Source organism: Pseudomonas sp. FG43, assembly GCF_057809175.1.
This window is the reverse complement of record NZ_JBMDJL010000004.1, coordinates 173,014-288,356: the sequence shown is the minus strand read 5'-3', so window position 1 is coordinate 288,356 and position 115,343 is coordinate 173,014. Positions and strand designations below refer to the sequence as shown.

59 protein-coding genes (2 of these 59 only partly in view) are annotated in these 115,343 nt (G+C 60.0%); 39 read left to right on the top strand and 20 right to left on the bottom strand.

Going from position 1 to position 115,343, the window contains the following annotated elements; genetic code table 11:
- The 4 genes in view from ACODS3_RS07425 to ACODS3_RS07410 are tightly spaced (at most 15 nt apart) and all read left to right on the top strand, a layout consistent with a single transcriptional unit that may run on beyond the window.
- A protein-coding gene (locus ACODS3_RS07425) for an amino acid ABC transporter permease (protein WP_201017045.1) crosses the window boundary here: on the top strand, positions 1–31 show its 3' portion. The gene continues 632 nt to the left of window position 1, outside the view; 31 of the gene's 663 nt are visible here — the last part of the coding sequence; the start codon falls outside the window, past its left edge; the stop codon is at positions 29–31.
- 1 nt (position 32) lies between these two features.
- A complete protein-coding gene (locus tag ACODS3_RS07420; RefSeq protein ID WP_201017046.1) occupies positions 33–695 on the top strand; it encodes an amino acid ABC transporter permease in 663 nt (220 codons plus the stop codon).
- 15 nt (positions 696–710) lie between these two features.
- On the top strand, positions 711–1,481 hold the full coding sequence (locus ACODS3_RS07415) for an amino acid ABC transporter ATP-binding protein (protein WP_236250121.1): 771 nt from the start codon (positions 711–713) through the stop codon (positions 1,479–1,481).
- A gap of 11 nt (positions 1,482–1,492) precedes the next feature.
- Positions 1,493–2,398 (top strand): aminotransferase class IV, encoded by a 906-nt coding sequence (locus ACODS3_RS07410; protein ID WP_201017047.1) that lies wholly within the window; start codon positions 1,493–1,495, stop codon positions 2,396–2,398.
- A 69-nt stretch (positions 2,399–2,467) separates the two neighbouring features.
- On the opposite strand, the gene ACODS3_RS07405 is transcribed toward ACODS3_RS07410, so the two are convergent.
- Positions 2,468–3,292, bottom strand: coding sequence for a class I SAM-dependent methyltransferase (locus ACODS3_RS07405; RefSeq protein WP_201017048.1), 825 nt, complete (start codon positions 3,290–3,292; stop codon positions 2,468–2,470).
- A 226-nt stretch (positions 3,293–3,518) separates the two neighbouring features.
- Positions 3,519–4,373 carry an SDR family oxidoreductase gene (locus tag ACODS3_RS07400; RefSeq protein WP_201017049.1) on the bottom strand — a complete coding sequence of 285 codons (855 nt, stop codon included), beginning with the start codon at positions 4,371–4,373 and terminating at the stop codon, positions 3,519–3,521.
- A gap of 126 nt (positions 4,374–4,499) precedes the next feature.
- Here ACODS3_RS07400 and ACODS3_RS07395 point away from each other — a divergent pair, with 126 nt between their 5' ends.
- On the top strand, positions 4,500–4,901 hold the full coding sequence (locus tag ACODS3_RS07395; protein WP_304574585.1) for a winged helix-turn-helix transcriptional regulator: 402 nt from the start codon (positions 4,500–4,502) through the stop codon (positions 4,899–4,901).
- 67 nt (positions 4,902–4,968) lie between these two features.
- Here ACODS3_RS07395 and ACODS3_RS07390 read toward each other — a convergent pair whose 3' ends face one another.
- Together ACODS3_RS07390 and ACODS3_RS07385 are read right to left on the bottom strand one after the other, a co-directional pair.
- Positions 4,969–5,772 (bottom strand): hypothetical protein, encoded by an 804-nt coding sequence (locus tag ACODS3_RS07390; protein WP_304574584.1) that lies wholly within the window; start codon positions 5,770–5,772, stop codon positions 4,969–4,971.
- A 101-nt stretch (positions 5,773–5,873) separates the two neighbouring features.
- Positions 5,874–7,988 carry a TonB-dependent receptor family protein gene (locus ACODS3_RS07385; protein WP_304574583.1) on the bottom strand — a complete coding sequence of 705 codons (2,115 nt, stop codon included), beginning with the start codon at positions 7,986–7,988 and terminating at the stop codon, positions 5,874–5,876.
- A gap of 510 nt (positions 7,989–8,498) precedes the next feature.
- On the opposite strand from ACODS3_RS07385, the gene ACODS3_RS07380 reads away from it, so the two are divergent.
- The 8 genes from ACODS3_RS07380 to ACODS3_RS07345 all read left to right on the top strand — a co-directional run bounded on the left by ACODS3_RS07380 (position 8,499) and on the right by ACODS3_RS07345 (position 19,966).
- Positions 8,499–10,610: a TonB-dependent receptor family protein gene (locus tag ACODS3_RS07380; RefSeq protein WP_489033910.1), complete on the top strand. Its 2,112-nt coding sequence runs from the start codon at positions 8,499–8,501 to the stop codon at positions 10,608–10,610.
- 31 nt (positions 10,611–10,641) lie between these two features.
- Positions 10,642–11,907 (top strand): acyl-CoA dehydrogenase family protein, encoded by a 1,266-nt coding sequence (locus ACODS3_RS07375; RefSeq protein ID WP_489033909.1) that lies wholly within the window; start codon positions 10,642–10,644, stop codon positions 11,905–11,907.
- A 28-nt stretch (positions 11,908–11,935) separates the two neighbouring features.
- On the top strand, positions 11,936–13,348 hold the full coding sequence (locus tag ACODS3_RS07370) for an LLM class flavin-dependent oxidoreductase (RefSeq protein WP_489033908.1): 1,413 nt from the start codon (positions 11,936–11,938) through the stop codon (positions 13,346–13,348).
- Between the two features lie 225 nt (positions 13,349–13,573).
- On the top strand, positions 13,574–15,172 hold the full coding sequence (locus ACODS3_RS07365; protein WP_489033931.1) for an ABC transporter substrate-binding protein: 1,599 nt from the start codon (positions 13,574–13,576) through the stop codon (positions 15,170–15,172).
- Entirely contained in the window at positions 15,169–16,161 is a 993-nt protein-coding gene (locus ACODS3_RS07360) for an ABC transporter permease (protein WP_489033907.1), read from the top strand. Before ACODS3_RS07365 ends, ACODS3_RS07360 begins: the two co-directional genes overlap by 4 nt.
- Positions 16,158–17,021: an ABC transporter permease gene (locus tag ACODS3_RS07355; RefSeq protein ID WP_201017056.1), complete on the top strand. Its 864-nt coding sequence runs from the start codon at positions 16,158–16,160 to the stop codon at positions 17,019–17,021. Before ACODS3_RS07360 ends, ACODS3_RS07355 begins: the two co-directional genes overlap by 4 nt.
- On the top strand, positions 17,018–18,739 hold the full coding sequence (locus ACODS3_RS07350; RefSeq protein WP_489033906.1) for a dipeptide ABC transporter ATP-binding protein: 1,722 nt from the start codon (positions 17,018–17,020) through the stop codon (positions 18,737–18,739). Before ACODS3_RS07355 ends, ACODS3_RS07350 begins: the two co-directional genes overlap by 4 nt.
- 15 nt (positions 18,740–18,754) lie before the next feature.
- Positions 18,755–19,966, top strand: a complete 1,212-nt coding sequence (locus tag ACODS3_RS07345) for an acyl-CoA dehydrogenase family protein (RefSeq protein WP_201017058.1) — start codon at positions 18,755–18,757, stop codon at positions 19,964–19,966.
- 70 nt (positions 19,967–20,036) lie between these two features.
- Here ACODS3_RS07345 and ACODS3_RS07340 read toward each other — a convergent pair whose 3' ends face one another.
- The 8 genes from ACODS3_RS07340 to ACODS3_RS07305 all read right to left on the bottom strand — a co-directional run bounded on the left by ACODS3_RS07340 (position 20,037) and on the right by ACODS3_RS07305 (position 26,140).
- On the bottom strand, positions 20,037–20,777 hold the full coding sequence (locus ACODS3_RS07340; RefSeq protein WP_489033905.1) for an ABC transporter ATP-binding protein: 741 nt from the start codon (positions 20,775–20,777) through the stop codon (positions 20,037–20,039).
- Positions 20,774–21,616, bottom strand: a complete 843-nt coding sequence (locus tag ACODS3_RS07335) for an ABC transporter permease (protein WP_201017060.1) — start codon at positions 21,614–21,616, stop codon at positions 20,774–20,776. Before ACODS3_RS07335 ends, ACODS3_RS07340 begins: the two co-directional genes overlap by 4 nt.
- The gene (locus ACODS3_RS07330) at positions 21,616–22,542 is read right to left on the bottom strand and encodes an aliphatic sulfonate ABC transporter substrate-binding protein (protein ID WP_201017210.1); all 927 of its coding nucleotides are present in this window, start codon (positions 22,540–22,542) and stop codon (positions 21,616–21,618) included. Before ACODS3_RS07330 ends, ACODS3_RS07335 begins: the two co-directional genes overlap by 1 nt.
- A gap of 83 nt (positions 22,543–22,625) precedes the next feature.
- Entirely contained in the window at positions 22,626–22,820 is a 195-nt protein-coding gene (locus ACODS3_RS07325; protein ID WP_201017061.1) for a hypothetical protein, read from the bottom strand.
- A gap of 4 nt (positions 22,821–22,824) precedes the next feature.
- The gene (locus ACODS3_RS07320; RefSeq protein ID WP_201017062.1) at positions 22,825–23,931 is read right to left on the bottom strand and encodes a sigma-54 interaction domain-containing protein; all 1,107 of its coding nucleotides are present in this window, start codon (positions 23,929–23,931) and stop codon (positions 22,825–22,827) included.
- A 12-nt stretch (positions 23,932–23,943) separates the two neighbouring features.
- Positions 23,944–25,137 (bottom strand): acyl-CoA dehydrogenase family protein, encoded by a 1,194-nt coding sequence (locus ACODS3_RS07315; RefSeq protein ID WP_201017063.1) that lies wholly within the window; start codon positions 25,135–25,137, stop codon positions 23,944–23,946.
- Positions 25,128–25,250, bottom strand: a complete 123-nt coding sequence (locus ACODS3_RS07310) for a hypothetical protein (protein WP_268939517.1) — start codon at positions 25,248–25,250, stop codon at positions 25,128–25,130. The genes ACODS3_RS07315 and ACODS3_RS07310 overlap by 10 nt, the downstream gene beginning before the upstream one ends.
- Positions 25,251–25,465: 215 nt before the next feature.
- The gene (locus ACODS3_RS07305) at positions 25,466–26,140 is read right to left on the bottom strand and encodes a response regulator transcription factor (protein WP_489033904.1); all 675 of its coding nucleotides are present in this window, start codon (positions 26,138–26,140) and stop codon (positions 25,466–25,468) included.
- Positions 26,141–26,424: 284 nt separating this feature from the next.
- Between ACODS3_RS07305 and pmrG the strand changes: the two genes are divergently transcribed.
- Positions 26,425–27,117, top strand: a complete 693-nt coding sequence (gene pmrG / locus ACODS3_RS07300) for a lipopolysaccharide core heptose(II)-phosphate phosphatase PmrG (RefSeq protein ID WP_489033903.1) — start codon at positions 26,425–26,427, stop codon at positions 27,115–27,117.
- Positions 27,118–27,232: 115 nt separating this feature from the next.
- Here pmrG and ACODS3_RS07295 read toward each other — a convergent pair whose 3' ends face one another.
- Positions 27,233–27,889, bottom strand: coding sequence for an HNH endonuclease (locus ACODS3_RS07295; RefSeq protein WP_489033902.1), 657 nt, complete (start codon positions 27,887–27,889; stop codon positions 27,233–27,235).
- 412 nt (positions 27,890–28,301) lie between these two features.
- Complete coding sequence (locus ACODS3_RS07290; protein WP_201017066.1) at positions 28,302–29,096, bottom strand: helix-turn-helix transcriptional regulator; 795 nt, start codon at positions 29,094–29,096, stop codon at positions 28,302–28,304.
- A gap of 349 nt (positions 29,097–29,445) precedes the next feature.
- On the opposite strand from ACODS3_RS07290, the gene ACODS3_RS07285 reads away from it, so the two are divergent.
- The 4 genes from ACODS3_RS07285 to ACODS3_RS07270 all read left to right on the top strand — a co-directional run bounded on the left by ACODS3_RS07285 (position 29,446) and on the right by ACODS3_RS07270 (position 59,957).
- Positions 29,446–38,943 carry a non-ribosomal peptide synthetase gene (locus ACODS3_RS07285; RefSeq protein ID WP_489033901.1) on the top strand — a complete coding sequence of 3,166 codons (9,498 nt, stop codon included), beginning with the start codon at positions 29,446–29,448 and terminating at the stop codon, positions 38,941–38,943.
- Entirely contained in the window at positions 38,940–56,678 is a 17,739-nt protein-coding gene (locus ACODS3_RS07280; protein ID WP_489033900.1) for an amino acid adenylation domain-containing protein, read from the top strand. Before ACODS3_RS07285 ends, ACODS3_RS07280 begins: the two co-directional genes overlap by 4 nt.
- Positions 56,679–56,796: 118 nt before the next feature.
- The gene (gene macA, locus ACODS3_RS07275; RefSeq protein ID WP_201017069.1) at positions 56,797–57,948 is read left to right on the top strand and encodes a macrolide transporter subunit MacA; all 1,152 of its coding nucleotides are present in this window, start codon (positions 56,797–56,799) and stop codon (positions 57,946–57,948) included.
- Positions 57,949–57,950: 2 nt separating this feature from the next.
- A complete protein-coding gene (locus tag ACODS3_RS07270) occupies positions 57,951–59,957 on the top strand; it encodes a MacB family efflux pump subunit (protein WP_201017070.1) in 2,007 nt (668 codons plus the stop codon).
- A 29-nt stretch (positions 59,958–59,986) separates the two neighbouring features.
- Here the strand turns inward: ACODS3_RS07270 and ACODS3_RS07265 are convergent, their stop codons facing one another.
- Positions 59,987–60,655 (bottom strand): LuxR C-terminal-related transcriptional regulator, encoded by a 669-nt coding sequence (locus ACODS3_RS07265; RefSeq protein ID WP_489033899.1) that lies wholly within the window; start codon positions 60,653–60,655, stop codon positions 59,987–59,989.
- A 475-nt stretch (positions 60,656–61,130) separates the two neighbouring features.
- On the bottom strand, positions 61,131–61,718 hold the full coding sequence (locus ACODS3_RS07260; RefSeq protein WP_201017071.1) for a TetR/AcrR family transcriptional regulator: 588 nt from the start codon (positions 61,716–61,718) through the stop codon (positions 61,131–61,133).
- A 96-nt stretch (positions 61,719–61,814) separates the two neighbouring features.
- Between ACODS3_RS07260 and ACODS3_RS07255 the strand changes: the two genes are divergently transcribed.
- Together ACODS3_RS07255 and ACODS3_RS07250 are read left to right on the top strand one after the other, a co-directional pair.
- Positions 61,815–62,573 carry an SDR family oxidoreductase gene (locus tag ACODS3_RS07255; protein WP_201017072.1) on the top strand — a complete coding sequence of 253 codons (759 nt, stop codon included), beginning with the start codon at positions 61,815–61,817 and terminating at the stop codon, positions 62,571–62,573.
- Between the two features lie 175 nt (positions 62,574–62,748).
- Positions 62,749–63,891, top strand: a complete 1,143-nt coding sequence (locus ACODS3_RS07250) for an alpha/beta hydrolase (protein WP_489033898.1) — start codon at positions 62,749–62,751, stop codon at positions 63,889–63,891.
- Positions 63,892–64,027: 136 nt separating this feature from the next.
- Here ACODS3_RS07250 and ACODS3_RS07245 read toward each other — a convergent pair whose 3' ends face one another.
- On the bottom strand, positions 64,028–66,244 hold the full coding sequence (locus tag ACODS3_RS07245; protein ID WP_489033897.1) for a TonB-dependent siderophore receptor: 2,217 nt from the start codon (positions 66,242–66,244) through the stop codon (positions 64,028–64,030).
- Between the two features lie 281 nt (positions 66,245–66,525).
- Between ACODS3_RS07245 and ACODS3_RS07240 the strand changes: the two genes are divergently transcribed.
- The 10 genes from ACODS3_RS07240 (at position 66,526) to ACODS3_RS07195 (ending at position 100,291) form a co-directional block, all read left to right on the top strand.
- The gene (locus ACODS3_RS07240; protein WP_201000585.1) at positions 66,526–67,329 is read left to right on the top strand and encodes an ABC transporter ATP-binding protein; all 804 of its coding nucleotides are present in this window, start codon (positions 66,526–66,528) and stop codon (positions 67,327–67,329) included.
- Complete coding sequence (locus ACODS3_RS07235; protein ID WP_201017074.1) at positions 67,326–68,309, top strand: FecCD family ABC transporter permease; 984 nt, start codon at positions 67,326–67,328, stop codon at positions 68,307–68,309. The genes ACODS3_RS07240 and ACODS3_RS07235 overlap by 4 nt, the downstream gene beginning before the upstream one ends.
- Positions 68,306–69,355: a FecCD family ABC transporter permease gene (locus tag ACODS3_RS07230; protein WP_489033896.1), complete on the top strand. Its 1,050-nt coding sequence runs from the start codon at positions 68,306–68,308 to the stop codon at positions 69,353–69,355. Before ACODS3_RS07235 ends, ACODS3_RS07230 begins: the two co-directional genes overlap by 4 nt.
- 27 nt (positions 69,356–69,382) lie before the next feature.
- On the top strand, positions 69,383–70,321 hold the full coding sequence (locus ACODS3_RS07225; protein WP_489033895.1) for an ABC transporter substrate-binding protein: 939 nt from the start codon (positions 69,383–69,385) through the stop codon (positions 70,319–70,321).
- 156 nt (positions 70,322–70,477) lie between these two features.
- Positions 70,478–71,431 (top strand): TauD/TfdA family dioxygenase, encoded by a 954-nt coding sequence (locus ACODS3_RS07220; RefSeq protein ID WP_374063357.1) that lies wholly within the window; start codon positions 70,478–70,480, stop codon positions 71,429–71,431.
- Between the two features lie 66 nt (positions 71,432–71,497).
- Positions 71,498–76,312: an acyl carrier protein gene (locus ACODS3_RS07215; protein WP_489033894.1), complete on the top strand. Its 4,815-nt coding sequence runs from the start codon at positions 71,498–71,500 to the stop codon at positions 76,310–76,312.
- A 42-nt stretch (positions 76,313–76,354) separates the two neighbouring features.
- Positions 76,355–85,819: an amino acid adenylation domain-containing protein gene (locus ACODS3_RS07210; protein ID WP_489033893.1), complete on the top strand. Its 9,465-nt coding sequence runs from the start codon at positions 76,355–76,357 to the stop codon at positions 85,817–85,819.
- A gap of 2 nt (positions 85,820–85,821) precedes the next feature.
- Complete coding sequence (locus ACODS3_RS07205) at positions 85,822–94,869, top strand: amino acid adenylation domain-containing protein (protein ID WP_489033892.1); 9,048 nt, start codon at positions 85,822–85,824, stop codon at positions 94,867–94,869.
- The gene (locus ACODS3_RS07200) at positions 94,866–98,651 is read left to right on the top strand and encodes a non-ribosomal peptide synthetase (protein WP_489033891.1); all 3,786 of its coding nucleotides are present in this window, start codon (positions 94,866–94,868) and stop codon (positions 98,649–98,651) included. Before ACODS3_RS07205 ends, ACODS3_RS07200 begins: the two co-directional genes overlap by 4 nt.
- Positions 98,648–100,291, top strand: coding sequence for a cyclic peptide export ABC transporter (locus tag ACODS3_RS07195; protein WP_489033890.1), 1,644 nt, complete (start codon positions 98,648–98,650; stop codon positions 100,289–100,291). Before ACODS3_RS07200 ends, ACODS3_RS07195 begins: the two co-directional genes overlap by 4 nt.
- 9 nt (positions 100,292–100,300) lie before the next feature.
- Here ACODS3_RS07195 and fhuF read toward each other — a convergent pair whose 3' ends face one another.
- Positions 100,301–101,029, bottom strand: a complete 729-nt coding sequence (gene fhuF, locus ACODS3_RS07190) for a siderophore-iron reductase FhuF (RefSeq protein ID WP_489033889.1) — start codon at positions 101,027–101,029, stop codon at positions 100,301–100,303.
- A gap of 204 nt (positions 101,030–101,233) precedes the next feature.
- Here fhuF and ACODS3_RS07185 point away from each other — a divergent pair, with 204 nt between their 5' ends.
- Entirely contained in the window at positions 101,234–101,449 is a 216-nt protein-coding gene (locus ACODS3_RS07185) for an MbtH family protein (protein WP_201000603.1), read from the top strand.
- Positions 101,450–101,486: 37 nt separating this feature from the next.
- Positions 101,487–102,917: a diaminobutyrate--2-oxoglutarate transaminase gene (locus ACODS3_RS07180; protein WP_489033888.1), complete on the top strand. Its 1,431-nt coding sequence runs from the start codon at positions 101,487–101,489 to the stop codon at positions 102,915–102,917.
- A 12-nt stretch (positions 102,918–102,929) separates the two neighbouring features.
- Here ACODS3_RS07180 and ACODS3_RS07175 read toward each other — a convergent pair whose 3' ends face one another.
- Both ACODS3_RS07175 and ACODS3_RS07170 read right to left on the bottom strand, forming a co-directional pair.
- Positions 102,930–104,240, bottom strand: a complete 1,311-nt coding sequence (locus ACODS3_RS07175; protein WP_489033887.1) for an ATP-binding protein — start codon at positions 104,238–104,240, stop codon at positions 102,930–102,932.
- 53 nt (positions 104,241–104,293) lie between these two features.
- Positions 104,294–104,995: a response regulator gene (locus tag ACODS3_RS07170; RefSeq protein WP_304574549.1), complete on the bottom strand. Its 702-nt coding sequence runs from the start codon at positions 104,993–104,995 to the stop codon at positions 104,294–104,296.
- Between the two features lie 152 nt (positions 104,996–105,147).
- Between ACODS3_RS07170 and ACODS3_RS07165 the strand changes: the two genes are divergently transcribed.
- The 7 genes from ACODS3_RS07165 to tssC all read left to right on the top strand — a co-directional run.
- A complete protein-coding gene (locus ACODS3_RS07165) occupies positions 105,148–106,311 on the top strand; it encodes an efflux RND transporter periplasmic adaptor subunit (protein ID WP_489033886.1) in 1,164 nt (387 codons plus the stop codon).
- A complete protein-coding gene (locus ACODS3_RS07160; RefSeq protein WP_489033885.1) occupies positions 106,311–109,421 on the top strand; it encodes a multidrug efflux RND transporter permease subunit in 3,111 nt (1,036 codons plus the stop codon). Before ACODS3_RS07165 ends, ACODS3_RS07160 begins: the two co-directional genes overlap by 1 nt.
- Positions 109,422–109,474: 53 nt before the next feature.
- Complete coding sequence (locus ACODS3_RS07155; protein ID WP_489033884.1) at positions 109,475–110,971, top strand: MFS transporter; 1,497 nt, start codon at positions 109,475–109,477, stop codon at positions 110,969–110,971.
- 72 nt (positions 110,972–111,043) lie between these two features.
- A complete protein-coding gene (locus ACODS3_RS07150; protein ID WP_304574546.1) occupies positions 111,044–112,048 on the top strand; it encodes an SMP-30/gluconolactonase/LRE family protein in 1,005 nt (334 codons plus the stop codon).
- A gap of 796 nt (positions 112,049–112,844) precedes the next feature.
- On the top strand, positions 112,845–114,401 hold the full coding sequence (gene tssA, locus ACODS3_RS07145; RefSeq protein ID WP_489033883.1) for a type VI secretion system protein TssA: 1,557 nt from the start codon (positions 112,845–112,847) through the stop codon (positions 114,399–114,401).
- A 32-nt stretch (positions 114,402–114,433) separates the two neighbouring features.
- Positions 114,434–114,937 carry a type VI secretion system contractile sheath small subunit gene (gene tssB, locus ACODS3_RS07140; RefSeq protein WP_008073455.1) on the top strand — a complete coding sequence of 168 codons (504 nt, stop codon included), beginning with the start codon at positions 114,434–114,436 and terminating at the stop codon, positions 114,935–114,937.
- Positions 114,938–114,965: 28 nt separating this feature from the next.
- Positions 114,966–115,343, top strand: the beginning of a protein-coding gene (gene tssC, locus ACODS3_RS07135; protein WP_007934527.1) for a type VI secretion system contractile sheath large subunit. 1,098 nt of this gene lie beyond the right edge of the window; only the first 378 of its 1,476 coding nucleotides appear in the window; its start codon is at positions 114,966–114,968; its stop codon lies off the right edge, out of view.

Here is a 115,343-nt window from a genome sequence, read left to right as displayed (position 1 = left end):
TCTTGAGCGTCACTTGGCCAGGAGCGCCTGAAATGGATTATCAGTGGGACTTCCAGATCGTCATCGACAATTTGCCGGTGCTGATGCGCGGGCTCAAGGTGACCTTCCAGTTATTCCTCATGGCAGCGGTGATCGGCGTGCCGGTCGGTCTGCTGCTGGGCGTGGCGCGTCTGTCACCACTCAAGCGCATCACCTTGCCGGCGATTGCCTTTATCGAAGTGTTTCGCAACACACCGGTGCTGATTCAGTTGATCTGGATCTACTACGCATTTCCGGTGCTGTTGGGTGTGCGTTTCTCGCCGTTTTTTGCTGCGGCGCTGGCCTTGAGTCTGTATACCGCCGCTTATTGCGCCGAGATATTTCGCGCCGGTCTACAGTCGGTGGTGCGCGGGCAGTGGGAGGGGGCCAAGGCATTGGGCATGACCCGGGCGAGGGCTCTGCGGCGTGTGATTCTGCCGCAAGCCTGCCAGCGCATGCTGCCGGCACTGACCAATCGCATGATCGAACTGGTCAAGGTCACGTCACTGGCGTCGACCCTGGCTGTCACCGAGGTGATGTATCAGGGGCGCTTGCTCAGCTCCAGCTACTATCGACCGCTGGAAATCCTGACGGTCGTCGCCTTGCTGTATTTCTGCCTGATCTGGCCGTTCAGCTTCCTGGCCGCGCATATCGAGCGCCGTCTGGCGCTTCGTTGATTGTCGAGAACCCTCATGACCGAACAACCGTTGTTCCGCATCCGTCAATTGCACAAAAGCTTCGACCAGCCGGTGCTCAAGGGCATCGACCTGGAGGTACGCCGTGGCGAACGTATCGCGATCATTGGCGGCAGTGGTTCGGGTAAAAGCACCTTGTTGCGCTGCCTGAACTTCATGGAAATACCTACCAGCGGCGAGATCGAACTGGATGGCGTATTGCTGGGTGAAGAGCGAGGCGCAGAGCGGGTTTATGCCGAGGCGCAGTTGCGTGCGGTGCGTGAGCGGGTCGGCATGGTGTTTCAGCAATTCAATCTGTTCCCGCATATGACGGTACTGGAAAACGTCATGGAAGGGCCGATCTCGGTGAAGAAGGTTTCGACGGCGCAAGCCCGTGAACAGGCCATCTTCCAGTTGGAAAAGGTCGGTCTGGCCGAGAAACGCGATGTCTATCCAGGACGCCTTTCCGGCGGCCAGCAACAGCGCGTGGCGATTGCCCGTGCGCTGGCCATGGAGCCCGAGGTGTTGCTGTTCGACGAGCCTACTTCATCCCTGGATCCTGAACTGGTGGGCGAAGTGCTGCGTGTGATTCACCAGTTGGCTGATGAGGGCCGAACGTTGTTGCTGGTAACCCATGAACTGGGTTTCGCCTATCACTTTGCCGAGCGTGTGCTGTTTCTCGAAAACGGCGTGATTCACGAACAGGGCACGCCCGACCAGGTGCTCAAGGCACCGCAGCAGCCTCGTACCCAGGAATTTCTTGCCCGTTTTGCCGAGCGCTCTTTCTAACGTAGATATCCATGCTTTCAACCACCAGCAGCCAGGCCTATGCGCCCGATCCGCGCAATGCCGACGTCAAGGTTTACCTCAACGGCGAGTTCGTGCATCGCGATGCTGCAAAGGTGTCGATATTCGATGCCGGTTTTGTCTGCGGCGATGGCGTGTGGGAAGGACTGCGGCTGGTCAAGGGCCGTCTGGTTGCATTGCAGGCGCATCTGGATCGGCTGTTCGAGGGAGCCTTGAGTATCGATCTGGATATCGGCCTCAGCCGTGCCGAAGTCGAAAAAGTGCTCTGGGACACCCTGGCCATCAACGGCATGACCGACGGTGCCCATTTGCGCCTGATGGTTACCCGTGGACGCAAAAGCACCCCCAATCAAGACCCGCGCTTCATCATCGGCAAGGCAACCGTGGTCTGCGTGGCGGAATACAAAGTCGTCGATGTACAGGCCAAGGCCCGCGGCATTACGTTGTTCACCTCGACTTATCGTTGCAGCACGCCGGACGTGTTCGACCTGCGCCTCAACTCCCATAGCCGCCTGAACCTTATCCAGGCCTTGCTGCAGGCGCTGCATGCCGGAGCCGACGAAGCCCTGATGCTCGACAGCCGTGGCTTCGTCGCCAGTTGTAACTCCACCAACTTCTTCATCGTGCGCAAGGGCGAGCTGTGGACCTCATCCGCCCATTGCTGCTTCAACGGCATCACCCGACAGACGCTGGTACGCCTTGCTCGGGAAAACGGTATCACGGTGCATGAAGGCGAATTCACCCTCGCGCAGGTTTATAGCGCGGACGAAGCTTTTGTGACCGGCACACTGGCCGGGATCACGCCGGTGAAAACGGTTGATGGGCGGGTTATTGGTTCGGGGGAGAGAGGGGTTATTGAGCGGTTGAATGGGCTTTATCAGCGTTATCTGGAGGAGTAGGTTAGCTGTGCCTGTATCTGTGGGAGGGGGCTTGCCCGCGACGTCGCCAGCAAGCTACCTGCCATTTGACTACTTCGCCGGCTTCACAAACCGCAACGTAAACCTGTCCGACTCGCCAATCGCCACATACCTGGCCTTGTCCTGTTCACCCAGTTTCAACGCCGGTGGCAGTGTCCAGACGCCCGCCGGGTAATCCTTGGTGTCCTTCGGGTTGGCGTTGACCTCGCTTTGCGCTTCCAGTTTGAAGCCTGCATCGGTGGCCAGTTTCACCACGTAATCGGTGGGCAGGTAGCCGCTCTTCTTGATGCTTTCCAGGTCGGTGCCGTCTTTGGCGCGGTGGTCGACCACACCCAGCACTCCGCCCGGTTTCAGCACCTTGAAGAAGGCCGCGAATGTTTGCGGCGCATCATCGGCAAGTACCCAGTTATGCACGTTGCGGAATGTCAGGACCCGGTCGGCCGAGGCGGGTTTGCCAAATACAGGGGTCTTTGGATCGAACTCGATGAATTCAGCCTTGCCGTAGCGCTCCGGATCGGTCTTGAATTTCTGCTTCAGACCGTCGGCGGCTTTCTTGTAATAGTCACCCGAGGAGGGCGCTTGCAGGGCTGCAATGTAATGCCCGTGATCCTTGAGCAAGGGTGCAAGAATCTCGCTGTACCAACCGCCACCGGGCGTGATCTCGATCACTGTCTGATTGCTCTGCAAACCGAAGAACTTCAAGGTTTCCTGCGGATGACGATAACCGTCGCGCACGCTGTTTTCCTTGGCTCTCCATGAACCCTCCAGCACGCTCTTGTATTGCGCATCACTGATCGAGGTATCGGGTGCAGCCGCCTGGCTGAAGGATGAAGCGAGAAGGGTGGAAAAGCCTAAAGCAAGAATCCTGGCGTTCATGATCGTCCTTAGAATGTGTCTAGTACCGGTATTGACTGTACCGGCAGATCGATCAGGCAAATTAGACTTTATGACACTAAGGATAGAACCGGGCGGGTTGTAAGGCTGTGCTTTACGCAGGGCTGTAGGGCCGGATTCATCCGGGAAGACATTCTTCCTGATCCAGGAGATGCGGCGGATGTACAGGCGGCTTCCCGGATAAATCCGGTCCTACACAGACCGTGCTCTAAGCATTATCTGCAAGCGCACCCAGAACCTGCTGCAGCGACCTGGGGGCTCGACCGGACAAATGCTCCACGTGCCCCGTCACAACATCAAATGCGCCTTGCACAAAATCCTGCTGAATACTGATGACCACGTTGATCACGTCCTCCGGTAAGCCCGCCTGGCTCAGGCCTGCACTAAGTTGCTCCTGGGGCAGTACGACAAAACCGAATGGTTTTCCAGTCAATGACGTCGCTGCCTCGACACGTTCTGCGCTGGTAATGCTTTTGGGGCCTGTCGCTGAGTAGATGGCTCCGATGTGGCCGTCACTGGTCAATACGCCTGCGAGTGCTGCTGCAACATCGTCTCGCGAGACATAGGACACACGGCTTTCACCAAGGCCGGTCAGTACCCCGGCGGCGGCCTGCATCCGGACTTCCTGAGCGAAGGCTTCAGCGTAGTAACTCATGCGAACAATCGTCCAGGCTGGCGCGGTCTTGATCAGGTGCTGTTCGGCAGTCCAGTAGGACGCACCGTTGGCAGGTTCTTCCTGCTTGCGAGTGCCCAGCGCCGACACCAGCACGATATGTTTCACACCTGCGGCAACTGCCGCATCGATTGCTGTGACGTGCTGGGTAGCCCGGACACCCGGACGCAAATCCACGCTTGGGATAATCAGCAACCGGTCAAGACCGACATACGCGGATATGAGGGTTTCAGGACGGTCGTAATCGCCCAGCCGCCCCTCCACATCGTTGGGTAATGAATGTGGTGTCCTGGAAATCCCCACCTGTTTCACACCCGGGTTCTTGTCGGTAATGTGCTGCAGAACAGCCCGACCCAGATGACCACTTGCGCCGCTGATACCAATTTTCATGTGCTCTCCAGACTCTATACGTACAAAATGTTCGTGCAATCTGTTTGAATGCAAACGGCTTTGCAAGAACGCACAGACACGTGCGTCAGTAACAAAAATGTTCGTAATGGAGCAGGAAACCCATCTATGTCCTTAGCCAGAAATGACTCGGCAGACGGTCAGCACGATGCCGAAAGCTGCAAAGCGCTGGGTAATATTCTTGACCGCATCGGCGACAAGTGGACGGTCATGGTCGTAGGCATCCTGTCGGACGGCCCAATGCGTTTTAACGCCTTGCAGCGCACGGTTGCCGGTGTCTCGCACCGCATGCTGACCCTGACGCTAAGAGGTCTTGAACGAGATGGATTGGTCACGCGCACCGCCTTCGCGACCGTGCCTCCAAGAGTGGATTACGAACTGACCGACCTTGGTCATTCACTGAGGCCTCAACTGGAACTGCTTGCTTCCTGGGCCAGAACACATCAGGCGACAATCGAGCAGGCACGTAAAAGTTTTGATCAGCGGAGTTTGGCCAAGAACTCGGAATGATGAGGGTTGCTGGCGGATGTGGGGGAGGCGAGTAACAGGCGTCGCCTCGCAGGCACTGTAATCCTGTTCAGTGGTGTTTGATGCCCATGACATATGCAATAACTGCCCGCTGAACCTGCAACAAAAAGCGCTTTTGCTCATAACCCGCAAAGCCAGAGTAGTGAACAGGATCGAAGTTGATTTCTTCTCCCACGTAAAAGGGTGGTGTCGGTAGAAGGACAGGGTTGCCCAGGCTGGTCAGGTGTTTTTCTGTGAGCGACCACTTGGTATCTGAATAGCCGGCAGGCCAGGAGTCTGTGAACAGGACGTCTATCTTTGCATCGGCGCAGGCCGAGAAGATTACATGGGGTTTTTCCTGATGAAACTCTTCGCTGCAAAAGTGGTGTACGACCATTTCCAGCGATTGGGCCAGTTCGTGCCATGAGTTCATGACGTTTGTGGTCGGGCCCCATAGGCCTACTTTGATATTTCGGATATCGCCAAATCGGGAGTGAAGGTAAAAACCGTCTGATAACACTTCGCAGGGATGGCCCACAGCGGACATGGCGTTTATGACCGGTCTTTTGCTGGCCGACGCAAACGCCTGCAGTTTTTCGTGGCTGGATTCGCGGATGACATACAGCGAATAGAAAGGGTCGAGGTAGCCTGCAAGATCGCAAGGCCGCTCTCTGGTTTTCAGGAAATTCGGCAGCTCGATATAATCCAGGCCCAGTTGCCTGAACGCCTGGATAAAGGTCGTGCGGGTACGAATACCATTTCCTTCAAATGACCAGCCGACGTTCCCTTCAATATGCGCAGGCGGCTGTTTGGCCAGTGCCCATATGTCCAGAATATTCTGAGTCGTCAAATCGTCGAGGCTGATGAGGTTCAAGATGTCCTTCCCTGGTGCTTTATGGACGGGCGCCTTCGTCGGCATTCTCAACCTATAGGTTTGATAACTCTCAGTCCAGAGCGCCCGGCAACAGTCAAAGCTTAATACCTGACCTCAAACCCCACATAGGCCCCGATTCCATCCCCCGGATACAACGACGCCGTATCGGCCCCGGCCACGTTGTACTGCGGCGTGACTGCCGAGACATAGGCCTTGTTCGCCAGGTTCTTGAGATCCAGTGAAACTTTCCAGTCGCCCTTGGGGGCTTCGTAGCCGATGTTTGCTCCCCAGATGGTGTATGAGGGCGCATAGAAGGTGTTGGCGTAATCCACGGCGGTGCGCGAGGCGGACTGCACGTTTACGCCGGTGTAGACGCCGCCGTGATGCCGGTACTGCAACTCGCCCTGGTAGACATGGCTCGGGATGCCGGGCAACTGGTTATCGCCGAACGTTTCGTCGTTGCGGTAGTGGAAGTCGTTCCAGGTGTACACCTGACGCCAGCGCAACTGGTCACCCTGAGGGTTTTCCCAGAGTCGGGTATTCAGCCCGGCTTCCACGCCCTGGTGAATGGTCGGCGAGGCATTGAAGGCACCGGTCACGGCTGCGGAGGTCGAGGTTGCGGCGATGAACTGGACGTTCAGCAGCTCGTCATGAATCCATGAGCGATACAGCGCCAGGCTGCCGTCGAAGATCCCGGCCTTGCCCTTGATGCCTACCTCGAAGGTATTGGCTTTCTGTTCTACCAGTGGGCGGATGTAAGGTGTGGTCGGGCCGGAACCTGAGTATTCCCAGGAAGCCGGTGGATCGATTGAGCGGCTGAAGTTGGCGAACACTTGCAGTTGCGGGTTGAGGTCGTAGCGCAGGCCGATCCGCGGGGCGATGCTCCAGTTGTCGTAGTCTTCATGGGTGAGAAAGGTTGTGGTGTTGGGATTGAGCGCCTGATCGATATTGATCTTGCGCCTCACATTGATGAATGACACGCCGCTGGTGAGCCATAAGCGATCGATCAGGTTGAAGTCATTGCCCAGGGAAATGACCCGGTCGGAGGAGTCCTTGTAGTTGACCTGCTTGAGCGGAACCTTCGATGCCGTCGTCGAATTGACCTCTCCACGCAGATGCTGGGTGGAGGTAAAGGCAATGGAACTGCGGCTTTCATGGCCAAACCAGTTATCGATGCGCTCGTAGCTCGCGAGCAGGTTCAGGTCATGCCAGTCCCAGTAACTGGGGTTACTCGGGCTGTTCGGATTATTGTTGTGGGCATAGTCGTGATAGGCGAAGCCCAGGGTCAGGCGTGCATCGTCGTCGAAGGTGTAGAGGGTTTTGCTGCCCAGCCACAGGCTGCCTGGCCTGCGGCTGCCAGCGCCACTGGACTCGGCCGTGGCACTGGCGCGTCGTGGATTGTTTTTGATTGCACCCAGGGTGGTGGCACTGGGGTCGTCGTGGAACTCGTCGCGGTAGCGCAGCATCAGGCGGGTTTCCAGTTTCGGGCTGAAGCGATAACCCAGGTTGGCAACCACGCCGGAGCTCTTGGACAGGCTGTAGTCGCGATAGCCTTCATTGCGGTAATTGTCGACGTTCAGGTAATAGTCCAGCGGGCCTTCCACACCACCGACACTCAATGCCTGCTTCTGGTAGCCGTAGCTGCCGGCTTCAGCACGCAGACGCAGGCCCGGTGCGGTGTAGCCGCTGTGGTTGACGAAGTTCACCGCGCCACCCAGAGTCAATGCGCCGTACTGAAAGGCATTCGCCCCGCGCAGGATCTCGGTGTAGTTCACACCCGAGGCATTGAGGAATTCATAGGGTGTGCCTCCAGGCCCTGTGATCGGCAGGCCGTCGAACAGGAACTTGATGCCTTCACGAAAGTAACCGGGCGAGGTATTGGCACCGGAGCCCCGGATGGAGATTTTCGCCGCATCGTTACCGCCCGTGGACTGCACAAACACACCGGGCTGGTAGCCGAGGGTATCTTGCAGGTTGGCTGTGCGGCCTCTTGCTACTTCTTCGCTGTCGACCACGCTGGTGCCACCGGGCACTTCGGCCAGCTGGCTTCTGGCGTTTTCGGCTTCAGACTGGCGTGTTCCCTGGACGGTGACTGTCCCCAGCGTTGAGTCAGCGGCGCAGGCCATGGTCGGAATCAGCAAGGCGCATCCCAGCCCCATCGTGAAAGAGGCGTGGCGGACGGCCAGGCGCAATCGGTCCTGTTGTGTGGCGTGCAATTTATATCTCCCAAGTTCGTCGTTAAAAGGTCTCGGCGTTCTATGGGCATAGTCAGGCCAGTCATGGGCCTTCAGCAGGTTCTGTGCCATCTGTTAAAAGCCTGTGAAGTTGGCTGTTTGGCTGTAAGTGTTGATAAGCAGGTGATTAAAAATCGTAAAGTTTGTCGGCTGGATGTTGCAGGCTGAACAGTAGCGGTTATATCCATATTACTTGTTTGCAGTGTGCATGAATTGCACTTGTTTGCAGTGGATTGCTCCTTTGATCTTGCTGATCCAGAGCCTTTGAAGGGTTTTTGATGCTCTAAGGCTGCTCAACTGTTTGCAGCGCAACATCAATCGGTCAGTTTGTACTGTTGGCCAGCTTGTTAAAGGTGTCGATATAGAGAAAAACCAATAAGAAAGCGCTGGCACGACATCTGCAAAGTGAACTTTCATGACTTTTGGTGTTGTTCAAGTTTGGCCAGGTAATGGCTATTTGGATATCTACCTGTAAATTAGGGAGTACTTGCAGTGCAGGCGATCAAGCAACAAACCGGACGCTACTTCCCCCATTTGAGCAGCGCCGCCAGCGTGCCGATCCTGCTGGCCTTGCTCGGTCCGTTTGCCCATGCGGCCGATGAGCCCGGCAGCACAACGCTGGGCAAAGTGACGGTTACCGGCACTGCCGCAAGCGAAGCGCAGAAGGACCGCAAGCGCTTGCAGAAGGTGGCCGGCAATACCGCAGTGGTCGATAACCGTCAGGTCGAGCAGGGCAAGGCAGGCAGTGCCGAGGATGTGCTTGCCCTGCAACCGGGAGTGTTCGCCCAGGCCACCAGTGGCAGTGGTGCCAACAAGATTTCCATCCGTGGTTCCGGCCTGAACACCTTCTATCAAGGTTATGTGCTGGGGACCAAGCTCCTCTTCGACGGTCTGCCGATCACTGGCCCCGGTGGGACCCAGGAAGACTTCCTGGACATGCAGGCCGTGGATCACACCGAAGTGTTATATGGCGCCAACGCTTCGGAATATGCAGCCCTGTCGCTGGGCGGTGCGATCAATTTCGTCAGCAAGACCGGCCGTACCGATCCAGGCAATTACGCCCGCTTCGAGGTCGGCAGCTACGGTTATCGCAAGCAGCAGTTGAGCACCGGTGGCGTGATCGGTGACAGCGATTACTACATCAATATCCAGCACAACGAGCGCGACGGTTATCAGGATCATGCTTCCAACGAGGCGCGTGGTCTGGCGGCCAACTTCGGGCATGTGTTCAGCCCGAAACTGGAGACGCGCTTTTTCCTCAAGTACCGCGAAGAGGATCTCATCAACGGCAATACCCTGACTCGTCAGCAACTCAGGCACGACCCGCGCAGCAACCTTGTGCCCACCGGACGCCGCAAGGATGGCACCACGTTTCTGGCCAACAAGACCACTTACACTTTCGACGATGGTGGCAAGCTTGAAGTGGGGGCGGCCTACAACAATTACCCGTTGCTCAATGGTTGGCGCTACGCCGTTGAGCCACAGGACTGGCGTTCCAAGGATATAAACCTGACCCTGCGCTATTTCCGTACCGGCGACAGCTTTTTCGGCTTACCCAGCGACAGCAGCATCATCTTCAGCAACACCCGGGCCTATCTGGCCGACGTCAAATCCCACAGCGCCAGCACTGGCGCCAAGTTGCAGGAAACCAACTACACCGGCTCCCGGGACACGGTGCTGAGTTTCGGCAACGAGCTGCAACTGACGGATCGGTTATGGCTGTCTTCGGGGCTTTCGTTCACCAACATCAAACGCAAGGCCGAGATCGAGTCCAGCACCCGCACCAACACCAGCGAATTTCCCGACAGTGTCGAATACACCGAAAACGATATCGCGCCACGCATCGGCCTGCGCTATCAACTGACGCCGGATTTCCAGGTGTTCAGCAATGTCAGCCGCAGCATCGATCCGCCGGTGACCTGGCAACTGGGCAGCACCGGCAATCCCTATCTGTTCGATGCCAGGCCGCAAAAGGCGACCACTTTCGAGGTGGGGATTCGCGGCAGCAAGGGCATTTTCGATGGCAGCCTGACGCTCTATCGCTCCTGGGTTCAGAAAGAGCTGCTGACTGTGGTGGTGCGGCAAGCCACTGCGACTCAGGATCAGCTCACCGCCACGTCCAATGCCAGCCCGACCATCCACCAGGGTATCGAGGCCGGTTTGAGCGCGCTGCTCTGGTCGGGAGCCAACGGCGACACCCTGGACCTGCGCCAGGCCTACACCCTCAACGATTTCCATTACCGCCACGACGACACCTTTGGCGATAACGAACTGCCCAGCTTGCCGCGCCAGGTTTATCAGGCCGAGCTTGCCTATCGCCAGCAAAGCGGCTTTTACGCCTCGCTCAACCTGCGTGCGGCGTCGAGTTACTACATCGACTACGCCAACAGCTGGCAAGCGCCGTCCTACGTGCTCTGGGGAGCCAAGGTCGGTTACCAGGCACCGAGCAAGAAGTGGGAGGTCTTCGCCGACCTGCGCAACCTCACTGACGAGCGTTACGCGACTGCCGCCAATACGGCCTACAACGCCAACGGTCAGGACTCGGCGAATTTCTATCCGGGCGACGCTTTCTCGGTGACTACCGGGGTGGCGTTCCGGTTCTGAACGCCGTTATCCACGAATGCAAGGAACTGCCATGAGTCATGAGTCTGAACTGCCTGTTACCGATGCCGAACTGGAAGCGCGCTTCGCGCCGGTCATTGCGCGGATTGCCGCTGGCGCCGTAGAACGCGAGCAGCAACGCCAACTGGTCCATGAGCCGGTTGGCTGGCTGCGTGAGGGCGGGTTCGGCGCGTTGCGGGTTCCGCGCCGTTATGGCGGGCTGGGCGCAAGCCTGCCTCAACTGTTGCACTGGCTGGTGCGCCTGGGCGAAGCCGACTCGAACCTGCCGCAAATCCTGCGGGCGCACCTGGGGTTCGTCGAAGGACGGCTGTCATCTCGTGAACCCGGCTCCCAGGCCTACTGGTTCGCCAAGGTCGCCGCAGGCGAGTTGTGGGGCGCGGCGATGGCTGAACGCAGCGACAGCTCCAGCAACACCGTAGCCTTGAAAGAGCGGGTTCCCGGAGATGCCAGCGCGGGTTATCACCTGGACGGGCAAAAGTATTACTGCACCGGCACGCTCTATGCCGACTGGGTGGCAGCCATCGCCAATGAGGGTGATGACTTTGTCAGCCTGTCTGTGCCGACCAGGGCGCAGGGCGTCGAGGTGCTGGATGACTGGGACGGTTTCGGCCAGCGCCTGACCGGCAGCGGCACGACAGGCTTCACTGCCGTTGAGGTGCCGGCAGAGCACATTCTGCGCCGCTTCAAGAAAGGCGAACTGCGCGCAGAGTCCTACCTGACGGCTTTTTATCAGGCCGTGCATCTGGCAACCCTGGCTGGTATCGCCCGTGGGGTATTGGCCGATGCCGTGGATTTCGTTCAGGGCCGCACTCGTGCCTTCGGGATTCCCGGCCAGACCCGTCCGGCCGAGGATCCGTTGGTGCAGCGGGTGATCGGTCGCCTGTCGAGCCTGGCCTTTGCCGCTCAGGCACAGGTCACGGCCATCGGCCACAGCCTGCAAGCCGTGTACGAGGCCGAACAGGCAGGTGTGGTTGTCGAGCAGCTTTATACCGAAGCGGAAGTACAGACCTATCAGGCCCAGCAGATTGTTCTGGCTCAGGTGCTGGAAGCCAGCACTTTGCTGTTTGAAGTCGGAGGGGCTTCGGCCACCAGCACCCGACGCAATTTCGACCGGCACTGGCGTAACGCACGCACCCTGGCCTCCCACAACCCGGCGATCTACCGCGAGCAGGCGCTGGGCAATTACTACCTCAACGGTGTCAGCCCGACAGCGGCCTGGCGAGCATTGCATGCCGAGGCTGAGGGGCAGGGCGCTGTCGACGAAGCCAGCGCGGTCTGAATGCTATATACAGCTCAAGGAGAGCGCTATGCCCAAACAATTGCACGTCAACCTGTTCGAGATGAACTGCGTCAGCCATATCACTCATGGCATGTGGGTTCACCCGGACAATAATCGCCATCGCTTCAACGATCTGGACTACTGGACCGAGCTGGCTCAACTATTGGAATACGGCACTTTCGACGGGGTGTTTCTGGCCGACGTGGTGGGGGTTTACGATCGCTTTCGCAATGGCCCGGAAACTGCCCTTCGCGAAGGTTTGCAGGTGCCGAGCAACGATCCGATGCTGCTGGTCCCGGCCATGGCAGCGGTAACCCGTGAGCTGGGTTTCGGCGTGACCTTTTCCACCACCTACGAGCCGCCATTCAGTTTTGCCCGACGCATGAGCACCCTCGATCACCTGACCAAGGGGCGGGTCGGCTGGAATATCGTCACGTCCTATCTGCCCAATGCAGCCCGCAATTTCGGGCTGGACCAGGAAGTGCCCCACGACCATCGTTACGAGATCGCCGACGAATACCTCGACGTGCTCTACAAACTGTGGGAAGGCTCCTGGGACGACGATGCGGTGATTCAGGACCGTGAGCAGCGCATCTACACCGACCCGGCCAAGGTGCGTTATATCAACCATGTCGGTGAACACTTCAAGGTCGCCGGCCCGCACCTGTGCCAGCCGTCGCGTCAGCGTACGCCTGTGCTGTTCCAGGCCACGGGTTCGCCGGCAGGTTCGGCTTTCGCAGGGCGGCATGCCGAGGTGGTATTTACCGGCGGTGTCACCCACGCGGATGTGCGGCGAAATATCACCACCATGCGCCGCAATACCGAGGAGCAGGGCCGTGATCCGGCAGGTATCAAGTTCATTGTTCAGGCGGGCGTGATCGTCGGGCGCACCGATGCCGAGGTGTCGGCCAAGCTCGATAGCTATCGCCGCCTGATCAGTGCCGATGGCGGGATGGCACACGCCCAGATGGGTATCGATCTGAAGGCGTATCCACCCCATGAGCGGCTGTCCAGCATCATCAAGCGCGGCGATATCGGCTGGGGTTCGCTCAATCGCTTTGACCCGGATACCACGGTGGGTGAAATGCTCGGCAGTTTTTCCGGGCTGCAAGAGGATCGCTACTTTGTCGCTGGAACTCCGACGGTGGTCGCCGACGCGATCGAACGCTGGCTGGATGTGGACGGCATCGACGGCATCAACCTGCGCCAGTACCTGTCGTTCGAGACTGCCCGGGATTTCATCGACCTGGTAGTGCCTGAACTGCGCCGTCGTGGTCGTTTTCGTGAGCGCTACACCCCCGGCGAAACCTTGCGCGAGCGGCTGTTCGGAGCAGGGCAGGCGCGCCTGCCAAACAATCATCCGGCAGCGCGCTACCGCGACCCGGCAGCATTGAGTCAGCCCTTGCAGCCGCTGCGCTTTGCGGCGGCAGAACCGTCATGAACCAACAAGCAGCGGCTGTTGCAACAGCAACAGCCCATGGACACTTTGTTGGTCATCCACCACTGGCCTTTGTCTTTAAGTCAATGAATTCAATGGTTTGAGAGTCGGCACGGGACCTGCAATACCCCGGTAACCGCCCATGCAAAGCCATCGGACCTGTCATCCCCGGGAGCGATCTTGAAATTCGATATCCGTCCTTTTATCCCTTTATTTGCCGCCTCGACATTGGCCCTGGCGTTGACTGGCTGTGAGCGTGCCGAGAAAGTCGCGACCCAGAGCGATCAGCCGGTGCATGGCGGTACGCTGGTGTACGCCACTGACCGCGAGCCCACCTGTCTCGATCCTCATGTGGCGGGCGACATGCCTCAGGTTTTCGTCGCCCAGCAGTATCTTGATTCGCTGGTGTCCATGGACAGCGAAGGCCGGATCGGTCCATGGCTGGCCAAGAGCTGGGAAGTCTCGGTCGATGGCCTGCGCTACACCTTCCATTTGCGCAATGACGTGCATTTCACTGACGGCACGCCATTCAACGCGGCAGCCCTGAAAGCCAACCTCGAACACATTACCAATCCCAAGAGCCAGTCCAGCACCGCCGGTGGCTACATTCGCCAGTACCGCAGCACCGAGGTTGTGGATGACTACACCGCCATCGTGCATCTGGCTACGCCTTATGCCGCATTCCTGGAAGTACTGGCTCAGGGTTTCCTTGGCATCCAGTCGCCCACGGCGCTGGCCCGCAGCCGCGATGCCAACTGCGAAAGCCCGGTGGGCAGCGGGCCGTTCAAGGTGGTCAAGTGGGAGCGGCAGAGCCACGTCCAGCTGGCCCGTAATCCCGACTACAACTGGGCGCCGCCCACGGCTCGCCATCAGGGGTCGGCGTATCTGGAAGGTATTGTCTGGAAGTTCATTCAGGAGCCTTCGGTACGCTTTGCCTCGCTGCAAGCCGGTGAAGTGGACGTGATAGAGGCTTTGCCGCCGGAGTCCCATGAAGCGGCGCGGCGCAATCCTGACTTGAAACTGATCATCTCCCAGCGTCCGGGCAACCCTACCAATGGCACCTTCAACATTCGTCGCGCGCCCTTTGACGATCTGCGGATGCGCGAGGCATTTGTGCGTAGCGCCGATGTCGAGGGCGCGCTCAAGAGTGTCTATTTCGGCGAATTTCAAAGGGCTGGCGGCCCTCTGAGCGTGGCGACGCCGTTCTACAGCCCCGACTTCGAGCGTGTTCAGGACTACGACCCGGCCCGCGCCACGCGATTGCTCGACGAGGCAGGCTGGACCGGTCGTGACGCCGAGGGTTATCGCACCAGGGACGGCAAGCGTCTGCGGGCTGTCGTGCTGATCGGCTCACGTACGCCACCGTCGGAAGTGACCTTGTGGGAGCAGGTCCAGGCGACGACCCGTCAGGTCGGCATCGATCTGGTTATGGATCAGATGAGCGACGTGCAGTCCACGGCGCGTCAGGCCGCCTGGGATTACGACATCCGCATCGGCTACTGGAACACCAATACCCCCGATGTGCTGCGGATCATTTTCAGTTCTGCGTTTGTCCAGCCTGCCGGGGTTGGTGGCTATCACCAGAACACCGCCGGTTATGCCGATCCCGGATTCGACGCACTGATCGAAAGCGCTCTGGCCACTCAGGACCCCGAGCAGCGCCGCAAGATTTATTACGAAGCCCAGAAGCAGATCGCTGCGCAATACCTGGAGCTGACCACCTATCCGCAAAGCACCCGGCTGGGTATCTACAAGACCGCCCATGGGGTGCGTCTGGAGCCGTCGCTGGCGGTAACTTATCTCTATGACTCATGGGTGACGAAATGAGTGCAAGCGCAACGCCTCTGGATGCGGTTGATCCGCGCCGCCAACGCCTGACTGCTCTCGGGCGCCGTGCTGCCATTCGTCTGGCGGGCGGCGTGCTGGTGCTGTGGGCCGTGGCAACCCTGACTTTTTTTGCCCTGCGCCTGATGCCGGGCGATCCGGTACTGGCCATTCTTGGTGGCCCGAGCGGCAACCCGACAGCCGAAACCATCGAAGCCACGCGCCAGGAATACGGCCTCGACAAGCCGTTGCCGGTTCAATATGCGGTCTATCTGGGCCGCTTGCTGCAGGGAGATCTGGGCAACTCCTATTCCCAGCATCAGCCGGTGACCCGCGTACTGGCCGAGCAGGGCGGTGCGACGCTGGAGCTGACCCTGGCATCACTGGCGCTGGCCTGGGTGCTGGTCCTGCTGTTGACGGTCATCACTTCCGGGCGCGGGCGACTGATCGGTGGCGTTGCGTCATTCGCTGAAACCCTGAGTGCCGCCTTGCCGCATTTCTGGCTTGGAGTGGTGCTGCTCGCCGTATTTGCCTTTGGCCTGCGCTGGTTTCCACCGGCGGGTAGCGACAGCCTCGCAAGCCTGGTGTTGCCTGCGTTCTCACTGGCCATTCCGCTGGCGGGTTTCATTGCTCAGGTCACCCGTGAATCCCTTGAAATGACACTCGATCAACCTTTCGTGCTGACAGCCCGCACCCGAGGCTTGAGTGATCTGGCGGTGCGCTTCAGACACGCCTTGCGTCATGCGCTGCTGCCGGGAGTGTCGCTTTCAGGCTGGGCTATCGGTGCGTTGATCAGTGGTGCGGTGGTCTGCGAGGTGATCTTTTCCCGTAAGGGTGTCGGTCGCCAGTTGTATCAGGCAGTACAGGCCCAGGACTTGCCTTTGGTTATCGGTATCAGCCTGGTGGTGGCTGCCGGCTATGTACTGGCCAATATTCTGGTGGACCTGCTTTATCAATGGATTGACCCACGGCAACAGGAGCCGAACTCATGAGCGACCTGACTCTTGACCAGACTTTCAGCCCGTTGCGCCGTCAACGGCGCCTGCACCTGCCGCCTTTGGGCGCAAGCCTGGCGTTGCTGTTTCTTGCTGCGCTGATACTGGCGGCACTGGCACCGCAGTTGTTCACTCGCATCGATCCGCTGGCCATCGTGCCTCGCGAGGCGTTTCAGGCGCCGGGCTGGGCGCACTGGCTGGGAACCGATCAGTCAGGGCGCGACATTTTTGCCCGGATTGTCTATGGCACCCGCGAGAGTCTGTTCATCGGTGTGGCCGCCACGGCACTGGCGATGAGCATTGCCATTACCCTCGGGCTGCTGGGCGGTCTGGGTGGTGCGCGGGTTGATCGCTGGGTGGGCTGGCTGCTGGAAGTGCTGTTTGCCTTTCCGAGCCTGGTGCTTGCCTTGTTGTTTGTGACGGTATTCGGCAGCGGCATTGGTCCGTTGATTGTCGCCACCGGGCTGGGGGCTGCGCCCGGTTATGCCCGGATGGTTCGCGGTCAGGTTCTGGCGGTGCGTAATGCCGGCTATATCGAAGCGGCGCGGGCGCTGGGGCATCCGGTTTCGCGCATCGTGCTGCGTCAGTTGCTGCCCAATGCCATGCGCCCATTGGTGGTGACACTGACCATGGGTGTTGGTCAGGCGATTGTCTGGGCTTCGGCACTGAGCTTTCTCGGTATGGGCGCGCAACCGCCCGCTCCCGAGTGGGGAACCATGCTGTCCATGGGCCGTGATTTTATCGCCAATGCCTGGTGGCTCACGTTCTTTCCGGGCCTGTTCATTGTGTTGACCACGTTGTCCACCACCGTGACCGGCCGCTATATCCAACAACGTCTGGAGGGGCGCCTGCCATGAGTGGCAAGACCTTGATTGTCGAAGGCCTGAGCATCGCCTTTGAAGGGCGAAAGGTGGTTCAGGATTTGTCCTTTACTCTGGCGCCAGGGCGTTGCGTGGCGCTGGTGGGTGAGTCTGGCTCGGGCAAGAGTGTCAGCGCCCGTAGCCTGGTTGGCCTGGCGGGCAGTCGCGCTGAAGTGGCGGCTCGGCGGCTGAGTTTTGGTGAGCACGACCTGCTTTCTCTCAGCGAGCGGCAGTGGCGTGGTGTGCGTGGCAAGGACATCGGCTTTGTCCTGCAGGATGCTCTGGTGTCCCTCGACCCGTTGCGCCCGGTGGGCAAGGAAATCCTCGAAGTGCTGCAAACCCATGGTTTCGGCAATCGGCAACAGCGTGGCGCCCGGGTGCTGGAACTATTGGAGCGGGTTGGCGTGCCGGATGTGGCGTTACGCGCCCGCCAGCGGCCCGGCCAGTTATCCGGTGGCTTGCGCCAGCGGGCGTTGATTGCCAGTGCATTGGCCATGGATCCGGCGCTGGTGATTGCCGACGAGCCTACCACCGCCCTGGACGCCACGGTGCAGGCGCAGATTCTTGCAGTCTTCCAGCAGATCAAGGCCCGTGGCGCCTCGTTACTGATCATCAGCCATGACCTTGCGGTGGTCGCGCAACTGGCAGACGACGTGGTGGTGCTGCGTCACGGCGAGGTGGTAGAGCAAGGGCCGATGCAGCAAGTCCTGAGCAAGCCGCAGCATTCCTACACCCGTGAGTTGCTGGCCGCTGTGCCATCCGAACATCCGCGAGGGAGCCGTTTGTCTCCTGAGCGTGCAGGCGTGATACGCCCGACACCTCCTGTCAAAAGTGGCGAAGCGGGGCAGGTGCTGTTGCAGGCTCAAGGTCTGGGCAAGCGTTATCTGGGACCTGATGGCCAGCTTCGTCAGGTGGTGCAGGACGTCGGTTTCGAGCTGCGCGCCGGGCAGACACTGGGCATTGTCGGCGAGTCCGGTTCGGGAAAGACCACGGTAGCCCGCATTGCCCTTGGCCTGTTGCAACCCGATGCCGGGCAAGTGCTGTACCGCGGCCAACCCTGGAACCTGCCCGGCAATGCCATCGATGAAAAACGGCGACGGCCACTGCGGCGGGAAATCAGCGTGATCTATCAGGACCCGCTCGGCTCCTTCGACCCGCGCTGGAACGTGATGCAGATTCTCGATGATGCATTGCATGTCGCGGGCGTCGAGCCAAGCCAGCGTCCGGCGCGGATTACCCATTTGCTGGGGCAGGTGCGATTGCCGCCCGAGCTGGCCCGGCGACGTCCCTTGCAGTTGTCCGGTGGTCAACGTCAGCGGGTGGCCATTGCCCGAGCGATTGCCAGCGAACCGAAGCTGATCATCTGCGACGAACCGGTTTCGGCGCTGGATGTTTCGGTGCAGGCGCAAGTGCTGGACCTGCTGGCTGATCTGCAACAGGAACTGGGATTGGCCTATCTGTTCATTTCCCACGATCTGGGGGTGATTCGTCACGTCAGCGACAACGTGCTGGTGATGCGCCACGGCCAGGTCGTCGAGCTGGCGCCGGTGGAACAACTGTTTACCCGGCCCGCCCACGAATACACCCAACGCCTGCTCGGTTCGGTGCCGCGACTGCCCGGTAGCGGCGCGGAGCTGGTGGTGCCGCCGCTGGACCCAGAACACGAAGCCTTTGACGTTTTCGATGAATCACGTCTCTGGAAAATTGCCATTTAGGCCTGAGGACTGCTCATGACCACTTTTCAACGTTTGACCCCGCAGGCGCCGGCCGCCACTGTCAGCGAACTGCAAGCTCGTATCACCGCGCTGCTGCCAGGCATTGCTGCTGGTGCGGCCCAGCGTGAGCGCGAGCGGCAATTGCCTTTCGAGGCCATCGCCCAGCTTGCTGCTGCCGGTCTTTATACTGTGCGTATTCCGAAAAACCATGGAGGACCGGGCGGCAGCGTACGGGATGTCATCGAGCTGCTGCTGCGTATCGCTTCGGTGGACTCCAACGTCGCCCAGGCCCTGCGCCCCGGTCTTGCCTTTGTCGAAGGCCTGTTGGTTTCCACGACTGAAGATGCCGAGGCCGAGCGCCAGCGCTGGTTTGCCCGCTACCTTGAAGGCGCAGTGATCGGCAATGCCGGTTGGGAACTGGGTGGAGCCAATGGAGCGATTGCTGCACGGCTGGTGCGCGAAGGCGATCATTACCGGGTCAATGGCAGCAAGTTCTACAGCACTGGTGCATTGTTTGCCGACTGGGTCAGCGCTGTTGCGCTGGATGAAGATGAACAGCCGGTTTCATTCATTCTGCCTCGTGATCGCGAAGGTCTGGTATTGCTCGACGACTTCGATGCCATGGGCCAGCGTCTGACGGCCAGTGGCACGACTCATCTGCAGAACGTGCGGGTCGAGGCCAGTGATATTCGTACCCGCACGGTGGAAGAAGGCAAACGCACCATCGTCACGCCATTCCTGCAACTGTTTCTGGGCACGGTACAGGCCGGTATTGCCCGTAATGCACTGGACGATGCGGTACGTTTTGCCAGGGAACACGCACGCCCAATCAAGCACAGCAGTGCCAGTCGTTCGGTGGACGATCCCTATGTGGAATTGGCCGTGGGCGATATTTCCGCTCGGGCCTATGCTGCCCAAGCGCTGGTGCTCAAGGCCGCCGAGGCAATCGATCGTGCCTGGGCCGCGCAACAGGCTCATGCAGAAGTTGAACAGGCCGCTGTGGAAGTCGCACAGGCGCAGTATCTGGTCGCTGAACTTGCGCTCAAGGCTGCTGAAACCTTGTTTGATGTGGGCGGAGCATCGACGACAGGCCGCAGCCATAATCTTGATCGCCATTGGCGCAATGCACGCACCGTGGCCAACCATAATCCGCGTCACTGGAAAGCAGCAGTGGTGGGGGCCTGGCAGCTCAAGGGCACAGAGCCGCCGACCTCAGGGTTGTTCTGAATTTCAATACCCCGTCGCGGCCAAGGCCCCTCCCACCTAAGCAGTGGGAGGGGCCCTCCGCGACAAAATATCAAATCACCCGCGCATCATGCAGTGACTCCAGCGCCTGGCTGCGCAGCTTTGCCAGGGTTTCGTCTCTGCGGTCGCGGGGGTAGGTGAGAGGTACGGTCAGCTCCCTGATGACAGTGCCGGGGCGGTTGCCGATCACCAGCACCCGATGGCTCAGGTACAGCGCTTCATCGACATCGTGGGTCACGACCAGCAGGCCGATATGGTGACGTTGGGCCAGATCCAGTAGCAGGTCCTGAAGCTTGAAGCGAGTGAAGGCATCGACCGCGCTGAAGGGTTCGTCCAGCAACAGAAGCTGCGGCTGGCCGTAAAGCCCGCGTGCAATGGCCACGCGCTGGGCCATGCCGCCCGACAACGCCTTGGGCAGCGCGTCGGCAAAGCCGGTCAGGCCGACTTCGTCGATCAGGCGGGTGACCAGGGCGCGGTCGTAATTCTTGTCCTGACTGAAGCCGATATTCTCGGCAACCGTCAGCCAGGGCATCAAGCGTGGTTCCTGAAACACGAAACCGACCTCATCGGGGCGTTTGCGCAACTGGCCGCGAAAGTCCTGATCCAGCTGTGCAATCAGGCGCAGCAGAGTGCTTTTGCCGCAGCCGCTGGGGCCGAGCAGGCTGACGATTTCCCCCGGTTGCAGGCGCAACTCAAGCTGACCGAGAACGGCGGTATCACCGAAAGCCTTGTGCTCGACATGCAGGTCCAGCAAAGGCGCCTGATCTGTAGTCGCACGATGAAGCTGAGTCATGGTCGGGCTCCAGAGTCTGCGCCGTCGAAGGTGTCACGCCAGGCCAGCCAGCGTTTTTCCAGGCCAGCCAGCAGGCCGTCGCTGATTTTACCGAGCAGCGCCAGAACAATGATTGCCGCCAGCACCAGGTCTGGCCGAGACGTTTCCCGGCCATCGCTGAGCAGATAGCCCAGGCCACGAGTGGCTGCGATCAGTTCAGCGGCGACCAGGAACATCCAGCTCAGGCTCAGGGCGCTGCGCAGGCCGGTGAACACGCCCGGAAAGGCGGCAGGCAAGAGAATCCGCCGGGCCAGGCGCGTGCGGCTGAAACCATACATGCGCCCGACTTCCACCAGCTTGCGGTCGATATTGCGAATCGCTGCGACCCCGTTGAGGTACACGGGGAAGAACGCACCGATGGCAATCAGCGTGACCTTGGAGGTTTCACCAATTCCCAGCCACAGCAGCAAGAGTGGAACCCATGCCAGGCTTGGGATGGCCCGCAGGCTGGCGAAGGTCGGCTCCAGCCAGGCTTCGGCCTCGCGGCTGAGGCCTACCCAGGCGGCAAACAGCAGCCCCAGGAACGAACCGATGAAGAAACCGGCCAGCACCCGTGACAGGCTTGCTCCAATGTGTTTCCACAACGCGCCATCGGCGAGCTGGAACAGGGTCTGTGCCACCTCGCTGGGAGCTGGCATCTGGTAGGAAGCTATCCAGCCCAGACGCACCACGGTTTCAAGCAGCAGGATGATCGCCAGAGGCAATGCCAGGCCTTTGGCCCGGCGTCGCCACTGAGGAGCACGACTGGCGGATTGCTCTGCCGGACTTGCCCCGGCGAGGGCTTTGCTGGAAGTGCTCATCACTCGATACTGGCCTTGCCAAAGGATGGATCGATCAGTTGATCGATGACCTGATTGACATCGACACCGCGCTTGACCAGTTCCTCGGATACCAGAATCGGTGCGGCAGCCTTGGAGGCGACGATATCCTTGTCAGTCAGTTGTGGCGCAGACAAATCAGTACGGGTCAGTTGCAGCTTGGCAACATCCAGCGGCAGTTTGGACTCATCAGCCAGCAGCTTGGCGAATTCTTCCGGATGGGCAATGGCCCAGTGACGTGCCTGCTCATAGGCCTTGATCACGGTAGTGATGGTTTGTGGATGGGCCTTGGCGAAAGCCTCGGTCACGCTGATCACGCCATAGCTGTTGAAGTCCTTGTTGCGGTACAGCAGACGCGAACCGGCCTGCAATTCGCTGGCGGCCATGTGCGGGTCAAGACCGGCCCAGGCGTCGACATCGCCTTTCTCCAGCGCGGTGCGTCCGTCCGGATGCTGGAGGTGCAGGAGTTCCACGTCATTCTTTTCCAGGCCCGCCTTGGCCAGTGAGCGCAGGGTGAACAGATACGGGTCTGTGCCCTTGGTCGCGGCGATCTTCTTCCCTTTAAGATCGTTCACGCTCTTGAGTGGCGAGTCCTTGCGCACCACCAATGCAGTCCATTCGGCACGGCTGTAGACATACACCGACTTGATCGGGCTGCCATTGGCCCGTGCCAGCACCGCCGAGAGGCTGGCCGACGATCCGAAGTCGGCGCCACCGCTGTTCAGGTACTCCAGCGAGCGGTTGCTGCCCTGGCTGAACACCCAACTGACTTTCGAGTTCGGCAACGCCTTTTCGACCCAGCCGAAGTGCTTGAGCACCAGGCTGACAGGCGAGTAGTAGGCGTAATCCAGACGCACTTCCTCAGGCGCATTTTCAGCGCGGGCAGACGGGTTCAGGGCCAGAGCCATCAGGCCGGAGCAGGCCAGAAGCTTCAGGGAACGAGGGAGGCGGGGCAAGGCCAGATCAATCAGACGCATCGCGTGGTATCCAGTCAGGGTTGGGAAGTAATGACGGGATTGCAGGTGTCATGCCATGTGCTACAGGCCACGGCCAGTGGGCGTTGCGCGCAATCGAGGCCGAAACGGGGCTGTGTAATCGAAGGCATAATGCTGAACAACTGTTGCTGGGTGGACAGTTGCAGCAGAGGCAAGCCGCTCGGGTAGCCCGTGCCGGGCGCCCAAGCCATGGCTTCAGATCGATAGCTGTACGACGCGATTGTCCAGTGCGTGGTTCTGGTTGCGGCGTTTGTTCACCACCAGTTCGCCAATGGCGATCAGGCGGGTACGGGTCACGTTGCGTGAAAGACCGAGCAATTGCGCGGTATGAACCTGATTGTAGTGGCAGTGATGATAGGCAGAGCGTAGCAGCGCATTCTCGACGTGCTCATGAAGATTGCCCGACTGCTTCTCGTAAAGCCTGTTGAATGCTTTCTGCAGCAGATCGTCCACTGCATTGCCATCATGGCTCGGCAACTGTTCGTCCTGACGCTCCAGACGCAGGTTGGACAGGCGCAGGTCTTCAGCCTGAACCTTGCCGTCGCAGCAGGTCAGCAGGCTATGGTGAATCACGTTCTCCAGCTCACGGATATTGCCGGGCCAGCTGTAGCTGACCAGCTTGGACTGGGCCTCTGGGGTGAGTTCCACCTGCCCGTAACCCAGGCGTTCGCTGTAAGTGCGCATGAAGTGGCGGCTCAGGGGCAGGATATCGCCGGGACGTTCGCGCAAGGCGTGCAGCGACAAGGTCACCACGTTCAGCCGGTAATACAGATCCTCACGAAAATGCCCGGCATTGATGGCTTTTTCCAGTTGCACATTGGTGGCCGCCAGGACCCGCACATTGATCGGGATGCTCTTGCGCGACCCCAGCCTCACCACCTCGCGTTCCTGCAAGACGCGCAGCAGCTTGACCTGAATGGCCATTGGCAAATCACCGATTTCATCGAGGAACAGCGTGCCGCCGTTGGCCTCCTCGAACCAGCCTGCCTTGGCGCTCAGGGCGCCGGTAAAGGCGCCTTTCTCATGGCCGAACAGCTCGGCTTCCACCAGTGATTCGGAGAAGGCGCCGCAGTTGACCGCCACGAACGGACCGTTGCAGCGACCGCTGAGATTATGCAGGTGTCGCGCAACCAGCTCCTTGCCGGTTCCGGTTTCGCCGATGATCAGCACGCTGGCTTCGCTTGGGGCGATCTGTTGCAGATGGGCCAGCAGGGTCTTGGATTTCGGGTCCTCGAACACCTGGGCCGTGGCGCGAATGGAGGTCGCGAGGGATGGAGAGGGCGGAAGTGTCAGCAATTGCATAAGGGCTCTCGCTCAGGAATAGAAGGTCGGTGTCGGACGCTTGCCGTTCAAGGCCCAGTCGCCCAGCTCGTGTAGCTTGTAATCCAGCGGATCGTGCAGGGTCTGTGTACGCAGGTTGCGCCAGAAGCGGTCCAGACGCAGGGCGGCATGGGTGGCTCTGGCCCCGGTCACTTCAAACAGGCGGCTGCACAGATCAAGCCCCGTGCGAGTGGCCGCAACCTTGGCGCTGCTGATGGACAGCGCAAGGCGCGCACGTTCTTCGCTGCTCAGTTCCGGGCCTTTGTTCCAGGCTTCGTCGAGCTGCACACAAGCGCGTTCGACCAGGGCGCGTGTCCCTTCGAGCGCTGCCCAGAATTCGCCGTAATGACGCAACACATAAGGGTCTTCACTGATATCCCGCGCCTGGGAAGTGAACCACGGGCGACTTTCCTTGAGGGTGTATTGCCGGGCTTCCTCAAAGGCACCTTCACTGATGCCCAGAAACAGGTTGGTGAAGTGCAATTGGGCAATCAGCGGGCGCAGGCAGGCAAACGGTGTACTCAACGGGCCTGGATCAAGCAGCAGTTCCGATTCTTCAATACGTACCCGCTCGAAAGTGGCGCTGCCGCTGTCGGTCTGACGCTGGCCCATATTGTCCCAGTCGTCGTGCAGAGTGATGCCGGTGCGACCACTGGGGATAGCGGCAATTACCAGCTTGCCGCCAGCATTTTCATCCACCGCCGAGGCAATGAGCATTTCCGAATCGCTGGCCCCTGAACAGAAGCTCTTGCGTCCGGAAAACTCACGCCAGCCATCAAAGGTTTTCATTACGGTGCGGGTGTCGAGGGGGTTCAGCGCGTTACCCCAGAACCAGTTCTGTCGTGCCGTCTGCTCGAACCACGGGTGCCATTGCTCGGGACTGGCGAACAGTCGAACCGTGGCCAGCATCAGGTGGTGGAAGCCGAATACATGTGCAATGGAACTGTCGACCCTGGCGAACTCACGCACTACGTCGAACGTTTCCTGCCAGTTGGCACCCAGGCCACCAAAGCGGGTCGGGATACTCAGGGCCAACAGCCCGCTGCGACGCAGGGCGTCGCGTTCGGCCAGTGGCGTTCCACCGTTCTTGTCGCGCTCGGCGGCATTGATGGCGAACTCTGCCGCCAGGTTGCGGGCCAGTAGCAGCGGAGAAGTAAAGGAGGCGGGCACAGGTGATGTCACAGGCATCCCCTCATGCAGATCGGCTCAAGCCAGTTGTCTGGCAGCACCGTATTGGCAGTCAGGATAAAAGGGCAACAGGTCCCGCCTGAAACAGCGATGACCTTCAAGAGTCCGCTCATGTTCGATTCCTTTGTGATGAAGCTCCGTGATCAGAGCTGCGTCGCTCAGGTCGCAAGTCCTGTGCCAGAACTTAACAGGCTGATTTCAATCGGGTTTATGGTTTTTGGCGGGGTGGTGGTGTTGCTTGAGGGCGTGCTCTGTTGCTCAGGTGTTGGTGGGGCAACAGTGGTGGGGGTGTATGAGGGTGGGCAGGCACGGGAAGAAGTGGCCTGTCCTATCTTGGGCCTTGCAGCCTGTAACCCATGCCATGAGCGGTGTGCAGCAGAAGGATATCAAAAGGCTTATCAATGACTTTGCGCAGTGTGTAAATACTGGTCCGCAAGCTATCCGAGTCGGGTGTATTGCTGCCCCAGAGCGCTTGCTCAAAATCCTTCCGCTTCACTATGGCCGGGCTTTTACGCATGAGCAGTTCAAGAAGTACCATGCTGGTAGGGTTCAGCTTGAGCAAGCATCCTGCACGTCTGACTTCCAGGGTGTCCAGGTCGTACGTCAAGTCATGTATCTGCAATATGCGTTTTTTCATGCCGCTAAAGCGTCGTGCGACGGATTCAACCCGGGCAAGTAACTCGGACAGTGCAAAGGGTTTGACGATGTAGTCGTCTGCACCCACATTGAACCCTGATATACGATCATCCAAGGCGTCACGAGCCGTCAGCATCAAGATGGGAACATGCTGCACGGTGTTTTCCCGCAAGGTTTTACACAGGAGAATACCGTCCATGCCTGGTAGCATGAGGTCCAGAATAATGGCGTCGTAATTGCCGGTGACGGCATGATGTAGCCCGGTCAGTCCGTCCAGTGCCCCAGTCACTTCAAATCCTTTCAGGGTGAAGTACTCGGTGATGTTGGCGAGAATATCTTTGTGATCTTCAATAACAAGTATGCGCATTACGCAGCTCTTTAACTTTCTGGCGTAGGGCCTGTAGCAGTTGGAGGCAACGGTACTCAGGTAAAAGTCAATTTAAAGTGAAATCGTTGTCAAAAGTCTCTTTGCATTTCCCCTCATCAGACAGACTTTCTTTGCTGTGCCCTGAGCAGCGTTTTTTCCTACGAAAACTTGACAACTCATTGACCTCTCGGTGACAGCGCCTTGAATAGCCTGCGGGCATGAGGTCGGGGATGCGAATGCATCACCTGTAAAAACCGAAAAAACTCTGGTCAAGGAATCATGGCGTGGCTTTTACTCAGCTTTATAGTGTGGCGTCCGAAAAGCAACTTCTTCATAAACAACATGCCAACAAGTTCGGCATAAAGAATGTCGCACTATTTCTTGCACTATCCGCGCTCTTGGCAGTTTTTGTCTGGTTATGGACAGCGACTCGTATTGTTGATTTGGGCGTGGGCGATAATATGAGCAGGTCGGGGCTTCATGGCCTGTGGGCAAAAGGCGATGTTGTCGTAATGATCAGGCATGCCGAACGTTGTGATCGTTCTCATAATGCCTGCATGGGCGATGCTGATGGCATCACCGTTATTGGCAGCCAGGCGGCCATGAAAGTTGGAGCCGGTTTGCAGCAGTTGGGGCTGGAAAAGACAAGCATCATTACCAGCCCGTTGACTCGAACAAGGCAAACGGCTGATCTGATCTCGGTGACAGCGCCGACTCAACGCTGGGTTGAGGATTGCGACAGTGGTTTCAAGGATGCGGTGCTGGCGCACAAGAAACCAGGCGAGAATCTGGTGCTGATCACCCACAGCGGCTGCATCGATCACTTCGAGCGCAAGATGGGCGTTCGTGGGGGGCAACGCGATAGCGCTTACACGCAAGCTTTCTTTGTGAGGGTGGATGGCAGGCATGCACCGAAGATGCTCGGGGCGTTGGGCGCAGGGTCTTGGGGAGCTTTGAGTAACGTTCAGTTGAATTGAGGTTCGCCGCGAGCGCTCTTGCCGACGGAGTATGCCGATCAGTTAAGACGTACACGTCTAATGTGGGAGGGGCCTTGGCCGCGACGACTTGCTTACAGGCAACATTGCGGCAAGCTCACGAAAGAGGGCTATTCAGAAGTCGCTCCAGTCCATCCCACATGCTTTTCACGGGATCTCGTTTCCTGGGGTCAATAAGGTTGAGCTCTTCGACGGTATGGTTCATTTTGCCGAAGTTGCAAGGCGCACAGGTCAGCACGGTATTCTCGAGGCTATTGTCACCACCGCGAGCATGGGCCAGAACGTGATCGTATTGAGCCCAAAGGGCTTGAAAGGCCGCATGCTGGCCAGCGTTGGTTTTCCCCCAAGGCAAGGCGTCTGGGTAGTTTTTTGCCAGCACACTACGTATTTCCGCTCGTATTACAGGTACACCACAGAACCTGCAGTGAAAACCGTCGCGCAGATGAACCATTTTCTTCTCGGCCACACTCGGCATCCTGACCGGGATTCGGTTGTTCTTGAGCAGCTTTGGTGGCGCTCCCGGAACCGTTCGCGCTTTAACATACTGGCTGGCTTTTCCCCATAATGACTCTGTCCATTCCCGGACCTCATCCATGTTGGCAGCGCGGATCAGATATTCGGCAAGCTCAGTATTTTTCGCCAGGTGAGCAGAGACTGCAGCGTCAAGGTATCGGGCTGCATCCAGCACTTGAGGCACGGGGTTTCTGAAGCAGAGCCGGGGCATCTCATCAGTAACACAGTCTGTGCTTTGCATTGCAGTTCTTCTTCTGCTCCTGCTCTTTATCATAGGGTGTGGAGATTACGGTGTCGGGCTTGTTGCATGACCGATATCCTGCATTCCAGCCTTCGGAGTAAGCGTTTTGGAGCCCCACCAGGGCGTCATTGTCTCGGTCACTGAAACTTCCGTTTTTACGCTTGATCTCGCAGCCTGCATTGAAGCCCCGGTTGTAGGGGGTATCAGGTTTGGGTTTGAACAGGCTGCAGCCTGCAAGGGTGAGTCCGAAACATAGTGCGAGGAGCAGTGGATACGGCAATCGCATTCTTCTATCCCGGGTTTTCCGTCAAATAGCTTGGCAAGCAAGCTATTTGAGCGCTTTTATGTCCAAATGGCCAGTGGCGCAGGAACGTGTCTGGATAGCGAACGCAGTCGTTTTCACACAGCCTCTTCAGGCACCCGCCATCCACCTTGCCAGGCCATGTCGCCCACTGATGCCCAGCTTCACGGTGGCGCGTTTGAGATAGGTTTCCACCGAGCTGGCCTTGACTCGCAGTCGCTGTGCCATTTCCGGCACGGTGCCGCCGGTCAGCAGGCCCAGGCAGACTTCCTGCTCGCGTGCTGACAGGTTGATCGCATCCTGTGCAAGTCGGCCGCTGAAGGCCTGGTGCATGGATGCGGCTTCTGCTTCTTGCTCGGGTTCGATGCGTGCCGTGCTTGCTCCACGGACGACTGGCTGGGCGAGGAGTTGGCTATGATGCTCGACCAGTGGCAACAGGGTTTCCGAAAGGCTCTTGAGCAGCGAAAGCTCGGACAGGGAAAACGGTCGCAAGGTTGGCAGGCGATAGAAGCAGATCACCCAGCGCTGATCGCCATTGCTTGAGACCAGGTTGCACTGGTGGGTGATGTTCTGTGGGTTCTGTTTGTTCGAGGGCACCTTGAGCTGGATAAGCAAGGGTGCCTCCATCTTCAGGATGCTTTGCAGGAGTGGGTGGTGTCGGCTATCGGTTACAGGAAAATCATGTTGCAGGCCTGCATTGCCGAGACGGTTGATCTGGCTGATGCTTTGCTGCGGCGCGTTCAGGGTCCATTCGCAGAGATCGAGTCCGTGAATGGGCACCAAGGCATCGACAAGCTGTAGCATCTGCCTGGCAAAGGCACTGTTGCCGGTGCTGGAAATCAGTTGACCCAGTTGCTGATAAAAACGCGGGTCATGGTTGTGCTCATGACTGGTTGTCAGTTTCATACTTCTATCTTCCCTGATTCTGACTGTACTAATGGTGTTCCAGTGGCCGACACCTTATGTTGACGCCTGAATAATGACGCTGGTAATGCCGGTATTCAACCCAAGGCGCTGTTTTGTGTCTGTAGTGGAAAACCGGGACAAGCCAATTAATAGCTGTGAACTTTATTTTACAAGGGCGGTCATTGCATTTTGTGACGAGCGGTCGAGGCTACTACTTTATAGGGCTGAAACGGCTGTCAAGGTTTTTTTGTATGGTGGCTCTAGGCCATTGTAGGGGTTTTTGGGGACATACAGGGTCGGCAGGGCGGTGCTTGAATCCGCGGCTTAACTGCCTGGAAGGACCTGGACCATGTCTGCCGCCGATGTTTTCCCCCTGACCGCCGCCCAACGTGACGTCTGGCTTGACCAGATCAGCCGCGGTGATTCCCCCCTCTACAACATCGGCGGATACCTGAACCTTACCGGTCCCCTGGATCCGGTGACGTATCAGCGCGCTCTTGAACATCTGGTTGCATCCCACGAGGGAATGCGCACCGTGTTGCTGCCGGGAGCCTCGGCAGATGGCCTGCCGTTGCAGACCTATGCCGAATCGATGCCTGTGCCGATGCCCTTGCATGATTTGAGCGACCAGCCAGACCCTGTAAGCGCGGCACACGCGCTGACCCTTGAGTATATGCAGCGCCCCTGCACGCTGGATGGCAGTCCACTGTTCAGGTTCTGCCTTGTGCGCCTGGGGGAAGACCACCACTGGATGATCAGCATAGTTCATCACCTGATTATCGATGGCTGGGGCTTCGGGCAGATGATCAAGTCCCTGGGCGAGCATTACACCGCACTGGCTGAAGGCAGCAGCCTTGATTTCAACGGCCCGGACTACCGCGATTTCATTCAGGAAGACGCGCGTTACCACGACTCGCCACGCTACGAGCGAGACAAGGCCTACTGGCTGGAAAAGTACAGCAACCTGCCGGAACCGCTGCTGGTATCGCGCTACCACAACCGCCGGGCAACCGACCCTGCACCGTCCCATACCTGGGTGCAGAACTTTCCAGAGACGCTGCACACACGCATGAAGCAGTTCGCCGAAAGCAACGGATCTTCGGCGTTCCATGTGCTGCTGGCGGCCTTGCATGTCTATTTCACCCGTACCGCACAGCGCAAGGACTGGGTTGTCGGCCTGCCATTGCTCAACCGCATCGGGGCACGTTTCAAGGCGACCATGGGCCACTTCGCTCAGGTCAGCGCAGTGTGCATGACCTTTGACGAACAGTTGAGCTTCGGCGGGCTGGTCAACGAGGTGCGTGACACGCTCAAGCGCGACTTCCGCCACCAGCGTTTCCCTCTGAGCGAGCTGAATCGCAACCTGGGTGTCGCTCGCGAGGAGCGGGGTCAGTTGTTCGAGGTCTCGGTATCCTACGAGCAGGAAGATCATGAATATCGCTATGGCGAGGCTCAGGCACAGACGGTAAAAGTCTCGAATGGCTACGAAACGACGCCACTGGCCATACATCTGCGCACCAACCGCTTCAATGACAACGCCTGGCTGCACCTGGTCTATCACCGTGCCTGGTTTGACGCAGAAGAGGCCGAGGCTATCGCCGGTCGTCTGTTGCAGGTGCTGGAGCAGGCCCTGGAGAACCCTGAGTTGCGGGTCGAGGATTTTGACCTGCTGACGCCTGGCGAACACCAGAAATTACAGCGCTGGAATGCTACCGATGCGGTGTCCAGCAGCGAGAAACTGATCCACAAGCGCATTGAAAATCAGGCCCGGACTCGTCCGGATGCAGTGGCAGCGGTCCATCAGGGACAACACCTGACTTACGCTCAGCTCAACCGCAAGGCCAATGGCCTGGCCCACCGCCTGATCGAACTGGGCGTGCGCCCGGATGATCGTGTCGCGGTGGTTGCCCGTCGCGGTCTGGAAACGTTGGTGGGCATGCTGGCGATTCTCAAGGCCGGTGCCGCCTATGTCCCCGTCGACCCGGCGCATCCACGCGAGCGCCTGTCCTACCTGTTGAGCGACAGCCAGCCGGTGGTGGTGCTGACCCAATCGAATCTGCTCGACCGCCTGCCAGTACTGAGCCTGCCGCTGATCGAGCTGGATGGTAGCGACTGGGGCCATGGCGCCCACGCCAACCCGCGGATCGCCAACCTGAGCAGCGACAATCTGGTCTATGTGATCTACACCTCGGGTTCCACCGGCCAGCCGAAAGGGGTCATGGTGGAGCATCGTACGCTCTCTCATCTGGTGGACTGGCACTGCGAGGCTTTCTCGCTGGGTGAGGGCGGACACGCTTCCAGTCTGGCCGGTTTCGGTTTCGATGCCATGGCCTGGGAAATCTGGCCGACGCTGTGCTCCGGTGCGACCTTGCACGTGGCTCCCAATCAGGATGGAGGCGAAGACATCGACGCCTTGCTGCAATGGTGGCGCGCCCAGCCGCTGGACGTCAGCTTCCTGCCTACACCCATTGCCGAATACGCCTTCAGCCAGAACGAAGATCATCCGACTCTGCGCACCCTGTTGATCGGCGGCGACCGCCTGCGTCAATTCAATCGCGATCCGGGTTTCGCCGTGATCAACAACTATGGCCCGACTGAAACCACCGTGGTTGCCACTTCCGGCCGGGTACTGGTCGGTGAAACACTGCACATCGGCGGCCCAATCGCCAATACCCGTACTTATGTGCTGGATGAGCGCTTGCAGCAGGTACCAATAGGCGTGACCGGTGAGCTGTACATCGGCGGCGCAGGTGTTGCCCGGGGTTACCTGAACCGTCCTGAAATGACCGAGGAACGCTTTATCGCCGACCCGTTCAGCGACGTTGCCCATGCGCGCATGTACCGCAGCGGCGACCTGGTGCGCTGGAACAGCGACGGCACTCTGGACTATCAGGGCCGCAACGACGATCAGGTGAAGATTCGCGGCATGCGTATCGAACTGGGCGAAATCGAAGCGGTTCTGGCCAGTCAGCCTGGTATAAAAGACGCCGTGGTGCTGGTACGCGATCAGCAACTGCTGGCCTGGTTCACCGAAGCGTCGCCAGTGGACCCCGAAGCATTGCGTCAGGCCTTGCGTGCCCGCTTGCCGGGTTACATGGTGCCTCGCGCCTTCACTTATCTGGCAGCCTTGCCACTGACCAGCAACGGCAAGCTCGACCGCCGCGCCTTGCCGGACCCCGATCCTGCGGCCTTGCTCGGTCAGGCCTACGAGGCGCCGGTAGGTGCAGTCGAAGTCGCCATGGCCGACATCTGGGCGCAGGTTCTGGAGGTGGAGCGAGTAGGGCGTCATGATAACTTCTTCGAGCTGGGCGGCCATTCGCTGCTGGCCATCACTCTGGTGGATCGCCTGCGCAAGGCCGGGCTCAAGGCTGATGTGCATGTCTTGCTGGCCCAGCCGACCATTGCGGCCCTGGCGGCAGCCGACAGCAATCAACAACAAGCGATTACGGTGCCGGACAACCTTGTTCCGGAAGGTTGCACGCAGATCACGCCAGAGCTGTTGAGCCTGACCGATCTTGACCAGTCGGCTATCGGCCGGATTGTCGCCACCGTGCCAGGTGGCGCCGCCAACGTGCAGGAAATCTACCCGCTCGCGCCTTTGCAGGAAGGCATTCTTTATCACCACATCACTGCCGAACAGGGCGACCCGTATCTGTTGCAATGGCGTCTGGCTTTCGACAGCCTGGATCGCTTGCAAGCCTGGGCCGGCGCTTTGCAGCAAGTGATTGATCGCCACGATATCCTGCGCACATCCGTGGTCTGGGAAGGACTGGAAAGCCCGCAGCAAGTGGTCTGGCGCAAGGCTGAACTGACAGTGCAGCCGGTCAGCTTCGATACCCCGGCCACAGACGTCAGCATCATTGAACGTCTGCAGCAGCAATTCGACGCCCGTCACCATCGCCTGGAACTGTCCCAGGCACCGCTGATGCGTCTGGTCCATGCCCATGATCCGGTCAATAACCAGGTCGTGGCGATCCTGTTGTTCCACCATCTGGTGCTGGACAACGCTGCGATGGAAGTGGTCAGCAACGAGATGCAGGCACTGCTATCCGGCCAGTCGGCGGATATGGCACCGCCAGTGCCTTACCGCAACTATGTGGCTCAGGTGCGCATCGGCAGTGACGACACCCGGCACGAGGCATTTTTCAGCGAAATGCTCGGTGATATCGAAGAGCCGACTCTGCCTTTCGGCTTGCAGGACGTGCGCACCGACGGCAGCGGCATCGAAGAGTCCCGCCTGGTACTCGACAATGCTCTTTCCCTGCGTCTGCGCGAGCAGGCTCGCCAACAGGGCGTCAGCGCCGCCAGCCTGATGCACCTGGCCTGGGCGCGAGTCCTGAGTGTGCTCGCCAACCGTCGCGATGTGGTTTTCGGCACTGTATTGCTGGGCCGCATGCAGAGCGGTGAGGGCGCCGATCGGGCGCTCGGCGTATTCATCAACACCTTGCCGTTGCGTGTCGATACAGCCACGGGTGCGGGCGAAGCCTTGAAGAGCGTGCATTCGCGCCTGTCTGCCTTGCTCGCCCACGAACATGCCTCGCTGGTTCTTGCCCAGCGTTGCAGTGGCGTTGCGGCGGGCTCTCCGCTGTTCAGCGCCTTGCTCAACTACCGTCACAGCGCCAACGTGAAGCCCCTCGACGGCGAAGGTGCATGGCAGGGCGTGCGCGTGCTCGGCGGTGACGTACGCAGCAACTACCCGCTGACCTTGAGCGTCGACGACATGGGCGACAGTTTCGACCTGCATGTGCTGGCGCTGGAAGGCATTGGTGCCGAGCGCGTGGTCGGCTGGATGCATAACACGGTGGAGCAACTGGTTCAGGCTCTGGAGCAGGCATCGCCAGTGCCGCTGGATGCGCTATCGATCCTTGAGAGCGAGGAGCGTCGCAAACTGCTGGTCGACTTCAATGCCAGCGCGCAAGACTTCCCGCAAGGCCTGACCGTGCATGCACTGGTTGAAGCTCAGGCCTTCAACAGGCCGGACGCGCCTGCCGTGGTTCAGGGTGATGAAGTCTTGAGCTACGCCGAACTCAACCGTCGCGCCAACAGCCTGGCCCATCATCTGATCGGGCTTGGCGTGAAGCCGGACGAGCGTGTCGCCCTGTGCCTGCGCCGCAGCCCCGATCGTTTGGTCGGTCTGCTGGCCATTCTCAAGGCCGGTGCCGCCTATGTGCCGGTTGACCCGGCTTACCCTGCCGAGCGCATCAGCTACCTGCTGGAAGACAGCGCGCCACGAGTGGTACTGGTCGATGCTTCGACACGTGATCTGGTGGGTGAGGTCGCGCAAGTGGATCTGGGCCAGGGCGCCTGGGATCAGGAGTTCCGCAACAACCCGCAAGTGGTGGGGCTGAGCGATGCAAACCTGGCCTACGTGATCTATACCTCTGGCTCAACCGGGCAGCCCAAAGGCGTGATGGTCGAGCACCGCACCTTGAACAACCTGGTTCACTGGCATTGCCAGGCCTTCAACCTGAATGCAGGCAGCCATACCGCCAGCGTTGCCGGTTTCGGCTTCGACGCCATGGTCTGGGAAATCTGGCCTGCGCTCTGTGTCGGTGCCGTGCTGCACCTGCCACCGGCTCATGTCGGCAACGAGCATGTGGATGAACTGCTCGACTGGTGGCTGGAGCAACCGCTGCAAGTGGGCTTCCTGCCGACTCCTGTGGCCGAGCAGGCTTTCCGCCGTCCCCGTCAGCACCAGACCCTGCGCACCTTGCTGATTGGTGGCGACCGCCTGCGTCAGTTCGACCGCGATCCGGGTTTCGCCGTGATCAACAACTACGGCCCGACCGAAACCACCGTGGTTGCCACTTCGGGTCAGGTACGGGTGGGCGAGTCGCTGCACATCGGCGGCCCGATCTCCAATACCAGCATTTATGTGCTGGATGAACAGCTTCAGCCAGTGCCGGTGGGCGTGAGCGGCGAGCTTTACATCGGTGGTTCGGGCGTTGCCCGTGGCTACCTGAACCGGCCTGACCTGACCGAAGAGCGCTTTATCGCCGACCCGTTCAGCGACGCGGCCCATGCCCGCATGTATCGCAGTGGTGACCTGGTGCGCTGGAATGCCAACGGCACTCTGGACTACCTGGGCCGCAACGACGATCAGGTGAAGATTCGCGGCATGCGCATCGAGCTGGGTGAGATCGAAGCGGTTCTTGCTGCTCAGCCAGGCGTGAAAGATTCTGTGGTCCTGGTGCGCGGTGAGCGTCTGCTGGCGTGGTTCACCGAAACCTCACTGGTGGAGACGGACGCACTGCGTCAGGCCTTGCAGGCCAGTCTGCCTGGCTACATGGTGCCGCTGGCCTTTATACGGCTGGAAGCCTTGCCACTGACCAGCCACGGCAAGCTCGACCGCCGTGCTCTGCCAGACCCGGACCATGCCGATCTGGCTGCAAAGGCCTACGAAGCGCCGCAAGGCGAAGTGGAAGTCGCGATTGCCGAACTCTGGGCCCAGGTGCTGGGTGTCGACCGGGTAGGGCGTCACGATAACTTCTTTGAACTGGGCGGCCATTCATTGCTGGCGGTCAGCCTGGTGGAGCGCATGCGCAACGCCGGTCTGAGTGCCGATGTGCGTGTCTTGCTGGGCCAGCCAACTGTGGCCGCATTGGCAGCTTCGGTTGGCAATGGCCGCGAAATCACTGTACCGGCCAATCTGGTACCGGCAGGCGCCACACGAATCACGCCGGACATGCTGAGCCTGTCGCGTCTGGATCAGCCGACCATCGACCGCATTGTCGAAACCGTTCCCGGTGGTGCTGCCAACGTGCAGGAAATCTACCCGCTGGCACCGTTGCAGGAAGGCATTCTCTATCACTACCTGACCGCCGGGCAGGGCGATCCGTACCTGCTGCAGTTGCGCATCAGCTTTGACAGCCTGGAGCGTCTGCACACAGTTGCCGATGGCCTGCGCAAAGTCATTGCCCGTCACGACAGCCTGCGTACCGCGATTGTCTGGGAAGGGCTGGAGGTTCCACAGCAGGTGGTCTGGCGTCATGCCGACCTGCCGATCAACGAAGTGCCTCTGGCGCAGATCGAAACCCAGGATACATCGGCACGGATCGACCTCAGCCAGGCACCGCTGATCCGTCTGATCTACAGCCATGATCCGGCCAGCTCGCGCTTGCAGGCCACGCTGTTGTTCCACCATATCGTGGTCGATGCCACGGCCTTGCAAGTGATGCGCGAGGAAATTCTTGCCCATCTGCGCGGCGAGCCACAACCCGCCGAGCCTTCGGTGCCGTACCGCAACTATGTGGCCCAGGCGCGCCTGGGTGTCAGCGAAGCGGAGCACGAAGCGTATTTCCGCGGGCAACTGGGCGATATCGACGAGCCGACCCTGCCGTTCGGCCTGCACGATGTTCAAGGTGATGGCAGCTCCATCGAAGAAGCTCAACAGACACTGCCCGATGATCTGACCCTGCGCCTGCGCAATCAGGCCCGGCAGATGGGCGTCAGCGTCGCCAGCCTGTTCCACCTGGCCTGGGGCCGGGTGCTGGCCACCGCTACGGGCAAGGACCGCGTGGTGTTCGGCACTGTGCTGCTCGGTCGTCTGCAAGGCGGTGCCGGTGCCGACCGTGGCATGGGCATGTTCATCAATACCTTGCCGTTGCGGATCGATCTGGCCGATATCGGCGTGAGTGAAGGGGCGCGTGACACTCACGCCCGTCTTGCCGCATTGCTGGGGCATGAGCACGCTTCCTTGGCTCAGGCTCAGCGCTGGAGCGGTGTTGCTGCGCCATTGCCGCTGTTCAGCGCGATTCTCAACTACCGCCACAGCGCCGGTCAGGCTAAACAGGATGCCCAGCGCGAAGCGTGGCGCGGCCTGGAAATCCTGGCCAGCGAGAAAAACACCAACTATCCGTTGAGCCTCAACGTCGACGACCTGGGCGACAGCCTGCGTCTGTCGGTCACTGTCACGCCTGACGTGGGTGCCCGCCGTATCTGCGGCTACGTGCAGCAGGCATTGACCGGTGTGGTCGAGGCCCTTGAGTCTCAGCCTGATCTGCCATTGCAACACCTGTCGGTACTGGACGCCGAGGAGCGCCAGCGTCTGGTGGTCGACTTCAACCAGACTGAGGTCGACTACGATCTGGAGCATACCCTTCATGGTCTGTTCGAGAGCCAGGTTGTCCGCAAACCACAGGCCATTGCGCTGCGTGGCGAAGGCGTACAACTGAGCTATCAGGCGCTCAACGAACAAGCCAACCGCCTGGCGCACCACCTGATCAGCCTGGGTGTGAAAACCGATGATCGAGTAGCCATCTGTCTTGAACGTGGCGTATCCATGGTGGTTGGTCTGCTGGCCATCCTCAAGACCGGTGCCGCCTATGTGCCGCTGGACCCGAGCTATCCGCGTGAGCGCATTCATTACATGCTCGAAGACAGCTCGCCGGCCGTGGTACTGGTCCAGACTGCCACCCGCAAGCTGCTGGACGAAGAGCGTACGTTGCGTGTCGACCTCGACAACAACATCTGGGGTGCCCAGAGCATCGACAATCCGCAAATTGTCGGCATGAACCCGGACCACCTGGCCTATGTGATCTACACCTCCGGTTCCACCGGTACGCCGAAGGGTGTGATGGTCGAGCACCGCAGCGTGGGTAACCTGGTTCACTGGAGTTCGCAGGTTATTCCGTTGAAACCCGAGACGGCGCTGCTGCACAAGACGCCCATCAGCTTCGATGCTTCGGTATGGGAACTGTTCTGGCCGCTGTGCGCCGGCTTGCCGCTGGTACTGGCGCGTCCTGATGGCCATCGCGATCCGGCTTACCTGATGCGCTTGATCCGCGATCAGAAGGCCAGCGTGGTCCAATTCGTACCGGCCTTGCTTCAGCAGTTCCTTGAACTGGAAGAAATCAGCCAGTGCACTTCACTGACCGACATCGTCTGCGGCGGTGGCGAACTGACCATCGCTCTGGCCGAGCGTGTACGCCAACGCCTGCCGTGGGCGCGTCTGCACAACGTCTATGGCCCGACCGAGACCACGGTGGATTCCAGCGCCTGGACCCTTGAGCCGCACGAGCCTGTACCGGACAGCGCCTTGCCGATCGGGCGACCGATCAGCAACACCCGCATGTATGTATTGGACGAATACGACCAACTGGTTCCACAGGGCGTGATCGGTCAGTTGCACATCGGTGGCTCAGGCGTCACCCGTGGTTACCTGAACCTGCCGCAGTTCCAGGCCGAGCGTTTCATCGACAGCCCGTTCGTGGCCGGCGACCGCCTGTATCGCACCGGCGACCTGGTGTCCCAGCGTGCGGACGGCAACCTCGACTTCCTGGGTCGTAACGACGATCAGGTCAAGCTGTATGGCCTGCGTATCGAACTGGGTGAAATCCAGGCGTGCCTGACCCGTTATCCGGGCATTCAACAGGCCGTGGTGCTGGCTCGCGACGAGCAACCGGGCGGTCAGCGACTGGTGGCTTATTACACCGGCACGCTGCTGCCGGTGGAAACCCTGCGCGAAGTGCTGCGTGCGCAATTGCCGGATTACATGGTGCCTGCGCTCTATGTACATCTGGATGCATTCCCTCTGACCCCTAACGGCAAAGTGGACCAGAAGGCCTTGCCTGCGCCGGGTGCCGATGCAGTAATGACCCGCCCCTACGAAGCGCCGGAGGGCGAAACCGAAGTCCTGCTGGCCGAGCTCTGGGCCGAACTGCTCGGCGTCGAGCGGGTGGGGCGACACGACAACTTCTTTGAACTGGGCGGTCACTCGCTCCTGGCGGTCAGTCTGACCGCGCGTCTGAGGCAGGAAGGCATTGAAGCCGATGTCCGGGCGTTGTTCGAACAACCTACGCTGGCCGGCTATGCAGCCATCACAGAGAGCATGGAGATTATCCTGTGAGCATCAACGAACTCCTGGCGACACTGAAGGCCAATGACATCAATCTGTCGGTCAAGGATGGACAACTGGTGGTGCAGGGCAATCGCCGTGCACTGACCGACAAGGGCCTGGTGGAACACCTGCGCGAGCACAAGCCGGCATTGATCGAGCTGATCGAACAGGGCGAGTATCTGGCAACCAAACGTGGTGCTCCGACCTTGCCGGAAAACGGCATTCCTGCGGGCTGCACCCATATCACTCCCGAAATGCTGACCCTGATCTCTCTGGATCAGGACAGCATCGACAGGCTGGTCGCGCATGTCCCTGGCGGCGCCGCGAATGTGCAGGACATCTACCCGCTGGCGCCCTTGCAGCAGGGCATTCTTTATCACCATGTTACCGCCAGCCACGGCGACCTCTATGTCATGCACGTGGAGTTCGCCTTTGCCGACCGTGCTCGTCTGGATGCCTTTGCCCTGGCCTTGCAGACAGTGATCGAACGGCACGACATCTTGCGCACTTCGATCCACTGGGACGGGCTGGAAACCCCGGTTCAGGTGGTCTGGCGTCACGCGGACCTCACGGTCGGTGCCTTGTCGGCGCAAGCCCAGACCATCATGGATCTCGGCCAGGCGCCACTGATTCGTCTGGTCTACGACGAGGCCGAGCACGGCCAGGGCGTGAAGGCAGCCTTGCAGTTCCATCACATCGCCATGGACCACAGCGCTCTGGAAGTGGTGCGCCATGAAATTCAGGCCTGCCTGAGTGGCCAGGCTGGTTTGCTGGGTACGCCGGTTCCGTTCCGCAACTATGTGGGTCAGGCCCTGTTGGGCGTCAGCGAGAAAGAACACGAGACGTTCTTCCGCGAGATGCTGGGCGACCTCGATGAGCCGACTCTGGCCTATGACCTGCAGGACCTCAGCGGCGACGGTGGCGACATCACCGAATACACCCTGTCTCTGGACCTCGAACTCTGCCGCCGCCTGCGCACTCAGGCGCGTACTCTGGGCATCAGCGTCGCCAGCCTGTTTCACCTGGGCTGGGCGCGGGTGCTGTCAGGCCTGACCGGCCGCCAGCGCGTGGTATTCGGCACCGTACTCATGGGCCGCCTTCTTGGCGCCGAGGCGACCGAACGTGCTTTGGGTATCTTCATCAACACCTTGCCGATCCGTATCAATCTGGATGCGCAGGACGTTCGCACAGCGGTCAAGGCCACCCATCAGCGCCTGACCACCCTGATGCGCCACGAACATGCGCCGCTGGCTCTGGCCCAGCGTTGCAGCGGCGTGGCCGCGCCGACGCCACTGTTCAATGCCTTGCTCAATTATCGACACAGCTCGGCACAGACCACAGGCGAAACCTGGCAGGGCATCGAAGTCCTGCATGCAGAGGAGCGCAGCAACTATCCGCTGGTGGTGAGCGTCGACGATCTGGGCGACGCCTTCAGCTTCACCGCGCAAACCACGACCGGCATCGACCCGCAGCGCACCTGTGCTTATCTTGAACGTGCCATGGAGCATTTGCTGGAGGCTCTGGAACAGGCGCCGCAGACGCCGGTCGAGCGTGTGGAAATTCTGCCTGCCGATGAGCGCAAGCGGCTGCTGGAAAGTTTCAATGCCTATCATCTCGACAAGGAAACAGCGCTGACGATCCACCAGCGCATCGAGCGTCAGGCCCTCGATCAACCAGATGCCATCGCTTCGCAAGTGGGCGATCAGCACCTGAGCTACAGCGAACTGAACAGCAAGGCCAATGCCTTGGCTCATCACCTGATCAGCCAAGGTGTTCGCCCGGATGATCGTGTGGCCGTGGTCGCTCGTCGCGGGCTGGAAACACTGGTCGGCCTGCTGGCCGTGCTCAAGGCCGGCGCGGGTTATGTGCCGGTGGACCCGGCGCACCCGGATGAGCGTATCGCTTATCTATTGAGCGACAGCGCGCCAGTAGCGGTGCTGACTCAGCACGGTTTGCTGGCAGGCTTGCCGCCATTGTCTGTGCCGGTCATTGCTCTTGATCGTCCAGACTGGGCCGATCAGCAAGACAATCCGCTGGTGCAAGGCCTCACTGCTGCCAATCTGGCTTACGTCATCTACACCTCAGGTTCGACGGGTCAGCCAAAAGGCGTGATGGTTGAACACCGCACCCTGAGCAATCTGGTGCATTGGCATTGCGAAGCCTTTGATCTGCAAGCCGGCAGCCATACTGCCAGCGTTGCCGGTTTTGGTTTCGACGCCATGGCCTGGGAAGTCTGGCCGGCGCTGTGTGCCGGTGCGACCTTGCATGTGCCGCCTGCCGATGTAAGCAACGAACAGCTTGATTCGTTGCTCGACTGGTGGCTGGCTCAGCCGCTGCAAGTGTCGTTCCTCTCGACGCCAGTGGCCGAGTACGCTTTCAGCCGTGACCTGCGTCACCCGACCTTGCGCACCTTGCTGATCGGTGGCGACCGCTTGCGTCAGTTCCATCGTGATCCGGGCTTTGTGGTGATCAACAACTACGGCCCGACCGAGGCCACTGTTGTCGCCACCTCGGGTCAGTTGTTCCCCGACGGCAGCCTGGATATCGGCAAGCCAATTGCCAACACCCAGGTTTATCTGCTGGACGAACATCAACAACTGGTACCGTTTGGCGTGGCGGGTGAGTTGTATGTGGCAGGCGACGGCGTAGCCCGTGGTTACCTGAACCGCCCGGAAATGACTGCCGAGCGCTTCCTCGACGATCCATTCAGCGAGCAGCCGGGCGCGCGTATGTACCGCACGGGTGACCTTGCGCGCTGGAATGCTGATGGCACGCTGGAATATATGGGTCGTAACGACGATCAGGTGAAGATCCGTGGCGTACGTATCGAGCTGGGCGAAATCGAAAGCCAGCTGGGCCAGTTGCCGGGCATCGAAGAAGCGTTGGTGCTGGCTCGCGAAGACGAACCGGGTCAGCCACGACTGGTGGGCTATTTCACCGAACGGGTTGACAGCACGCCACTGGTTGTGAATGACCTGCGTGCGGCCTTGCTGGAGCAGTTACCGGCCTACATGGTCCCCAGCGCGCTGGTGCGTCTGGACGCCTGGCCGCTGACGGCCAACGGCAAGGTCGACCGCCGCGCCTTGCCTGTCCCTGATCGCGATGCGCTGTTCACCGGCGAGTATCAGGCGCCGGAAGGCGAGCTGGAAATCGCTCTGGCGCAGATCTGGAGCGAATTGCTGCAAGTCGAGCGTGTCGGCCGTCATGACCGTTTCTTTGAACTGGGCGGTCACTCCCTGCTGGCGATGCGTATGGTTTCTCAGGTGCGTCAGCGCCTGTCGCTGGAGTTGTCGCTGGGCGACCTGTTCGCCGACAGCGCTCTGGCCGCTGTGGCGCAATGCCTGGGCAATGCCGACAAGAACGAACTGCCACCTATCGAAGTGCTGCCGCGCAGCGGGGCGGTTCCACTGTCTTTCGCCCAGCAGCGGATCTGGTTCCTGGCGCAGATGGAAGACGCCAACAGCGCCTATAACATCCCGTTGGGCCTGCAACTGACCGGGCAACTGGACACCCGTGCGTTGAAACGTGCGCTGGAGCGTATTGTTGCGCGCCACGACAGCCTGCGCAGTCGCTTCACTCAGGAAGAAGGCGAAGCCCGGGTACACGCTGCACCTGCAACCGTGGTTCCGGAGCTGAGCTGGCAGGACCTGCGCGGTCAGGATGATCAGGCCTTGCAGGACGTGGTCAAGGAGGAAGCGGAACAGGCTTTCGACCTGAATCACGAATTGCCGATCCGGGGTCGTCTGCTGTGCCTGGCCGAAGATCGCCATGTGTTGCTGCTGACCGTGCATCACATCGTTGCTGACGGCTGGTCGCTGGGAGTTCTGACCCGCGAACTCACCGCACTTTACAAGGCGTTCAATCAGGGGCTGGATGATCCGTTGCCGCCACTGGCCTTGCAATACGCCGATTACGCCATCTGGCAACGCAACTGGCTGGACAGCGAAAGACTGAGCAGCCAGGGCGATTACTGGCATCAGGCGCTTTCAGGCGCGCCAGTCTTGCTGACACTGCCGACCGACCGGCCTCGTCCGGCACGTCAGGACTACACGGGCGTCAGTCTTCCTGTGCGCTTCAACTCGCGTCTGAGCACCGAGATCAAAGCCTTCTGCCAGCGCCATGGTGTAACGCCGTTCATGCTGTTCATGGGAGCCTGGTCCGTGCTGCTGGCGCGCCTGTCCGGTCAGGACGAGGTGGTGATCGGTACGCCGGTTGCCAACCGCCGCCGCGCCGAAGTCGAGGGTTTGATCGGCCTGTTCGTCAACACTCTGGCCGTGCGTGTCGACACCTCGGGTGAGCCGGATGTCACTGAACTGCTGGCGCGCATCAAGACTCGTGTGCTGGAAGCCCAGGAGCATCAAGACCTGCCATTCGAGCAGGTTGTAGAGCGCTTGCGGCCGCCACGCAGCCTGGCCCATAGCCCGTTGTTCCAGACTTCGCTGGCCTGGGACGGCAGTCAGGGGCTGGAGCTGCATCTGGGTGATTTGCGCCTGGAGCCGCTGGGCGATCAACCGACCTTCGCCAAGTTCGACCTGACCTTGAGCATGGGCGAGACCGAGGAAGGCTTTGCCGGTGCTCTGGATTACGCAACGGCGCTGTTCGATGCAGCCACTGCCGAGCGTTATGTGTCCTATCTTGAGCCCTTGCTGTGGAGCATGGTCGGCAGCGACCAGTCTGTTCCGGCGCAGGTAGAACTGCTGGGCGCGCAGGAGCGCCGCCGTTTGCTGGTGGATTTCAACGCCAGCGAGCAGAGCTTTGTCCTCGACCAGCCTGTGCAGGCGTTGTTCGAGGCTCAGGTACTGCGCACTCCGGATGCCATTGCTCTGGAAAGCGAAGGTGTTCAACTGAGTTATCGCCAGCTCAACGAGGCCGCCAACCGTCTGGCCCATCACCTTATCGATCAAGGCGTGCAGGCCGACGATCGTGTGGCGGTGTGCCTGGAACGCGGCCCGAACCTGCTTGTCGGTTTGCTGGCTGTACTCAAGGCGGGTGGTGCCTACGTGCCGCTGGACCCAGGTTACCCGACCGAGCGTCTGGCCTACATGCTGGGGGACAGCGCAGCGCTGACCCTGCTGGTGGATGCCAGGACTCAGGACCGCTTCGCCGATAGCACGCTGCAACTGTTGAATCTGGACGTCTGCACCTGGGCGGCACAATCCGCTGAAAACCCGGTGGTGCCTGGCCTGAACGCAGACAATCTGGCCTACGTGATCTACACCTCCGGCTCCACCGGCACGCCAAAAGGCGTGATGGTCGAACACCGCGGCTTGTGCAACCTGGTGCAATGGAGTTCGCAGTTGTTTGTGCCGACTTCCCAAGGCGCTCTGTTGCACAAGACGCCAGTCAGTTTCGACGCTTCGGTATGGGAACTGTTCTGGCCGCTGTGTGCCGGCCTTCGCCTGGTACTGGCGCGTCCGGACGGGCATCGCGACCCTGCCTATCTGGCGCAGTTGATCATCGAGCGACAGGTCAGCGTGGTGCAGTTCGTACCGGCTTTGCTCCAGCAATTCCTGGAACTGGAAGAAAGCAGCCAGTGCGGCTCCCTGACCGATATCGTCTGTGGCGGTGGTGAGCTGACCGAGGCGCTGGCCCGTCAGGTACGCCAGCGTCTGCCAGGCGCACGCCTGCACAACGTTTATGGTCCGACCGAAACCACGGTGGATTGCAGCGTCTGGACCCTGGAACCTCAGGATGCAGTGCCAGACAGCGCATTGCCTATCGGCCGTCCTGTCAGCAACACCCGCCTGTATGTACTGGATGCCTACGATCAGCCCGTACCGCAAGGCGTGGTGGGCGAGTTGCATATCGGCGGTGCCGGTGTCGCTCGTGGCTACCTGAACCTGCCGCACATGCAGGCCGAGCGTTTCATCGACAGCCCGTTCGTTGCAGGTGACCGCCTGTACCGCAGTGGCGACCTGGTGCGTCAGCGTGCCGACGGCACTCTGGAGTTCCTGGGTCGTAATGACTTCCAGGTCAAACTGCATGGCCTGCGTATCGAACTGGGCGAAATCGAAGCACGACTGGCCACCCATCCGGCCATTCGCGAAGCGGCAGTCCTGCTGCATAACGAACGTCTGGTGGCCTGGTTCAGTTGCCATGAAGGCCAGGAAGCGCCGAGCATCGAAGTCCTGCGTGAATACGTGCTGGCCGGGTTGCCGGACTACATGGTGCCTTCGGCCTATGTCGCGCTGCCAACCTTGCCCCTGAGCCCCAACGGCAAGCTCGACCGCGCAGCCTTGCCGGAGCCGGGCGCGCAGGCGGTGTTGAGCCGCAACTACGAAACACCGCAGGGCGAGACAGAAACACAGCTGGCCGCACTCTGGGCCGAGCTGCTGCACGTGGAAACAGTCGGTCGTCAGGACAACTTCTTTGAACTGGGCGGGCATTCGTTGCTTGCCGTGACCCTGATCGCCCGCATGCGCCGTCTGGGCATGACCGCCGATATCCGCGTGTTGTTCGCCCAGCCGACCCTGGCTGCGCTGGCCAACTCCGCCGACAACAGCATCGGCAGCGAACTGCAAGTGCCAGCCAACCGGATTGGCGCAGATTGCCAGCACATCACCCCGGACCTGCTGCCTCTGGTAGCGCTGGAGCAGGACGCCATCGACCGTATCGTCGCCAGCGTTCCCGGCGGCGCAGCCAACGTGCAGGACATCTACCCGCTGGGGCCGTTGCAGGCGGGGATTCTTTACCATCACCTGGCAGCAGGCGACAACGATCCGTATCTGCTGCAACCGCAGTTCGCCTTTGCTGACGAATCACGCCTCGAAGCGTTCAGCAACGCATTGCAGCGAGTCATCGAGCGTAACGACATCCTGCGCACGGCACTGCTCTGGGAAGGCTTGCAGGCACCGGTGCAAGTCGTCTGGCGCCAGGCTCGTCTGAAGGTCGAAGAGATTGCACTGCAAGACCTGGCGAATGCGCCACGCATGGACCTGACCCAGGCACCGCTGCTGCATCTGGTGCATGCCTTTGATCCGGCCACCCAGCGAATCTCTGCTGTATTGCGCTTCCATCACGTGGTCATGGATCACGTGGCCCTTGAAGTGCTGGGCCACGAATTGCAGGCCATGCTCCTTGATGAAGAAGCACAGCTTGCGGCCCCTGTGCCGTATCGCAACTACGTCGCTCAGGTCCTGCAAGGTCCTGGCGATGACGCCCATGAAACCTTCTTCCGCGAACAACTGGGCGATATCGATGAGCCGACCTTGCCTTATGGTCTGCCTGTAGCGGCCGGCGAGGGCGAACTCAGCGAAGCGCGACTGCCACTGGACGTCGTCTTGTGCGGCAAGGTCCGCGATCAGGCCCGACAACTGGGTGTCAGTGCCGCAAGCCTGATGCACCTGGCCTGGGCTCAGGTGCTGGGCCAGTTGTCCGGTCGCGACAGCGTAGTGTTCGGCACGGTATTGCTCGGGCGTCTGCAAGGCGGTGAGGGCGTGGAGCGTGCTCTTGGCGTCTTCATCAACACCTTGCCACTGCGTATCGATCTGGGCAGCCAGCCTGTACGCGATGCGGTACTGGATACCCATCGCCGCTTGACCGGCCTGCTTGCCCACGAGCATGCACAACTGGCCCTTGCCCAGCGTTGCAGTGCCTTGCCGGCTGGCGCGCCATTGTTCAGCACGCTGCTCAATTACCGCCACAGTGCGGCACCTCAGGTCAGAGACGAAGCGGCCAGCACTGCCTGGCAAGGCATCGACGTGCTGAATGCCGAAGAGCGCAGCAACTATCCGTTGACCCTGAGCATCGACGATCTGGGCGAAACCTTCAGCCTGACCGCCCAGGCGGCACAGGGCATCGATGCCCAGCGAGTCTGCGGTTACCTACAGGAAGCCGTGGCCAATCTGGTCGAGGCGCTGGAGCAGCAGCCTGAAAACGGCATGCAGCAGTTGTCGGTGCTGCCAGCGGCAGAGCGTCAGCGCCTGCTGGTCGGCTTCAATATCACCCGTCGCGATTACCCACGCGAGTTGCCGGTGCATCGTCTGTTCGAGCAGCGTGCGGCCGCTCATCCGCAAGCCGTGGCCGCCGTACATGGCAGCCTCTCGCTGAGCTATGGAGAACTGAACGAACGCGCCAACCGCCTGGCTCATTACCTGATCGGGCAGGGCGTCAAGCCGAATGATCATGTGGCGATCCTGCTGCCACGTTCCATTGAGTTGCTGGTCGGCCAATTGGCCATCGGCAAATGTGCTGCGACCTATGTGCCGCTGGACATCAATGCACCCGCCGAGCGTCAGGTCTACATGATCGAGGACTGCAAGGCTGTATTCGTGCTGGCTCAGAGTGCGGCTTCGATTGACTCTGCTACTCCGCGCATCGATCTGGATAAGCTGGTTCTGGACGATCAGCCAGCCCATGATCCGGCTCTGGTGCAGAACTCCAACAGCGTGGCGTACGTCATGTACACCTCCGGTTCCACCGGCGCACCGAAAGGCGTGTGCGTGCTGCACCGCGGTATTGCCCGTCTGGTGTTGAACAATGGCTTCGCCGACTTCAACGAACAGGACCGTGTGGCCTTCGCCTCCAACCCTGCGTTCGATGCCAGCACCATGGAAGTCTGGGGCGCCTTGCTCAATGGCGGGCAATTGCTGGTCATCGACCACCAGACCCTGATCGACCCGGCGCGCCTCAGCGATGCCTTGCGCAATGTCAGCGTGCTGTTCCTCACCACCGCGCTGTTCAACCAGTATGTGCAACTGATCCCCGAAGCACTCAAGGGCCTGCGCTACCTGATGTCCGGCGGCGAGCGTGCCGATCCGGCCAGCTTCCGCGCCATGTTGGAACATGCGCCGGGCTTGCGTCTGGTGAACGGCTATGGCCCGACCGAAACCACCACCTTTGCGACTACCAACGAAGTGCGTGAAGTGGCCGAAGGTGCCGAGTCGGTATCGATTGGCCGACCTATCGGCAATACCAGCATTTATGTGCTGGATGCCCATCAGCGCCTGGTGCCGCAGGGTGTTATCGGTGAACTGTACATTGGCGGCGACGGCGTGGCTCAGGGCTACCTGAATCGTCCTGACCTGACCGCCGAGAAATTCCTCACCGACCCGTTCAGCGATGAGCCGGGTGCCACGATGTACCGCACCGGTGACCTGGGACGCTGGCTGGAAGACGGCCAACTGGAATGCCTGGGGCGTAACGACGATCAGGTCAAGATCCGCGGTTTCCGTATCGAACTGGGCGAGATCGTCAGCCGTCTCCACGAGCTGCCGAGTGTCCGCGACGCCGTAGTGCTGGCCCGTGAAGACGAGCCGGGGCGTGTGCGTCTGGTTGCCTACTTCACCCAGCATCAGGAAGTCGAAGCCCTCACGCCAGAACAGATGCGTGCGGCCTTGCAGGCCAACCTGCCGGAGTACATGGTCCCTGCCGCGTTCGTCGAGCTGGAAACCCTGCCTCTGACCGCCAATGGCAAGCTCGATAGCCGTGCGCTGCCCAAGCCGGATCGTTCGGCGCTGTTCGGCCTCACCTACGAAGCGCCGGAAGGCGAGATTGAAATCGCTCTGGCACAGATCTGGGCCGAGGTGTTGCAGGTAGAACAAGTGGGTCGTCACGATCACTTCTTCGATCTGGGCGGGCATTCCCTGCTGGCCATGCGCATGGTTTCCCAGGTTCGTCAGCAATTGGGCGTGGAGTTGCCATTGGGTGAACTCTTTGCTCTGGGCGAACTGGCCGCTGTGGCTGCTGCCGTTTCCGGTATCGAACGTACCGAACAGGCGCAGATTCTGCCGGCCTCTCGCGACCAGTCGCTGCCTTTGTCATTCGCCCAGCAGCGCCTGTGGTTCCTGGCGCAGATGGAAGGTGGCAACGAGGCGTACAACATCCCGATGGCCCTGAGCCTGCAAGGCGCTCTTGATGTGCCTGCGCTGTCCCGTGCCCTGGCTCGTATCATCGAGCGTCACGAAACCCTGCGCAGCCGCTTTGTCGCCCTTGAAGACGGTGCAGAAGTGCTGTTCGCGCCGGTGTCCGATGAAGTCGTGCTGCCGGTGGAAGACCTGCGCCATAACCCTGAAGCCCTGGCCGAGCGTGTTCGCACAGAAGCTGCGGCACCTTTCGACCTGACCCACGGGCCGGTGATCCGTGGCCGCCTGCTGCAAGTGGCCGACGATAATCACGTGTTGCTGTTGACCGTGCATCATATCGTTGCGGACGGTTGGTCCATGGGCGTGCTGACCCGTGAACTGCTGGCTCTGTATCCGGCCCTGCGTGTGGGTGGAGCTGATCCTTTGCCGACGCTGGCAATCCAGTACGCCGACTATGCCGTCTGGCAGCGTCAATGGCTGACCGGCGAGCGTCTGCAACAGCAGTCGGCTTACTGGCGTGAAGCACTGGGCGGCGCCCCGACGCTGCTGATGTTGCCAACCGACCGTCCACGTCCGGCGCAGCAGGACTTCGCGGGCGGTAGCCTTGCGGTGCATCTGGACGCAAACCTGAGCCGCGGCCTGCGGAATCTGGCTCAGCGTCAGGGCGTGACGTTGTACATGACGCTGATGACAGCCTGGGCGACGCTGCTGGCACGCCTGTCCGGACAGAACGATGTGGTGATCGGCAGCCCGATGGCAGGCCGTGGTCGCACCGAGCTGGAAGGGCTGGTCGGCCTGTTCGTCAACACCCTGGCCGTGCGTATCGACACCTCGGGCGCTCCAACCGGCAAAGCCTTGCTGGCACAGGTCAAGAAACGTGTTCTGGAAGCCCAGGATCATCAGGACCTGCCATTCGAGCAGGTAGTGGAAATCGTGCGTCCGGAGCGCAGCCTGGCTCACGCGCCACTGTTCCAGACCACCCTGAACTGGCTGGCGGGCGAAGGTTCGGTTCCGCCAATGGACGGGCTGATCGTCTCGCCGGTCGAGCAGGCCAGCCAGGTGTCCAAGTTCGACCTGTCGCTGAACCTGGGCGAGCAGGGCGAAACACTGGTCGGTACGCTGGACTACGCGCTGGCGCTGTTCGACGAAGCCACCGTGGGTCGTTACGTTCATTACTTCGAGCAACTGCTGCAAGCGCTGGTAGCCAACGAACAGGCGGTGCTGGATCAGGTCGCGCTGGTGGGCGAGCAAGAGCGTCAATACTTGCTGGAAGCACTCAACGCTACAGGTCTGGAAATCCCGCAAGGTCAGACTATCCATGGCTTGATCGAAGCCCGGGCCGTTCAGCAACCAGATGCCATCGCTTCGCAAGTGGGCGATCAGCACCTGAGCTACAGCGAGCTGAACAGCAAGGCCAATGCCCTGGCCCATCACCTGATCAGCCTGGGCGTACGCCCGGATGATCGTGTGGCCGTGGTCGCTCGTCGTGGTCTGGAAACACTGGTCGGTCTGCTGGCCGTGCTCAAGGCGGGCGCGGGTTATGTGCCGGTGGACCCGGCGCACCCGGACGAGCGTATCGCTTATCTGCTGGGCGACAGCGCGCCAGTGGCCGTATTGACCCTGCACGCGCTGATTGCAGGCTTGCCGCCATTGTCTGTGCCGGTCATTGCCCTTGATCGTCCAGACTGGGCCGACCAGCAAAGCAATCCGCTGGTGCCAGGCCTGACGGACGCCAATCTGGCTTACGTGATCTACACCTCAGGTTCCACCGGCCAGCCGAAAGGCGTGATGGTCGAACACCGCACCCTGAGCAATCTGGTTCACTGGCATTGCGAAGCTTTCGACCTGCACGCCGGCAGCCACACCGCTAGCGTCGCCGGTTTTGGTTTCGACGCCATGGCCTGGGAAGTCTGGCCGGCGTTGTGTGCCGGTGCGACCTTGCATGTACCGCCTGCGGATGTAAGCAACGAACAGCTTGATTCGTTGCTCGACTGGTGGCTGGCTCAGCCGCTGCAGGTGTCTTTCCTGTCCACGCCAGTGGCCGAGTACGCTTTCAGCCGTGACCTGCGTCACCCGACCTTGCGCACCTTGCTGATCGGTGGCGACCGCCTGCGTCAGTTCCATCGTGATCCGGGCTTTGCGGTGATCAATAACTACGGCCCGACCGAGGCCACTGTTGTTGCGACTTCGGGGCAGCTATTGCCCGATGGCAGCCTGGATATCGGCAAACCGATTGCCAACACCCGTGTTTACCTGCTGGACGAACATCAGCAACTGGTGCCGTTTGGCGTAGCCGGTGAACTGTATGTGGCAGGCGACGGCGTAGCCCGTGGCTACCTCAACCGTCCTGAAATGACCGCCGAGCGTTTCCTCGACGATCCATTCAGCGAGCAGCCGGGCGCGCGGATGTACCGCACCGGTGACCTTGCGCGCTGGAATGCTGATGGCACGCTGGAATATCTGGGTCGTAACGACGATCAGGTGAAGATCCGTGGCGTACGTATCGAGCTGGGCGAAATCGAAAGCCAGCTGGGTCAGTTGCCGGGCATCGAAGAAGCGTTGGTGCTGGCTCGCGAAGACGAACCGGGCCAGACGCGACTGGTGGCCTATTTCATCCAGCAGGCCAATACAACGCCGACTTCTGTCACCGAATTGCGTGCCGAACTGTTGACTGTCTTGCCGGGCTATATGGTGCCCAGCGCCTTTGTGCGTCTGGACGCCTGGCCGCTGACGGCCAACGGCAAGGTCGACCGTCGCGCCTTGCCTGCGCCGGACCGCGAAGCGCTGCCGGGTCGTGACTACGAGGCACCGCAAGGTCAGCTGGAAACCGATCTGGCCGAAATCTGGAGCGAGTTGCTGCAGGTTGACCGGGTAGGGCGTCACGACAACTTCTTTGAACTGGGCGGGCATTCGTTGCTGGCGGTTACGCTGGTGGCGCGCATTCGTCGCCTCGGGCTGGAAGCCGATATCCGCGTGTTGTTCGCCCAGCCAACCCTGGCCGCCCTGGCCAGCGGCATCGGCAGCAGCCATGGCGTGCAAGTGCCGGCCAACCTGATAACGGCGGATTGCTCACGCATCACGCCGGATCTGCTGCCGCTGGTAACCCTGGATCAGCCAGCCATCGACCGAATTGTCGCCAGCATTCCTGGCGGTGCTGCGAACGTGCAGGACATTTACCCGCTGGGGCCGTTGCAGGCCGGTATTTTCTACCATTACCTGACTTCGGTTGAGGACGATCCTTACCGCTTGCAGGCACGTTTTGCCTTTGCCAATCGCGAACGTCTGGACGCTTTCTGCTCGGCCTTGCAGCGTGTCATTGCCCGTAACGATGTGCTGCGCACCTCGCTGAGCTGGGAAGGTCTGGAAACGCCGGTTCAGGTGGTCTGGCGCAATGCCCAACTGCCGGTGGTCGAAGGGCCGCTGGCCGCCTTGAGCGACGCCGAGCCGCTGAATCTGGACGCGGCACCGCTGTTGCGTCTGGTGCATGCCGATGACCCGGACAACCAGCGCATCGTCGCCGTGCTGCTGTTCCATCACCTGATCATGGACCACATGGCGCTGGAGCTGTTGAGTCACGAGTTGCAGGCCGTGCTGCTCGGTCTTGAGGCGCAACTGCCTGAGCCTGTGCCGTATCGCAACTACATCGCCCAGGCTCTGCTGGGGCCGGGTGATGAGGCGCATGAAGCCTTCTTCCGCGAGCAACTGGGTGACCTCGACGAACCGACCTTGCCGTATGGTCAGGCAACTTTGCCGGGCGCGGATGTGCCAGGCGAAGCCCGTCAGCGTCTGGATGCTGCATTGTCCCGTCGGATCCGCGATCAGTCCCGTCAGTTGGGTGTCAGCGCCGCAAGCCTGATGCACCTGGCCTGGGCTCAGGTGCTGGGGCACTTGTCTGGCCGTGACAAGGTGGTGTTCGGCACCGTTCTGCTTGGACGTTTGCAGGGCGGCGAAGGGGTTGAGCGTACCCTGGGTGTGTTCATCAACACCTTGCCGCTGCGTATCGACCTGGGCAATCAGCCCGTGCGCGACGTGGTTCTGCAGACCCATCGCCGTCTGACCGGGCTGTTTGCCCACGAGCATGCACCACTGGCACTGGCCCAGCGTTGCAGCGCCTTGCCAGCGGGTGCGCCGTTGTTCAGCGCGCTGTTCAACTATCGTCACAGCGCAGCACCGCAAGCCGCCGATGAAGCAGCCAGCACCGCCTGGCAGGGCATCGAGTTGTTGCAGGCCGATGAGCGCAGCAACTATCCGTTGACCCTGAGCGTCGACGATCTTGGCGAAAACTTCGAGCTGAGCGCGCTGACTTCGGCGGGGATCGATGCACGCCGTATCTGCGCGTACCTGATCAACGCCGTGGAAGGTTTGATGGTCGCTCTGGAGCAGGCGCCGCAGACGCCGGTCGAGGCGTTGGGCATCCTGCCGGTTGCCGAGCGTGTCGAATTGCTGGAAGGCTTCAACGACCACCTGGCCGAACATGAAACCGCACTGACAGTTCATCAGCGCATCGAGCAGCAGGCTGTCCTGCAACCCGACGCCGTTGCTGCGCAAGTGGGTGGCCATCACTTGAGCTACAGCGAGTTGAATCGCCGTGCCAATGCGTTGGCCCATCATTTGATCGGCCAAGGCGTGCGTGCGGATGATCGGGTGGCGGTGGTTGCCCGTCGCGGCCTGGAAACGCTGGTCGGTTTGCTGGCTGTGCTCAAGGCTGGCGCAGGTTATGTGCCGGTAGATCCGGGGCATCCGGACGACCGCATCAGCTATCTGCTGGAAAACAGCGAGCCGGTGGTGGTGCTGACCCAGCTCGATCTGTTGGCGCGTCTGCCGGAACTGCCTGTGCCGGTGATCGCTCTGGATCGCCCGGACTGGGCGGCCAACCCGGAAAACCCAGTGGTTGCGGAGTTGACCTCGGGCAATCTGGCCTATGTGATCTACACCTCGGGCTCTACCGGCCTGCCAAAGGGCGTGATGGTCGAACACCACACCCTGAACAATCTGGTGGACTGGCATTGCCAGGCCTTCGACCTGCAAGCTGGCAGTCACACCGCCAGCGTGGCCGGCTTTGGCTTCGACGCCACGGCCTGGGAAATCTGGCCAGCCCTGTGCGCCGGTGCCGTGCTGCACATTCCGCCGGCCGAGGTGGAAAACGAACAGCTCGATACGCTGCTTGACTGGTGGCTGGCTCAGCCGCTGCAAGTGTCCTTCCTGCCGACTCCGGTGGCCGAGTACGCTTTCAGCCGCGAGCTTCGTCATCCGACCCTGCGCACCTTGCTGATCGGTGGCGACCGTCTGCGTAACTTCAACCGCGATCCGGGCTTTGCCGTGGTCAACAACTACGGTCCGACCGAAGCCACGGTCGTGGCCAGTTCCGGCACCATGGAAGTGGGCGGCGTGCTGCATATCGGCAAGCCGGTGACCAATGCCCGTCTCTATGTCCTGAACGAACGTCAGCAGCCTGTGCCGCTGGGTGTGCCGGGCGAGTTGTACATCGGCGGTGCCGGTGTTGCCCGTGGCTACCTGAACCGTCCGGACCTGACGGCCGAGCGTTTCCTCGACGATCCATTCACCGGGCAGCCGGGCGCACGTATGTACCGTACTGGCGACCTGGTGCGCTGGCTGGTCGACGGAACCCTGGAATACCTGGGCCGTAACGACGATCAGGTGAAGATCCGTGGTGTGCGTATCGAACTGGGCGAGATCGAGCAGCAACTGGCTCTGTGCCCAGGCATCGGCGAAGTCGTGGTCACCACCCAGCGTCTGGAACAGGGGGCGTTGCGTCTGGTGGCGTACTTCACCCGTCTGGACCCTGAACTCGACGGCAGCACCTTGCGCACCCATCTGTTGGGCCGCTTGCCGGAATACATGGTGCCAGCCGCTTATGTCGGCCTCGATGCACTGCCACTGACCCAGAACGGCAAGGTTGATCGCCGTGCGCTGCCGGTACCGAGCCTGGATGCCATGGCGACTGCCACCTATCAGGCACCTGCCACGCCGCTGGAAGAGCGTCTGGCCGAGCTGTGGGCCGAAGTGCTGGAAGTCGAGCGAGTAGGGCGACACGACAGCTTCTTCGAGCTGGGCGGTCATTCCCTGTCGGCGATCCGTCTGGTCAGCCTGATCCAGAAGTCCGGTGTGCCGCTGACTCTGGCCGAGCTGTTCCAGCATTCCAGTATCGCTGCGCTGGCCGGTCTGCTTGACCAGCGTCCAGCCGGGCCGACAGAAGCTGAAGAGGTTATTACCGTGCGTGCGGACGGCAAACAGCCGCCGTTGTTCCTGGTCCATGACTTCACCGGCCTGGATGCCTACTTCCCGGTGCTGGGCCGTCATCTGGAAGGCGACTTCCCGATCTACGGATTACCGGGCATCGGCCTGGGGCAACCACAGCTGCGTACCATGGAATGTCTGGCGGCACGTCTGGTCGATCTGATTCGCGAAGTGCAGCCCCATGGCCCGTACCGTCTGGCTGGCTGGTCGTTCGGCGGGGTGCTCGCCTATGAAGTTGCCACGCAACTGCTGGGCATGGACGAGAAGGTCGGTTTCCTCGGCCTGATCGACACCTACGTGCCGCGTCTGACCGATCAGGGCAAGGCGCGCTGGCAAGGGCCGAACCTGCTGGAGCGGCAACTGCTGTCTCACTGCACCGCGCACTGGAAGGCCCAGGGCGAAGCGGGTGTTGCACCACTGGCGCGTCTGGCTTCGATTCTGGAGCAGCCGGCCATGCCGGGCTTCGAGGACCTGCTGTTGCTGTGCCGCGAAGAGCACCTGCTGCATCCGGAACTGGCTCAGGCCAGCGATCAGCAACTGCAGCACTTCCTTGAGCGGGAAGTGGCCCATGGTCACGCCCTGGCCCATTACCGACTGGAACCCATCAGCCTGCCGGTACACCAGTTCCGCGCCGAGGAGCGTCCGATGGCGCCGGCCGGAACCAGTGCGACCCTGGGTTGGGCCGAAGCCTTGCAGCCGGAGCAGTTGCACAGCATCGACGTGCCGGGTGATCACCAGAGCATGATGCAGGCACCTCATGTGCAGGTGCTCGGTCAGGCCATCGCTCAGGTGCTGGCGGCGGAACCGGCCAAGGCTCCGGCAGCGCCTGCCTATCAGGCCTTGCTGGCCATCCAGAGCGGCAAGAACGGCAAGGCTCCGCTGTTCTGTGTGCCGGGCGCCGGTGACAGCGTCACCAGCTTTATCGGCCTGGTCGAGGCGTTTGGCCCGGACTGGCCGATCTATGGCCTGCAACCGCGAGGGCTGGACGGACGCAGCGTTCCCCATAGCCGGGTCGAGGCGGCGGCAGAGCGTTACATGCAGGAGATCGAGGACTTCTATCCTCAGGGGCCGTTGCATCTGGTCGGCCATTCCTTTGGCGGCTGGGCGGCTCATGCCATGGCGATAAAGCTTCAGGAGCGCGGCCGCGAAGTGGCTTCCCTGACGCTGATCGACAGCGAAGCGCCTGGCGGTGAAGGCGTGCTCAGCAAGCCTTACACCACCACGGCGGCGTTGAAGGAACTGATCGAGGCGCTGCAGATTTCCAGTGGCAAGCGTCTTGATCTGGACCTGCAAAGCTTCACCGATGGTGATGACGCCACCCAGTTGCGCCTGTTGCAGGAAGCCATGGTCCGTGTCGGTCTGCTGCCGCCACGTCTGGCACCGCAGGCGCTGCACGGGATCTTCCGCACCTTCTCCAGTGCCTTGCGCACCGTGTACCGACCAGGCCAGGGCTACACCGGCCCGGCCAGTCTGGTGCGGGTGACGGACACGCGCCTGGACGCCGAAGCCAACCTGGTCGAACAGGCCGCCATGGCGGTCGGCTGGCAGCATCTGTTGCCACAACTGGCGATATGGGACGGGCCGGGTAACCACTTCAGCATCCTCAAGGCCCCAGACGTCTACAGCCTTGCGGCCTGGTGGTACGACAGGCTGACAGTCGGAGTCGAGGAAACGCTGTCATGAGGCCATGAAGAAAGGAGCTTCCCGCCGATGAGCGCGGGAAGCTGCGCTGCACAGAACACCGAAAAGTCAGTTACCGCCCCGTTTGGTGGGCGCGATCTTCAAGTATCAGTGGGCATCTATGAACAAGTCGAAATTGCGTAAGGTTGGATTGGGTACTGCCCTGGTATTGGTCTTGGGTGCCGTGTTGTATGCAATTGAAGCCCCGGCCAAGCCGCCGACCTATATCACCGCCAGGGTCGAGCGAAGCGACATCGAAAACGCCGTGCTGGCCACAGGTGTGCTGGAGGGCATCAAGCAGGTGGACGTTGGTGCTCAGGTTTCGGGGCAGTTGAAGTCGCTCAAGGTCAAGCTGGGCGATAAGGTCAAGAAGGGCCAGTGGCTGGCTGAAATCGACCCGTTGGTACTGCGCAACACCTTGCGTCAGGCCGAAGTGGACGAGGAAAAGCTACAGGCCGACCGGCTCTCGGCAAGGGCTCAGATGAAACAGGCCAAGCGCCTTTATGATCGCTACAAGGAATTACAGACCGATCAGTCTATTTCCCGTCAGGACTTCGAGAATGCCGAGTCCGACTATGAAGTTCAACAGGCCAACGTCAGTGCGCTGGATGCACAGATCAAAAGCGCCCAGGTGCAGATCGACACGGCCAAGGTCAATCTGGGCTATACCCGCATCGTCGCGCCGATTGATGGCGACGTGGTAGGTATCGTGACCCAGGAAGGCCAGACCGTTATCGCCCAGCAACTTGCGCCGGTACTGCTCAAGCTGGCGGACCTGGACACCATGACCATCAAGGCCCAGGTGTCCGAGGCTGACGTGATTCATATCAGCACGGGTCAGGAGGTCTACTTCACGATTCTGGGTGAAGAGAAACGCTACTACGCCACGCTACGCGGCACCGAGCCTGCGCCGCAGGACTACCTGGAAACCGAAGGCAGTGGTTCGTCATCCAAGCAGAACTCTGCGGTGTTCTATAACGCGCTGTTTGAAGTGCCGAACCTCGATCATCGCCTGCGCATCTCCATGACCGCCCAGGTGCGTATCGTCCTCGACACCGCCAAGAATGCCCTGAGCATGCCGGTGGCCGCGCTGGGCAATCGCGATGCCGAGGGTGCCTATACCGTGCGCGTTCTGGACAAGAGCGGCTTCGCCCAGGAGCGCAAGGTTCAGACCGGGATCAACAATAACGTTCAGGTGGAGATCAAGAACGGGCTCGCCGAAGGTGATCAGGTTGTCATCGCCGATCCGTCAGCGACCGTGGCGGGGTCTTGAGCATGAACCAGAAGGTAGAGGTTGCAGCTCTTCACGAGACGACGATCGATACGGGCAGCCCGATCCTGCACCTGCAAGGTGTGAGCCGCAGTTTCATGGCCGGAGACCGCGAGTTTCTGGCGCTCAAGCACATCGACCTGGCGATTCACGCTGGCGAACTGGTGGCGATCATCGGTGCATCGGGTTCGGGCAAGTCGACCCTGATGAATATCCTCGGCTGTCTGGACCATGCCAGTGGCGGCAGCTACAAGGTCAACGGTCAGGAAACCTGTGACCTCGACGACGAAGAACTGGCCGCGCTGCGCCGTGACCATTTCGGCTTCATTTTCCAGCGTTATCACTTGCTGCCGCACCTGGATGCCGTGCGCAACGTCGAGATTCCGGCTGTGTATGCCGGTAAATCCCAGATTCAACGGCACCAGCGCGCCGAAGAGTTGCTGACGCGCCTTGGGCTCGGCGGGCACCTGTCGCACAGGCCGAGCCAGATGTCCGGTGGTCAGCAGCAGCGGGTGAGTATTGCCCGGGCACTGATGAACGGTGGCCAGGTGATTCTGGCCGACGAACCGACCGGTGCTCTGGATACTGCCAGTGGCAAGGAGGTGATGAACATCCTTCTGGAGTTGCATGCCCTGGGCCATACGGTGATTCTGGTCACCCACGACCCCAAGGTCGCCGCCAACGCCGAGCGGATCATCGAAGTCAGTGACGGCGAGATCATCAGCGACCAGCGCACGGCGCAGAAAGCACAGGCGGCGCCTGAACCCGAGCCGCAATTGCAGCACGGTGCCGCGCCCCGGCGCCTGGGTGTCAGCCTCGGTCTGTTTCGCGAAGCCTTCAACATGGCCTGGATCGCTCTGATCTCGCACCGCATGCGTACCTTGCTGACCATGCTCGGGATCATCATCGGCATCACTTCGGTCGTGTCCATCTCGGCCATTGGCGAAGGGGCCAAGCGCTACGTGCTCAAGGACATCCAGGCCATCGGCAGCAACACCATCGATATCTATGCCGGCAGCAACTTCGGTGACAGCCGGGCCAAGTCCATCGAAACCCTGTTGCCGTCCGACGTCGCGGCGCTCAACCGGATGTATTACATCGACAGCGCTACGCCGGTGGTCGGTCGCAGCATGCTGGTGCGCTATCGCAACATTGACGTCGATGCCCAGCTCAACGGCGTCAGCAACCGGTACTTCCAGGTACGCAATATCCAGTTGGCGGCAGGCATCACCTTCAACGAGCAGGATGCAAGGCGTCAGGCCCAGGTGGTGGTGCTCGATCACAACACTGCGCAGCGGCTGTTCGGGCCGGGTGTGAATCCGTTGGGGAAGGTGATCCTGATCGGCAACCTGCCATGTACGGTGATTGGCGTGACCAGCGATCACAAGAACCTGTTCATCGCCGGTAATACCCTCAATATCTGGATGCCTTACGAGACGGCAGCCGGCCGTGTGCTGGGCCAGCGCCATCTGGACAGCATCAGTGTGCGGGTCAAGGACGGCATGCCGAGCAAGCAGGTGGAAGAAGAGATCAAGGCCCTGATGCTACAGCGTCACGGCACCAAGGACTTCTTCACCAACAACCTCGACAGCGTCATGCAGACGGTTCAGAAGACCAGCCGCTCGCTGACCTTGCTGCTGTCGCTGATTGCGGTGATTTCCCTGGTGGTCGGTGGTATCGGGGTGATGAACATCATGCTGGTGTCGGTGACCGAGCGGACCCGTGAGATCGGTATCCGCATGGCCGTCGGCGCTCGCCAGTCGGATATCCGCCAGCAGTTTCTGGTGGAGGCTGTGATGGTGTGCCTGATTGGCGGGGTAATCGGTATCGCGTTGTCGTACGGGATCGGCTACCTGTTCACGCTGTTCGTCAAACAATGGGAAATGGTGTTCTCACCGGCCTCGATCGTCACCGCCTTTGCCTGTTCGACACTGATTGGCGTGCTGTTCGGCTTTGTACCGGCACGCAATGCGGCAAGGCTTGATCCTATCGAGGCGTTGGCGCGGGATTGATACCCGCGCCCCGGGGTGTTTCCAGGGCCTCAGTTGGCCATGGAAACACCTTCGGATGACGCATACATCCAGCGCATCAGTGAATTGCGTCCGCTGATCCCCAGCTTGACGGCAGCGCGGCGTTGATAGCTGCCCACGGTATTGACCTTGAGTGTCAAACGCTCGGCCTGTTCCAGAGCGGTATGCCCGGCCAGCAGCCCAAGACAGACCTGTGTTTCACGCTCGGACAGCTTCAGGCCGGTTTCGCGCAGGCGTTCGTGGAAACGGTCTTCGAGGCTTTCAGTCTTGTTCGATTCTGCCCTGGAGATAGCGGTCTGCAAGGCATCCACATGCTTGTCCAGAATCGAGAACAGAAATGGCGAAATGTCTTTCAGTCGACGGCGCTCGGCAGCCGAGAAGCAAGGAGAGGGAGGCGCGCGAAAGACGGTGATTCTGCAGCAGTAGCCATCCGACTCCTGCGTTGGGTAAAGATGAACCGAATCGGTGAAAAGTGCGAGGTTTCGCGGTGCGGCTACCGTGTCGTTAAAAACGGCCCGGGTTGGAGAAGGCTGGGATTGCCAAGGTTGTGGCAGCGCGTGGAGGTGCATGGCATCGACGGTGAGCTGGGTATTGATCAGTTCATGGAACGCGCTTGAGAAGTTGCGCGTGCCAATGCAGGCCATGACTCTGCCAATTTTCGGAAATAGTGTATGGGGCATTTTGTCATCCATGATGATGTAGCAGGGACCCGTTTTCGACGCCAATAAAGAGACCTTGGTCACGAATATGTACATGCGCGATTGCCTGTATATACATTTTCAGGTAGTGCCATGTCATTTTTTTCTGTTACACCAGATGTAATGAAATGGCTTAAATCGATGAACTCTATTCCTTTTAAATCAATGCCTTGAAGGATTTATCTAAGAGCGTATAGAGATTTTTACGAGCAGGCTTTAGGTTCTATTTTGTACGCATCCTGTTACATATTCTCGACTTTTGCAGGGTATACGTGAGGATATGCAGGCCGGATAAAAACGGCGCACAAAGGGTTGGGCGCCGATTGCCAATTGGGTGACCAGCTTCAGATTTACAGCGATTCCCTGGTCAGATGGCGGGGATCTGGCCAATGCCTATGGCGCCCATGAAAAGGATCCAGGACAGGGCAAGCCATGTCCCCGGCAGGACCTTTATGCCTCAGATGTCCTGCTCGTTTGCGCGTCCGGCACGAAGGCCATCCATCACCAGGTCCATCAATCTTGCCAAGCGTACACGCCATTCGCCACGGGAATCGATTTGCCATATGCCAGCGATTGCTAAAAAGAAGTCATCGGTAGTCACGCCTGCCCGGATCGTACCGGCCTCTGTATTGGCGCGCAGCAGCAGGTCCGCTGCGGCTTCTACCGTGGCATACCCCGATTTTCCCTGACATGCCAAAGCTGCGGAGGCTTGCTGCAATGCTGTCGCCAGCCCGGCCTTGGTCATCGCATATTCGGCCAGGCAATCCATCCACTCTCTGAGAGCCTGTGCCGGAGGTTTTTCGGCAAGTAGCTGCTCAGCCAGAGAAGCTACTTGCTGCATTTCGTGCTGATACACCTCAAATACCAGGTCTTCTCTGGTGGGAAAGTGGCGATAAAAAGTGGCTTGCCCAACTCCGGCCTTTTTAGCGATGGCGGTAAGCGGAACAGTTGGGGAGAGCGTCAGCTCTACAACGGCAATCTTCAGTATGCGTTCTCTGTTTTGCTTCGCGTCGGCACGCTTGGGCAGTTCGGCTTCAGGGGCCACTGATTAATCCTTCATGTTGTTGCAAAGCGGACAACTGTCCGGTAGCTTGCATTAAGCGGACAATTGTCCGATTGCGTAATGACTCTGGAGCTTACTATGAATAGTACGGGTAACACGATTCTGATCACGGGCGGTACCTCTGGCATAGGCCTTGGCCTGGCTCTCGGGCTTCACAATGCAGGTAACAAAGTGATCATTGCCGGGCGGCGCAAGGAGTTGCTGGACGAGGTCGTACTGCAAAACCCGGGGATCGAGGCCATTGTGCTGGATGTTACCGACCCGGACTCCATTTTAAGCGCAGCCGAAGCTCTGGCGACCAGCCATCCTGATCTTAATGTTCTTATCAACAACGCAGGGGTCATGTACTGGGAAGACATTACCAACCCGCAAGACCTGAGCATCGCTGAAAATATTGTCGTCACCAATTTGCTGGGCACCATCAGGATGGTGTACGCACTGCTTGCGCAACTGACCCAGCGACCTGAGGCGACTATCGTTAATGTCAGTTCAGCCCTGGCGTTTGTGCCACTGCCTGCAACACCTACTTATAGTGCGACAAAAGCTGCCATTCACTCATTCACCCAAAGTCTGCGGGTGCAACTGGCAGATACGGCAGTCGAAGTACTCGAGCTGGCACCGCCAGGTGTACGGACCACATTGCTTGGGCAGGAAAACGATGAGCGCGCCATGCCGCTGGATGAGTTCCTGAACGAGGCATTCGATTTGCTTGGCAGAACCCCGACTCCCCCGGAAATCATTGTCGAGCGCGCCATGCCTCTGCGCCTTGCCGAAGCGAACGGCTCTTTCGATGACGTGCTGAAAATGCTCTCCCATATCAAATCACCGGCAGAATAAACTACCCGATTGAATGGAAGGGTGCGATGGCAGCCCTCGCTTGTGAGGAGGGCTGACTGTCGAGTCTATCGATCAGTTGAGAAGTGATGCGAAGGAATGATCGTTGATGTTTTCAGTACGGATCGGGGGTAGGGCAGTGGTGCGGCAGTCAATCATGGTCAGGATCGTGGCAAGCATGGCGTTTCTGGCTCTGGCTACAGGATGCACCCGTCAGCCAGAGGCTGAAACGGCCATGACGCACCACGCGAGTTTTCAGGCGTATCTGCAAGACACCCGGCAGGAGATTAGCGAGCGGCGTCTCTTCCAGACCGAAAGCCGTGACAATGAACTGGTATGGAACGCGCCTTTCGAGATTCGCCCAGCTACTCCGTCCGGCAAGGCGTTGCTTCTGCTGCACGGATTGGGTGATTCACCCTGGTCATTCGTGGATGTTGCCCAGGATTTCGCCGATCAGGGATATGTCGTGCGGGTTGCGTTGCTGCCCGGGCATGGCACCCGGCCTGAAGACCTGATCGATATTCATCTGGAAGAATGGCAGCAACTGGTGCAGGAACAGGTCGCATTGCTGCGACAGGAGTTCCCGGAAGTCTACCTGGGAGGGTTCTCGACCGGTGCCAATCTGGCGCTCGCCTATGCCATGAAGGATCCTGGCATCAGTGGTCTGGTGCTGTTCTCACCGGCTATACGCTCCAGTGCCACCTTCGATTGGGTGACGCCATGGCTGGCCCATGTCAGGACCTGGCTCGTCGCGCCTGACGGGACGCGCCCGCAGCAATCACCGGTACGCTATTACAACGTGCCCACCAACGGCTTCGCTCAGTTCTACCGCAGCAGCGTGGCGGTTCGCAGCTTTATAGAGCATGAAAACTTCGACCGGCCCGTGGCCATTGTCCTGAGTGAAAAGGATTCAGTGGTCGACGTGCAGTATGTGCGAGAGCTATTCAGCAGCCGCTTTACAAACCCCGCCAGCCGGTTGATCTGGTATGGCCAGGAAAAGGCAGGCGCACCGGACTCATCACGCATCCTGACCCGCACGGACCGACTTGCAGATGAACGTATCAGCCAGTTTTCACACATGGGCATCCTGTTCTCGCCGCAAAACGCGCTTTACGGCCGATCAGGAAAACTGCGTTTCTGCTGGAACAGCCTGAATACCAGGGATGTTGCGCGCTGTGAGGCAGGAGAAGAGGTGTGGTATTCCGAGTGGGGCTATCGTGAGCCGGGCAAGGTGCATGCACGGCTGACTTACAACCCGTACTTTGCGTGGCAATCGCAGGTTATCCGAGGTGTGCTGGAGGCCGCGAAGCCGAAGGGGTAGGAGCTTGCCGGGTTAAGGTGCACACAATTCGTAGGAGGCAGCTTGCTGGCGAAAAGGCCTGAAACCGGCAGATATTCTGCGTCTGTACGCTGAAGTCGCCAGCAAGCTGCCTCCCACAAAGTGATTTATGGGTTTTTTACCACCTGAAATTGACGGAAGTCACCAGTTCGCGCTCATCGCCGTAGCGGCAAATCGCAAACTCGCAGTAGGTGTACTTTTTATTGGTCACGTTGTTTGCACTGAGGGAAACGTCCCAGTTCTTGTCGATCTGGTAGCTGGCCATGGCGTCGAACAGGAAGTAAGCCGGCATCTGCGATTCGATACCCGAAGCCTGGGTTGTGCCCTTGTAGCGGGCACCGCCACCAATCTTCAATTGCGGCAGGCCGAGCAGGGCGAAGTTATAGTCGGTCCACAATGCAGCCTGGTGGTACGGCGTATCTTCGCTGCGCTGGCCAACTTCCCCCGGGACCGAGCTTTCGGTAATGCGTGCATCGGTGTAGGCATAGGTGGCAATGACGCTTAGTTGCGGCGTCACATCGGCCTTGGCTTCCAGCTCCAGTCCGCGGGAACGCTGTTCGCCCGTCTGCGAAGAAACGTTATTGACAGTCTTCAGCACGTTTTTCTGGGTCAGCTCATAGACAGCGGCACTCAACAGGATATTGCTGCCAGGGGGCTGATAGCGAATACCGATCTCATACTGCTTGCCTTCGGTCGGCTCGAAGCTCTGGGTAGGAGCATCCGCCACCGCTACCGGGAAGAACGACTCGCTGTAGCTGATGTATGGAGCCAGGCCGTTATCTGCCTGGTACACCAGGCCGGCGCGCCATGTGGTTGATTCGTCTGACTGGTGCCGTTTCTGGCCGTTGGCAAAAGCTTTCTGGTCCTGGTTGGCCCAGTCGTGGCGACCACCGAGTAGCAGCAGCCAGTGATCGTCAAACTTGATCTGGTCTTGCAGATAGACTCCGGTCTGCAGGGTATCGATCTGTGAGCCACGTTCAAGGGCCAGCGCCTTGTTCACTACCACCGGCTGCCCATAGTTGTAGGTGGCAAGATTCAAAGAGGGCGCGTTGCCCCTGAAGTTATGCGAGTCATAAGATGCATCATAGGTGTCGGCACCAATCAGAAAGGTGTTTTCCACACCGCCGATGTTCCAGCGTGCTTCGACGTTGGTATCGCTGGCCAAGGCTCTGGAGCGCTCGTGACGGTCGCTGTACTGGCGAGTCAGCAAGCCATTTCTGGCAGCAGAATTGACCGCCGCTATTGCTGCGGCGTTATTGTTCGGGACCTGCAAGTACTTCCACTTCATCTCCGCTTCGTAATAACGCAGCTTGTTGCTGATGCGGATGTTGTCGTTGAAGTTATGCTCGAACTCATAACCGATGGCGGACATTTCGCCATTCATGTCGTCGTAGCCGGGCTCGCCGATGAAGTCGTGACGGCCAATGGTAAAGGGGCCGTTGCCGAGGCCTTTGACGAGCTGGTAAGGCAGCGGCGCGGAGAAGCGCGTGTCGCTTTTCTGGTGGAAAGCCAGCAAGGTCAGCGACGTGTCTTCATTGGGACGCCAGGTCAGGGCCGGAGCAATGTAGAGCTTGTCATCATTGATATGGTCCTGCTGAGTGCCACTGTCGCGTTGCAACAGGGTCAGGCGATAGCTGAGGGTATCGCTGTCGCCAAGCGGGCCGCTGAAGTCGGCTGTCAGTTGCTTGCGGTCGTTGTTGCCATATTGCAGGCCCAATTCATGAAGCGGGGTATCGGTCGGGCGCTTGCTGACACCGTTGACGAATCCGCCTGGTGACAACTGGCCGTACAGGACCGAGGCCGCGCCACGGATCACTTCCACACGCTCAAGGCCGTAGGGTTCCTGGACGCCGTCGTAGGAGTTGTTCTGCAGGCGCATGCCGTCACGCAGCGAACCGCCAGTAGCAGACTCTACGTCGAAACCGCGAATACGGAAGCGGTCGGACGTGCGGTTGAAGCTCGAAGGCTGGCTGGTGAACCCCGGCGTGTAGCTCAGCACATCGGCCAGGGTGTCGGACTTGCGGTCGCGGATTTCATCGGCAGTCACTACGGACAACGACTGCGGTGTTTCGGTTATGGCCGCATTGGTCTTGGTGGCGCTGGTATTGCGCAGGGCAACCTTGCCGGCCAGCGGAGCCGTCGGGTTCTCCTGGGTGTCGGCGTTGATGTTGATATTGGTGAGCTGAACTGCGTTGCTGTCGGAGGTTTCATCCGCCGCGATTGCCTGCGCCGAGATGACGCTGCTCAAAGCCAATGCCAGGGTAGTCAGGTGAAACACAGGAGGGCGTCGTGTGTAATGTTTTTCGGTGCTAGCTGTTGTTTTTCTTTCGAGCATCGAGAGAGTCCTTGGATTTGCAGTGTGGCTTGTGGAATAGCTATATATGCCCTGGATCCTGTGTTGTCAGGCGCTCAACCGGGCTGGTGTCAACTGGCCGTACTTTATCTGTAAATGATAAGGTTTTGCATTAAGATTGTTACAAAGACACAGATTTATTTCATTTTCGATACATTCTGTGGCCCACTTATGCCCCTCATAGCCTGACGGGACAAAAAAACGATGCAGGGCATTGCTCGATGAGTGATTCGATTAGCCCTCTCCCGAGTGGAGAGAAGGCCATGCTGAAAGCCACCGGAGTGCGGTTGAGCTATGGCGAGCAGCAGATTCTCAACGGCGTCAGCCTGGACATCCCCGAAGGCCGTTTCACGGCGCTGATCGGTGCCAATGGATGTGGCAAGACCACCTTGCTCAATGTACTGGCGCATATGCTGCGCCCGAGCGCTGGCGAGGTTCAGGTGTCCGGCAAACCGCTGCGCCAGTATTCGCGTCGGGCGCTGGCACAACAGATGGCATTGCTGCCCCAGCGTGCAACATCACCCGCGGGCATGAGTGTGCGTGAGCTGGTCATGCAAGGCCGTTTCCCCTGGCAGAGCTGGTGGCGCCAATGGTCCGAGCAGGATCAGCAGGCCATTGACCGCGCCATTGAACTGACTGGTATCAAGCCTTTGCTTGATCGCTCGCTCGCAACCCTGTCGGGCGGACAGTTGCAGCGTTGCTGGATTGCCATGACCCTGGCCCAGGACACTCCGGTGATTCTGCTGGACGAGCCGACCACCTTCCTCGATATCGCGCACCAGATCACGCTGCTTGAGCTGCTGGTGGACCTTCGCGAGCAAGGCAAGACCATCGTGGCCGTGCTGCATGACCTGAACCAGGCTGCGCGTTACGCCGATCATCTGGTGATGATGCGTGAAGGTCACTTGCTGGCCCAGGGCGCGCCTGCCGAGGTGTTCACCCGGGAAAACCTCAAGGCGGTCTTCGATCTGGATGCACATATCATCACCGACCCTTATTCCGGTGACCTGTTGTGCGTTCCGCAATCGAGTCGAAGCAAGCCGCTGACTGTGCGGGAGGCGATGTGAGTCACGGCTTGCGATTGCCTGTCTGGCTGGGTTTGTTGATGGCAATTGCCCTTGCAGCGCTGCTTCATCTGGCGGTCGGCGCAAAAAGCATTCCCTGGCACGAGACCTGGCAGGCACTGGTTGCCTATGCGCCGGGCAACCCGGACCACAGCGTCATTCGTGGCAGCCGTCTGCCGCGTTTGCTGGTCGCGCTGTTGGTGGGCGCCAGTCTTGGGCTTGCCGGCACCATCATGCAGGCGGTCGGCGATAACCCGTTGGCCGACCCCGGGATTCTCGGTATCAATAGCGGTGCTGCGCTGTTCGTGGTGTTCGGGCTGCTGGTGATGCCGGGCAACGATTTGTCGATGATCCCGTTATTTGCCTTTGCCGGTGCGCTGACGGCTGCCATCGGCGTTCTGCTATTGGCGGGCAGGGGCCACAACCCGATTCGACTGACGCTGTCGGGGGCCATGATTGCGGCGCTGTTCAGTGCAGTCACTTCAATTCTGTTACTGCTCGATCAGCAGGGCCTCGACAGTCTGCGCCGCTGGCTTACCGGTTCAATCGGCGTGACTGGCGGCACGATGCAGGCCTGGGTCTGGCCCTATGTCTTGCTGGGCATGTTCCTGTGTCTGATCAACGTGCGAGCCTTGAATGCTCATCGCCTGGGGCCGCAGGCTGCTGCGGGCATGGGCGTCAATCTATTGAAGATGCGCGTGTTCGGGCTGGCCTCGGTGGTCTTGTTGTCCGGGTGTGCCGTGGCGCTGGCAGGGCCTATCGGGTTTGTCGGGTTGGTAGTGCCGCATGCGGCACGCCTGCTGTTTGGCGATGACTATCGTCGGCTGCTACTGGCAGCGCCTTTGCTTGGTGCGCTGCTGCTGATTCTGGCGGACATCGCAGCTCGCACCGTGGTCAGCCCGTTCGAGCTCAATACCGGCATCGTGACCGCGCTGATCGGCGGCCCCGTTTTTGTCATCCTGGTGTTGAGGAAGGTCAAATGAGGCGCGCCGGACTGACCCTGCCCAGATCCTTGCCGTTGCTGCCCTGGATTGCCCGGCCCATCGACCTGATTTCTGTGCTGGTGCTGACATGTGCCGTCATTGGGCTGGCGCTGTACGCACTGACCGTGGGCAGTTTTTCCCTGAGTGTCGCCCAGGCCTGGCAAGCATTGCTGGCACCCGAGGAGGCCAGCCCGACAGTACGCAATCTGCTCTGGGAGCTGCGATTGCCCCGTGTGGTACTGGCGATCCTGGCCGGTGCGGCCATGTCACTGGCCGGTCTGTTGATGCAATCGCTGACCCGCAACCCGCTGGCGGCACCCGGTCTGGTGGGTGTGGAGTCGGGTGCCAGCGTCACCATGCTGCTGATCATTGTGCTCTGGCCCGGGCTTCTGCCGCTGGAGCTGTATCCATTGGCAGCACTGGCAGGCGGTCTGGCCGTGGCGTTCTTTGTTGCGCTGCTGTCCTGGCGCCAGGGCATCTCGCCGTTGCGTCTGATTCTGGTCGGCGTGGGGCTTACTGCCATGCTCAGTGCCGTCGCCGATCTGCTGATCACTTACGGCAATATCGATCAGGTGGAGTCGGCCCTGATGTGGCTGGGCGGCAGTCTGCATCGGGCCGGTTGGGCGCAGGTCAACAGCCTTGGGCTCTGGTTATTGCTGGCGGGTGTGCCGTTGTTGTTCTGCCATCGGCAGTTGAACCTGCTGCAACTGGGCGAAAAGGTTGCGCTCAGCAGAGGCTTGAATGTCACGGGCGTCATGATTGCCTTGCTACTGTGCAGCGTCATGCTGACGGCGGCGGCAGTGGCGAATGTCGGCACCATGACGTTTGTCGGTCTGGTGGCTCCGCATCTGGCGCGGCAACTGGCAGGTGATCGCCATGGGGCATTGATGCCTTTGTCGGCGCTGTTCGGAGCGCTGCTGGTGCTGGCCGGCGACACGCTGGGAAGGGGCGTTTTCCCGCCCTTGCAGTTGCCGGCAGGGCTGGTGGTCGCAATCATCGGTGCGCCTTATCTGATTGTTCTATTGGCGCGTCAGCGCAATCGCTAAAAACAAATACTTTGGGGGTAAGCGCGGGTGAAAGGATTTTTCCGAGGTGTGGTGGGCATGTTGTGTGTGCCTCTGGCATTGCTGGCTGTAGAGGCCGGCGCCGCTGAAACCAAGGTGTTCGAGAATAGCTTTGGGCGGGTCGAAGTGCCTGTGGCACCGCATTGCATCGTGTCGCTGCATGACTTCAGCCTGACCACGCAATTGCTGGAACTGGGCGTCAAACCCTGCGGCTCCACAGGCCGTAAAAAGCTGTTTTCCGATGTGCTGTTTCGCGGCACCCAGGAACGCTTCGATGTGACGGGCATTCAATATATCGGCTCGCATCAGGCACCCGATCTGGAAGCGATTGCCGCCTTGAAGCCCGATCTGATCGTCGGATTGTCATATCACGCGGATATCAAGGAGAAGCTCAGCAAGATTGCGCCGGTGGTGCTGTTGCCTGCACGTGAAAGTGATATCAAGACCTACGCCAGGGAACTCGCCGAACTGGTCGGCAAGCAGCAGCGCTACGCCGAAATGCTGGGCGAGTACCAATGGGTCGTCAAGGAGTTCAAGAAACGGGTCAAGGACCCTTCGCGAATCACTGTCACGACGCTTGAGGTCTACACCGATGGTTTTCAGTTGATCGGCCGTGGAGGAATGGATGATGTCATCGCCGATTTTGGCCTCGGGCGTGTGCCGGCTTACAGCGCGGCAAGGCAGAACGTTCCCTACAGTCTGGAGCGAATTGGCGACTTCAACAGTGATTTCATTATTGATACATATGAGGAGCTGCTAGATTCGGAGACCAGCACAGCCGCCTTCCGCAAGTCCCCGCAATGGCAGAATCTGTTTGCGGTCAAAAACCGCCAGTTCCTGTATCTGAACCGCAGCCGCTATGCCGATACGATGCAAGGGCTGCTGGGATCTGCCTATTTGCTGATGTCGCATATCGGTGAGCGGGAGAGCGTGCTGCAGGCTCAATGAAATGTGTCAATTTCGATACAAAAGTCATAAATGACAATCATTCTCTATTGATGTTGTTACTCGTTTGTATTAATTTGCGCTCTCCAAAAATACGCTTATCCGAATGGCGAGGGGTTTCAAATGGAAACGGGTTTGGCGCGTACGCAAGTTCAATCCATGGAGGTTTTCCCCGATAGCGAACAGACTCTGCCGTTCATATTTCAGGCTCCGGCTGCCGGTGATACCTGGCAAGCCCATCGCGAGCAGATTCAGCAGGTAGTCGAGACTGAACTGCCGCGTGCCGGTGGTGTTCTGTTTCGTGGTTTTGCCTTCAAGGGTGAGGCCGACTTCGAAGCGTTTGCCTGTAGTTTCGGCCATGAGCTGCTGACCTACGACTACGCTTCCACACCACGTACCAAGCTCAACAACCGGGTCTATACCTCCACCGAATACCCGGCTCACCAGATCATCCCTTTGCACAATGAACAGTCCTATTCGCTGAACTGGCCAATGAAGATCTGGTTTCATTGCGTGCAGGCGGCCCAGGTCGGTGGTGAAACCCCGATTGCCGACAGCCGTCTGGTCTACCAGCAACTGGACCCGGTCATCCGCCAGCGTTTTGCCGACAAGCGCCTGATGTATGTGCGCAACTACGGCAACGGTCTGGATCTGCCCTGGCAACAGGCTTTCAGCACTGAAGACCGTGAGCAGGTCGAGCGCTTCTGCCGGGCCAGCAATATCGAATTCGAATGGAATGACGATGGCGAGCTTTCCACTCGCCAGGTCTGTCAGGCCGTTGCCCAGCATCCGGTTACCGGCGAATGGGTATGGTTCAATCAGGCGCACCTGTTTCATATCTCCAACCTTGCACCAGCGGTACGCGAAACGCTGATTTCCATCGTTGGCGAAGAGGGTGTGCCACGTAACGTGTTTTACGGCGACGGTTCACCTATCGAGCTGGAAGCTCTTGAGCATGTGCGCGCTGTTCTCCAGCGTTGCCAGGTGAGTTTCCCCTGGCAGGCCGGTGACGTGCTGATGCTCGACAACATGCTGGTGGCCCACGGCCGCTCGACATTCCAGGGCGCACGCAAGGTCGTGGTCGCCATGGCGGAGCCTGCTTCGGCAAGCTGAGCACTCTCTTTCAGAAAGCCGTCGCAATGGGCGGCTTACTTTGAACAAGTAGAAAAAGGACATCAAATGGATCGCCTGATGCATCGCTGCTGGCTGCGCGGAATTCGCCTGTCTATAGCTGAAGGCCAGTTGGCCATTGCCCATGGATCGCAGGGCGACTTGAACGCTGAGCTGGTAGCCGAGTTGCAGGCCCAGGGCCCCGAAGTGCTGCAATGGCTGCAACAGCACCCCGATTATTTCGATGCCCGACCATTGACGGATAACGAGCAGGCGCTCTGGTTTCTCCAGCGTCTGGAGCCTGAAAGCTGCGCCTACAACATTGCTTATGCCGGTCGTCTCAAGGCGCAGTTCTTTACCGAGGATTTCCCCCAGCGCCTGCAAGATGCCTGGGCCAAGGTGCAGCAGCGCTACCCGATGCTGTGTACGGCTTATGCCGAACGCAATGGCGAGTTGCTGCAATGGAGTCATCGCGAGAAGGTCCAGCCGTTGCAGCGTGTTGCATTGCAGGCAGCAAACGCCGAAACCCTGCAACAGCGTATTACCGAGCTGGCCGATGCGCCGTTCAATCTGGAAGCCGGTGAAGTCAGTCGCGTCGTTCTTTTGAGTAATTCACAGGGTAGCGAGACCGAGTACAGCGTATTGCTGGTGATTCATCACATCGCTGCGGATCTGGCCACGTTCTACATTGTGCTCAATGAGTTGTTCGCATTGGTCAATGACCAGACGCTGCCTCCTGTAAATCCCGATGCGTATCGCGACTATTGCAGTGATCTGCACATTCGCAGCGAAGCGACCGAGTCTGCGGAGCTGGCATGGTGGCAGGCACAACTGGCCGAAGCCCCGGCCCTGGAATTGCCGACTGACTTTCCGTATGGCAGCAATCAGGCATTCAAGGGCGGCGAGTTGTCTGTTCGCTTCGATCCGGCTGCTACGGCCAGAATCCGTGCCGTCGCCCGTGGTCTGGGCGTAACGCCTTATGTGCTCTGGTTCTCGCTGTTCCAGCAGTTTCTCGGCGTGCTGTCGGGGCAGGACGACTTCGTGCTCGGGACGCCCAGCGGCTGGCGCTTGCGGCGTGAACACCTCAATCTGCCGGGCTATCTGGTCAACCCGCTGCCGATCCGTTGCCGTCTGCGCCGCGACTTTTCCAGTGGCGAGTGGGCCAAACAGGTGGACGCCACCGTCAAACAGGCCCTGCAACACCGTCACTACCCGTTCTCGCGTCTGGTCAAACAGCTCGATTTGCCAAGGCAGATGGGCAGGGCGCCGCTGTTCCAGCATATGTTCACCCTCAACAAGGAGCGTATCGCGCCTTTCGAGCAATATGTCGACCGCTTGATCTCGGAACAGCGCGGTGCCGCACACGAACTGAACATGGTGGTCATCGACGAGGAAGAAGGCTTCCTGTGCCGGTGGCGCTACAGCAAGGCGTTGTACATCCATCAAACCATCGAACGTTATCGGGACCAGTTCGTGGCCCTGGTACATGCAGTGCTCGAACAACCCGAAGTGCCTTTTGCCGAACTGGACTGGCTGGCTGCGCAGCAGCAATCCTTCCTGAAGGGCGAGGACGTGCCGCTGGCCATCGACAATGCCTGGCAGGCTTTCACTCAACAGTGCGCCCTGCAACCTCAAGCGATTGCGTTGCAGGATGAAGAGGGCGTTCTCGGTTATGCCGAACTCGGCCGTGCGGTGGTCGCCCGTGGCGAGCGTTTGCAGGACGGTTTGAGTCTGGCGGGCAAGCGGATTGCCTTGTGCCTGCCGCGCAGTCGCGAACTGGTGATGCATATGCTCGCGGCCTGGCAGTGTGGCGCGACTTATCTGGCCCTCGACCCGCAATGGCCGCAGTCGCGCTTGCAGGACATTTGCCTGGATGCCACGCCTGAGGTGCTGGTTGGCGAAGGGGCGCGCCCCGAATGGTTGTCGGAACAGGTGCGCTGGCTGCCAATACCTTCTGCGCCGCTATTCAGTGATTCGCCGTTGCGCGCCGCGCTGGCGGCAGACCTGACAGCTTACGTGGTGTACACCTCGGGCTCCAGTGGCAAGCCAAAAGGGGTGAAGGTCAGCCAGGGCAACCTGATTCATTACGTGACCGGTTGTCTTGAACGCCTGAACCTGAGCGCTGATGCCAGCCTGGCCAGCCTCGCCAGTTGCGCGACCGACCTTGGGCATACGGCCTTGTTCGGGGCCTTGCTCAGTGGCCGCCGTCTGCGCCTGCTGGGCGAGGAACTGGCCTTCGACGCCGAGGAACTGGCCGCCGTGCTGGAGCGTGAGCCCGTCGATCTGCTGAAGATCGTGCCGTCACATCTCAACGCCTTGCTGGTCGCCAGAGATCCGCAGCGCTTACTGCCGCGCCAGTGTCTGGTCACAGGCGGCGAAGCGCTGGGCCATGATCTGGTCAGCCGCTTGCGCACCTTGAAAACGGATCTGCGCATCGTCAACCACTACGGCCCCAGCGAAACCACGGTCGGCGTCCTGACCCATGAAGTCGATGACAGCGGTGCTGCACCGTTAGGGCGACCACTGGCCAATGTTCAGGTCAGCGTGCGTTCTCCCGATGGCGCATTGTTGCCGATTGGCGTCAGCGGCGAGCTGTACATTCAGGGCGCAACAGTCGCACCGGGCTATCTCAGCGCTCCAGATGCGGATCACGCCCGTTTTGGTGAGTACGGCTATCGCACCGGCGACCGGGTACGACTCAATCATCAGGGCCAGGTGGAATTTCTTGGCCGGCTCGATGAACAGGTCAAGATCCGCGGCTACAGGGTAGAACCGGCAGAAGTCGCGGCCCAATTGCGCGCCATGGCGCAGGTCAGTGATGTCCGGGTGCTGAACATCCCGACGCCGTTGACCGGCAACCGTCTGGTGGCCTTCCTGATTGCGCCGCCGCAGGCTCTGGCCGACATCCAGAGCGTTCTGCAAACGCAACTGCCGGACTATATGCAGCCAGCCCAGTGGCATTGCCTTGAGCGCTTTGCCTTACTGGCTAATGGCAAGGTCGATCGTCAGGCATTGAAACATCTGAGCGAGCAGGCGCCGGTTCAGTCGTCTTCGGCAGAGCCGACAGGCAATCAACCCCTGAATGCCGTTGAAAGCACCTTGCTGGATATCTGGCGGACACTGCTTGGCAAGCCCGAACTCGGGCCGGACGATAACTTCTTCGCCCATGGCGGTGACTCCATTCTCGGCCTGCAAATCATTGCTGTGGCGCGTCAGCAACAAATCCTGATGACGCCCAAGCAATTGTTTGCCGAGCAAAGCGTGCGGGCCTTGGCGCGAGTGGCGCAGACACCGCAGAGCAAACTCGAAAAACGCCTGCTGGAAATCGCCCGTGAGATTCTCGACAAGCCTGACTTGAGTGCCGACGACAACTTCTTCACGGCGGGTGGTGACTCGATTCTGAGTTTGCAGATCATCGCCAAGGCCAAGCAGCAACGCCTGCAACTCAAGCCCAAGCAAATCTTCGAGTTCCCCACCGTGCGCGGTTGGGCAGAGCAGGTGGTTGACCTTGGCGCGGCAAACGCAGGTGCATCACCAAAGTCCCAGGAACCCACCACAGCCTTTGCCCTGACACCGATTCAGGAATGGTTCTTCGCTCAGCAGCAAACCCGGCCCGGCTACTGGAACCAGTCGCTGTTGCTGGCACTGGACGAGCCGCTGGATCAGGAACGCTTTACCCAGGCCGTTGGTGCGTTGCTCAAGCGCCATGCCAGCCTGCGCCTGACCTTCGAGGCCTCGGAAAACGGTTGGCAACAACGTTATCAGGCCTTTTCCGAAAGGCAGGTCGAGGCGCTGTTGCACGTGGAGCAGGAGCCTCTGACCGAGGCCTTGCTGCAACGCTGGCAGCAGGGTTTCAGCCTCGATCAGGCACCCTTGATCCGATGGGTGTATTTCTCCCACAGCCGGGAGCTGTTGTGTACGGCCCATCACCTGCTGGTGGATGCGGTGTCATGGCAAGTACTGCTGGAAGAACTGGAAAGCCTGTACCTGCAACCGAACCTGGCTCTGCCAGCCGTCTCGGCGGGTTTCCATGTGTGGAGCGAAGCCTTGCAGCGCCATCGCAGCGAACCCGAAGTACTGGCTCAGGTGGATTACTGGCATGAGCAACTGGTTGCTGAAGGCGTAACCCTGGAGCAGACCAATGAATACGGCGAAAGCCGCACTCTGGATACGCAACTTTCGGTTGAGCAGACGCAATTGTTGCAAGGCGATTGCCACTCAGCCTACGGCACTCAGGTCCAGGACCTGCTGGTGGCGGCACTGGCTGGCGTCATCGGTCAATGGCAAGGGCGCGAGCGAGTCACCCTTGAGCTGGAAAGCCATGGTCGCAGCGGCTGGGAACAAGGCCCTGACTTGTCCCGCTCTGTGGGCTGGCACACCAGTCGCTACCCTCTGGCAGTCAAGACTTCCTGGGACCTTGAGTCCTCGATCATTGCGGCCAAGGAAGCTCTGCGCCGGGTCCCCGAGCAAGGCATCGGCTACGGCCTGTTGCGCCTCGACCCGGCCAATGAGCTGAAAGCGGCCTCGCTGCTGACCTTCAACTATCTGGGCCGTGTCGATCAATGGCTTGGAGCGTCGCGTCTCTGGCGCCTGTCCCGGTCGATCTGTCCTGGCATGCGTGCGGACAATACCCGCCGCACCCACTGGCTGGATGTAACGGTGCTGGAGAACGAAGGACGACTGCATATCGAATGGCGCTATGCCCCGCACGTGCATGACCACGCGCTGGTAAATGGATTGGCGCAACAGTTTGTGCAGCAGATCGGCGCCTTGCTGGAGCACTGTCTGTCTCCAACGGCTGGCCGCGCCACGGCTTCGGACTTCGCTGACTCAGGCCTGTCCGACGATGAATTCCTGGGCCTGCTCGAACAGCTTGAGCAGTGACACCCCTGCGTCCCCTACATTAAAGGTTCGGATACCGTCAGCATGAACGACAAGGTCAAAGCACTTTCGCGCAATATCGAAGCGATTTACCCGTTGGCTCCCATGCAGCAAGGATTGCTGTTCCACAGCCTGCTGCACCCCGGCAAGGGGATGTACCTGCTGCAATATCGCCATGTCATGGTCATGCCCGACCTCGATCTGGACGCTTTCCGCCAGGCCTGGGCGCAGGTGGTGGAGCGTCACGAGTTGCTACGCACTTCTTTTGTCTGGAAGCAGCAAAAGCGTCCGATGCAGGTGGTACACAAGCAGGTCGAACTGCCGATCACCTATGAAGACTGGTCGCACCTGAGTGACAGCGAGCAACAGGACCGTCTTGAGCAGTTGCTGAGCGAAGAACGCGCCCAGGGGCTGGACTTTACCAAGGCACCCTTGATGCGGGTCAGGCTGTACAAGATTGCACCCGACACCTATCAGTTCGTGCGCAGTTATCACCACATCCTGATGGATGCCTGGTGCTTCTCGATCATCATGATGGACTTCCTCAACGGCTACCGCGCTGCTCAGGAGGGCCGCCGCCTGAACCTGCCGGCACCGCGTCCGTACCGCGATTTCATTCGCTGGCTGGAAACCCAGAAACCGGAAGATCATCAGGACTTCTGGCAGCAACGCCTGGCCGGTTTCGATACGCCCAACGAGTTTGGCTTTGGTCATGTGGGGCGTATCCAGGATGCCGCCGAGCCCGTTGAAGACTGCGTCGAGCATCTGACTCTCGAACAGACCCAAAGCCTGCAAAACACCGCTGCCCGCCACGGCATTACCCTGAACACTCTGGTGCAGGGCGCCTGGGCTTTGTTGCTCGCGCGCTACAGCGGTGATCGCGATCTGGTGTTCGGTATCACTGTGGCCGGGCGTCCGGTTCACTTGCAGGGTATGGAAAGCATTGTCGGCCTGTTTATCAATAGCCTGCCGCTACGCTGGAGCTGGCAGCCGGACGATGCGCTGGGCCCATGGCTCAAAGCCTTGCAGACCGAGAACCTGAGCCTGCGGGAGCACGAAAGCGTTTCCCTGGCCGAAATCCAGCGCTGGAGTGAAGTGCAGCGTCAGGATCTGTTCCAGAGCCTGTTCGTGTTCGAGAACGCGCCGATTGCTTCCGACCTGCGTCAGAGCCAGCTGGATTATCTGATCAGCGACATGGCCAACCGAACCCACACGAACTACCCCGTGACGGTGGTGATCGTTCCGGGCGAACGTCTGCATTTGCAACTGACCTATCAGACCGACTGGTTCCTGCGCGAAGAAATCGAGCAGATGCTGCGCCATTTCCGGACCTTGCTGCTGAATATGGGCGAAGCGCTGAGCGCGAAGCCCGACACGCCCTTGCATCATCTGGCCATGCTCGATGAGCGTGAAATTGCCCTTCAGCATCAGGTCTGGGCCGGTGGTGGTCTGGCCGCCGATGAGCAACTGCTGCAACCCTTGTACATCGAGCGCTTGCAGCAACAGGTTCGCCAGACGCCTGATCGCGTGGCCATTGTGCATGGCGAACAGAGCCTGACTTTCGACCAGTTGAACCGTGCGGCCAACCGTCTGGCCCGGCATCTGCGGGCCGTGGGTGTCAAATCCGACGACTTGATCGCAGTGTTCGACGAGCGTGGTCTGGATCTGGTGGTGATGATCGTCGCGACCCTCAAGGCCGGTGCAGGCTGGCTGCCACTCGATCCGCGCAACCCGCCACAACGTCTGGCCCAGGTGCTGCGCCAGAGCCGCACGCCCTTGCTGATCCACAGCGCAGGGCAGGGCGAGCTGGCGATGGAGGCCGTGGAACTCCTGGAGCAGCCACTCAAGTCGTTGCTCTACGACACGTCGGTATTGAGCAGTTACAGCGATGACGACCTGAACATTCCGGTTCATGACAACTCGCTGGCCTATTGCATCTTTACGTCCGGCTCCACCGGCACGCCCAAGGGCGCGATGGTGGCCCACGCGGGCATGCTCAACAATATTCTCGGTAAACTGCCGGGGCTTGGGCTCGATGCCAATGACGTGATTGCCCAGACAGCGCCGCAATGTTTCGACATCTCCGTCTGGCAAACCCTGGCCGGTATGGTGCTGGGTGCGCGGACCGTGATTCTTGGCGATTGCGTGGTGCAGAACCCCGACGATCTGGCGTCAGCCATCGAGCGGCATGGCATCAGCATTCTTGAAGCGGTGCCGTCGCTGATGCAGAGCCTGTTCGATGCTGGCCTGGACCGTTCGCGTCTGCGCTGGGTACTGGCCACCGGCGAAGCGCTGCCACCAGCCCTGGCGCGGCGCTGGTTCGAGCGTTATCCCGCGATCCCGTTGATGAACGCCTATGGCCCGGCCGAATGCTCCGATGACGTAGCGTTCCATCCGTTGCTTGAGCGTTTGCCCGAGCAACGCATCAACGTGCCCATTGGCCGCGCCACACTCAACAACCGTCTTTACCTGCTCAATGCCGACCTGCAACCCATTCCTGCCGGTGCAGTGGGGGAAATCTTCGTTGCCGGTGTGGGTGTCGGTCGCGGTTACATGGCCGACCCGGCACGCACGGCGGCGGTGTTTTTACCGGACCCGATTGCCAACGATGGCAGCCGTATCTACCGCACGGGCGACCTGGCGCGCTTCCTGCCCAATGGCGATCTGGAATACGTCGGTCGTACCGACCATCAGGTCAAGATCCGTGGACATCGTATCGAACTGGACGAAATCGAAGCCTGCCTGACCCGTTACCCAGGTGTCCGGGAAGCGGTGGTGGTGGCCCGCGATGATCAGCAGCGCTCCAAAGTGCTGGTGGCCTATGTGGTAGCCGATACCCAGCCGGGCATTGAAGCCCTGCGCGAGCATGTGCTGGGCAACCTGCCGCCGTACATGATTCCGAGCGCGTTCATGTTCCTGGAGCGTTTCCCGCTCAATGGCAACGGCAAGATTGACCGCAAATCCTTGCCCGCGCCGGATTTTGCCGCGCAAAGCCAGGCTCGCTATGTGGCGCCAAGCAGCGAACTGAAAGGCCAGATGGTCGAAGCCTGGCAAAGCGTGCTGGGCCTTGATCAGGTCGGTGTCGAAGACAACTTCTTCGAGCTGGGCGGCCATTCACTGCTGGCCACGCAACTGATCGGTCTGATCGGCAAGCTCAGCGGTAAAGATCTGCCACTGCGCGTGGTATTCGAGCGCCCAACCATCGCCGCCATGGCCGAGTGGCTGGAAAACCGTACCGATACCGCCAAGTCATCGCCGACGCTCTTGCCGCGTCCTGAAAAACTGCCGCTGTCCTTTGCCCAGCAACGGCTGTGGTTCCTGCAACAGCTAGACCCGCAAAGCCCGGCCTATAACCTGGCCGGCGCGGTGCGCCTGACCGGTGATCTGAGTATCGCCGACCTGCAGGCAGCCTTGCAGACCTTGCTCGACCGTCATGAAGTGTTGCGCACCGGCTTCATCAGCGGGGCCGAGGGGCCGAGCCAGGTGATTCTGCCCCGTAGCGAGCTTGAGCTGCCACTGATCGACGTACGCAGCGAAGAAGCACTGCACGACCTGCTGCGCCAGGATGCAATGACGCCGTTCGATCTGGAAGCCGCACCGTTGCTGCGTGCCAGGCTTTATCGTCTGGCGCCCGAAGCGTTTGTCCTGTCGCTGAACTGCCATCACATCGTTGCCGATGGCTGGTCCCTGCAACTGATCATCGATGGTTTGTGCAAGCAGTACCGCAATCTTCGTCAAGGCCTGGCCGCAGATGCCCCGGCAGTATCGATGCAATACGCCGATTACGCCCTGTGGCAGCATCAATGGATGAGCAGCAAGGCCTGCGAACAGGAACTGAGCTTCTGGCGCGGGCAACTGGCAGGTGAATTGCCGGTACTGGAACTGGCGGCAGATTTTCCGCGTCCCGTCCAGGCCAGCCAGAACGGCGGGCGCGTCGAGCAGCGCCTGCCTGAAGCGTTGACCGCACGCTTGCGGGCCTTCAGCGCCCGTCACGGCTGGAGCAATTTTGTCCCGATGCTGGCTGCATTCCAGTTGCTGTTGCGCAGCCGCAGCGGTGAAGACGACATCATTGTCGGGGTGCCGGCTGCCAACCGGCATCATGCAGCGTTGCAGCCTCTGGTCGGCTGCTTCGTCAATACGCTGGTGTACCGCAAGAAGCTGTCCGGCGAGCGCAGCCTGTTGCAATTGATGAGCGAGTTGCAGGCACTTTCCGTGTCGGTGCAGTCCCATCAGGATTTGCCGTTCGATTACCTGATCGAACAACTCGGAGTGGCGCGGCAAGTCAGTTACAACCCGCTGTTCCAGGTCATGTTCAACTACTTCCCGGGCAATGCGCTGGAGCGTTTCGAGCTGACCGATGTCATCGCCGAGCCACTGGACAACCGTCCGGACAGCGCCTTGTGCGACCTGCACCTGGATGTGCGTGACAGCGAGCATGGCATCAGCCTGAGCCTGCAATACAGCAGCGATCTGTTCCGCGAGCAGACCGTGCAAATCATGGCCGGTCAATATCTGGCACTGCTGGATGCCTTGCTCGACCAACCGGAAAAAGCCCTGGGTGAACTGGCCTGGCAACCTGCCGAACGTGCCTTGGCACGTCTCGACGGCCCTGAAGTCGATGGCCATCAGGACATTCTCCAGGCCTTTGACCTTCAGGTTGCCCGTCAGCCCGACGCCATTGCCGTCCTGTCAGGCAATCAGCGCCTTACCTATGCCGAACTGAATCAGGCAGCCGAACGACTGGCAGCAGTGTTGCAGGCCCATGGTGTCGGTATCGAAGATCGTGTGGCCTTCAGCTTGCCCCGCGATGCCCGTCTGCCTACGACCATGCTGGCCATCCTCAAGGCTGGCGCAGCCTATGTGCCGCTGGCCGAAGACACGCCACCGGAACGTGGTCGTTACATTCTGGAAGCTGCGCAACCCCGGATATGCCTGGGCACTGCCGCGAGCCTGGAAGCGTTGGCCGAGTGGAACAGCGGCGTGCCGTTGCTGGATATCGACACTCTGAACTCGACCGAAGCACTCCGGACACCGGCATGGACAGCGGATCAACTCGCCTACGTGCTGTACACCTCAGGCTCCACCGGCAAGCCCAAAGGTGTGGCGATCAGCCGTGGCAACCTGATGAACCTGATGCTGGCTGTCGGGCAAGTTCTGCCGCTGACCAGTCAGGACCGGGTGCTGGCCTTGACTACCGCGACCTTCGACATTGCCATTGTCGAACTGCTGCTACCGCTGGCCCATGGCGCAAGCATCCTGCTGGCTGATCGTGAACAGGCGCGGGACCCGCAAGCCATCGATCAACTGCTGCTGGCTTCACAACCGACGGTCATGCAGGCCACGCCAGCGACCTGGCGGATGCTGGTTGCTCATACCTCGCGCAGTTGGCAAGGTGTGCGGGCCATTTCCGGTGGCGAAGCCTTGCCCTGTGCGCTGGCCGAAGCCATCGAGGGCAGGGGAGCCAGGGTCATCAACGGTTACGGGCCGACAGAAGCAACGGTCTACAGCACCTTCGAGATCCGCAATGGCAGTGAGACTGGCGTGGAAGTGCCCATCGGGCAGCCTGTGGCCAATACCGCTGCCTATGTTCTGGATGCCGACCTGCAACCTGTGGCCGCAGGCGTTCCCGGTGAACTGTATCTGGCCGGTGCCAACCTGGGCCGTGGCTACTTCGCCGCGCCAAGACTGACCGCAGCGGCATTCCTGCCCGACCCATTCGTGGCCGGCGCCCGCATGTACCGCACCGGTGACCGGGTACGCCGCAACAGCAATGGCAGTCTGGATTACCTGGGTCGTCTGGACTTCCAGGTCAAACTGCGCGGTTTCCGTATCGAACTGGGGGAAATCGAAGCATTACTGGCGCGTATCCCCGGCGTTCGCGAGGCGGCTGTCGTGCTGCTGGGCAACGGTGAAGCGGCGCGGCTGGTGGGTTATTACGCTGGCGATGTGCAGGATGAAACGCTGCTGCGCGAAACCCTTGGCGCACAACTGCCGGACTACATGCTGCCAAGTCAGTTTGTGCATCTGGACACCTTGCCGTTGAGCCCGAGCGGCAAGGTTGATCGCAAGGCGTTGCCGGAACCGCTCCAGCGCGACGGCCAGCGCGGTGTGCTTTCCGGCGAGTGGGAGCAGGAACTGGCGCGGCTCTGGGAAGAGCTGTTGGGCAGCAACGACATTGGTGCCGAGGATAATTTCTTCGCCTTGGGCGGACATTCGCTGCTGGCTGCGCGTCTGGTGGCGCGTATTGCCGAACAGCATGGTCGACGCCTGCCATTGCGCACGCTGTTCGAGCACCCGGTCCTGCGGGATCTGGCTGCGCAACTGGCGGCGATCAGTGTTGAGTCCGAAGGCATCCTGCGTCCTTTCAAGGAGCCTCTGGCACCGCTGCATTTCACCCAGCAGCGTCTGTGGTTCCTGGATCGTCTGCAAGGCGATACCCAGGCTTATCATCTGTCTCTGGCCTTGCGTCTGGATGCGGTTCTGCAACCGGCAGTGCTGGAGCAGGCCCTGACCCAACTGATCAGCCGTCAGCACAGCCTGCGCACGGTATTCAGCGACACCGCCGAAGGCGCACGCCAGCGTGTCGAGGATCAGGCAGCGGTGCAGGTAAGCATCGAGCCGCTGGAAGTCGACGAACATTCCCCGGCTTTCGCACAAAAACTGAGCCAGGAAGCACAGCGCACTTTCGATCTCACGGCATCGCCGCTGTTCAGAGTGCACGTGTATCAAGGTCAAGGCCGAAGCGTGTTGCAGGTCACGCTGCATCACATCATCGCTGACGCCCGTTCGCTGGAGATCTTCTTCAATGAACTGCAACTGATCTATCAGGCCATTCTGGAAGGCCGCAACGCTTGCCTGCCGCAACTGCCGTTGCAGTTCTCCGACATTGCGGCCAGTTGGCAAGGCCCGGCCGGGCAGGCGCTGATCGAGTCACAGCTTGAATACTGGCGAAAGACCCTGGCAGGCGAGCCGCCGGTGCTGAACCTGCCGACCGACTTGCCTCGCCCTGCGGAGCAAGGCTACAACGGCCAGCGCCTGCGCTTCAGCCTGCCCGCCACGCTGGTCGGTCAGTTGCGGGAAACGGCACAAAGCCACGGCCTGACGGCATTCGCACCCTTGCTGGCGGCCTGGAAAACCCTGTTGGCCAGACACTCCGGCCAGCGTGAAATCTGGATCGGTCTGCCTGTCGCTCATCGCCATCAAGCCCATACCGATAACCTGATCGGCTATTTCGCCACCACTCAGGTCTTGCGCAGCAGCATTGATCCGCTGCAATCGGTCGAGCAGTTCTGGCAGCAACTGCAAGCCACACATCTGGCGGCGCAACAGCATGGCGACGTGCCGTTCGAGCGTTTGGTTGAAGCCCTGCAAGTGCGCCGCGACCTGAGCCATACGCCGCTGTTCCAGGCACTGTTCAACCTGATCCAGCGCGATGTTGCCGTATCGGTGGAACACAATTTTGCCGGCGTGCCGGTGCAGCGCCTGAATGTCGAAAGCGACAGCGCACTGGTGGATATCGGTCTGCATATCGAGCAGCACGGTGAGGACTGGCAGTGCGTGCTGGAGTACAACACCGACCTGTTCCTGCCACGCACTGCACAACGCTATGCCGACGAATATCGCAATCTGCTCGAAGGCATGCTGAAACAACCTGAAGCACGCCTGTGGGATATCGATCTGGCCAATGCCGATCACGCGCTGGACGAGCGCCCATGGAACCTGCCAGCCCAGGCCCTGCAGCGCGAAGTGGACCTGATTGCCCGTTTCGAGCGGCAAGTGGAACTGACACCTGATGCGCTGGCTGTTGATTGCCAGGACCAGCAATGGACTTATGGGCAACTCAATGCCCGTAGCAACCGCCTGGCCCATTGGCTGCGCGCTCAAGGTGTCGGCACCGATGACCTGATTGCCGTCTGCCTGACACGCGGCCCATGGCTGTTGCCAACCCTGCTGGCCATTCACAAGGCCGGGGCGGCGTACCTGCCACTGGACCCGCAACATCCGGCAGACCGCCTGCGTTTCATCATCGAACATGCGCGTCCGGCACTGGTGCTTGGCGAAAGCCTGAGTGCCGAGGCATTGAGCGGCGTCGATAAGGCTCTGCTCGATCAACTGGCGCTGGATGACTACAGTGCCGACAACCTGAAACTGGCGGTCAACCCGCAGCAACGGGCCTATGTCATCTACACCTCGGGTTCGACCGGTACACCGAAAGGCGTGCAGGTCACACGCGACAACCTGAGCAACCTGCTGGCAGGCCTAGACCGGCAGTTGCCACTCGGCGCTGATGATGTCTGGCTCGCCAGCACCACCTACGCCTTCGATATGTGCAAGCCGGAGCTGTTCCTGCCGCTGGTCAATGGCGCAGCCATACTGCTTGCGCGTCGTGAGCAGGTTGTCGATGGGCACCAACTGTTTGCCTTGCTGCGTCGCGCCACAGTGTTCCAGGCAACACCGGCAGGCTGGCAGATTCTGCTGGAAACCGGGCAGGCCGACTGGCCTCCTGTACGCGGCCTGATCGGTGGCGAAGCGGTGCCGGGGGAACTGGTGACCGAGCTGCGCAGCCGTGGCGTGACGCTGATCAACGCCTATGGCCCGACGGAAACCACCGTCTGGTCGACGACTCAGGCGTTGCAGGAAGTGCCGAGCGGCGTTGCCGATATTGGCTCGCCGTTGCTCAACACCCGCTGCTATGTCCTCGACGAAATGCTGCGCCCGGTGCCACTGGGCACCACCGGTGAGCTGTATATCGCAGGTTCCGGTGTGACCCGTGGCTATCAGCATGCTGCTGCGATCACGGCTGCGGCCTATCTGCCCGATCCTTATGCCCGCGAGCCTGGCAGCCGCATGTATCGCACCGGCGATCTGGTGCGCCGCCGCAATGACGGTCGGCTGGCCTACGTGGGGCGCAGTGACTTCCAGGTCAAGGTGCGGGGTTTCCGCATCGAGCCGGGCGAGATCGAATCGCTGCTGCGCCGCTACCCTGGCGTGGAAGAAGCCGTGGTGATGATCGATGCGCGCAGTCAGAGCCTGTTCGCCTGGCTGCAAACGCCGAGCCCGGTGGATCAGGCGGCATTGCGTCGCCATCTGGAGGGCGTATTGCCGGGCTACATGATCCCCGCCGGTTTCATCGAGCAGCCGCGTTTTGCCCTGAACGCCAACGGCAAGATCGACCGCAAGAGCCTGCCTGCGCCGCAACCGGTCGCTACTCAGGGAGTGGCGCCGCACAACGAACTGGAACAGCAACTGGTCGAAATCTGGCAGGAGCTGCTCGAAGTGCCGCAAGTCGGAGTGTTCACCAGCTTCTTTGAACTGGGCGGCCATTCATTGCTGGCGATGCGCTTGATGACCCGGGTCGAGAACCGATTCGGCATCAAGATCGAACTGCGCAGCCTGTTCCACAACCCGACGATTGCCGCGCTTGCCGAGCAGATCGAAAAACCCCAAGGGCCTTCCACGGATGAAGCCCTGGGCGAAATGCAGCGTCTGCTATCAGAGATGGAAGAATAAGAATGAGTGGGATGACGCAACAAGCGTTCCTGGAGATTGCACAGCGACTGGCTTCCTTGCCTGCGGACAAGAAAAAGCTGTTCCGCCAGCGTCTGGCCGAGAAGGGCATCGATAGCTGGCGTCTGCCGATAGTGCCTGCCGTACTCGGCGAAGGCCAAAACCTGCCTCTGGCTCAGGCGCAACGGCGCTTTCTGTCGGCTGAAGCCCTGAGCAGTCGTGCGCTCTACAACCTGTGCTCGGTGCTGCGTTTCGACCGCGACCTGGATGGCCAGCGTCTGCAACAGGCCATGCAGCAGTTGAGCGACCGTCATCAGATCCTGCGCACACGCTACACGACCGATGCGCAAGGTCAGTTGCAGCCCCATTGCGAACCTTTGCAGGTGTCTCTGCCAAAGGTCGAACGCTTGACACTGGAGGCTGCCGACTACGAGCAATGGTGTGCCGACGAATACGCACGCCAGCTCGCCGAACCCTTCGATCTTGCCCAGTCTGCACCCTGGCGCTGGCAGGCCTTCAGCGATGTGCAGGGCCAGTCGACCTGGCTGTTTTTCACCATCCATCACGTGGCCTACGATGCCTGGTCGGCTCAGCAGCTCACTCTGGAACTGGCCGAGGCTTATCGGGCGCTCGCACGGAATGAACCTGCCCGGCAACCCGAGTTGAGCATTCAGTACGCCGATTACGCGGCCTGGGAACAGGAGTGGCTGGACAGCGACAGTTGCCAGCAGCACATCGAGTTCTGGCGCGCTCAACTGGCAGATGCTCCGGCGCCGCTGGCCTTGCCTCTGGACCGAGCACGCCCGGCAGCCAGCCAACGCCGGCATAGCGGTGCCGTGCTTGCCCGTGAGCTTTCGCAAGAACTGACGACAGCAGTCGAAGCAGCCATTCGCAAGCAGGGAGTGACGCTGTACATCTATGGCCTGACCGCTTTCAGTTGTCTGCTGTCCCGCTACAGCGGCGAAAACGATTTGTGTCTGGGTACTTCCGCCGCCCAGCGTGACCGGCCGGAACTGGTGCCCTTGATCGGCCCGTTGCTCAACACGTTGGTGATCCGCCAGCAGTTGCAGGACAACCCTGACTTCACCAGCGCACTGCTGCGCACCCGTGACACCGTCGCAGCCGCCTTCGATCATCAATTGCTGCCGTTCGAGAATGTGCTGGAAAGCCTTGAGCGCCCACGTTCAAGCCCGCTGTTCCAGGTCATGTTCGTACAGGTCGACTTGCCCGCAAGCCGTACTCTGGAACTGCCCGGTGTTGCGGTCGAAGTGCTTGACCCGCCGCAGCGCCATGCCCGTTTCGACCTGACGCTGCGCATGGTCCGCACCGCCGACTCGCGGCTGCGCTGCGAGCTGGAATACAGCGACGAATTGTTCGATGCCGCCACGGTCGAGCAGATGCTGGACGACCTGCTGGCAATTCTTGGGCAGGCTGCCAGCCATCCCCAGCGTCGTCTGTCCGAACTGCAACTGGTTTCGCCAGCGAGCGAACTGAGCGGTCCGGCATTGGGCTCGACGCCCTTGCCGCTGGACCGGCAAGTCCAGCACTGGGCGACCCATACACCGACCGCGCCGGCCTTGTGCAGCGCTGGGCAGAACATTGACTATGCAACGCTGGGTTCCGCCAGCCGGTCGTTGGCTGCAAAGCTGGCCGGGCAGGGCGTCGGGCCGGGTCATGTGGTTGCACTGTGCATGCCTCGTTGCGCCGAGCAGTTGCTGGCGACTCTGGCTTGCTGGCAGCGCGGTGCGGTCTGCCTGTTTCTCGATCCGGCCCAGCCGCCGCAGCGACTTGCGCAACTGTTGCAGGACAGTGGCGCAAGCCTGTGGCTGACCCTGGCCGAAGCGCCTGAAACCGGTGTCGACATTGCGCGCCTTGAGCTGAGTGCTGGCGACTGGTCGGCTGACGCGCCTGTGGGTTCGGGCCAAAGCCTGAGCCAGCCGCAACTGCCTGCTTACCTCATCTATACCTCGGGTTCGACCGGTCAGCCCAAAGGCGTGCTGGTCACCCATGCCAATGTGGCGCATTACGCGACGGCTGTTGGCCAACGTTTGCAGGCAAAGTCTGGCAGCCGTTGGGCGACCCTGGCCACCGTGGCTGCGGATCTGGGCCTGACGTGCGTATTCGCAGCCCTGAATGCCGGTGATCCTCTTGTTCTGCCGCCCGCATCCCTGACCTTCGACCCACCGGGCTGGGCCGACTTCCTCGACCAGCAGCCGGTGGACTGCCTGAAAATCGCACCCTCGCATTTGCGCGGTTTGCTGGCACTGGACGATGCCCGACGGGTGTTGCCAAGAGAGGTGCTGATTCTGGGTGGCGAAGGCTTCGATCAGGCGTTGTTCACGCAAGTACGCGAACTGGCACCGCAACTGCGCATCTTCAACCACTACGGGCCTTCGGAAACCACGGTCGGCGTGATCTGTGGCGAAATTTCGTCCATCGATTCACTGGAGTCGGGGCAGTATCTGCCCTTGGGTCAGCCATTGGCAGACTGTGAACTGCGCATTGTCGATGGCAATGACATTCCGGTTCCGCTGGGCGTGGCCGGTGAGCTGTTGATTGCAGGCCCACAGGTTGCACAGGGTTATCTCGGCCAGCCTGAACTGACTGCAAAGGCATTCGGTTCTACGGCTCAGGGTCATGGCCATAGCCAGCACCAGCGCTTTTATCGCAGCGGCGACCGGGTTCGCCTGGATCGTAACGGGCGTCTGGTGTTCCTCGGTCGTCAGGATGATCAGGTCAAGATCCGTGGTTTCCGCGTCGAACCGGGCGAAGTCAGCGCCTGGCTCAATGCCCGGCCACAGGTTCGCGAAGGTGCGGTGCTGGCACAGGAAATCAAAGGCCGGACACAACTGGTGGCGTATATCAGCCCCGCGCTGAGCGCTGAGGAACTGGCTGACGTGCAAGCCGAGGCCAGGCATCAATTGCCGGAGCATATGCTGCCTGCCCACTGGCTGGTGCTGGACACACTGCCGCTGACCGCCAATGGCAAACTGGATCGCCGCGCCTTGCCGGAGCCGGCTGGAACTGAAGCAGCAAGCGCAGTCGCTCAGCCACCGATGGGAGCCACGGAGCAGCATCTGGCGCAGTTGTGGTGCCAGGTGCTGGGTTGTGCGCAGGTCGGGCGAGAAGATGACTTTTTCGCCCTCGGTGGCGATTCGATTCTCAGTCTGCAACTGATCGGCTTCGCTTCCCGCGCCGGGCTCAAGTTGAAACCTCGGGACGTCCTGCAGCATTCCACGCTGGCGGGCATGGCCCTATGCATCGATTGCCGCCAGCAGCCGGCCTTGTCCACGGTTCTTGATGCCTTTCGCGAGTTGCTTGAACAACCGGGGCTTGGGGCGGATGCCGACTTCTTTGCCGCAGGTGGCGACTCGATCCTCAGCCTGCAATTGATTGCCCGCCTGCGTAAGGCCGAATTGCGCCTTATGCCTCGGCAGCTGCTTGAAAACCCGACGCCTCGGCAATTGGCCGGTGTGCTGAAACCCGTCACAGCACCCGCCGTTGCGCCGCAGGCAGTGGCCCAGGCAGCCAATCAACCTCAGCCCTTGTCCCACGCTCAGCAACGGGTGTGGTTCATGCAACAACTCGATCCGGCGCAAACGGCTTATAACGTCACTCAGTTGCTGGCCTTGCGCGGCAATCTGGATGTGCCGCGACTGCAAGGCACTTGTCAGGCGCTGGTCCATCGGCATGAAGCGCTGCGCTGCCGTTTCTTTGAAGAGCAAGGGCAGGTCTGGCAGCGTCTGGAGGAGACAGGCACGCCGATCTTCAATGTGCATGACCTCAGCGGCCTGAGCGAGTCCGAGCAACAGGCAACCATCGCCAAGGCCGCCCGACGTGTCTTCGATCTGGTCAACGGACCGTTGCTGGCCATCGATGTATTCAGCGTGGCGCCGGATGATTACCGTCTGCTGTTCAATGTGCATCACATTGCCGTGGACGGTTGGTCCATGGGCTTGCTGGTTAAGGACTTTGCGCTGATCTATCAGGACCGGCCAACACCTGCAACAACCGGTTTGCTGCCGTTCATCAAAGAGCAGCGGCAACGTCTGGACGGCGAGCAAGGCCAGCAATTGCTGGGTTATTGGCAGCAGCGCCTGCAAGGTCTGGGCAATGAACCTCTTGAGCTGCCCGATCACTGTCTGCGGCCAGCGGTGCAGGCCTACGAAGGTGCCCGTGACGAATTTGTCTTGCCGGGTGTTCTGAGCGCGGCAGTCGATGCACAGGCCCGAGCGTTGGGCGTTACGCCTTTCGTGCTGTACTTTGCTGCTTACCAGCTTCTGCTGTGGCGTCATGCCGGGCGCACTGATTTCGCCATCGGCTTGCCGGTGGCAGGGCGTGAGTCGGCAGCGGGTCAGGCGTTGGTCGGCCTGTTCGTCAACACCCTGGCTCACCGTGTACAGATCGATGCCCGACAAAGCCTGCAATCGTTCATCAAGACCCTGAACGGGCAACTGGCCGATGACATGGCCCATCAGGAGTTGCCGTTCGAGCAACTGCTGGACAAGCTGGACTTCGAGCGCCACCTGGATCGCACGCCGGTGTTCCAGAACCTGTTCAACTACCAGATCGACCATGGCGACTCCCGCCGTTTCAGCCTGCCGGGCGTCAGCGTCGAATCACTGGCACTGCCGGACGGCGTGGTCAGTGCCAAGTTCGATCTGACGTTCAATCTGTTCACCCAAGGCCGTGGCATCGATGCCAATACCCGCCTGATTGTCGAGTACGCCACCGCGCTGCTGCGTCCTGAAACCGCTCAGCGTCTGGTCGAGGATTATCAGGGCCTGCTCGGCAGCCTGACCCGCCTCGATCTTCAGCAGAACCTGCTGGAAGTGCCGCTGGATTCGGTTGCAAGACTGGCCACCTCTGGCATGTCCATGGACGTGTACTGCGAAGCGGATTTTGTGACGCGCTTTGAAGTACAGGCGGCCCTGCATCCCGAGCGCGTCGCGGTATTCAGCGCAGACCGTCGCTTGAGCTACGCAGCGCTGGATGCTCAGGCCAACCGGCTGGCCCATTGGCTGCTGGCGCAGGGCGTCGGTCACGAATCGGCGGTTGCCTTCTGCCTGCCGCGAGACGAAAGACTGCTGGTGTGCATGCTGGGAATCCAGAAAGCCGGGGCTTCCTACCTGCCGCTCGATCCCGGTCATCCAGCGGCCCGTCAGGCGCAGATTCTCAATCGGGCGCAGCCACACTTGCTGCTCTGCGATGCGCGGGCTGCCGACTTGCCGGAGCAACTGCGCAGCTACCTCTGGGCCGATCTGCCGCTGGCGCAGTTCCCGGCACAGGCTCCGGCGCTGGGCAGAAACCTTCAGCAACTGGCGTATACCCTCTACACCTCGGGCTCCACCGGGCAGCCCAAGGGCGTGCAGATCAGTCGCGGCAACTTTGCTAACTTCCTGCTGGCCATGGAGCAAGCGTTGCCACTGGACAACGTGCAGCGTTACCTGGCCTTGACCACTGTCACCTTCGATATCTGCGGTCTGGAGCTGTGCCTGCCGCTGGTGCGCGGCGGTTCCGTGGTGCTGGCCGATGATGAAGAGCGTCAGGACCCTGTGTTGCTCGCCAGTCTGATCAAGAATCAGTCCGTGGAGCTGATTCAGGCAACACCTGCCACTTGGGCCATGCTGTTGCAGGGCGACAGCCAAGTGCTGGCCGGGCGTGTGGCACTGGCCGGTGGTGAAGCGCTATCGGCGGAAATGGCGACTGAGCTGCGGCAATCCGTGGCTCATCTGGTCAACGTCTATGGCCCGACAGAAACCACCGTATGGTCTACCCAGACCCCGATCGATGCGCTGCAATTACCTGTCGCGCCTATTGGCCGGCCATTGCTCAACACCCGTTGCCACGTGCTCGATGAGCATTTGTGCGAAGTGCCGCCTGGCTGCGTGGGTGAGCTGTATATCGCCGGTGATGGTCTGGCCCGTGGTTATGCAGGGCAACCGGGCCTGACAGCAGAGCGCTTCATTGCCGATCCGTTCAGCACCGATGGCAGTCGCCTGTACCGCACAGGCGATCTGGCGCGCTGGCAACCCGACGGGCAGTTGTATTACCTGGGCCGTACCGACGATCAGATCAAACTGCGCGGTTTCCGTATCGAACTGGGCGAGATCGAGGCGGTTCTGCTCAGTCACCCGAAACTGGTTCAGGCGGTCGTGGCGGTGCAGGGCGAGCATCTGGCTGCCTTCTGGGTTGCAGAGGCAGGCAGCCCGCCCGACGAAACCGAGATCCGCGACTATTTGCAGGCGCGCTTGCCGGTTTACATGCTGCCGACGCATATGCAGGCACTGGAACAGTTGCCTCTTAACACCAACGGCAAAGTGGATCGCAAGCAATTGCCACGCTTGCAACTGGAAACCTCTGCCAGCAGCGCCGTCCAGCGTCCGCTATCGGCCAGCGAAACCTTGCTGGCTGAAGTCTGGGGCGCAGTGTTGAAACGCCAGCAGATTCCAGTCGACGGCCACTTCTTCCAGTTGGGTGGGCATTCGCTGATGGCTGCCCAGGTGCGTGGGCGCTTGCGCGAGCAGGGTTTCGAAGTGCCGCTGCGCTGGCTGTTCGAGACCCCGGTACTGGCTGAACTGGCTGCGCGGCTCGAAGGCCTGGCGCGTGATCTGGATATCGGCTCGCTGGCGATTCCTCACGTCGATCAGCAAATCGAACAGCCCTTGTCTTCGGCGCAGCAGCGGGTCTGGCTGATGCAGCAACTGGATCTGGCCGACAGCAGTTTCAACATGAGCAGCAACGTGCGTTTGCGCGGAGAGCTGGACGAGCAATCCCTGCAACGCTCATTGCAGCTACTGGTAAGTCGGCATGCCATCTTGCGCACCACTTATCACCAGCAGGGCGGCGAGTTGCGCCAGCGGATTCATGGGGATCTGTCGGTAGAGCTGCAAGTGATCGCCTCCAGTGAAGCCCAATGGCCGGCCGAGGCCCGGGAGGTTGCGTTGCGACCTTTCGATCTGGGCAGTGAGGCGCCATTGCGTGCGGTGCTGTATCGCACTGGCGAGCAGGAACATGTGCTGCAACTGGTCATGCACCATATCGCTTCAGATGGATGGTCCGGCGCGGTGCTGGTGGATGAGCTGATTCAGGGCTACGAAGCCTACAGCGCAGGCCTGCAACCCGCGCAGGGCGAACTGCCGATCCAGTACGTCGACTATGCCGTGTGGCAAGGTTCGCCCGCAGTTCAGTTGCGTCAGCGTGAAGGTCTGGACTTCTGGCGACGTACCCTGGCGGGTATCCCGTCGCAAGTGCCATTGCCGTTCGACTTTCCGCGCCCGGAACGCGACACCGGTACTGGTGCAGCGCTGGACTTCCAGTTGTCAGCCGCAACGGTAGAGCGCCTGAAGGCCTTTGGCCAGGACAGCGGCACTTCACCGTTCATGCTGTTGCTGACCTGTTATGCCGCCGTGTTGCAGCGCGAGACTCAAGGCCGGGACCTGGTAATCGGCACCGATGTGGCGAATCGTGACCACCCGGATACCGAGTCGCTGATCGGCTTCTTCGTCAACCTGCTGGCCTTGCGTATCCGTCTGCAACCGGAACTGAGTTTCCGGGAGCAGGCGCAACAGGTCAGAGAGGTTTGCCTGCAAGCGTTCGCCTGGCAGGACACGCCATTCGAGCGTGTCGTTGAATGCCTGGAACTGCCGCGCGTGGCCAACCTGCATCCGTTGCTGCAAACGCTGTTTGTCCTGGACAACACGCCGCGTCAGCAACGCCAGTTGGGCAACCTGCAGGTCGAGCCGCTGACCGGCGAGCAGCATCATTCCAAGTTCGACATGGCGCTGTTTGCCAGTGAAGACGGTGATGCGATCAGCCTGCGCTGGGTGTATCGCACCAGCCTGTTCCGCCCGGCCACGATCGAACGCCTGCGAGACGCTTTCGAGTCGCTGCTGGAAATGGCCCTCGGCGCGCCTGAAAACCCTATCGATACCTTGATTCCGACTGTAAAGGGAGCTGCTGCAATGTCCACGGACAACCCGGTGCAACGCAAGATGAGCAAATTGGGCAAGATGCGCCAGAGTGGCACCCCGGCCACCCGCGAGCCCATCGAGGCCCGGCCGTTGCGCGAAGGCTCGAAATTCCCCTTGCTGGTGACTCTGCGCGACCGTGAACTGGCACCGGCCATCTGGGCCGAGGCCAACCGTGACAAGGTAGAAAACTGGCTGCGCGAGCATGGCGGCATTCTGTTCCGTGGTTTCGACCTGCCGACACCGGTCGATTTCGAGACCTTTTGCCAGGCCCTGTGCCCGCAGCTTTATGGCCAGTACGGTGACCTGCCGAAAAAAGAGGGCGGCAAGAACATCTACAAGTCCACGCCATACCCCAAGGACCGGATGATCCTGTTCCACAACGAAAGCGCGCATCAGCATCGCTGGCCGCGTCGGCAGTGGTTCTACTGCGAGATTCCGGCCACCACCGGTGGCGCGACGCCGATTGTCGACAGCCGCGAGGTCTATCGTGAACTGCCGGCCTGGTTGCAGGCGAAACTGCGCAGCAAACAACTGATGTATGTGCGCAATTTCAGCACCAGCCTGGACGTCAGCTGGCAGCACTTCTTCCAGACCGAGGAACGTGCCGAAGTCGAGCGGATCTGCCGTGAAAGCAATATCGAATTCCAGTGGCGCGGCGCCAACGACCTGCACACTCGCCAGGTCTGCCCGGCTGTGATCCTGCATCCACTGACCGGCGAGGAGAGCTTCTTCAACCAGATCCAGCTCTACCATCCGGCCTTTCTGGATGCCGATATCCGCGAGCAGTTCCTGCGCGACGGCGCGGCGACCATGCCGAGGCAGGTGTTCTACGGCGATGGCTCGGAGCTTGAAGAAAGCGCCATCGAGGCCATTAACGCTGCCTACGACCGTTGTGCTGTGCGTTTTGACTGGCAGCAAGGCGATGTGGTCATGCTCGATAACATGCTGGCGGCCCACGCACGGGACCCGTTCGACGGCGAGCGAAAGATTGTGGTGGCCATGGGCGAGATCTATGGCCGTGATCAGGTAATGGCTGCCCCCGCGCAGACCGAAGAGACCCACGCAGAGTTGAACCCATGATGGATCTTGGATTAACGCTTTCACCGCAACAGAAACAGCTTGCCCAGACCAATCCACAGGCCTGGCGCTGGGTACGGATGCAACTGGCGGGCGTGCCCGCAGGCACGATCGAACAACGCCTGCGAGCCTGCCTGGAACAACATGAGGCCCTGCGCCTGCGCTATCAGCGCCCGGTCGGTGCTACTGCGCTGCGCCAGCGGGTTACCGAACTCAGCGAGCTGCGCCTGGACTGGCGTCAGGCTCAGGCCAGCGATGGTCATGATGCACAAGGCTGGCTGGAGCAGGCCCGAAGCCATTGCCAGACAGAACAACCGGATGTACTGGCCTGGCTGCTGGACGACAGCCTGTTGTTGGCGGTCCCGGTCTATTCGCTTGATCAGCGCAGCCTGATCCAGTTGCAGGACGAATTACTGGGTCGTAGTGCAGCGCTTGAAGCCGAACCCATGCAATACGGCGAATATGTCGAGTGGATCAACGGCCTGCAACTGGACGAAGATGCCGAGCAGGGCGCGCAGTTCTGGCGCAACCTGGCTTTACAGGATGTGCCGGGCATGCGACTGATCGAACGCTATGGCATCGCCAGTGGCAGCCATGCGCGGGTCAGCCTGGAACTTGCCCGTACATTGCCGGTTGCATTGAATGCGCTGGCCGAGCGCGAAGGCGTGGAAGTCGAGCAACTGGTACTTGCAGCCTGGGGGTCGCTGCTGGGCAGGCTCAATGGTCAGCAGCATGGCCAGCTTGGCTTGCAGCATGATCCTCGCGATGACTATGAAGAGTTGCAGGGCGCTTATGGGGTTTTCGAGCAGACCCTGCCGATGGTGGTGCAGCTTTCCGAACACAGCACCCTGGTCAATCTGGCCCGGCAACTGGCCCGTCAGCTGGAAAACGCTGTCGAGTGGCAGGAATATGCAGGCCAGGCCCAACTGCTGCCGGAATGGCGCGCCAGTTTCCAGACCGGGCTGAGAGTGCTGTACACGCCGCAACTGCAAGACTTGCAAATGTTGTCTTTCGATACGCCGGTCGAACTGCACGTGCAATTGACCCTCGATGCACAAGGCAGCGGTCAACTGGCGCTGGCCTATGACTGCGGTTTGTACCGTGGCGAGCAGGCGCAGGTATTGCTGCAGCGTTTTGCCCATTGGCTGGAGCAACTGGTGCAGTCGCCCAACGGGTTGATCAATGGCTTCGACCTTCATTTGCCCGAGGAACTGCTGCCGGCACCGGCGCGTCCGGCTCTTGAGACCGATCTCGATATCATCGCGACCTTGCGTACTCACGCCCGGACCCAACCGGATCGGCCGGCATTACGCTATGCGGATCAAATATTCTCATACGCCGAACTCGATGCCCTGAGCGACCGTGTGGCCGGCAGCCTGCATCAGGCCGGTGTGGGACGCGAGCAACTGGTCGGTCTTTACCTGCCACGCGGCGCGCAAATGCTGGTGGCGATGCTGGCCTGCTTCAAGGTCGGTGCCGCATATCTGCCGCTGGACCCCAAGCAGCCACCGTTGCGTCTGGCCGGTATTCTCGACGACGCTCGACCGGCGCTGTTGCTGCATGTGGAAGACCTGCTGCCCGAAACGTCGCTCAGGACTCTGAGCTGGTCAGAGGCCAGCAATGGCCCGCTGTTCGAGACGCCGCAACCTGTTGCTGCCCAAGACCTGGCCTACGTGCTCTATACCTCGGGCACCAGTGGCAAGCCTAAAGGCGTGCAGATCGAACAGGCCCAGTTACGCCATTACGCCACGCAAGTGACCCGGGCGCTGCAATTGCCCGAGGGCGGGCATTATGGACTGGTGTCGTCGTTGCTCGCGGACCTGGGCAACACTGTGCTGTTCCCGGCCTGGCTGCAAGGCGGGTGCGTGCATGTGCTGGAGCAGTCCACCGTGACCGATGCCCGGGCGTTTGCCGAAGAACTTCAGCGTCATCCGCTGGATGTCCTCAAGATCGTCCCTTCGCATCTTGAGGCCCTGATGGGCGAGCACGCTGCCGACATTCTTCCTCGCAAGGTCCTGGTGCTGGGCGGGGAACCCGTCGGTGAGCATTTGCTGAGCCGTCTGGCCGAGGCGAAACCGGCCTGTCGCTTGTACAACCACTACGGCCCGACCGAAACCACGGTCGGCGTGCTATGGCGAGCGATTGATCTCGATCAGGGCGTGGCAGGCAGTGCATTGAGCCAGGTGCTGGGCGATAACCGCATCCATCTGCTCGATGAACAGCAACGACCAGTTCCGCCTGGGCAGGCCGGTGAGTTGTGCATCAGTGGTAGCAGTGTCGGGCGCGGCTATGTAGGGGATGTGGGCGGCTCTGCCTTTGGCATCGACCCGCTCAGCGGCAGTCGCCTGTATCGCACCGGCGATCTGGCCTTGCGTCAGGCTGATGGCGCACTGCGCATTCTGGGGCGCAACGATCAGCAAGTGAAAATTCGCGGTTTTCGCCTGGAGCTGGCGGAAGTCGAACAGGCGCTGTTGGGCCAGCAAGGCGTTTTGCAGGCTGCTGTGCTGCTGGATGGCGAAGGCGATCATGCGCGTCTGCTGGCCTTTATCGTCAAGGACGAGTCCGGCTCTCAGACAACAGATCAACTGCGCGCCAGTCTGGCTCGCCAGCTACCGGACTACATGCTGCCCAGCGGTATTCTGGAACTCAAGGCACTGCCACTGAACAGCAACGGCAAGCTGGATCGCAAGAACCTGTTGGAACGTGCCCGGCAACGCCTGCAAAACACGCGAGTGGCGCCGGTCGGTGAACTGGAAACCGCCATTCTGGCCATCTGGTGCGAAGTGCTGGGTGTCGACGACCTGGGCGTGACCGATAACTTCTTTACGGTCGGCGGGCATTCATTGGCGGCGATCAAGGTGGTGTCTCTGCTGCGCGAGCGTCTGTCGCTCAACCTGCCGACCAATCTGCTGTTCGAGCGCCATACCGTGCGTGATCTGGTAAGTGGCCTTGGCAATGGCGAGAGCAGCGGCCCCTGGAAAGTCTTGAAGGAAGCCGATGAACAGTCACCCGCCTTGCTGCTGGTACACGGAGCCCAAGGGCATCTACAGGCGTATCAGCCACTGGCGGACAACCTTGGCGCCCACGTCTCGGTCTTCGGCCTTGCAGCCCTGGAAAAAGGCTGGGACGAAAGCGATATGGATACGCTGTTGCAGCAATATGTGGCGAGCATTCCTGCCGAATTGAAGCAGCGCCCGCTGGTGCTGCTGGGCTGGAGCCTGGCTTCGCGGCTGGCCTTGTTGCTGGTGCCGCACTTGCAGGCCCGTGGTTTTAACATCGCCGGGCTCGCCGTGCTCGATCACGATGCCCAGCGCAGTCTGGCGGGCGAGGGCGATGAGGCAGGGCAGTTGATTGCCGACTTTGCCTTCTATTGCCGCAGCCACGCGCAGCCGATTGGCGAATCGTTAAGAGAGCGTTTGACGGGGCTGCTGGCCGGTCATGACTATGCCGAAGGCGTTACGCTGTTGCTCAACGATCCTCAGGTACGCTCGCATCTGCAATGGGAAGCGGCCGACGCCGAACTGCTGGCGCTGCTGGGGCAATATCGCTCGATCAAGACGCGCCTGTATGAGCAGACCTTGCCTGTTGTCGATGTGCCGGTCTGGCTCTGGCGCGGCAATGTCCATGGTGACTTGCGTACCCAGTGGCAAGCGTATACGCAGCACCCCGTTCGCCAGTGGGTACTGGACGTGGGGCATCACGATATACCGGGCGAGCCTCGACTGGCTGAAAGCCTGTTGCCTCTATTGTTGCAAACCTCTGCCAAGGCGGTATCGGCATCATGATTCTATTGAAAGAACTGCTGCATAACGCTCGATGGCGCATCTTTCTTGCGGTGCTGAGCAGTGCCTTGAGTGCAGCGGCCAGTATCGGCCTGATCGGCTACATCAACCGCAGTCTGGAACAAGGCCCTGGCGATATCGGCCAGGCCTTGCTGATGTTCGGTGGCTTGTTGATCCTGCTGTTTATCAGCGGTGTCACCTCGCAATGGTTGCTGGTACAGATTGGTCATCGTCTGGTTTACCAGTTGCGGCTGCGGCTGGTGGGCAAGGTGCTGGGCACTGCTCTGGAACGTATCGAGCGGCTGGGCAGCCCGCGCATCTACAACGCCCTGACCAAGGACGTGACTACAGTCGCCACGGCATTCAAGCAACTGCCGATTTCCCTGTACAACGGCTTGCTGTTGCTGGCAGGGCTGGCGTACATGGCGTGGCTGAGCCTGCCGTTCTTTTTCCTGACGCTGGTGGTGATTGCCTTCGGGGTCGGCCTGGATGTGTTGCTCGGGCGCAAGGTCAAGGCTCTGATGCAGGCGGTACGGCGCCAGGATGACCAGTTGACCGAGCAGTTCGAGGCGGCCATTCATGGTCGCTGCGAACTGGGCCTGAGCCGCGAGCGCCGGCATCAGCTCTATCAGCACAAGCTGGAGCCCATCGCACGGGCGTCGCTGGATGCCTCGGTGCGCGCCGATACCTTGTGGGCGATCAACCTCAACTGGACGACTCTGCTGGTATTCGTGCTGATCGGTACGCTGTTCTTTCTTGGCCAGGGGCTTGGCTGGCTGAACCAGCAGGTGGTGGTGGGCTACGTACTGGCAATCATGTTCCTGCGCACGCCGATCTCGATGATCCTCGATGCCATTCCGGCAGTCATTCGCGGTCATGTGGCTTTGCAGGCCATCGATGCTCTGGCCCTGGGCGAAACGGTGCAGTTCACGGCGCCCGCACAGGCGTCGCAACCCTTTGAGGAGCTGCGCCTGTCGAACGTGCGTTATCGCTATCCCGGCCAGAGTGACGAGTTTGCCTTTGAGTTGGGGCCGATCGACCTGTCGATTCGCCGTGGCGAGCTGATTTTCATTGTCGGCGGCAATGGCAGTGGCAAATCGACCCTGGCCAAGTTGCTGACAGGGCTCTACGTACCCACTTCGGGCCAGGTTTCACTCAATGATGTGGTGCTCGATATCAGCACCAGCGAGTGGCATCGCGAGCATTTCGCCGCCATCTTTGCCGACTTCTATCTGTTCGCCGATGTGCTGGGCGAAGCAGGTAATCATGAAGGGCTTGAGGCTCGGGTGGATCATTATCTGGAGCGTCTGGGGCTGGCCCATAAAGTCGAGTTCGCGGCCGGGCGCCTGTCCACCACATCCTTGTCCATGGGCCAGCGCAAACGCCTGGCGCTGTTGATGCTGATGATGGAAGGCCGGGAAGTCTTCCTGCTGGACGAATGGGCGGCGGATCAGGACCCGGTATTCCGGCATGTGTTCTACAACGATCTGCTGCCCGAGTTGAAGGCTGCCGGCAAGACGGTAATCGCCATTACCCATGACGACCGCTATTTCGATGTTGCCGACCGGGTCTATCGCCTCGACTACGGCCATCTGGTGGATTACGACCGCGAGACCGAAAACCCTTTCCAACTGGTGAAATGAGGGCGGCAGTCAGTCCTGCTGCCTGCATTCATCCAGAGGGCAACTGCTGCAATAGCCGACACCGGGAAGACGGTAGCGAATGCAGCAGATGCGCCTCAGGCGCAGGGGCTCGTTCTCGCCGGTGTCGTGATAGCGCACGGGGGCGAACAGCGGATTGCGTCGGCCGTCAGGGCGCAGTCGGGCAGTGAGGATCTCCCTGGCCGGTGCGGTGCTCTGGGGGCTGGCCAGCGGGTGCAGGTCGAGACGGCTGGTGACGAACTCGAAGGTGTTGCCGGCATTGCTCCAGAACAGCCGGGGCGATGCGCGAGTGACTTTGACCAGCGCTTCGATGACGGGGGTCAGATGACCGTCGATCAGGCCATGAAAGCGCTCGAAGGCAGAGCAGGGAGGCAGAGGATTGCCAGCATGGGCCAGATGCAGCGCCTTGGGTCTGGAATCGTCACCCAGTTGCAAGCCGGTATCGGCCAGGGCCAGCGGCAGTTCGCATTGTTGCAGCAGGCTGGTGGCCATGACCGGAGCCATGAACGTGCTGAAGTACCACTTGGACCACAGTGACACCAGGGCCAGGCGTTCATCGGTCTTGTAGCGCAGCAGCAGGCCATCGACGAAGGCACTGAAATGCTCGTGCTCGAAAAACAGGTCACCCGGCACGTCGGCCCGTGGAAGGCTGCGCAGTTGCAGTTTCTCACCGTAGTCGGCGAGAGGACCGGTGAACAGCGGAGCAAGGCTGGGAATCATCGACTCATCCGTGGACCGCTTGTTGAGAGCAGTTATCGTTCAGAGGGGGCTGGAAGTATAAACAGGGTGTCAGCGTCTTGCGACTGTTCATCCTGGCTATCGACGACTGAAAACGCTGCATCGGCAATAAAATATTAATGAGAATTGCTACCATTCGTAGTAATGTATCGAGAATGTATCAAGAACCTACCAAGGAGAAAAACAATGAGTCTGGACAGTCCGGATACGCGCTTTCTGGTTGTAGTCAATGGTGAGGAACAGTACTCGATCTGGCCGGATTACCGCAGTGTGCCTGAAGGCTGGCGCACCCTCGATGTTCAGGGCAGCAAGGAAGAATGCCTGAGCTATATCGAGAAAGTCTGGACCGACATGCGCCCGCTGAGCCTGCGCCAGGCCATGCAGGTACAAGGGCAGGGCTGATCGCCTGCGACCGTATTTTCAACTTCAGGGATTCAATATGGAAAGCGTCCAGCCCCGCCAGGCGTCCAGTGCTGCCTTCACACTGGAACAGTTTCGTCAGCAAGCCCCACGTGAACTGAACACCAATGAGTACTTGCAGCGCCAGGCTGCACGGGAGTCGAATGCCCGTTCTTACCCGCGACGCATTCCCTTGGCCCTGCAAGAAGCGCATGGCCTTTATGTACGCGACACCCAAGGCCAATTGTTCATGGACTGCCTGGCGGGTGCGGGGACTCTGGCTCTGGGCCATAACCACCCGGTCGCCATCGAAGCCATGCGCCAGACACTGGACTCCGGTTTGCCACTGCATACGCTGGACCTGACGACACCGGTCAAGGATCGTTTTGTCGAGGACCTGTTCAACGCGCTGCCGGAAAACTTTGCCCGCCATGCGCGTATCCAGTTCTGTGGCCCGACCGGTGCCGATGGCATCGAAGCAGCATTGAAACTGGCGCGTATTGCCACCGGACGCAAACCGATCCTGTCGTTCTCCGGCGGCTACCACGGCATGACTCTGGGCACCTTGAGCCTGATGGGTAACCTGGGGCCGAAACAGGCGCTGGGTTCGCTGATGGCCGACGTGCAGTTTCTGCCGTACCCCTACGACTACCGCTGCCCGTTCGGCATCGGCGGTGAAGCGGGTATCGATGCCGGGCTGCACTTCATCGAGCAGTTCTTGGGCGATCCGGAGTCAGGCGTGTTGCCTCCGGCGGCCATCGTGGTCGAAGTCGTGCAGGGCGAGGGCGGGGTGATTCCCGCGCCGGTACGCTGGCTTCAAGGCCTGCGCCAGTTGACCCGCAAGCATGGCGTGGCACTGATCATCGATGAAGTGCAGACCGGCATAGGTCGTACTGGCAAACTCTTCGCTTTCGAGCATGCGGGCATTGAACCCGACATTCTCGTGCTTTCCAAAGCCATAGGCGGTGGCCTGCCATTGTCGGTAGTGGTTTACCGGGAAGAACTGGACACCTGGAAACCCGGCTCCCATGCCGGCACGTTCCGAGGCAATCAGATGGCCATGGCAGCAGGTGCGGCAACTCTGCGCCATATCATCAGCGAAGACCTGCCGGGGCATGCCGACGTCATGGGCCAACGCCTGATGAGCTCGTTGCGCCAGTTGCAGAGCGACTATCCATGCCTGGGCCAGGTGCGCGGTCGAGGCCTGATGGTCGGCGTGGAAATCGTCAGCGATACACCGGGCGACAGCCGGGTGCCGGCAGCGGATACCGCATTGGCCCAGGCCATTCAACGTCAATGCCTGCACCAGGGCGTGATCCTGGAGCTGGGCGGACGCCACGGTGCCGTGGTGCGCTTCCTGCCTCCATTGATTATTCAGGCCGAAGAAGTTGATGTGCTGGTCGGGGTGTTTCAGGTTGCCTTGGAGAAGGCGATTGCGCAGGTTAAAGGAAAAGTCTTGCGCAGCGCGTGAGTCGCCAGTGATTTAGCCAGCCTTTGAGGCTGGCAAGAATATCTCAAACCTTGCGCCTCCCAGTGGCGATGAGTCGACGGCTATCGTGCCACCCTGGCATTCAATGGCCTGTCGACTGATCGCCAGCCCCAGGCCAAACCCTCCTGTAATGCGATCACGACTTCGATCCAGACGATAGAACGGCTCGAAAATGTGTGTCTGTTCGGCGACGGGGATACCAATGCCGTCATCCTCAACGCTGATCCAGAAACCGTTGCCTGCTTCCAAGCGAGCACTTACGCGCACGACTTTCTCGCAATACCGAATGGCGTTGCTGACCAGGTTCTGTATTGCGCGTGCAGTGAGGCGAGGGTCCAGGGCAAAGTCTGCGTCCGCCTTTTCAAAACACAGCAGCAAAGTAAAACCCTTGCTGTCCTGTTCCTCGATAAAGCCTCCCAGAACACTGTCCAGGTACGCCTGCATGGGGATTTCATCCTGCGCAGGGCGCTGGTTCGGCGATTTCAGCCGGGTATAGGAAAGCAACTCATCAATCAGAGTGTCCAGCTCCCGGACATGACCAAGCATCTGCTCGATCCGTCGACGGGTCTCGGGTTCCAGAGGGTCGGCCATGACCAGTGCCATGCCGAACTCCAGCCTCGACAACGGAGTACGCAATTCGTGGGATACCGCGTTCAAAAGCTCCTGCTGCTGATTGAGCAGGCCTTCGATATCCTGAGCCATCTTGTCGAACACCTGAGCCAGATCGCCAATGTTGGAGCGCGGCGAAATTTGCGTTCGCTCCGCCAGATTGCCGCTTCCCAGGATCATTGCAGTGCGCTTGAGGCGTTGCAGGTCGCGCCAGTGAGGCCAGACCCATACCAGCAGGCAGGCCAGCAATGCGGCACCGATCAGAATATTGATCATCCAGTACATGATGTTGATATCGACAGGCGCATCGGGCGCTACCAGCTCGACCACCGTATCCGGATCGATCAGGGCGAGTGCGGTGCCCAGTTCGCCATAATTATCCGAACGCACGGCATTCTGGCCCTGCCTGAGTGCCCTGCGTTCAGGCTCCGTCAGGCCGGGATCGGTTATCGAGACAAGCCTTAAGCGAGACGGAGCAAAATCTGCCCTGAGTTCGCTTTCAAGGGCTGGCCAGTCTGCTCGCGGTGTCTGATTGAAACGTTTCCTTATCAGGCTCAGCGTACCTTTGGCCTGATCCTGGTTGTAGGTGATGGTCTGCTGGTTGAACCACTTCAGCACCACTTCAGGAATCGCAAACAGCGCGACGCCATAGGTCACCAGCATGATCAGGTAAAGCCGAGCGAGCATCTTGAACATGGCGATCCATTATTTTTGTCAGGAGTGCGGGGTGAACTCGTGAAACCAGACGGTCACTCGTCCCACTCGGAGCGGCTCAACAAGTAGCCCTTACCCCATACAGTCTTGATCCTGCGGGGCTCGGCAGGATTGTCTTCGAATTTGCGCCGCAATTTGGAAATCGCCACATCGACCGAGCGGTCGATACCGTTGAATTCGATGCCGCGCAACTGCTGGATCAACTGATCGCGACTCAAGACTTCACCCGCGTGACTGGCCAGCACCAGTAACAGATTGTATTCCCCGGAGGATAGCTCGACGTCCTGGTGGCGCCATTGCACTTGGCGTTCGCTCAGATCGATCAGCAGTTGCCCCAGGACGATCTGCTGTGCGTCGTGACGAGTCTCGGCAGACAGGCTGCGGCGCAGCAGCGTGCGAATCCGTGCCAGAAGCACTCGGGGTTCGCAGGGTTTGGCAACGTAATCATCGGCGCCGGTTTCCAGGCCGAGAATCTGGTCGTCGCTCTTGTCCCTGGCCGTCAGCATGATGATGGGCAATGCAGGGCTTTCATCCCTTAGTTGCCTGCACACGTGTAAACCGTCGAGCCCCGGCAGCATCAGGTCGAGGATGACCAGGTCGGGACGCAACCGGTGCATGCCTTCAAGCGCGCGATCACCGCGGTTGATGACCGTGACGTCGTACTCGAAGCGCTGGAGATAGCTGGCAATCAGCTCCGCCAGCGCGCTGTCGTCCTCGACGAGCATAATTCTGGGCATTGTTCAGGCCATTTCTGCGAAGGGGACAGCATAACCAAGACCTGCCGGATACGCGCAATGCCTTAACACTTCTTCACATCTTTCCAACACTTGTTTACATGCGTTCTGGACGCAGTCTTTAGCATGGCGCGATCTTCACGGGGAACGCCACAATGCCGTCTTTATTGCGTCTCGATCCAAACCGATTGATGTTGTGTGCCGGACTTGCTGCACTGGCTGCCTGCGGCAAACCCACTGCACAGCAAGAGGTGCCGCCACCGCATGTGAGTGTGGAAACGGTCAGGACGCAACCTCTGACCATCACGACAGAACTCAATGGGCGTCTGGTTTCGCCGCGTATTGCCGAGGTCCGTGCGCGGGTAGCCGGGATCGTGCTGCAACGGGTTTATCGCGAGGGTACGGAAGTCCGGCAGGGCGATGTTCTTTTTCGCATTGATCCGGCGCCTTTTCAGGCGGATGTCGAAAGCGCCGAAGCGGCCTTGCGCAAGGCACAAGCGACGGAGTATCAGGCTCGCTTGCAAGCCGAACGCTATACAGAGCTGACAAAGATCAGCGCTGTCAGTCGTCAGGACGCCGAAAACGCTCGCGCCAGCTTCCTGCAGGCCCAGGCCGATGTGGCATCGACCCGGGCGGCACTCAAGCGCGCCCGTCTCAACCTGGATTACGCAACAGTCACTGCGCCCATTTCGGGACGCATCGGCAAGGCTCAGGTCACCGAAGGCGCATTGGTCGGGCAGGGTGATGCCACCGCATTGGCAATCATTCAGCAGTTGCAGCCCCTTTATGCCGATATCAACCAGTCCACACGGCAGATCAGTGACCTGCGCCGCTCGCTACTGCAAGGGCAGTTGCAGCAGCTTGAAGCGGGACAGATTACCGCGACACTCATTCAGGAAGATGGCAGCCCGTATCCGTACAAGGGGAAGTTGCTGTTTTCCGATCTGACGGTGGATCAAGGCACTGGCCAGGTCACCCTGCGCAGCGAGTTTCCCAACCCGCAAAACGAGCTATTGCCTGGCAGTTTCATCACTGTGCAGCTTGATCAGGCTCGCGTGGCACAAGGTATTACGGTGCCACAGCGTGCAGTGCAACGCGACGCAGCAGGCAAGGCGCTGGTGTTGATTGTCGATGCGCAAGGCAAGGTACAGGGGCGGGCAATTGAACCGGGAGTTGTGCAGCACAACCGCTGGATCGTGAAGAGCGGCCTCGATGCCGGTGATCGAGTCATCGTTTCCGGCCTGCAACACGTGCAGCCGGGTATCACAGTGACGGCAGAAGAAGAGGGCTCTCAAGCCCTGGCTCAGGAGCAGAAGTAATGGCGCCGTTTTTTATCGACCGGCCTGTGTTTGCCTGGGTCATTGCGCTGTTCATTGTGCTGGCCGGCTTGCTTGCCATACCTAAGCTGCCTGTGGCCCAGTACCCCAGCGTTGCGCCACCGCAAATCGAGTTGACCGCCACTTATCCCGGCGCGTCTGCCAATACCATCGATGAAAGCGTGGTGAGCCTGATCGAGCAAGAACTGAACGGCGTCAATCACTTGCTGTATTTCAGCTCCAGCAGCAGCCAGGGCACGGCAACCATGACCATTACGTTCCAGCCGGGCACCAATCCCGAGCTGGCCAAGGTCGATGTGCAGAACCGGCTGAAAGTCATCGAGCCGCGTCTGCCGCGGGCGGTGAGCCAGCAAGGCCTTCAGCTTGAAGAGATATCTGCCGGATTCCTGATGATCGCCACGCTGACTTCAACGGACGGTCGTCTCGACGAAATTGCGCTCAGCGATTACTTGACGCGCAACGTGGTCAACGAACTGAAGCGCTTGAATGGTGTGGGCAAAGCCCAGTTGTTCGGTTCAGAGCGTGCCATGCGGATCTGGATCGATCCGCAGAAACTGGTCGCTTTCAATCTGACTCCGTCCGATGTCAGCCAGGCCATTGCCGAGCAGAACGTTCAGGTCGCGGCTGGCAGTATTGGCGACTTGCCGTCCTCGACGGATCAGGAAATGACCGCAACCGTCATGGTCAAGGGGCAATTGAGTACGCCGCAGGAGTTTGCCGCCATTGTTCTCAAGGCGAACGCCAACGGCTCCAGCGTGACTGTTGGCGATGTGGCACGGGTCGAGGTTGGAGCCCAGAGCTACAATTTCGCCACCCGCCTGGATGGCAAGGCGTCGGTTGCCGTGGGCGTACAACTGGCGCCGGCAGCCAACGCGATGAGTACTGCGAACCTGGTAAGGGAAAAGCTCGACGAGCTTTCGCGTTATTTTCCGGCCGGGGTGAAATACGACGTTCCTTACGACACGTCGCCTTTCGTCAAGGTATCGATCACCAAGGTCATTCACACCTTGATCGAAGCCATGGTGCTGGTGTTCATCGTGATGTTCGTGTTCCTGCAGAACATCCGCTACACCCTGATCCCTGCTCTTGTAGTGCCCGTCGCCTTGATGGGGACATTCGCCGTGATGTTCTTGCTCGGCTTTTCAATCAATGTGCTGACGCTGTTCGGCATGGTCCTGGCAATCGGCATTCTGGTGGACGATGCCATTGTGGTGGTGGAAAACGTCGAGCGGCTGATGGCCCAGGAAGGATTGTCACCCAGGCAGGCTACTCGCAAAGCCATGGAGGAAATCAGTAGCGCCATCATCGGAATAACCCTGGTACTGACAGCCGTATTCATTCCCATGGCATTCATGCCGGGCTCGGTCGGAGTGATCTATCAGCAGTTCTCGATTTCCATGGCCGTTGCCATCGTGTTTTCAGCGTTTCTGGCCCTGAGCCTGACACCGGCTCTGTGCGCCACGATGCTCAAGCCGATACCTGCGAACTCACATCACGAGAAGAACGGGTTTTTCGGCTGGTTCAACCGGCGCTTCGAGCAAGCCAGTCAGGGCTACGAAAATCTGGTAAGCAAAGCGGTAGGCCGCATTGGACGCTATATGGTCATCTTTCTGTTGCTGACAGGCATCATGGGATTGCTGTTTGTCCGCCTGCCATCCTCGTTCCTGCCAGTGGAGGATCAGGGCTATACCATCACCGATATTCAATTGCCGCCAGGGGCCAGCCAGCAACGTACCATTGAAGTGGCCAGACAGATCGAAGCACACAATGCGCAGGAAACAGGCATTACCAATACCGTGATGATTCTCGGCTTCAGCTTTTCCGGGAGCGGGCAGAATGCCGCACTTGCTTTTACCACTTTGAAAGACTGGTCGCAGCGGGCTGCACAGGACTCTGCTCAATCCATTGCCGACCGGGCCAGTGCCGTGTTTTCCGGTTTCAAGGACGCCATGGTATTCAGTCTGCTGCCGCCGCCTGTCGAAGGGCTGGGCACATCGGGTGGTTTTGAAGTGTGGCTGCAGGATCGTGGCTCACAAGGCCATGACGCATTGCGGCAAGCCCGTGATGAACTGCTGAGCAAAGCCAGCGAAAGTCCGATCCTGCAAAACGTGCGCGAAGCGTCCCTGGCGGAAACCCCGCAGGTCAATATCGAAGTGGACCGCCAGCAAGCCCATGCCATGGGCATTTCGTTCTCGGATATCGCCAGCGTGCTGTCGACCTCGCTGGGGTCAGCCTATGTCAATGATTTCCCGAATCTTGGGCGTATGCAGCAAGTGATCGTGCAGAGCCAGGGCGACCGCCGGCAACAGGTTGAAGACCTCTTGCGCCTTGAAGTCAAAAACCGTCAGGGACGCATGGTGCCTGTTTCGGCATTCGCCAGTATCCACTGGACACGAGGGCCGGCTCAGCTCACTCGATACAACGGCTATCAAGCGGTCAGCCTGTCCGGTGAGCCTTCGCCGGGGCACAGTACCGGTGAGGCGATGGAGGAAATGGAGCGTCTGGCTTCGGGGCTGTCCACAGGCTTTGCCTTGCAGTGGACAGGGCTTTCATTGCAGGAGCGCATATCCGGCGGCCAGGTGCCGCTGCTGCTCGGGCTTTCGATGCTGGTGGTGTTTCTGTGCCTGGCGGCGCTTTATGAAAGCTGGGCAATTCCTGCGGCAGTCTTGATGGTGGTGCCTCTTGGCATTATCGGCGCAGTGTTGGCGGTCACTTTACGCGGCATGCCCAATGACGTGTTCTTCAAGGTCGGGCTGATCACCATCATCGGGCTCTCTGCAAAGAACGCCATCCTGATCATTGAGTTCGCTACCAGTCTGCATGCTCAAGGCATGAGCAGGGGCGAGGCGAGTATTCGTGCTGCTCGTCTGCGTCTGCGCCCCATCGTAATGACGTCCCTGGCGTTCATTTTCGGTGTTGTTCCGCTGGTGTTCGCCTCGGGGGCCAGCTCGGCAAGTCAGCAGGCAATCGGGACCGGCGTAATGGGCGGCATGGTCACCGCAACGCTGGCAGTACTTTTCGTACCCGTGTTTTTCGTTCTGATCATAGGGATGCGCGAGAGAAGCCGGCGCGGTTCGGCTTGCGAAGAGTAACGGGGCGACAGGGTGTTTTTTCGTGGTTCTGTATTGAAAAAGGATGATCCGTCTTGCCTGGTAGAACTTTAAATCGCTGGCTGGTACTGCTGGCGGTCATGATGGCTTTTCTGCCGATCGTACTGGATCTGACCATTCTTCATGTGGCAGTCCCCTCGCTGTCCATGGCCTTGCAGGCAACCGGTACAGAGGTCCTGTGGATCATCGACATTTATCCGCTGTTGATGGCCAGCCTGCTGATTCCCATGGGCACGCTTGCCGACAGAGTCGGTCATCGGCGCATGTTGATACTGGGGCTTGGCATCTTTTGTACAGGGTCGGTTCTTGCGGCCTTTGCTCCGAGCGCCGAGGCACTGATAGGGGCGCGGGCCTTCATGGCCTTTGGAACTGCCATGGTCATGCCATGCACCCTTGCTATCGTTCGACAGACTTTCGAGGATGAAGGCGAGCGAGCCATGGCGCTGGGCATCTGGGGCGCGGTTGCTTCTGCGGGTGCTGCCCTGGGACCGCTGGCTGGCGGGGCGCTGCTTGAGCATTTCTGGTGGGGCGCGGTATTTCTGATAAACGTGCCAGTGATGCTTTTTGTCATTCCTCTGGTAAAGGCCTATATCCCTGTGCGTCTGCTATCGACAGGCGGTCCCGGAAAGTGGCCGATAGAGCAGGCCCTGATTCTGATCCTCGGCATCATGGCAACGGTATATGGCCTGAAATCGGGCTTCAGGACAGGCAGTTCCCTGCCGATGACGATCATCTTTATTGCATTCGGCATCCTGATGCTGCTTTGGTTTGCACATAAGCAGCTTCGCTCGCCCGATCCGATGCTCGATTTGAGCCTGTTCTCTGTCCCGCAGATCAGCGCAGGCGTTGTCATGTCACTGGTAGTCATGGGAGCGCTTGCCGGGGTAGAGCTGATGCTTGCTCAGGAACTGCAATTCGTCCTTGGGCAAACGCCACTTGAGGCCGGTATTTTCATGCTGCCCCTGATGATCGGCTCCGCTATCGGTGGGCCGCTTGCGGGCATGCTGCTTCAGGCGACCGGGTTGAGACAGGTGGCGAGTTTGTCTCTGTTGATTTCTGCTGCATCTCTGGTGGGGTTGGCGCTTGCAAACCTGGGCAGCGGCGGGGTGGTTGTCGTTTTTACGCTGGCGGCACTCGGGCTGGCGCTCAGCGTTGGCATGACCGCTTCCTCCGTCGCAATCATGAGTCACACACCGGTCGAGAAAGCCGGCTCAGCCGGAGCTCTGGAAGCCACAAGCTATGACCTGGGCTCAGGCCTGGGGATCACTGTGTTCGGGATTCTCCTGACGTCCAGCTATGAACGATCGATTCGTCTGCCGGATGACCTGCCCTTGAATATCGCTGAAACGGCAGGGCGCTCGATCGGCGAAACGATGATGGCGGCGAAGGCGGCGGGCGGGCATCAGGCACAGCAACTCGTTCTGGCTGGTCAGGAAGCTTTCAGTGCGTCACACAGCCTGGTTCTGCTCGCGGCTGCCGCCCTGATCGGTCTGGTGAGCATCGTGGTCTGGAACCTGTTACGCAATCAGTGAGTATCGCGAATAAACTTCGGCTGCCGATTACCGTCAAACCCGTCTCGTACGTATCTTCATATAGGACGGAATATGCGGCAATTACGAAAGAAAGCATCCCTGTTGCTATTGGGTAGCTCACTCCTGACAGCCAACCATATCCTTGCAGCGGACGCAGCTTCGCCCATCACGGTAGTCGCCACTAACCCTGCGTTTTCCACACTTGTTGCGCCCGATGCGAAGGTAGAAACACTCACCGATGGTGCAAAGTGGGCAGAAGGTCCGCTATGCCTGCCCGACGGTGGCCTGCTATGGAGTGACGTCAAGGCGAACAAGGTCATGAGCTGGGACGAGAAAAACGGCGTCACGACCTTGCTGGATCCTGCCCATTATCAGAATGGCCGTGCTCTGGATGCCGAGGGCCGCGTGGTTGCTGCCTCCCACGGCGAGCGTGCAATCGTGCGCCAGGAAAAGGATGGCAAGTGGCATACCCTGATCCAGAGATATCGGGGTAAACGCCTGAACAGTCCGAACGATGTCGTCGTCGACAAGAGCGGCCATATCTGGTTCAGCGATCCGACCTTTGGCGTGTTGAACAAGGCAGAGAGTTACGGAGGAAAACCGGAGCAGGGCGGCGAGTACCTGTATCGCTACAACCCGCAGCTCAAGGAACTGACCCGGCTCAAGACACCTGGCCTTCATTCACCCAATGGCCTGGCCTTTTCGCCTGACCAAAGCCTGCTGTATGTGGCCGACTCGCAACTGGCCCATGACTTCAAGAACCCAAAACTGGCCCATAAGGTGCTGGTCTATCAGGTTCACAATGGCGCACTGAGCAATGGCCGGACATTTACCGAAATCACGCCGGGCATCCCCGACGGCCTCAAGGTCGACGCCAAGGGCAATGTCTGGAGCAGCAGTAAAGAAGGCATTCAGGTGTATTCGCCAAAAGGCGAGTTGCTCGGGAAACTGCGGGTGGCGGCCGAGGATACCGGCAACCTTGCATTCTGCTCTACGGGTTCACAGCACTGGGCTTACGTGACGGCGGGCAACAAGGTCTTGAGGGTGCAGACGCTGATTGGAGGAGGTCAGGAGTAACCCTGGTTCGTCGACGGGCAGGGTTTGACTCTTTGCCTTGCCGTTGACGGACTTTGGATAAAACATTGTTCTGCGTCGGGGCAAGCACCATCCTCTACCCGCAATCCCGGATGAATATCGAGTTCTGGAATGTATTACGCGCCAAGTGATGGCTATATGACATATACTAGTGACTATCGCGCAGACTATAAGCAGATGCACTTCGCAAATCCCTTACAGATCCGCGGGTAACTCCTGTTGTGATCTTTTCATTACCATCCATTCTTATGTAGTCGCTAGGGGTTCCCCTTAGAGATACATGTTACCCCTTATTTCAGCAGCTCTTCGATCAGGCGACTTGTGCGCCAAGACAGTATGTTCACATCAATAGTTCCCACTGACATGAATAATAATTACACGCAACGAGACAGCCTCTTTCCATGCAGTCACATGATTGCTCATTGCCATCACTTTAGATGCAATCCCCCCCCCCTAAAGGCTTGATTTTGCTACATGCCAGCAGCATGGCATCCCTGGCTACGCACAGCTCTATCTCGCGTGTTCCTGCCTGAACAACCGATTTAAGACATCATATTGATATCATTAGTTCTCGCAATTTAAGAAAATCCCTACAAAAACTAAAGAAGTTTCGTCTTAGTGTTTAAGTACTTGCTAGTGGCCATCACCGTGAGTAAGATCCACGCCCTCGGAGGGTGCGATTCTCAATTACAACAGGGGTTCGCCACCACTTCGTATTGTCTTATGCCATTGCAATACTGATGGCCATACTGGATGTGATCGTAATTGAAGGTCATGGATGTCCTACTCAAGTAAGCTTTCAGCTCATTACCTTGAACTCGCAAAAGCCCCGGTCTCGGCCGAAAGTTTTGCGGGAGAGGACGTTCGCTTTTCGAGCGAGTATGAGGCTTTGGAAAGTGAGCTGAACAAAGCCCAGTCCATGCACGAAAGCGGTCAGATCGACTGGCTGAAAATTCGCGAAAACAGTGAAGCTCTCCTTCGTACCCAGTCCAAGGATCTGCGGGTGGGTGCCTGGCTGACATGGGCTCTTTACCAGCGTGAGTCCTTCCAGGGTTTGTTGGCCGGGCTTGGGCTTTTACACCATCTTTGTGAGAGTCATTGGGCCGAGGTTTATCCGAGCAAGGCCCGGACCCGTTCTGCTGCAATCAGTTGGCTGGTGTCACGCCTTGAGCAGGTACTGAACGAAAACGTCGCCATCAAGGAACAGCTGCCGCTGTTCCGCCGCCTGGTCGAGCACCTTGAAGGCCTTGACGCTGCATGCACCCAGCATCTGGGCGACGATGCTCCGCTGCTGCTACCACTTTCCCGCCGCCTGAAAGGCATGGTCCAGCGCGCCGCCGACAACCAGCCAGAGCCTGGCGTTGTGGGGGCCGCGGTGGCTCAGGTCAAGCAGACGGCTACGCAACTGTTTACTCCTGGCGCGCCGATTGACAACGAGAAAGAGGCGCACAAGGCCCTGCGTGCCCAGCAGGAAAACGCACGTCCGCTGTGTGCCTGGTGGCTCAAGCAGAAAGCCAGCGATCTGCGCGCCTTGCGCCTCAGCCGCACACTGCTTTGGTTGCCGATCGACGCGGTTCCTGAGCGCAATGCCGAGCAGATCACAGCCCTGCGTGGCCTGCCTGCGGACAAGCTCAAGGCCTATCAGGATCGTTACGATCAGGGCAAATATGCAGACCTGCTGGTAGAGCTGGAGGCAAGCCTGACCAAGGCACCATTCTGGTTCGATGGCCAGCGGATGGTCTGGGAATGTTTGCAGGCGTTGAACGCCGAACTGGCAATGCGCGAAGTGGAAATCCATTTCGCACTGTTGATTCAGCGCCTGCCCGGCATTATCGAGTTGCGTTTCCACGATGGCGCACCGTTTGCCGACCCGAGCACTCGCGCCTGGATTAACGCCAACGTCATGCCGCACCTGCAGACTGCCAGTGCGCCGCGCAAGGTTGAAGTTGCCGATACCCAGCCGGCCTGGGAACTGGCCCTCGAAGAAGTCATGCCGGTTTTGCGCAAGGAAGGCCTCAAGGCCGCTGTACAGATTCTCAAACAGGGTTTGCAAAGCGCCAATGGCGGACGTGTCCGGTTTTTCTGGCAGTTCGCGCTCGCCCGGTTGTGTTTCATGGCCAAGAAATACGAGCTGGCCAGGACTCAACTCGAAACTCTGGACCAGACATTACAGGACTCAGGCCTGAACGCCTGGGAGCCCGATCTTGCGCTGGAAGTGCTGCATTTGCTGCATAGCTGCTGCGAGTTGTTACCGCAGAACCATGCCGTACGTGAACGCAAGGAAGAGATTTATCGCAGGCTGTGCCACCTCGACCTCGAAGTGGTACTCGAATAGGCCCCAGGGCCACAACCGCACGGAGAAAAGCCATGGCCAAAGAAGGCTCGGTAGCCCCCAAGGAACGTATCAACGTCACTTTCAAACCTGCCACCGGTGGTGCACAGGAAGAGATCGAACTGCCGTTGAAACTGCTTGCAATCGGTGACTACACCCACCGCAAGGACGAACGCAAGATCGAAGATCGCAAGCCGATCAGCATCGACAAAATGACGTTTGACGAAGTGCTGGCCAAGCAAGAGCTGAGTCTGACATTGAGCGTGCCGAACCGTCTTCAGGAAGAAAGCGACACTGAAGAGCTGGCCGTGAAACTGCGCGTCAATTCGATGAAGGATTTCAACCCTGCCAGCCTGGTCGAGCAAGTGCCTGAGCTGAAAAAACTGATGGAACTGCGCGACGCGCTGGTGGCCCTCAAAGGCCCGCTGGGTAATGCGCCTGCGTTCCGCAAAGCCATCGAAGGCGTTCTCGCCGACGACGAATCCCGCGGTCGCGTACTGGGTGAGCTGGGCTTGAACGCCGCAGCACCTGACGCCTGAGTCCCTATCAGCCAAGGAAGCCAACACAATGAGCACTAGCGCAGCACAGCAAAAGAGCAACGAGAGCGGCGAATACAGCATTCTCGACAGCATCATCGCTGAAACCCGTCTGACACCGGACGACGAAGCCTACGACATCGCCAAGCGCGGCGTATCGGCCTTCATCGAAGAACTGCTCAAGCCGCAGAACAACGGCGAGCCGGTCAAGAAGGCCATGGTCGACCGCATGATCGCCGAGATCGATGCCAAGCTCAGCCGCCAGATGGACGAAATCCTGCACCACCCTGACTTCCAGTCCCTCGAGTCGTCGTGGCGTGGTCTGCAACTGTTGGTCGACCGCACCAACTTCCGCGAAAACATCAAGATCGAAATCCTCAACGTCTCCAAGGACGACCTGCTGGACGAC

Excerpts from the sequence above, each read along its gene's own strand:
- ACODS3_RS07420 (WP_201017046.1), top strand. The coding sequence starts at position 33 with ATGGATTATCAGTGGGACTTCCAGATCGTCATCGACAATTTGCCGGTG.
- ACODS3_RS07415 (WP_236250121.1), top strand. The coding sequence starts at position 711 with ATGACCGAACAACCGTTGTTCCGCATCCGTCAATTGCACAAAAGCTTC.
- ACODS3_RS07410 (WP_201017047.1), top strand. The coding sequence starts at position 1,493 with ATGCTTTCAACCACCAGCAGCCAGGCCTATGCGCCCGATCCGCGCAAT.
- ACODS3_RS07405 (WP_201017048.1), bottom strand. The coding sequence starts at position 3,292 with ATGAACGCCAGGATTCTTGCTTTAGGCTTTTCCACCCTTCTCGCTTCA.
- ACODS3_RS07400 (WP_201017049.1), bottom strand. The coding sequence starts at position 4,373 with ATGAAAATTGGTATCAGCGGCGCAAGTGGTCATCTGGGTCGGGCTGTT.
- ACODS3_RS07395 (WP_304574585.1), top strand. The coding sequence starts at position 4,500 with ATGTCCTTAGCCAGAAATGACTCGGCAGACGGTCAGCACGATGCCGAA.
- ACODS3_RS07375 (WP_489033909.1), top strand. The coding sequence starts at position 10,642 with ATGAGTCATGAGTCTGAACTGCCTGTTACCGATGCCGAACTGGAAGCG.
- ACODS3_RS07370 (WP_489033908.1), top strand. The coding sequence starts at position 11,936 with ATGCCCAAACAATTGCACGTCAACCTGTTCGAGATGAACTGCGTCAGC.
- ACODS3_RS07360 (WP_489033907.1), top strand. The coding sequence starts at position 15,169 with ATGAGTGCAAGCGCAACGCCTCTGGATGCGGTTGATCCGCGCCGCCAA.
- ACODS3_RS07355 (WP_201017056.1), top strand. The coding sequence starts at position 16,158 with ATGAGCGACCTGACTCTTGACCAGACTTTCAGCCCGTTGCGCCGTCAA.
- ACODS3_RS07350 (WP_489033906.1), top strand. The coding sequence starts at position 17,018 with ATGAGTGGCAAGACCTTGATTGTCGAAGGCCTGAGCATCGCCTTTGAA.
- ACODS3_RS07345 (WP_201017058.1), top strand. The coding sequence starts at position 18,755 with ATGACCACTTTTCAACGTTTGACCCCGCAGGCGCCGGCCGCCACTGTC.
- ACODS3_RS07340 (WP_489033905.1), bottom strand. The coding sequence starts at position 20,777 with ATGACTCAGCTTCATCGTGCGACTACAGATCAGGCGCCTTTGCTGGAC.
- ACODS3_RS07335 (WP_201017060.1), bottom strand. The coding sequence starts at position 21,616 with ATGAGCACTTCCAGCAAAGCCCTCGCCGGGGCAAGTCCGGCAGAGCAA.
- ACODS3_RS07330 (WP_201017210.1), bottom strand. The coding sequence starts at position 22,542 with ATGGCTCTGGCCCTGAACCCGTCTGCCCGCGCTGAAAATGCGCCTGAG.
- ACODS3_RS07325 (WP_201017061.1), bottom strand. The coding sequence starts at position 22,820 with ATGGCTTGGGCGCCCGGCACGGGCTACCCGAGCGGCTTGCCTCTGCTG.
- ACODS3_RS07320 (WP_201017062.1), bottom strand. The coding sequence starts at position 23,931 with ATGCAATTGCTGACACTTCCGCCCTCTCCATCCCTCGCGACCTCCATT.
- ACODS3_RS07315 (WP_201017063.1), bottom strand. The coding sequence starts at position 25,137 with ATGCCTGTGACATCACCTGTGCCCGCCTCCTTTACTTCTCCGCTGCTA.
- ACODS3_RS07310 (WP_268939517.1), bottom strand. The coding sequence starts at position 25,250 with ATGAGCGGACTCTTGAAGGTCATCGCTGTTTCAGGCGGGACCTGTTGC.
- ACODS3_RS07305 (WP_489033904.1), bottom strand. The coding sequence starts at position 26,140 with ATGCGCATACTTGTTATTGAAGATCACAAAGATATTCTCGCCAACATC.
- ACODS3_RS07295 (WP_489033902.1), bottom strand. The coding sequence starts at position 27,889 with ATGCAAAGCACAGACTGTGTTACTGATGAGATGCCCCGGCTCTGCTTC.
- ACODS3_RS07290 (WP_201017066.1), bottom strand. The coding sequence starts at position 29,096 with ATGAAACTGACAACCAGTCATGAGCACAACCATGACCCGCGTTTTTAT.
- ACODS3_RS07285 (WP_489033901.1), top strand. The coding sequence starts at position 29,446 with ATGTCTGCCGCCGATGTTTTCCCCCTGACCGCCGCCCAACGTGACGTC.
- macA (WP_201017069.1), top strand. The coding sequence starts at position 56,797 with ATGAACAAGTCGAAATTGCGTAAGGTTGGATTGGGTACTGCCCTGGTA.
- ACODS3_RS07270 (WP_201017070.1), top strand. The coding sequence starts at position 57,951 with ATGAACCAGAAGGTAGAGGTTGCAGCTCTTCACGAGACGACGATCGAT.
- ACODS3_RS07265 (WP_489033899.1), bottom strand. The coding sequence starts at position 60,655 with ATGCCCCATACACTATTTCCGAAAATTGGCAGAGTCATGGCCTGCATT.
- ACODS3_RS07255 (WP_201017072.1), top strand. The coding sequence starts at position 61,815 with ATGAATAGTACGGGTAACACGATTCTGATCACGGGCGGTACCTCTGGC.
- ACODS3_RS07250 (WP_489033898.1), top strand. The coding sequence starts at position 62,749 with ATGGCGTTTCTGGCTCTGGCTACAGGATGCACCCGTCAGCCAGAGGCT.
- ACODS3_RS07245 (WP_489033897.1), bottom strand. The coding sequence starts at position 66,244 with ATGCTCGAAAGAAAAACAACAGCTAGCACCGAAAAACATTACACACGA.
- ACODS3_RS07240 (WP_201000585.1), top strand. The coding sequence starts at position 66,526 with ATGCTGAAAGCCACCGGAGTGCGGTTGAGCTATGGCGAGCAGCAGATT.
- ACODS3_RS07230 (WP_489033896.1), top strand. The coding sequence starts at position 68,306 with ATGAGGCGCGCCGGACTGACCCTGCCCAGATCCTTGCCGTTGCTGCCC.
- ACODS3_RS07220 (WP_374063357.1), top strand. The coding sequence starts at position 70,478 with ATGGAGGTTTTCCCCGATAGCGAACAGACTCTGCCGTTCATATTTCAG.
- ACODS3_RS07215 (WP_489033894.1), top strand. The coding sequence starts at position 71,498 with ATGGATCGCCTGATGCATCGCTGCTGGCTGCGCGGAATTCGCCTGTCT.
- ACODS3_RS07210 (WP_489033893.1), top strand. The coding sequence starts at position 76,355 with ATGAACGACAAGGTCAAAGCACTTTCGCGCAATATCGAAGCGATTTAC.
- ACODS3_RS07205 (WP_489033892.1), top strand. The coding sequence starts at position 85,822 with ATGAGTGGGATGACGCAACAAGCGTTCCTGGAGATTGCACAGCGACTG.
- ACODS3_RS07200 (WP_489033891.1), top strand. The coding sequence starts at position 94,866 with ATGATGGATCTTGGATTAACGCTTTCACCGCAACAGAAACAGCTTGCC.
- ACODS3_RS07195 (WP_489033890.1), top strand. The coding sequence starts at position 98,648 with ATGATTCTATTGAAAGAACTGCTGCATAACGCTCGATGGCGCATCTTT.
- fhuF (WP_489033889.1), bottom strand. The coding sequence starts at position 101,029 with ATGATTCCCAGCCTTGCTCCGCTGTTCACCGGTCCTCTCGCCGACTAC.
- ACODS3_RS07185 (WP_201000603.1), top strand. The coding sequence starts at position 101,234 with ATGAGTCTGGACAGTCCGGATACGCGCTTTCTGGTTGTAGTCAATGGT.
- ACODS3_RS07180 (WP_489033888.1), top strand. The coding sequence starts at position 101,487 with ATGGAAAGCGTCCAGCCCCGCCAGGCGTCCAGTGCTGCCTTCACACTG.
- ACODS3_RS07175 (WP_489033887.1), bottom strand. The coding sequence starts at position 104,240 with ATGTTCAAGATGCTCGCTCGGCTTTACCTGATCATGCTGGTGACCTAT.
- ACODS3_RS07170 (WP_304574549.1), bottom strand. The coding sequence starts at position 104,995 with ATGCCCAGAATTATGCTCGTCGAGGACGACAGCGCGCTGGCGGAGCTG.
- ACODS3_RS07165 (WP_489033886.1), top strand. The coding sequence starts at position 105,148 with ATGCCGTCTTTATTGCGTCTCGATCCAAACCGATTGATGTTGTGTGCC.
- ACODS3_RS07160 (WP_489033885.1), top strand. The coding sequence starts at position 106,311 with ATGGCGCCGTTTTTTATCGACCGGCCTGTGTTTGCCTGGGTCATTGCG.
- ACODS3_RS07150 (WP_304574546.1), top strand. The coding sequence starts at position 111,044 with ATGCGGCAATTACGAAAGAAAGCATCCCTGTTGCTATTGGGTAGCTCA.
- tssA (WP_489033883.1), top strand. The coding sequence starts at position 112,845 with ATGTCCTACTCAAGTAAGCTTTCAGCTCATTACCTTGAACTCGCAAAA.
- tssB (WP_008073455.1), top strand. The coding sequence starts at position 114,434 with ATGGCCAAAGAAGGCTCGGTAGCCCCCAAGGAACGTATCAACGTCACT.